This is a genomic window from Flavobacterium sp. ov086 (assembly GCF_900187965.1).
Taxonomy (GTDB): domain Bacteria; phylum Bacteroidota; class Bacteroidia; order Flavobacteriales; family Flavobacteriaceae; genus Flavobacterium.
On record NZ_FZNL01000001.1, the window covers coordinates 288,358 to 403,700 of the forward strand.

General features: G+C 33.1%; 106 protein-coding genes, 2 tRNA genes and 1 pseudogene (2 of these 109 only partly in view). 55 read left to right on the forward strand and 54 right to left on the reverse strand.

Annotation, left to right across the window (positions count from 1 at the left end; genetic code table 11):
* The 5 genes from CHB81_RS01235 to CHB81_RS01255 form a co-directional block, all read left to right on the forward strand.
* Positions 1 to 121 carry the final stretch of a TonB-dependent receptor gene (locus CHB81_RS01235; protein ID WP_089350068.1) on the forward strand. It extends 2,375 nt beyond the left edge of the window, so only the last 121 of its 2,496 coding nucleotides appear in the window; its start codon lies off the left edge, out of view; it ends in the stop codon at positions 119 to 121.
* A gap of 64 nt (positions 122 to 185) precedes the next feature.
* Positions 186 to 518 (forward strand): hypothetical protein, encoded by a 333-nt coding sequence (locus CHB81_RS01240; protein WP_089350069.1) that lies wholly within the window; start codon positions 186 to 188, stop codon positions 516 to 518.
* Between the two features lie 15 nt (positions 519 to 533).
* Positions 534 to 833: a hypothetical protein gene (locus tag CHB81_RS01245; RefSeq protein WP_089350070.1), complete on the forward strand. Its 300-nt coding sequence runs from the start codon at positions 534 to 536 to the stop codon at positions 831 to 833.
* A 2-nt stretch (positions 834 to 835) separates the two neighbouring features.
* Positions 836 to 2,401: a PepSY domain-containing protein gene (locus CHB81_RS01250; RefSeq protein ID WP_089350071.1), complete on the forward strand. Its 1,566-nt coding sequence runs from the start codon at positions 836 to 838 to the stop codon at positions 2,399 to 2,401.
* Positions 2,402 to 2,563: 162 nt separating this feature from the next.
* A complete protein-coding gene (locus CHB81_RS01255) occupies positions 2,564 to 3,679 on the forward strand; it encodes a PepSY domain-containing protein (protein WP_089350072.1) in 1,116 nt (371 codons plus the stop codon).
* A 44-nt stretch (positions 3,680 to 3,723) separates the two neighbouring features.
* Here CHB81_RS01255 and CHB81_RS01260 read toward each other — a convergent pair whose 3' ends face one another.
* Positions 3,724 to 4,071: a toxin-antitoxin system YwqK family antitoxin gene (locus CHB81_RS01260; RefSeq protein ID WP_089350073.1), complete on the reverse strand. Its 348-nt coding sequence runs from the start codon at positions 4,069 to 4,071 to the stop codon at positions 3,724 to 3,726.
* A gap of 211 nt (positions 4,072 to 4,282) precedes the next feature.
* The gene (locus tag CHB81_RS01265) at positions 4,283 to 5,275 is read right to left on the reverse strand and encodes a TlpA disulfide reductase family protein (RefSeq protein ID WP_089350074.1); all 993 of its coding nucleotides are present in this window, start codon (positions 5,273 to 5,275) and stop codon (positions 4,283 to 4,285) included.
* Between the two features lie 159 nt (positions 5,276 to 5,434).
* On the opposite strand from CHB81_RS01265, the gene aspS reads away from it, so the two are divergent.
* The 18 genes from aspS to CHB81_RS01355 all read left to right on the forward strand — a co-directional run bounded on the left by aspS (position 5,435) and on the right by CHB81_RS01355 (position 25,856).
* Positions 5,435 to 7,186, forward strand: a complete 1,752-nt coding sequence (gene aspS, locus CHB81_RS01270) for an aspartate--tRNA ligase (protein WP_089350075.1) — start codon at positions 5,435 to 5,437, stop codon at positions 7,184 to 7,186.
* A gap of 389 nt (positions 7,187 to 7,575) precedes the next feature.
* Positions 7,576 to 7,770: a cold-shock protein gene (locus CHB81_RS01275; RefSeq protein WP_007137066.1), complete on the forward strand. Its 195-nt coding sequence runs from the start codon at positions 7,576 to 7,578 to the stop codon at positions 7,768 to 7,770.
* A 243-nt stretch (positions 7,771 to 8,013) separates the two neighbouring features.
* Positions 8,014 to 8,379: an NADH-quinone oxidoreductase subunit A gene (locus tag CHB81_RS01280; protein WP_041516758.1), complete on the forward strand. Its 366-nt coding sequence runs from the start codon at positions 8,014 to 8,016 to the stop codon at positions 8,377 to 8,379.
* A gap of 178 nt (positions 8,380 to 8,557) precedes the next feature.
* Positions 8,558 to 9,106, forward strand: a complete 549-nt coding sequence (locus tag CHB81_RS01285) for an NADH-quinone oxidoreductase subunit B (protein ID WP_041516812.1) — start codon at positions 8,558 to 8,560, stop codon at positions 9,104 to 9,106.
* 1 nt (position 9,107) lies between these two features.
* Complete coding sequence (locus CHB81_RS01290) at positions 9,108 to 9,629, forward strand: NADH-quinone oxidoreductase subunit C (RefSeq protein WP_089350076.1); 522 nt, start codon at positions 9,108 to 9,110, stop codon at positions 9,627 to 9,629.
* Positions 9,630 to 9,654: 25 nt separating this feature from the next.
* Positions 9,655 to 10,893 (forward strand): NADH-quinone oxidoreductase subunit D, encoded by a 1,239-nt coding sequence (locus tag CHB81_RS01295; RefSeq protein ID WP_089350077.1) that lies wholly within the window; start codon positions 9,655 to 9,657, stop codon positions 10,891 to 10,893.
* A gap of 145 nt (positions 10,894 to 11,038) precedes the next feature.
* Complete coding sequence (locus tag CHB81_RS01300; RefSeq protein WP_026982598.1) at positions 11,039 to 11,569, forward strand: NAD(P)H-dependent oxidoreductase subunit E; 531 nt, start codon at positions 11,039 to 11,041, stop codon at positions 11,567 to 11,569.
* A 1-nt stretch (position 11,570) separates the two neighbouring features.
* A complete protein-coding gene (gene nuoF / locus CHB81_RS01305) occupies positions 11,571 to 12,941 on the forward strand; it encodes an NADH-quinone oxidoreductase subunit NuoF (protein WP_089350078.1) in 1,371 nt (456 codons plus the stop codon).
* A 95-nt stretch (positions 12,942 to 13,036) separates the two neighbouring features.
* Positions 13,037 to 14,068 carry a 2Fe-2S iron-sulfur cluster-binding protein gene (locus tag CHB81_RS01310; RefSeq protein WP_089350079.1) on the forward strand — a complete coding sequence of 344 codons (1,032 nt, stop codon included), beginning with the start codon at positions 13,037 to 13,039 and terminating at the stop codon, positions 14,066 to 14,068.
* Between the two features lie 2 nt (positions 14,069 to 14,070).
* Positions 14,071 to 15,126 carry an NADH-quinone oxidoreductase subunit NuoH gene (nuoH, locus tag CHB81_RS01315; RefSeq protein ID WP_089350080.1) on the forward strand — a complete coding sequence of 352 codons (1,056 nt, stop codon included), beginning with the start codon at positions 14,071 to 14,073 and terminating at the stop codon, positions 15,124 to 15,126.
* Positions 15,127 to 15,285: 159 nt separating this feature from the next.
* A complete protein-coding gene (locus tag CHB81_RS01320; RefSeq protein ID WP_089350081.1) occupies positions 15,286 to 15,831 on the forward strand; it encodes an NADH-quinone oxidoreductase subunit I in 546 nt (181 codons plus the stop codon).
* Positions 15,832 to 16,371: an NADH-quinone oxidoreductase subunit J gene (locus CHB81_RS01325; RefSeq protein WP_089350082.1), complete on the forward strand. Its 540-nt coding sequence runs from the start codon at positions 15,832 to 15,834 to the stop codon at positions 16,369 to 16,371. It abuts the gene before it with no gap.
* Positions 16,371 to 16,691, forward strand: a complete 321-nt coding sequence (nuoK, locus tag CHB81_RS01330; protein WP_017494599.1) for an NADH-quinone oxidoreductase subunit NuoK — start codon at positions 16,371 to 16,373, stop codon at positions 16,689 to 16,691. The genes CHB81_RS01325 and nuoK overlap by 1 nt, the downstream gene beginning before the upstream one ends.
* Positions 16,692 to 16,697: 6 nt before the next feature.
* Positions 16,698 to 18,581: an NADH-quinone oxidoreductase subunit L gene (gene nuoL / locus CHB81_RS01335; RefSeq protein ID WP_089350269.1), complete on the forward strand. Its 1,884-nt coding sequence runs from the start codon at positions 16,698 to 16,700 to the stop codon at positions 18,579 to 18,581.
* 10 nt (positions 18,582 to 18,591) lie between these two features.
* Positions 18,592 to 20,031, forward strand: coding sequence for a NuoM family protein (locus tag CHB81_RS01340; RefSeq protein WP_089350083.1), 1,440 nt, complete (start codon positions 18,592 to 18,594; stop codon positions 20,029 to 20,031).
* Between the two features lie 64 nt (positions 20,032 to 20,095).
* Positions 20,096 to 21,487: an NADH-quinone oxidoreductase subunit N gene (locus tag CHB81_RS01345; RefSeq protein ID WP_089350084.1), complete on the forward strand. Its 1,392-nt coding sequence runs from the start codon at positions 20,096 to 20,098 to the stop codon at positions 21,485 to 21,487.
* A gap of 164 nt (positions 21,488 to 21,651) precedes the next feature.
* Positions 21,652 to 22,425, forward strand: a complete 774-nt coding sequence (locus CHB81_RS01350) for a Bax inhibitor-1/YccA family protein (protein WP_089350085.1) — start codon at positions 21,652 to 21,654, stop codon at positions 22,423 to 22,425.
* 587 nt (positions 22,426 to 23,012) lie between these two features.
* Positions 23,013 to 25,856 carry a T9SS type A sorting domain-containing protein gene (locus CHB81_RS01355; RefSeq protein WP_089350086.1) on the forward strand — a complete coding sequence of 948 codons (2,844 nt, stop codon included), beginning with the start codon at positions 23,013 to 23,015 and terminating at the stop codon, positions 25,854 to 25,856.
* A 52-nt stretch (positions 25,857 to 25,908) separates the two neighbouring features.
* On the opposite strand, the gene CHB81_RS01360 is transcribed toward CHB81_RS01355, so the two are convergent.
* Complete coding sequence (locus CHB81_RS01360; protein ID WP_089350087.1) at positions 25,909 to 26,664, reverse strand: hypothetical protein; 756 nt, start codon at positions 26,662 to 26,664, stop codon at positions 25,909 to 25,911.
* Positions 26,665 to 26,773: 109 nt separating this feature from the next.
* Entirely contained in the window at positions 26,774 to 28,327 is a 1,554-nt protein-coding gene (locus CHB81_RS01365; RefSeq protein ID WP_089350088.1) for an aldehyde dehydrogenase family protein, read from the reverse strand.
* A gap of 183 nt (positions 28,328 to 28,510) precedes the next feature.
* Between CHB81_RS01365 and CHB81_RS01370 the strand changes: the two genes are divergently transcribed.
* Together CHB81_RS01370 and CHB81_RS01375 are read left to right on the forward strand one after the other, a co-directional pair.
* Complete coding sequence (locus CHB81_RS01370) at positions 28,511 to 29,470, forward strand: MBL fold metallo-hydrolase (RefSeq protein ID WP_089350089.1); 960 nt, start codon at positions 28,511 to 28,513, stop codon at positions 29,468 to 29,470.
* A gap of 53 nt (positions 29,471 to 29,523) precedes the next feature.
* On the forward strand, positions 29,524 to 29,814 hold the full coding sequence (locus tag CHB81_RS01375; protein WP_089350090.1) for a type II toxin-antitoxin system RelE/ParE family toxin: 291 nt from the start codon (positions 29,524 to 29,526) through the stop codon (positions 29,812 to 29,814).
* Positions 29,815 to 29,817: 3 nt separating this feature from the next.
* On the opposite strand, the gene CHB81_RS01380 is transcribed toward CHB81_RS01375, so the two are convergent.
* The 3 genes from CHB81_RS01380 to CHB81_RS01390 all read right to left on the reverse strand — a co-directional run bounded on the left by CHB81_RS01380 (position 29,818) and on the right by CHB81_RS01390 (position 31,939).
* Positions 29,818 to 30,129, reverse strand: a complete 312-nt coding sequence (locus CHB81_RS01380) for a hypothetical protein (RefSeq protein ID WP_089350091.1) — start codon at positions 30,127 to 30,129, stop codon at positions 29,818 to 29,820.
* A 91-nt stretch (positions 30,130 to 30,220) separates the two neighbouring features.
* A complete protein-coding gene (locus tag CHB81_RS01385) occupies positions 30,221 to 30,760 on the reverse strand; it encodes a 3-hydroxyanthranilate 3,4-dioxygenase (protein WP_089350092.1) in 540 nt (179 codons plus the stop codon).
* Positions 30,761 to 30,835: 75 nt separating this feature from the next.
* The gene (locus CHB81_RS01390) at positions 30,836 to 31,939 is read right to left on the reverse strand and encodes an endonuclease (protein WP_089350093.1); all 1,104 of its coding nucleotides are present in this window, start codon (positions 31,937 to 31,939) and stop codon (positions 30,836 to 30,838) included.
* A gap of 135 nt (positions 31,940 to 32,074) precedes the next feature.
* Here CHB81_RS01390 and CHB81_RS01395 point away from each other — a divergent pair, with 135 nt between their 5' ends.
* The 4 genes from CHB81_RS01395 to CHB81_RS01410 all read left to right on the forward strand — a co-directional run bounded on the left by CHB81_RS01395 (position 32,075) and on the right by CHB81_RS01410 (position 35,522).
* A complete protein-coding gene (locus tag CHB81_RS01395; protein ID WP_089350094.1) occupies positions 32,075 to 33,148 on the forward strand; it encodes a serine hydrolase in 1,074 nt (357 codons plus the stop codon).
* 162 nt (positions 33,149 to 33,310) lie between these two features.
* Positions 33,311 to 34,210: an LD-carboxypeptidase gene (locus CHB81_RS01400; RefSeq protein ID WP_089350095.1), complete on the forward strand. Its 900-nt coding sequence runs from the start codon at positions 33,311 to 33,313 to the stop codon at positions 34,208 to 34,210.
* A gap of 163 nt (positions 34,211 to 34,373) precedes the next feature.
* Positions 34,374 to 34,745, forward strand: coding sequence for a YraN family protein (locus CHB81_RS01405; RefSeq protein WP_089350096.1), 372 nt, complete (start codon positions 34,374 to 34,376; stop codon positions 34,743 to 34,745).
* Between the two features lie 120 nt (positions 34,746 to 34,865).
* Positions 34,866 to 35,522 (forward strand): hypothetical protein, encoded by a 657-nt coding sequence (locus CHB81_RS01410; protein WP_008466087.1) that lies wholly within the window; start codon positions 34,866 to 34,868, stop codon positions 35,520 to 35,522.
* A 543-nt stretch (positions 35,523 to 36,065) separates the two neighbouring features.
* On the opposite strand, the gene CHB81_RS01415 is transcribed toward CHB81_RS01410, so the two are convergent.
* From CHB81_RS01415 to CHB81_RS01425, 3 genes are all read right to left on the reverse strand, one after another.
* Positions 36,066 to 36,620: a DUF5683 domain-containing protein gene (locus tag CHB81_RS01415; protein WP_089350097.1), complete on the reverse strand. Its 555-nt coding sequence runs from the start codon at positions 36,618 to 36,620 to the stop codon at positions 36,066 to 36,068.
* 186 nt (positions 36,621 to 36,806) lie between these two features.
* Positions 36,807 to 40,172 carry a transcription-repair coupling factor gene (gene mfd, locus CHB81_RS01420; protein ID WP_089350098.1) on the reverse strand — a complete coding sequence of 1,122 codons (3,366 nt, stop codon included), beginning with the start codon at positions 40,170 to 40,172 and terminating at the stop codon, positions 36,807 to 36,809.
* Positions 40,165 to 40,797: a hypothetical protein gene (locus CHB81_RS01425; protein WP_089350099.1), complete on the reverse strand. Its 633-nt coding sequence runs from the start codon at positions 40,795 to 40,797 to the stop codon at positions 40,165 to 40,167. Before CHB81_RS01425 ends, mfd begins: the two co-directional genes overlap by 8 nt.
* 485 nt (positions 40,798 to 41,282) lie before the next feature.
* Between CHB81_RS01425 and CHB81_RS01430 the strand changes: the two genes are divergently transcribed.
* Both CHB81_RS01430 and CHB81_RS01435 read left to right on the forward strand, forming a co-directional pair.
* Entirely contained in the window at positions 41,283 to 42,221 is a 939-nt protein-coding gene (locus tag CHB81_RS01430) for an L-threonine 3-dehydrogenase (protein WP_089350100.1), read from the forward strand.
* 182 nt (positions 42,222 to 42,403) lie between these two features.
* Complete coding sequence (locus CHB81_RS01435; protein WP_089350101.1) at positions 42,404 to 43,600, forward strand: DUF418 domain-containing protein; 1,197 nt, start codon at positions 42,404 to 42,406, stop codon at positions 43,598 to 43,600.
* An 84-nt stretch (positions 43,601 to 43,684) separates the two neighbouring features.
* Here CHB81_RS01435 and CHB81_RS01440 read toward each other — a convergent pair whose 3' ends face one another.
* Positions 43,685 to 45,565, reverse strand: a complete 1,881-nt coding sequence (locus CHB81_RS01440; protein ID WP_089350102.1) for a M1 family metallopeptidase — start codon at positions 45,563 to 45,565, stop codon at positions 43,685 to 43,687.
* A gap of 63 nt (positions 45,566 to 45,628) precedes the next feature.
* Positions 45,629 to 47,260 carry a S8 family peptidase gene (locus CHB81_RS01445; protein WP_089350103.1) on the reverse strand — a complete coding sequence of 544 codons (1,632 nt, stop codon included), beginning with the start codon at positions 47,258 to 47,260 and terminating at the stop codon, positions 45,629 to 45,631.
* A gap of 290 nt (positions 47,261 to 47,550) precedes the next feature.
* Here CHB81_RS01445 and CHB81_RS01450 point away from each other — a divergent pair, with 290 nt between their 5' ends.
* The gene (locus tag CHB81_RS01450; RefSeq protein ID WP_089350104.1) at positions 47,551 to 52,785 is read left to right on the forward strand and encodes a T9SS type A sorting domain-containing protein; all 5,235 of its coding nucleotides are present in this window, start codon (positions 47,551 to 47,553) and stop codon (positions 52,783 to 52,785) included.
* 73 nt (positions 52,786 to 52,858) lie between these two features.
* On the opposite strand, the gene CHB81_RS01455 is transcribed toward CHB81_RS01450, so the two are convergent.
* Both CHB81_RS01455 and CHB81_RS01460 read right to left on the reverse strand, forming a co-directional pair.
* Positions 52,859 to 53,716, reverse strand: a complete 858-nt coding sequence (locus CHB81_RS01455) for an MBL fold metallo-hydrolase (RefSeq protein WP_089350105.1) — start codon at positions 53,714 to 53,716, stop codon at positions 52,859 to 52,861.
* A gap of 228 nt (positions 53,717 to 53,944) precedes the next feature.
* Positions 53,945 to 54,871, reverse strand: a complete 927-nt coding sequence (locus CHB81_RS01460; RefSeq protein WP_089350106.1) for a hypothetical protein — start codon at positions 54,869 to 54,871, stop codon at positions 53,945 to 53,947.
* Positions 54,872 to 55,204: 333 nt separating this feature from the next.
* Here CHB81_RS01460 and CHB81_RS01465 point away from each other — a divergent pair, with 333 nt between their 5' ends.
* The 6 genes from CHB81_RS01465 to sufD all read left to right on the forward strand — a co-directional run bounded on the left by CHB81_RS01465 (position 55,205) and on the right by sufD (position 60,132).
* Positions 55,205 to 55,534 carry an iron-sulfur cluster assembly accessory protein gene (locus tag CHB81_RS01465; protein ID WP_089350107.1) on the forward strand — a complete coding sequence of 110 codons (330 nt, stop codon included), beginning with the start codon at positions 55,205 to 55,207 and terminating at the stop codon, positions 55,532 to 55,534.
* Positions 55,535 to 55,616: 82 nt separating this feature from the next.
* Entirely contained in the window at positions 55,617 to 57,065 is a 1,449-nt protein-coding gene (gene sufB / locus CHB81_RS01470) for a Fe-S cluster assembly protein SufB (protein WP_089350108.1), read from the forward strand.
* Between the two features lie 7 nt (positions 57,066 to 57,072).
* Positions 57,073 to 57,561, forward strand: a complete 489-nt coding sequence (locus CHB81_RS01475) for a flavodoxin family protein (protein WP_089350109.1) — start codon at positions 57,073 to 57,075, stop codon at positions 57,559 to 57,561.
* Between the two features lie 15 nt (positions 57,562 to 57,576).
* Positions 57,577 to 58,323, forward strand: a complete 747-nt coding sequence (sufC, locus tag CHB81_RS01480) for a Fe-S cluster assembly ATPase SufC (protein ID WP_089350110.1) — start codon at positions 57,577 to 57,579, stop codon at positions 58,321 to 58,323.
* Between the two features lie 40 nt (positions 58,324 to 58,363).
* Positions 58,364 to 58,738: a four helix bundle protein gene (locus CHB81_RS01485; RefSeq protein WP_089350111.1), complete on the forward strand. Its 375-nt coding sequence runs from the start codon at positions 58,364 to 58,366 to the stop codon at positions 58,736 to 58,738.
* A 77-nt stretch (positions 58,739 to 58,815) separates the two neighbouring features.
* Entirely contained in the window at positions 58,816 to 60,132 is a 1,317-nt protein-coding gene (gene sufD / locus CHB81_RS01490) for a Fe-S cluster assembly protein SufD (protein ID WP_089350112.1), read from the forward strand.
* 78 nt (positions 60,133 to 60,210) lie between these two features.
* On the opposite strand, the gene CHB81_RS01495 is transcribed toward sufD, so the two are convergent.
* Both CHB81_RS01495 and CHB81_RS01500 read right to left on the reverse strand, forming a co-directional pair.
* A complete protein-coding gene (locus tag CHB81_RS01495; protein ID WP_141130344.1) occupies positions 60,211 to 60,510 on the reverse strand; it encodes a hypothetical protein in 300 nt (99 codons plus the stop codon).
* A 104-nt stretch (positions 60,511 to 60,614) separates the two neighbouring features.
* Positions 60,615 to 61,964, reverse strand: coding sequence for a serine hydrolase (locus CHB81_RS01500; protein WP_089350114.1), 1,350 nt, complete (start codon positions 61,962 to 61,964; stop codon positions 60,615 to 60,617).
* A gap of 221 nt (positions 61,965 to 62,185) precedes the next feature.
* Here CHB81_RS01500 and CHB81_RS01505 point away from each other — a divergent pair, with 221 nt between their 5' ends.
* The 6 genes from CHB81_RS01505 to CHB81_RS01530 all read left to right on the forward strand — a co-directional run bounded on the left by CHB81_RS01505 (position 62,186) and on the right by CHB81_RS01530 (position 66,308).
* The gene (locus CHB81_RS01505; protein WP_089350115.1) at positions 62,186 to 63,400 is read left to right on the forward strand and encodes an aminotransferase class V-fold PLP-dependent enzyme; all 1,215 of its coding nucleotides are present in this window, start codon (positions 62,186 to 62,188) and stop codon (positions 63,398 to 63,400) included.
* A gap of 86 nt (positions 63,401 to 63,486) precedes the next feature.
* Entirely contained in the window at positions 63,487 to 63,840 is a 354-nt protein-coding gene (locus CHB81_RS01510; RefSeq protein WP_254920923.1) for a hypothetical protein, read from the forward strand.
* 2 nt (positions 63,841 to 63,842) lie between these two features.
* On the forward strand, positions 63,843 to 64,268 hold the full coding sequence (locus tag CHB81_RS01515) for a SufE family protein (protein ID WP_089350117.1): 426 nt from the start codon (positions 63,843 to 63,845) through the stop codon (positions 64,266 to 64,268).
* A 108-nt stretch (positions 64,269 to 64,376) separates the two neighbouring features.
* Positions 64,377 to 64,700 carry an SUF system Fe-S cluster assembly protein gene (locus tag CHB81_RS01520; RefSeq protein WP_089350118.1) on the forward strand — a complete coding sequence of 108 codons (324 nt, stop codon included), beginning with the start codon at positions 64,377 to 64,379 and terminating at the stop codon, positions 64,698 to 64,700.
* A 68-nt stretch (positions 64,701 to 64,768) separates the two neighbouring features.
* Positions 64,769 to 65,278: a DUF2480 family protein gene (locus CHB81_RS01525; RefSeq protein ID WP_089350119.1), complete on the forward strand. Its 510-nt coding sequence runs from the start codon at positions 64,769 to 64,771 to the stop codon at positions 65,276 to 65,278.
* Between the two features lie 79 nt (positions 65,279 to 65,357).
* Positions 65,358 to 66,308, forward strand: a complete 951-nt coding sequence (locus tag CHB81_RS01530; RefSeq protein WP_089350120.1) for a DUF3078 domain-containing protein — start codon at positions 65,358 to 65,360, stop codon at positions 66,306 to 66,308.
* Positions 66,309 to 66,480: 172 nt separating this feature from the next.
* Here the strand turns inward: CHB81_RS01530 and hflX are convergent, their stop codons facing one another.
* The 18 genes from hflX to CHB81_RS01615 all read right to left on the reverse strand — a co-directional run bounded on the left by hflX (position 66,481) and on the right by CHB81_RS01615 (position 85,023).
* Entirely contained in the window at positions 66,481 to 67,722 is a 1,242-nt protein-coding gene (hflX, locus tag CHB81_RS01535) for a GTPase HflX (protein WP_089350121.1), read from the reverse strand.
* A gap of 190 nt (positions 67,723 to 67,912) precedes the next feature.
* On the reverse strand, positions 67,913 to 68,779 hold the full coding sequence (locus CHB81_RS01540) for a hypothetical protein (protein ID WP_089350122.1): 867 nt from the start codon (positions 68,777 to 68,779) through the stop codon (positions 67,913 to 67,915).
* 138 nt (positions 68,780 to 68,917) lie between these two features.
* Positions 68,918 to 70,267, reverse strand: coding sequence for a DUF5689 domain-containing protein (locus tag CHB81_RS01545; RefSeq protein ID WP_089350123.1), 1,350 nt, complete (start codon positions 70,265 to 70,267; stop codon positions 68,918 to 68,920).
* A gap of 21 nt (positions 70,268 to 70,288) precedes the next feature.
* Complete coding sequence (locus CHB81_RS01550) at positions 70,289 to 73,126, reverse strand: carboxypeptidase-like regulatory domain-containing protein (protein WP_089350124.1); 2,838 nt, start codon at positions 73,124 to 73,126, stop codon at positions 70,289 to 70,291.
* 388 nt (positions 73,127 to 73,514) lie between these two features.
* Positions 73,515 to 74,732: an MFS transporter gene (locus CHB81_RS01555; protein WP_089350125.1), complete on the reverse strand. Its 1,218-nt coding sequence runs from the start codon at positions 74,730 to 74,732 to the stop codon at positions 73,515 to 73,517.
* Positions 74,733 to 75,167: 435 nt separating this feature from the next.
* Positions 75,168 to 76,208 carry a Gfo/Idh/MocA family oxidoreductase gene (locus CHB81_RS01565; protein ID WP_089350127.1) on the reverse strand — a complete coding sequence of 347 codons (1,041 nt, stop codon included), beginning with the start codon at positions 76,206 to 76,208 and terminating at the stop codon, positions 75,168 to 75,170.
* 188 nt (positions 76,209 to 76,396) lie between these two features.
* Entirely contained in the window at positions 76,397 to 77,470 is a 1,074-nt protein-coding gene (locus CHB81_RS01570) for an NADH:flavin oxidoreductase/NADH oxidase (protein WP_089350128.1), read from the reverse strand.
* Positions 77,471 to 77,585: 115 nt separating this feature from the next.
* Positions 77,586 to 79,736, reverse strand: coding sequence for a peptidase domain-containing ABC transporter (locus tag CHB81_RS01575; protein WP_089350129.1), 2,151 nt, complete (start codon positions 79,734 to 79,736; stop codon positions 77,586 to 77,588).
* Positions 79,708 to 80,772 carry an HlyD family secretion protein gene (locus CHB81_RS01580; protein WP_254920925.1) on the reverse strand — a complete coding sequence of 355 codons (1,065 nt, stop codon included), beginning with the start codon at positions 80,770 to 80,772 and terminating at the stop codon, positions 79,708 to 79,710. Before CHB81_RS01580 ends, CHB81_RS01575 begins: the two co-directional genes overlap by 29 nt.
* Positions 80,773 to 80,891: 119 nt before the next feature.
* A complete protein-coding gene (locus tag CHB81_RS01585) occupies positions 80,892 to 81,152 on the reverse strand; it encodes a hypothetical protein (RefSeq protein ID WP_089350131.1) in 261 nt (86 codons plus the stop codon).
* Positions 81,152 to 81,724, reverse strand: a complete 573-nt coding sequence (locus CHB81_RS01590; protein WP_089350132.1) for a DUF3267 domain-containing protein — start codon at positions 81,722 to 81,724, stop codon at positions 81,152 to 81,154. The genes CHB81_RS01585 and CHB81_RS01590 overlap by 1 nt, the downstream gene beginning before the upstream one ends.
* Positions 81,705 to 81,899 (reverse strand): hypothetical protein, encoded by a 195-nt coding sequence (locus CHB81_RS01595; RefSeq protein ID WP_089350133.1) that lies wholly within the window; start codon positions 81,897 to 81,899, stop codon positions 81,705 to 81,707. Before CHB81_RS01595 ends, CHB81_RS01590 begins: the two co-directional genes overlap by 20 nt.
* A gap of 296 nt (positions 81,900 to 82,195) precedes the next feature.
* Complete coding sequence (locus CHB81_RS26770) at positions 82,196 to 82,369, reverse strand: hypothetical protein (RefSeq protein WP_176427471.1); 174 nt, start codon at positions 82,367 to 82,369, stop codon at positions 82,196 to 82,198.
* A gap of 239 nt (positions 82,370 to 82,608) precedes the next feature.
* The gene (locus CHB81_RS27090) at positions 82,609 to 82,773 is read right to left on the reverse strand and encodes a hypothetical protein (protein WP_254920926.1); all 165 of its coding nucleotides are present in this window, start codon (positions 82,771 to 82,773) and stop codon (positions 82,609 to 82,611) included.
* Positions 82,774 to 82,896: 123 nt separating this feature from the next.
* The gene (locus CHB81_RS01605) at positions 82,897 to 83,541 is read right to left on the reverse strand and encodes an ATP-binding cassette domain-containing protein (protein ID WP_089350135.1); all 645 of its coding nucleotides are present in this window, start codon (positions 83,539 to 83,541) and stop codon (positions 82,897 to 82,899) included.
* Positions 83,528 to 84,433 carry a hypothetical protein gene (locus CHB81_RS01610; protein WP_089350136.1) on the reverse strand — a complete coding sequence of 302 codons (906 nt, stop codon included), beginning with the start codon at positions 84,431 to 84,433 and terminating at the stop codon, positions 83,528 to 83,530. The genes CHB81_RS01605 and CHB81_RS01610 overlap by 14 nt, the downstream gene beginning before the upstream one ends.
* A 67-nt stretch (positions 84,434 to 84,500) precedes the next feature.
* Positions 84,501 to 84,638: a class IIb bacteriocin, lactobin A/cerein 7B family gene (locus CHB81_RS26635; protein WP_254920927.1), complete on the reverse strand. Its 138-nt coding sequence runs from the start codon at positions 84,636 to 84,638 to the stop codon at positions 84,501 to 84,503.
* Between the two features lie 64 nt (positions 84,639 to 84,702).
* Positions 84,703 to 85,023: a hypothetical protein gene (locus tag CHB81_RS01615; RefSeq protein WP_089350137.1), complete on the reverse strand. Its 321-nt coding sequence runs from the start codon at positions 85,021 to 85,023 to the stop codon at positions 84,703 to 84,705.
* A 346-nt stretch (positions 85,024 to 85,369) separates the two neighbouring features.
* On the opposite strand from CHB81_RS01615, the gene rseP reads away from it, so the two are divergent.
* The 4 genes from rseP (at position 85,370) to CHB81_RS01635 (ending at position 87,604) form a co-directional block, all read left to right on the forward strand.
* Positions 85,370 to 86,710: an RIP metalloprotease RseP gene (gene rseP / locus CHB81_RS01620; protein WP_089350138.1), complete on the forward strand. Its 1,341-nt coding sequence runs from the start codon at positions 85,370 to 85,372 to the stop codon at positions 86,708 to 86,710.
* An 85-nt stretch (positions 86,711 to 86,795) separates the two neighbouring features.
* Positions 86,796 to 86,869: transfer RNA gene (locus CHB81_RS01625), tRNA-Asn, on the forward strand.
* A gap of 38 nt (positions 86,870 to 86,907) precedes the next feature.
* Positions 86,908 to 86,981: transfer RNA gene (locus CHB81_RS01630), tRNA-Asn, on the forward strand.
* A gap of 164 nt (positions 86,982 to 87,145) precedes the next feature.
* A complete protein-coding gene (locus tag CHB81_RS01635; RefSeq protein ID WP_089350139.1) occupies positions 87,146 to 87,604 on the forward strand; it encodes a helix-turn-helix transcriptional regulator in 459 nt (152 codons plus the stop codon).
* Between the two features lie 123 nt (positions 87,605 to 87,727).
* Here CHB81_RS01635 and CHB81_RS01640 read toward each other — a convergent pair whose 3' ends face one another.
* Positions 87,728 to 88,420, reverse strand: coding sequence for a hypothetical protein (locus CHB81_RS01640; RefSeq protein ID WP_089350140.1), 693 nt, complete (start codon positions 88,418 to 88,420; stop codon positions 87,728 to 87,730).
* Between the two features lie 244 nt (positions 88,421 to 88,664).
* Between CHB81_RS01640 and CHB81_RS26775 the strand changes: the two are divergent.
* Positions 88,665 to 88,856 (forward strand): annotated as a pseudogene (locus CHB81_RS26775) (transcriptional regulator); the annotation flags it as partial.
* A 205-nt stretch (positions 88,857 to 89,061) separates the two neighbouring features.
* Here the strand turns inward: CHB81_RS26775 and CHB81_RS01650 are convergent.
* The 18 genes from CHB81_RS01650 to CHB81_RS01735 all read right to left on the reverse strand — a co-directional run bounded on the left by CHB81_RS01650 (position 89,062) and on the right by CHB81_RS01735 (position 110,905).
* Complete coding sequence (locus tag CHB81_RS01650) at positions 89,062 to 90,603, reverse strand: hypothetical protein (RefSeq protein WP_089350141.1); 1,542 nt, start codon at positions 90,601 to 90,603, stop codon at positions 89,062 to 89,064.
* 41 nt (positions 90,604 to 90,644) lie between these two features.
* Positions 90,645 to 91,325 carry a hypothetical protein gene (locus tag CHB81_RS01655; protein ID WP_089350142.1) on the reverse strand — a complete coding sequence of 227 codons (681 nt, stop codon included), beginning with the start codon at positions 91,323 to 91,325 and terminating at the stop codon, positions 90,645 to 90,647.
* A 222-nt stretch (positions 91,326 to 91,547) separates the two neighbouring features.
* The gene (locus CHB81_RS01660; protein ID WP_089350143.1) at positions 91,548 to 92,744 is read right to left on the reverse strand and encodes an aminopeptidase C; all 1,197 of its coding nucleotides are present in this window, start codon (positions 92,742 to 92,744) and stop codon (positions 91,548 to 91,550) included.
* A gap of 225 nt (positions 92,745 to 92,969) precedes the next feature.
* On the reverse strand, positions 92,970 to 94,052 hold the full coding sequence (locus CHB81_RS01665; protein WP_254920928.1) for a BamA/TamA family outer membrane protein: 1,083 nt from the start codon (positions 94,050 to 94,052) through the stop codon (positions 92,970 to 92,972).
* A gap of 180 nt (positions 94,053 to 94,232) precedes the next feature.
* Positions 94,233 to 95,204 (reverse strand): transporter, encoded by a 972-nt coding sequence (locus CHB81_RS01670; protein WP_089350145.1) that lies wholly within the window; start codon positions 95,202 to 95,204, stop codon positions 94,233 to 94,235.
* Between the two features lie 52 nt (positions 95,205 to 95,256).
* On the reverse strand, positions 95,257 to 96,459 hold the full coding sequence (locus CHB81_RS01675; RefSeq protein ID WP_089350146.1) for an AraC family transcriptional regulator: 1,203 nt from the start codon (positions 96,457 to 96,459) through the stop codon (positions 95,257 to 95,259).
* Between the two features lie 138 nt (positions 96,460 to 96,597).
* Complete coding sequence (locus CHB81_RS01680) at positions 96,598 to 97,176, reverse strand: DUF4136 domain-containing protein (protein WP_089350147.1); 579 nt, start codon at positions 97,174 to 97,176, stop codon at positions 96,598 to 96,600.
* Between the two features lie 418 nt (positions 97,177 to 97,594).
* Entirely contained in the window at positions 97,595 to 98,995 is a 1,401-nt protein-coding gene (locus CHB81_RS01685; protein WP_089350148.1) for a DUF2252 domain-containing protein, read from the reverse strand.
* A 173-nt stretch (positions 98,996 to 99,168) separates the two neighbouring features.
* On the reverse strand, positions 99,169 to 100,653 hold the full coding sequence (locus CHB81_RS01690; RefSeq protein ID WP_089350149.1) for a DUF1254 domain-containing protein: 1,485 nt from the start codon (positions 100,651 to 100,653) through the stop codon (positions 99,169 to 99,171).
* A gap of 28 nt (positions 100,654 to 100,681) precedes the next feature.
* The gene (locus tag CHB81_RS01695; protein WP_089350150.1) at positions 100,682 to 102,031 is read right to left on the reverse strand and encodes a DUF1214 domain-containing protein; all 1,350 of its coding nucleotides are present in this window, start codon (positions 102,029 to 102,031) and stop codon (positions 100,682 to 100,684) included.
* A 29-nt stretch (positions 102,032 to 102,060) separates the two neighbouring features.
* Entirely contained in the window at positions 102,061 to 102,885 is an 825-nt protein-coding gene (locus CHB81_RS01700) for a hypothetical protein (protein WP_254920929.1), read from the reverse strand.
* A gap of 102 nt (positions 102,886 to 102,987) precedes the next feature.
* Positions 102,988 to 104,004, reverse strand: a complete 1,017-nt coding sequence (locus CHB81_RS01705) for an HAD family phosphatase (RefSeq protein WP_089350151.1) — start codon at positions 104,002 to 104,004, stop codon at positions 102,988 to 102,990.
* Positions 104,005 to 104,082: 78 nt separating this feature from the next.
* Positions 104,083 to 105,762 (reverse strand): arylsulfatase, encoded by a 1,680-nt coding sequence (locus CHB81_RS01710; protein ID WP_110835860.1) that lies wholly within the window; start codon positions 105,760 to 105,762, stop codon positions 104,083 to 104,085.
* A gap of 610 nt (positions 105,763 to 106,372) precedes the next feature.
* Positions 106,373 to 107,803, reverse strand: a complete 1,431-nt coding sequence (gene pyk / locus CHB81_RS01715; RefSeq protein WP_089350152.1) for a pyruvate kinase — start codon at positions 107,801 to 107,803, stop codon at positions 106,373 to 106,375.
* A gap of 5 nt (positions 107,804 to 107,808) precedes the next feature.
* Entirely contained in the window at positions 107,809 to 108,297 is a 489-nt protein-coding gene (locus CHB81_RS01720; protein WP_089350153.1) for an IPExxxVDY family protein, read from the reverse strand.
* A 125-nt stretch (positions 108,298 to 108,422) separates the two neighbouring features.
* Positions 108,423 to 109,163 (reverse strand): ribonuclease III, encoded by a 741-nt coding sequence (gene rnc / locus CHB81_RS01725; RefSeq protein ID WP_089350154.1) that lies wholly within the window; start codon positions 109,161 to 109,163, stop codon positions 108,423 to 108,425.
* 9 nt (positions 109,164 to 109,172) lie between these two features.
* Positions 109,173 to 110,426 (reverse strand): beta-ketoacyl-ACP synthase II, encoded by a 1,254-nt coding sequence (gene fabF / locus CHB81_RS01730; protein WP_089350155.1) that lies wholly within the window; start codon positions 110,424 to 110,426, stop codon positions 109,173 to 109,175.
* Between the two features lie 242 nt (positions 110,427 to 110,668).
* A complete protein-coding gene (locus tag CHB81_RS01735; RefSeq protein WP_007137004.1) occupies positions 110,669 to 110,905 on the reverse strand; it encodes an acyl carrier protein in 237 nt (78 codons plus the stop codon).
* Positions 110,906 to 111,080: 175 nt separating this feature from the next.
* Between CHB81_RS01735 and purN the strand changes: the two genes are divergently transcribed.
* Positions 111,081 to 111,644: a phosphoribosylglycinamide formyltransferase gene (gene purN / locus CHB81_RS01740; RefSeq protein WP_089350156.1), complete on the forward strand. Its 564-nt coding sequence runs from the start codon at positions 111,081 to 111,083 to the stop codon at positions 111,642 to 111,644.
* A 144-nt stretch (positions 111,645 to 111,788) separates the two neighbouring features.
* Entirely contained in the window at positions 111,789 to 112,265 is a 477-nt protein-coding gene (gene rnhA, locus CHB81_RS01745; RefSeq protein ID WP_089350157.1) for a ribonuclease HI, read from the forward strand.
* Positions 112,266 to 112,337: 72 nt separating this feature from the next.
* On the opposite strand, the gene CHB81_RS01750 is transcribed toward rnhA, so the two are convergent.
* Positions 112,338 to 112,685, reverse strand: a complete 348-nt coding sequence (locus CHB81_RS01750) for a DUF6249 domain-containing protein (protein ID WP_089350158.1) — start codon at positions 112,683 to 112,685, stop codon at positions 112,338 to 112,340.
* A 305-nt stretch (positions 112,686 to 112,990) separates the two neighbouring features.
* Between CHB81_RS01750 and CHB81_RS01755 the strand changes: the two genes are divergently transcribed.
* The 4 genes from CHB81_RS01755 to CHB81_RS01770 form a co-directional block, all read left to right on the forward strand.
* Positions 112,991 to 113,575 carry an RNA polymerase sigma factor gene (locus tag CHB81_RS01755; protein WP_089350159.1) on the forward strand — a complete coding sequence of 195 codons (585 nt, stop codon included), beginning with the start codon at positions 112,991 to 112,993 and terminating at the stop codon, positions 113,573 to 113,575.
* On the forward strand, positions 113,562 to 113,957 hold the full coding sequence (locus CHB81_RS01760; protein WP_089350160.1) for a hypothetical protein: 396 nt from the start codon (positions 113,562 to 113,564) through the stop codon (positions 113,955 to 113,957). The genes CHB81_RS01755 and CHB81_RS01760 overlap by 14 nt, the downstream gene beginning before the upstream one ends.
* Positions 113,958 to 114,194: 237 nt before the next feature.
* Positions 114,195 to 115,118 carry a PfkB family carbohydrate kinase gene (locus CHB81_RS01765; RefSeq protein WP_089350161.1) on the forward strand — a complete coding sequence of 308 codons (924 nt, stop codon included), beginning with the start codon at positions 114,195 to 114,197 and terminating at the stop codon, positions 115,116 to 115,118.
* Positions 115,119 to 115,200: 82 nt separating this feature from the next.
* A protein-coding gene (locus CHB81_RS01770; RefSeq protein WP_089350162.1) for an amidophosphoribosyltransferase crosses the window boundary here: on the forward strand, positions 115,201 to 115,343 show its start. 1,756 nt of this gene lie beyond the right edge of the window; 143 of the gene's 1,899 nt are visible here — the first part of the coding sequence; its start codon is at positions 115,201 to 115,203; its stop codon lies beyond the right edge, outside the window.

Here is a 115,343-nt window from a genome sequence, read left to right on the forward strand (position 1 = left end):
GAAATATATCCTGACATTAAAACTTGACAATATTGCTAATGTAGACACTTACGATGGCTGGTCAACACTTCACCCTAGAAACATGAGAAGTGTAGCAGCAAGTCTGTCTTATAAGTTCTAATAAAAAACAAATACAAACACCTTTCTTTAATTTTAGAAAGGTGTTTTTTAAATTCTATTAAATTATGATAACAATAGCAAGCCTTATCGTTTTTTTAGCTTTTTATACTTTGTATTACACCTCAAAAAGAGCCGTTTTATCCTATGACTTAGGTTTTGAAAAATGGATGAAGAACAATCCAAAACAAACCAAAATCACCGGATTAGTTCTTTTAGCCGGCGCTTATACTATTTGGCTTTTTACTCAGTCTTTTGGTTGCGGCACCTTAATGTTTTTTATTCAGCTTATGACAATAGGAAGTTTAATTATCATTCTGGCTCCATTAAAAAAAGTAAACAGCAAAGTGCTTTTAGCAATCTTAATTATGGCTGTTCTTTTAGAACTTTATTACAACTAAACCACATTTAAACCAATGCCAGCAAACCAAAAATATTTAACCCCTGCTTTTTGGCCTCGTTTTGCCAAAATTACCGCTGCTATTTTAGGCGGTTACTTTGTTTCTGTTACCTTTCATTTAGCTTTAGCTTCGTGGTTTAACCGCCCTGCAGTTCTAATAACAATGGCTTTTAGCGGATTTATTCTGTGGGTTGTACTAATGGTTCTCGCGTTTCTGGCAAAAAGCGGATGGAAAATCTGGGGTATTTATATTCTCCTTTCTTTACTTTTTTCTCTTCTTATTTATCTTGGTCAAACTTATAATCCTGCTGCGTAAATATGAACAATCGTCATTACAATATCTATTTTCACACGCATACCGTTAGTGGTATTGTTATAAGCGTTGTGCTGTTTGTAATTTTCTTTGCAGGATCTTTTTCTTTTTTTAGAGATGAAATCATCAATTGGGAAAGAAGTGAATCTACCGCTATTACAAGAGAAATTCAGCTGGACTACAACAAAGCGTTAAAAAATCTGGATAAAGAATACGTTTTACACGGAAGAAACATCACAATTTCTAAGCCATCTGTAGAAAATAGAGTCGCAGTTTATATGGAAGGAACCAAAGATACTTTGGCTCCAGCCAAACAAAAAGAGGGAACTTTCTTTTATTTAGACAATAAAAAATTTAAATCTTATACTTACGAAGAATCCTATTCTTTGGGAGAATTTTTATATCGCCTTCACTTTCTGGCACAGATTCCTTATCCTGTGGGGTATTATCTTTCTGGATTTGTTGCGTTATTTTTCTTATTTGCAATAATAACGGGTGTTTTATTACATTGGAAAAAAATTGTTTCAAACTTTTATGTTTTCCGTCCAAAAGAAAAACTAAAAACCTTGTGGACAGATGCACACACAGCATTAGGAATGATCGGACTTCCGTTTCAGTTCGTGTATGCTGTAACCGGAGCATTTTTTATGATCAAACTTTTAATAGTAGCTCCAGCCGTAATGGCATTATACAAAGGCGATCAGGACAAACTTTACAAAGAATTAGAATACAACGATCCCGATTATAAATTTGAATACAAAAAATTAGCCGCTCCTTTTGATGTAAATCAGCTTGTTTCTAAAGCAAAAAGCAATTGGTCTGATTTTGAAATTACACGTGTCTTTATTCAAAATTACGGCGATGCCAATATGCACGTTTTAGTTGAAGGTGAATTATTAAGCGAAAAGAAATTTACCGGAATTGGAAAAGTAATCTATCGTATTTCTGACGGAAAAGAAATTGCACGCAAAAACCCTGTTACACAAAACGGTTATATTGATGTTGTAAAAAATGTTCTATACAGAATTCATTTTGGAGATTACGGCGGTTATGCATTAAAAATAGTAAGCTTTGTTCTGGGAATCATCACTTGTTTTGTTATCATTTCTGGTGTTATGATTTGGTTAGTTGCAAGACAAAAGAACAATTTACCCGAAAAGAAAAGACGATTCAATGCTGCGGTTGTTCGCATTTATTTGGCAATTTGTTTGAGCATGTACCCTATTACAGCACTTGCTTTTATTGTAACCAAAATATTTTATCCACTGACTCAGGACAATTTGTATCTTGTTTATTTTGTAGGATGGTTAGTGCTTACAATCTTTTTTATCATTAAAAAGAATGATGCTTTTACGAATAAATTTTGTTTAATTTCTGGAAGTATTTTAGGCTTTTTAATTCCAATTACAAACGGAATTGTTTCTGGAAATTGGTTTTGGACTTCGTTTATGGAAAATAAAATTCAGATTTTCTTTATTGATGTTTTCTGGATTGTTCTGGCTTCATTAACCCTTTATACAGCATATCATCTAAAGCCTAAAAAAGAAATTATTGCGGAAACAAAAGCCTAAATTTTCCGCCGCGAATTTCACGAATCTGCACGAATTAAATTTGTAGAAATTTGTGAAATTCGATGCTAACTCTTTTTACATTTTGAACAGTCTCTTAAAAATTAGCTTAAATAATTTGCCCTCTATTGATTTTGCGTATACTTTTACGTTTTTAATCAAAACATGAGTTTTAAAACACAAATACGTTTTCTTCATAAATGGCTCGGATTAATATCCGGGCTTATTGTTTTTATAGTCTGCATCACGGGTTGTATATTCTGTTTTCATGATGAAATAAAAGATATTACCCGAAAAGAATGGCGCTTAGTTGAACCTGAAAACAAATCCTTTATTTTACCGTCTGTTTTAAAAGAAAGAGCCAAAGAAATTGCTCCAAAAAATAAAGCAAGTATGGTTTCTTATTATGGAAAAAACAGAGCGGCAATTGTCTACACGTATTCTGACACTGAAAATCTATATCTCTATTTTAATCCTTATACGGGAAAATATCTAAAAACTGAAAATCCTAAAACTGACTTTTTTATCATTGTCGAATACATTCATTTGTATTTGCTTTTGCCTGATTATATTGGCAAGCATATTATTGGCGGTGCAACAATCATCTTTATACTATTACTGATTTCTGGAATTATTCAATGGTGGCCAAAACGACGAAGTGATCTTAAGCGAAGTTTTACCGTAAAATGGTCGGCAAAATGGCGTCGTGTAAATTACGATTGGCACAATACATCCGGATTTTACATTGCAATTATCGCGGCAATTATTGCCATAACCGGTTTAACTTTTACGTATGAATGGGTTGGCGACGGAATTTATAAAACTTTCAATTTTGGAGGAGACAAAGCTGCCGAAACAAAAACTCCGGTAATCGATACCACTAAATTTAATAGTAATTCACTTGTTGCCGTTGATCGCGCTTTTATCGAAACCATGAAATTTCAGCCAAAAGCTGAAATGTGTTTTGTCACTTTTCCTCAGCAAAAAGGCGATATTATTGGTACAGGAGCATACCCGCATACTTTAAGATACGATCATCAGAGTAATTATTATTTTCACCCAAGTGACGGAAAATTAATTCAGAGCGATCCCTATCATAAAAAGAGTTTAGGTTTACAGGTTGTCGAAATGAATTATGGCATTCATACAGGTCAAATTTTGGATTTACCCGGAAAAATAATCGCTTTTATCATTAGTCTGATAGCTGCTGCACTACCAGTAACGGGTTTTGTAATTTGGTACGGAAGAAAAAACAAATCCTGCAAAAAAATAAAAGCATAAAAAAACCGCTTAGTCAGCGGTTTTTTTATGTTTTCGAAATCTTATTAATTTCTGTTTGCCAAAGCATTTTTTTGTAAATTCTTTACTGAACTTACTTGGCTGTTTTCATAAGCAACTTCGCAAAGACTTTTTTCATTGAAGAAAATCCATTTTCCAGTTTTCATTCCGTCTGTGTACTCTCCTACTGCCAATTTATTTCCCTTTTCATCATACGATACCCAAACGCCATCTAGTTTACCATCCTTAAAGAAACCTTGTTGTTGTACATTACCATTTTCATAATAGTAAGTAGCTTTTACTTTGTTTCCAACAGCTTCTAATTCTGGTTTTACCTCTTGTGCAACTAGAATTCCAGAGAACAATATTGCAACTAAAATTACACACTTTTTCATATCTTTAGGTATTTAATGTTATCAAATCATTATCAAATATAGTTAATTGTTTACATTAAACAAACTTTTACTTAACAATTTGGTAACATTGGATAAAAACTTAACATTGGAGATAATCTAAAAACAAAAAAACCAACGCCGAAGCATTGGTTTTACTGGTATTTCCGCAAAAGCGAAACTCTACTATAACGTTATAAATTTGGTAAATAAATTACTTCAATAATGCATCTAATTGCGTTTGAAGCTCTGGAGATGATGGTCTTGCAGCATCTGCACTTAAAACATTTCCTTTTGGATCAACAATAATAAATCTCGGAATTCCGGTTACACCATAACTCGTTACAAACTCAGATTCCCAATCTTTATCAGCGAATAATTGAATTCCGCCTAAACTTTTATCTGTTACAAATTTTTTCCATTTTTCATTGTCTTTCAATTTATCAATTGAAATACTTACGAACTCAATATTTTTTCCATGATATTTTTCTTCAATTTTTTGCAAATACGGAATTTCAGCTCTACAAGGTGCACACCAGGTTGCCCAAAGATCGATGTAAACATATTTTCCTTTTAGATCAGAAAGTTTTGTTTTTCCTCCTTTAAAATTTTCATAATCAAAATCAGGAGAAGGTTTTCCTGTAAATTTATTTGCTTTAGCTGCACTTTCATAATTCCTAATAGCAAATTCATTAAAGCGTTCAAAATTACTTTTCATTGCAGTTATAAATTCAGGATCAAAAGATCCTTTCTCTAAACTTTCTTTATCTGTTTTATTCTTAGCTTCTAATATTACTGCAAATTCAGCCGGTTCTTTAGAAAAAGCTTCTTCCAATTTTTCATTTCTTAAAGCTTGTTGTGCCAAAAAATTACTTTCGTCCACACCTTTACCTTTATAAACAATAGTTTCGTCAAATTCCTTGGCGTTCATTGTTAGATTTACTTCAGAATTTGGTTTTAAATATAATCTCGAAGATTCAGTCCCATCAGAAAACACATAAAAACCTTTTGGAGCATCAAAAGAAGCAACAAAAAGTTGTTTTTTATTGATAGGAATAACTTGTTTAAAATTATCATTTCCCTTAATGACTAAAGTGTCACTATTTCTATTCTCAATTTTAGCAGTAAATTTAACTTGGCTTTTACTTTGACCAATAACATTCAAAGCGCTAAAAATCAACAGACCAGTTGCAAAAATTTTATTCATAAGTATTAAAGTTTGTTTTTAGTGATTCAAATCTAAAGAAATTACGGCGGCAAAATTTAAGAATTAACAAAATATTTCAAATTAAATGAGCATCAAGTTATCACTTTACTATATTAATTTGGATTTTGTTGTTTACTTTTGCAGTCTAAAATTTTGATCATGTATAGAAGTCATAATTGTGGCGAGTTAAATGCCTCAAACATTAATACAGAAGTTACACTAGCGGGTTGGGTTCAAAAATCACGCGATAAAGGATTTATGAATTGGGTTGATTTACGCGACCGTTACGGAATTACACAATTAATTTTCGACGAAAGTCGTAGTGATAAAACTGTCTTTGAATTGGCAAAAACTCTTGGGAGAGAATTTGTAATTCAGGTAAAAGGAACTGTAATTGAGCGTGAAGCTAAAAACAAAAATATCCCAACTGGTGAAATCGAAATTTTAGTTTCTGAATTAACTATTCTAAATGCCGCTTTAACACCTCCATTTACAATTGAAGATGAAACTGATGGTGGAGAAGATATCAGAATGAAATATCGCTATTTAGATATTAGAAGAAATCCTGTAAAAAACAGCTTGTTGTTCCGTCATAAAGTAGCAATGGAAGTTCGTAAATATTTATCTGATTTAGATTTTTGCGAAGTTGAAACTCCTTACTTAATCAAATCGACTCCTGAGGGGGCGAGAGATTTCGTTGTACCAAGCCGTATGAACGAAGGACAATTTTATGCATTGCCACAATCACCACAAACTTTCAAACAATTATTGATGGTGGGCGGAATGGATAAATATTTCCAGATCGTAAAATGTTTCCGTGACGAAGATTTGCGTGCAGACCGTCAGCCTGAGTTTACACAAATCGATTGCGAGATGGCATTTGTGGAGCAAGAAGATATTTTGAATGTTTTTGAAGGATTGACAAGACATTTACTAAAAGAAATTAAAGGTATCGAAGTAGATAAATTCCTAAGAATTACCTACGACTATGCAATGAAAACATACGGAAACGACAAACCGGACATTCGTTTTGGAATGGAGTTTGGTGAATTAAACGAATTTGCACAACACAAAGACTTCCCAGTATTCAATACTGCCGAGTTAGTAGTTGGTATTGCAGTTCCGGGAGCAGGAAATTATACCCGTAAAGAAATTGACGGATTAATTGACTGGGTAAAACGTCCGCAAGTTGGAGCATCAGGAATGGTGTATGCAAAATGCAATGATGACGGAACTTTTAAATCATCTGTAGATAAATTCTATGATCAGGACGATTTAGGACAATGGGCAAAAATTACCGGAGCAAAACCTGGCGATATGATTTTTGTACTTTCAGGACCGGCAAATAAAACACGTGCGCAACTTTCGGCACTTCGTATGGAATTAGCAACTCGTTTAGGATTGCGTAAACCAGAGGAATTCGCACCACTTTGGGTAGTTGATTTCCCATTATTAGAACTTGACGAAGAAAGCGGTCGTTACCATGCAATGCACCACCCGTTTACATCTCCAAAACCGGAAGACATGGCTCTGTTAGAAACTGATCCTGGAAAGGTTCGTGCTAATGCGTATGATATGGTTCTTAACGGAAATGAAATTGGAGGAGGTTCGATTCGTATCCACGACAAAGCGACTCAACAATTAATGTTTAAATATTTAGGTTTCACTGAAGAAGAAGCAAAAGCACAATTTGGTTTCTTAATGGATGCTTTCCAATTTGGAGCACCGCCACACGGAGGTCTAGCTTTTGGTTTAGACAGATTGGTGGCTATTTTAGGAGGTCAGGAAACTATTAGAGATTTTATTGCATTCCCTAAAAACAATTCAGGGCGTGATGTTATGATCGATGCACCTGCAAAAATTGATGATTCACAATTAAAAGAACTACACATCAAACTTGATGCGATATAAATTCTTATGAATTTAAAAATATAAAAACGGCAGCTAAATCTTATTAGTTGCCGTTTTTTTATACATTTTCTTCTGGGCTCAGTGTTAAAAAAATACTAACTAAAAATTGCGAAGCCAACAAATACAAGTATTCTCTCACATAAACTCAGATTTACAGAACAGGTTTGGCATAATATACAAAATTTTTGTAAACTATAAGCTACTTTTTTAACTTTTTATTCTTACAATTGATGATTCTCAAATAAAGTATCTGCATATCAAAATTGATGCAATATAAATAGCGAAAACACTGTGAATCAATAATTTTTACAAAAAATTAACACCTTATTGTCTTTTGTATGAATTTATATATTACATTTGCTTCATTATAAATTATTATTACAATTACAATGCGTACAGGTACAGTAAAATTTTTCAATGAATCTAAAGGTTATGGATTCATTACAGACGAAGAAACAGGAAAAGATATCTTCGTTCACGCTTCAGGAATTAACGCGGAAGAATTACGCGAAGGAGACCGTGTAAGCTATGAAGAAGAAGAAGGAAGAAAAGGGAAAGTTGCTGCTAAAGTAGCAGTAATCTAAGAAAAATATAGCAATTTATTTTTTTTGCCTCTGAATGGTTTTGAAAACGTTTCGATTAATTTCGAAACGTTTTTTTTTGCTTAAATCTTAAAAAAAACTTAAAAAAGCAGCTTGTTATTTATAATCAATAAAAATTACAAACATTAACCCTTTTGTCGTACACTTAAATCCTTTTTTAGCTTGTGATTTACAGAGTTGAAAGTTATCTTTGTGGCTTATTCTTTAAGTAAAAACCCTAAGTTTATGCAATCTGATCAATACAGTTACATTCCTATTTTAATGCAAGCAATTTTAGCTATTGGATTTGTGGTAGGAACAATCATTATCTCTGGAAAATTAGGACCAAAAAGAAGTTCTGAAGTAAAAGATAAAAACTTTGAGTGTGGTATCGAATCTGTTGGTAACGCACGTATCCCTTTTTCAGTAAAATATTTCCTGGTTGCTATTTTGTTTGTATTGTTTGATGTAGAGGTAATTTTCCTTTATCCATGGGCAGTAAACTTCAAAGAATTAGGAATTGAAGGAATGCTAAAGATGATCGTATTTATGTCACTTCTATTAGTTGGCTTTTTCTACATCATCAAGAAAAAAGCATTAGACTGGGAATAACACGATTTTAGATTTTAAATTGATGCTTTTAGATTTAAGAATTAGCAGATGTCTGAGCTTAAATAAAACCACAATTTGAAATTTGATTTCTTCAAATTAATATACTGATTTAAAAAAATTGATTTTAACTTTTACGATTTCCCAAATCTAAAATCTAAAATCAGAAATCTAAAATAAAATGAGCGATTCAAATGTAAATATGGTTGCGCCGCCAGAAGGAGTTGTAGGAGAAGGTTTCTTCGCTACAAAACTAAATGATGTTGTAGGTTTAGCAAGAGCCAATTCATTATGGCCATTACCTTTTGCAACTTCATGCTGTGGTATCGAATTCATGGCTACAATGGCGTCACATTACGATTTAGCACGATTTGGTTCTGAGCGTGTGAGTTTCTCTCCTCGTCAGGCAGATATGTTGCTGGTAATGGGAACTATTTCTAAAAAAATGGCACCTATTTTAAGACAAGTTTACGAACAAATGTCTGAACCTCGCTGGGTAATTGCAGTTGGAGCCTGTGCTTCATCAGGTGGAATCTTCGATACTTATTCAGTTTTACAAGGAATTGACAAAGTAATACCGGTTGACGTTTACGTTCCTGGATGTCCACCAAGACCAGAGCAAATTGTTGATGGAGTAATGAAACTTCAAGAATTGGTAAAAAGCGAATCTGTTAGACGCAGAAGCTCACCAGAATACCAAGAATTACTAGCTTCATATAATATTTCATAAGATGGCTTTAGAAAATACCCTGATTCAAGATAAACTTACAGAAACATTTGATACAAGTGTTTTTAACTTTCAACAAGAAAGAGATATTTTTTCACTAGAAACTTCAGCTGATAAAATCACAGCCCTGATTCTTTTTTTGAAAAACGATTCTGATTTACGTTTCCACTTTTTAACCGATTTATGCGGTGTTCATTATCCGGACAACGAAACAGAACGTCAGTTTGCAATCGTATACCATTTACATAACTGGTACGAAAACAAACGTATTAGAATCAAAGTATTCTTAAACGGTGAAAAACCAGAGATCAAAACCATTTCAAACATTTTCTTAAGTTCAAACTGGATGGAAAGAGAAACATACGATTTCTTCGGGATTAACTTTATTGGACATCCGCAATTGAAACGTATTTTGAATATGGACGAAATGATATCTTTCCCAATGCGAAAAGAATTCCCAATGGAAGACAGCGGAAGAACAGATAAAGACGACAGATTCTTTGGAAGAACAACAACAAATTGCTAAAAAATAAATAATTCAACATTATAAAATGTCAGAACTATTATTACCACCAGAGCATCGATATGCTAAAATAATTAAGGAGAAACTAAACGCAGACGGAAGCGAGCTTTCAGTACTAAATTTAGGTCCTACGCACCCGGCGACTCACGGTATTTTTCAAAATATCCTGTTGATGGATGGCGAAAGAATTCTTGAAGCTGAACCAACTATCGGTTACATCCACAGAGCTTTCGAAAAAATCGCTGAGAATCGTCCTTTTTACCAAATTACACCTCTTACTGACCGTATGAACTATTGCTCCTCTCCTATTAATAATATGGGATGGTGGATGACTTTAGAAAAATTGTTAAATATTGAAGTTCCTAAAAGAGCGCAGTATTTAAGAGTAATTGTAATGGAGTTGGCTCGTATTACAGACCACTTAATCTGTAACTCGATTCTTGGTGTAGATACTGGTGCATATACTGGTTTCTTATACGTTTTTCAATTTAGAGAAAAAGTTTACGAGATCTACGAAGAAATTTGCGGAGCTCGTTTAACAACAAATATGGGAAGAATTGGTGGTTTCGAAAGAGATTGGTCACCAGAGGCATTCCGCAAATTAGATGTATTTTTACAAGATTTTCCTGTCGCTTGGCAAGAATTTGTAAACTTATTTGAAAGAAACAGAATTTTCCTGGATAGAACCGTAGACGTAGGTGCAATCTCAGCAGAGCAAGCAATGGCTTACGGATTTACAGGTCCAAACTTACGCGCTGCCGGAGTTGATTACGACGTTCGTGTTGCACAACCTTACTCCTCTTACGAAGATTTCGATTTTGTAGTTCCTGTTGGAAAATCAGGTGATACATACGATCGTTTCTGTGTTCGTAATGCTGAAGTTTGGGAAAGTTTAAGCATTATTCGTCAGGCTTTGGCTAAAATGCCGGCCGGAAACGAATACCATGCTGAAGTTCCTGATTACTACCTTCCTCCAAAAGAAGATGTTTATACTTCTATGGAATCTTTAATTTATCACTTTAAAATCGTAATGGGAGAAGTTCCTGTACCAGTTGCAGAAATTTACCACGCAGTTGAAGGAGGAAATGGTGAACTAGGATTTTATTTAGTTACAGACGGAAGCAGAACTCCATACAGATTACATTTCAGAAGACCTTGTTTCATTTATTATCAGGCATATCCTGAAATGATTAAAGGTTCATTATTGTCTGATGCAATTGTTATTCTGTCAAGTTTAAATGTTATTGCTGGAGAATTAGACGCGTAAAAGATTGCAAATTTTAGAACTTAGATTGCAGATTGAAAAGTCCAAAATCTTAAGTCAGAAATCTAAAATTATAAAAGATTGCAGAATGCAGGTTATAGATACAGATTGAAAAATCTAAAATCTAAAATCTAAATCCAAAATAAGAATGGAAAGAAAACATTACAAACAAGAAATAAACATGACTGAAGCATTGATGACTCGCATCAATGAATTAATCAGTCATTATCCAGAAGACAAAAGAAAATCGGCTTTGTTGCCTGTTTTGCATGAAGTGCAGGACGCGCATGATAACTGGTTAAGCACTGAGTTGCAGGATAAAGTTGCTGAAATTTTGCACATCAAACCAATTGAGGTTTACGAAGTGGTCACTTTTTATACCATGTACAACCAAAAACCAATTGGAAAATACATGTTCGAATTCTGCCAGACTTCTTGTTGTTGTTTAAATGGTGCTGAAAATTTAATGGATTATACTTCTGAAAAATTAGGCATTAAAATGGGCGAAACAACTCCAGACGGAATGTTTACTATTGCCGGTGTAGAATGTTTAGGTGCTTGCGGATATGCTCCGATGATGCAGTTGGGAGATTTCTACAAAGAAAAATTGACAGAAGAAAAAATCGATCAGTTAATTGCTGATTGTAGAGATGATAAAATAATATTACACGATAAATAATATGTCACAGAAAATATTATTAGATAAAATCAATGTTCCAGGTATTAAAACCTACGAAGTATATCGTCAAAATGGTGGTTATGCTTCTGTAGAAAAAGCTTTGAAAACACTTACGCCAGACGAAGTTGTTGAAGAAGTAAAAAAATCAGGACTTCGTGGTCGTGGTGGTGCAGGTTTCCCTGCCGGAATGAAATGGAGTTTTATTGACAAAAAATCAGGCAAACCAAGACACTTAGTTTGCAACGCCGATGAATCTGAACCAGGTACATTTAAAGATCGTTACTTGATGGAATTTATTCCTCACTTATTGATCGAAGGAATGATTACTTCAAGTTTTGCTTTGGGCGCTAACTTATCATATATCTACATTCGTGGAGAATATATGTGGGTTTACAAAATTTTAGAAAGAGCAATCGCCGAAGCTAAAGCTGCCGGTTGGTTAGGAAAAAATATATTAGGGACAGGTTACGATTTAGAACTTTATGTTCACTGTGGAGCCGGAGCTTATATTTGTGGTGAAGAAACTGCACTTATTGAATCACTGGAAGGTAAAAGAGGAAACCCTCGTATTAAACCACCTTTCCCAGCGGTTTCAGGACTTTGGGCAAATCCAACAGTGGTAAACAATGTTGAAACTATTGCAACTGTGCCTTGGATCATCAATAACTCTGGTGATGATTATGCTAAAATCGGAATTGGTCGTTCAACAGGAACTAAATTAATTTCTGCTTCAGGACATATTAAAAACCCTGGAGTTTATGAAATTGAATTAGGTTTAAGTGTTGACGAATTCATGAATTCTGACGAATACTTAGGCGGAATGTCTTCTAGCAGACCTTTAAAAGCGTTTGTTCCAGGAGGATCTTCAGTGCCAATTTTACCTGCTGAATTAATTTTCAAAACTGCAAATGGTGAAGATCGTTTAATGACTTACGAATCTTTAAGTGATGGTGGTTTTGCTACCGGATCGATGTTAGGTTCAGGAGGATTTATCGTTTATAATGACACTGCTTGTGTGGTAAGAAACACTTGGAATTTTGCACGTTTTTACCACCACGAATCTTGCGGACAATGTACACCTTGCCGCGAAGGAACAGGATGGTTAGAAAAAATATTGTGGAGAATCGAAAACGGTCAGGGCCGTGAAGAGGATATCGAATTGTTATGGAGTATTCAAAGCAAAATCGAGGGTAACACAATTTGCCCACTTGGTGACGCAGCTTCTTGGCCAGTAGCAGCAGCGATTCGTCATTTTAGAGATGAGTTCGAATATCACGTTCGTTTCCCTGAAAAAATAAAAAACAGAGATCACTTTGTTGCTGAACCTTTCTCGCAAGTGAAACATTTAGTAGGCGGTAAAGTAATCGTATAAAGAAATATAAAGCAGAAAGTTATAAAGTTAATAATATCAAAAAGGACAGCAATTCTTTTCAATATTCCGACTTTCAACATTCAAATCAATAAGAGATGAAAGTAACCATAGACGGTCAAAGTATAGACGTAGAGCCAGGAACAACGATCCTGCAGGCTGCACGTATGATTGGTGGAGATTTGGTACCGCCAGCCATGTGCTATTACTCAAAATTAAAAGGCAGCGGCGGTAAATGTCGTTGTTGTTTAGTTGAAGTTTCTAAAGGAAGCGAAGCTGACCCTAGACCAATGCCAAAACTGATGGCATCTTGTGTAACAGGATGTATGGATGGGATGGAAGTAAACAGTAAATCTTCTGATCGTGTAACAGAAGCTCGTAAATCTGTAACAGAATTTTTATTGATCAATCACCCGTTAGATTGCCCTATTTGTGATCAGGCAGGAGAATGTGATCTTCAAAACTTAAGTTTTGAGCACGGAAATCCAAAATCCCGTTTTATTGAAGAAAAAAGAACATTTGAACCAGAAGATATTGGTCCAAATATTCAACTACATATGAACCGTTGTATTTTATGTCAAAGATGTGTACAAGTAGCAGATCAATTGACAGACAATAGAGTTCACGGAGTATTAGACCGTGGAGATCACGCCAATATTTCAACTGGAATCTCAAAAGCTATTGACAATGAATTCTCAGGAAACATGATTGATGTTTGTCCTGTTGGAGCATTGACTGATAAAACTTTCCGTTTCAAATCTAGAGTTTGGTTCAACAAACCTTATAACGCACACAGAGAGTGTACAACTCCCGGATGTTGTGGGAAAACTACGGTTTGGATGTTTGGAGGAGAGATTCAACGTGTAACTGGTCGTAAAGATGAGTACCATGAAGTAGAAGAATTCATCTGTAATTCTTGCCGTTTTGAACACAAAAATGTAACTGACTGGGTTATCGAAGGACCAAGAGAATTTGAAAAAGATTCTGTTATCAATCAAAATAACTACACTCAGAAATTAGAGAAGGTAGAAATCGATACTGAAAAAACAATCCTTATGGGTAGAGATATCGACCGTAAAAAAATTAGTATGGCAGAAATTCCATTAAACACTAACAACAAAAATTCATAACGATGGTAGATGGTACATTTATTATAGAAAAAAGTGTTGTGATTGTTGTGGTTTTCGCTATAACAATGATTATGGCAATGTACTCTACTTGGGCTGAACGTAAAGTTGCGGCTTATCTTCAGGATCGTGTAGGACCTAACCGTGCTGGATGGGGAGGATTATTACAACCTCTTGCTGATGGTATGAAATTATTCTCAAAAGAAGAGTTTTTCCCAAATACACCTAACAAATTCTTATTTGTTGTAGGACCGGCAATTGCCATGAGTACAGCATTGATGACAAGCGCAGTAATTCCCTGGGGAGATAAATTGCATATTTTTGGAAGAGATGTTCTTTTACAGGCAACTGATATTAATATCGGTATCCTATACATTTTTGGTATACTTTCAGTAGGAGTTTATGGCATCATGATTGGTGGATGGGCATCTAACAATAAATTCTCATTGATGGGGGCCATTCGCGCTGCTTCTCAAATGGTTTCTTATGAAGTTGCCATGGGATTATCAATGATTGCTTTATTGATGATGACCGGAACTTTAAGCTTAAGAGAAATATCTCTACAACAAGAAGAAATGAATTGGAACGTATTTTATCAGCCTTTATCATTCTTGATTTTTCTAATTTGTTCGTTTGCAGAAACTAACAGAACTCCATTTGACCTTGCAGAATGTGAAAATGAATTAATTGGAGGTTATCATACAGAATATTCATCCATGAAAATGGGATTCTATTTATTTGCTGAATATGCAAGTATGTTTATCTCGGCTACTATTATTTCTGTTTTATTCTTTGGAGGATATAACTATCCTGGAATGAGTTGGATGATAGAACATGCAGGAGTAAATATTGCTAATCTATTAGGAATTGCAGCATTGTTTGCAAAATTATGTTTCTTCATATTTTTCTATATGTGGGTACGTTGGACAATTCCAAGATTTAGATATGACCAATTAATGAATTTAGGCTGGAGAATTTTAATTCCGCTTTCGATTATTAATATCATGATTACCGGAGCTGTTATTTTAAGACATGATATCGCAGCAGCTTTAGGATTCTAAGAACCGTAACACCTAGCCCTGATAGAAGCGACATCCTTTTGTCCGCCACGGCGGATAAAAGATATAGCGGATAGCGGGATTAGCTACAAATAAAAAATAAAATAGATTTTGGATTTGATTTTACCGTCAAATTGTGAATCGTAAATCATACATTAAAAAATGTCAATAGAAACTATATCATTATCGGGTAGAAAAAAGATGGTCTCTAACAAAGAGATGACTTTTTGGGAACGATTGTATCTTGTGGCGATTGTGAAAGGATTGCTTATCACTCTTAAACACTTATTCAGAAAAAAAGTGACGATTCACTATCCTGAGCAAGTACGTGAAATGAGTCCGGTTTATCGTGGTCAACATCAGTTGAAACGCGATGAGCAAGGTCGTGAAAACTGTACTGCTTGCGGATTATGTGCTTTATCATGTCCTGCTGAAGCAATCACGATGAAAGCTGCAGAACGTAAAACAGATGAAAAACATTTATATAGAGAAGAAAAATACGCTTCGATATATGAAATCAATATGTTACGTTGTATTTTCTGTGGTTTATGTGAAGAAGCTTGCCCGAAAGATGCAATTTATTTGACGACTTCAAAAGTTTTGGTTCCTTCTAGCTATGAAAGAGAAGATTTCATTTTTGGAAAAGACAGATTAGTGATGCCTCTTGACGTGGCAATGAAAAACGCTCAACTTAATAATGCTAACTAAATGATACATATTCCTGATTTTGCACACGCAACAACTGTACAAATTATATTTTGTTTCTTAGCGTTTATTACGGTAATCACTGCTTTCCTGACTATCTATAGTAGAAATCCAATTCATAGTGCTATTTATTTAGTAATTTGTTTTTTCTCGATTGCTGGTCACTATTTATTATTAAATGCTCAATTTTTGGCTGTAGTACATATTATAGTCTACTCCGGAGCGATCATGATTCTATTCCTGTTTACAATCATGTTAATGAATTTAAATGAACAACGAGAAGTACACCGACCTAGAATTACACGTTTAGGCGCAATTGTTTCTTTCTGTTTGATTTGTATTGTATTGATTGCAATTTTTATCAACTCTAAACCAATTGTTGGTGAATACGATTCGACTGGTGAAGATTTCCAATCTATTCAAGTTTTGGGTAAAATATTATTGAACGAATATATGGTTCCGTTTGAATTTGCTTCGATCTTGCTTTTAGTAGCCATGATTGGAACTGTATTATTGTCTAAAAAAGAAAAATTAAATAAATAATGGGTAATATATTAAATCAAATAGGTATTGAAAACTACATCTTTTTAAGTGTTGTACTTTTCTGTATTGGTATTTTTGGTGTATTGTACAGACGAAATGCTATTATCGTTTTCATGTCTATCGAAATCATGTTGAATGCTGTAAACCTTTTATTTGTTGCTTTTTCGACTTATCATCAAGATGCACAAGGACAAGTCTTTGTATTCTTCTCGATGGCAGTTGCTGCAGCAGAAGTTGCAGTTGGATTGGCTATTTTAGTTTCGATCTTTAGAAATTTAGGTTCGATTAGTATCGATAATTTAAAAAATTTAAAAGGATAAATGGAAATGGATACCAATTTAGCTTTAGTTTTAGTATTAGCTCCTTTTTTAGGATTTTTAATCAATGTTTTCTTTGGTAAAAGCTTAGGAAAAACAGTATCAGGAATCATTGGAACTGCTGTTATAGTAGTTTCGTTTGCTATTACGCTTTTCTTTTTCAATCAAATTAGCCAAACAAAACAAGCCATTCAGGTTACTTTATTTGACTGGATTCAAATTAGTAATTTACATATCAATCTTGGATTTTTATTAGATCAATTATCTTTACTTTGGTTACTTTTTGTAACTGGTATTGGTTCATTGATACACTTATACTCTATTAGTTATATGCACGATGACGAAAATATGCATAAGTTTTTTGCGTATTTGAATCTGTTTGTCTTCTTCATGATTACACTTGTAATTGGAAGTAACTTATTAGTTCTATTTATTGGTTGGGAAGGTGTTGGACTTTGTTCATACTTGTTAATTGGATTCTGGCATAAAAACCAGGATTACAATGATGCTGCGAAAAAAGCTTTCATCATGAACAGAATTGGAGATTTAGGTTTATTAATCGGAATGTTCATTATTGGTTCAATGTTCTCAACTTTAGATTATGCAACTTTAAAAACTGCAATCGCCGGAGCAACAAACCTTAACTTGCCACTACTTTCATTGGCTGCATTATGTTTATTTATTGGAGCTTGTGGAAAATCAGCACAAATTCCGTTATACACTTGGTTACCTGATGCGATGGCTGGACCAACTCCGGTTTCTGCATTGATTCACGCTGCAACAATGGTTACAGCTGGTATCTTTATGGTAACTAGATTAAACTTTGTATTTGATTTAGCTCCAGATGTTCAAACTGTTATCGCCGTTATTGGAGCAATTACTTCATTAGTAGCTGCAACAATTGGTTTAGTTCAGACAGATATTAAGAAGGTTTTGGCCTACTCTACCGTTTCTCAATTAGGTTTAATGTTTTTAGCATTAGGATTCGGTGCTTATGAAGTGGCAGTTTTTCACGTAATTACGCACGCTTTCTTCAAAGCTTGTTTATTCTTAGGTTCTGGATCTGTGATTCACGGATTACACGGAGAACAAGATATGCGTAAAATGGGTGGTTTGCGTAAAGCAATGCCAATCACTTTCTGGACAATGTTGATTTCTTCATTAGCAATTTCTGGGGTTCCGTTTTTCTCAGGTTTCTTCTCTAAAGACGAAATTTTAATGACGGCTTTCCACCACAATATTTCACTTTATGTTGTTGGATCTATCGCTTCAATTATGACAGCGTTTTATATGTTCCGTTTAATGTTCCTTACTTTCTTCAAAGATTTTAGAGGAACTGAAGAGCAAAAACATCATTTACATGAAAGTGACGGGTTAATTACTTTCCCTTTAATCATTTTAGCAATCTTAGCTACTTTTGGTGGACTTATCAGTTTACCTGGAAATAGCTGGTTGAATGAATATTTAGCTCCACTTTTCACGAAAGTGGCAGGTGAAGAACATCATTTAGGCCCAACAGAATATACCTTAATGGCTGTTGCTGTAGTAGGTGGATTATTAGGTATTTTAATTGCTTACATTAAATACTTTAAACAAGATAATGTTCCTGAAGCAGACGAAAACATTACTGGTTTGACAAAAGTTTTATACAATAAATATTATGTAGACGAAGCTTACGATGCAATATTTGTGCGCTCTATCAACGGATTATCAAGATTATTCAGAGACAGTGTTGAAACAGGTTTATCTGCACTTGTTTTTGGATTAGGAAAAGTAACCAATGAACTAGCTTTTCAAGGTAAAAAATTACAAAACGGAAGTATCGGATTATATCTTTTTGCTTTTGTTTTAGGGCTTTGTGCCATTGTTTCCTATATATTTTTAGCTAAATAATTTTACAACTATGAACGTTTCTCTTATATTAATTATTCTTCTAATTGGTGCATTTGTCACTTATTTTGTTGGTGATAAACTAGCATCAAAAGTAGCTTTGTTCTTTAGTTTGGCGGCTTTAGGTTGTTCAATTGTTTTACTAAATCATTTTTGTGCAGGCGAAAACATCAGTTTGATCAATGCCTGGATTACACAACCTAAAATTTCATTTGCTCTAAATGCAGATGGTTTAGGTATGGCAATGCTTTTATTGACTGTAGCTTTAACGCCAATTATTATATTCTCTTCTTTTGGAAATGAATATAAAAATGCTAAAGCTTTTTATGCTTTAATTTTATTTATGGCTTTTGCTATGACAGGAACTTTCCTTGCAGCAGATGGTCTATTATATTATATTTTCTGGGAGTTAGCACTTATTCCAATTTATTTCATTGCACTTATTTGGGGTAATGGTGATGCTGAAGAACGCAGAAAAGCAGTAGTTAAATTCTTTATCTACACACTTGCAGGTTCATTGTTCATGTTAGTTGCTTTCATCTATTTATACCAAAAAGCTGGAAGTTTCTTAATCGAAGATTTATACAAATTAGATTTATCTGCTTCTGAACAACTTTGGATTTTCTTAGCTTTCTTCTTAGCTTATGCTATTAAAATTCCAATTATTCCTTTCCACACATGGCAGGCAAATGTATACCAAAAAGCACCAACTGTTGGAACTATGCTTTTATCTGGTATCATGTTAAAAATGGGATTATACAGTGTTATTCGTTGGCAGTTGCCAATTGCACCATTAGCTGCAAAAGAATACATGAATATCTTTATTGCTTTAGGAATTGCCGGAGTAATTTACGGATCAATCGTTGCATTAAGACAAAAGGATTTAAAGAAATTATTGGCTTATTCTTCTCTTGCGCACGTTGGATTAATTGCTGCAGGAACTTACACTTTAACTATTGATGGTTTACGCGGAGCTGTTTTGCAAATGATCGCTCACGGTTTTGTTGTAGTTGGATTATTCTTTGCTGCTGAAATTATTTTCAGAAGATACGAAACAAGAGAAATTTCAAAATTAGGTGGTATTCGTACACAATCTCCAAAATTCACTTCTATGTTTTTAATTTTGGTATTAGCCTCTGTAGCTTTGCCAAGTACTTTTAACTTTGTTGGAGAGTTTACCGTTTTGTATAGTCTTTCTCAAATTAATATTTGGTTTGCTGTTTTAGGCGGAACAACTATTATTTTAGGAGCTTATTATATGCTTAAAATGTTTCAAAATGTAATGTTGGGAGAAACAAATTCAAAAACTTTTGCTGATGTTTCTGTTAATGAAGGAATTTCATTAGTCGTAATTATTGCGGTTTTAATTTTCTTCGGATTTTATCCAAAACCAATTACAGATTTGATTACACCAAGTTTAGAAACAATTCTAAACGTTATCAATAAAAATTAATATTTTAAATAAAAATAAATTAGGGCATCATTAGTTTTAGATTTCCTAAATCAAAAAAACAAAAATGAATACATTAATAGCTATAACAGGATTGGGTATTTTCTGCCTATTGTTTGAAATTCTTAATTTAAGAAAGGCCATTGTTCCAATTACCATTATTGGTTTATTGGGTGTTTTGGCACTTAACTATTATGAATTTGGATTAGAGCAGAGTTATTACAATAATATGATTACAGTGAGTAAATTCTCAACTGCGTTCTCATCATTGTTTATTGTTTTAACTATTTTCTTAGTAGCATTAAGTCATAATTTTTACGAAAATCATCCAACCAAAATTTCAGATTTTGTTGCGATAAAAGTATTTTTATTAGCTGGAGGAGTTGCAATGGTTTCTTTTGGAAACTTAGCAATGTTTTTCTTAGGAATCGAAATCTTGTCAATTGCACTTTATGTTCTTGCAGCAAGTGATCGTTTGAATTTAAAAAGTAATGAAGCGGGTATGAAATATTTCCTAATGGGATCTTTTGCCTCTGGAATTATTTTATTCGGAATTTGTTTGATCTACGGAGCAATGGGAAGTTTTGATGTTGCAGAAATTCACGAAAGTTCTTTATCTGCCGAATTACCAATCTGGTTTCCTATCGGAATGATTTTAATGACTATTGGTATGTTGTTTAAAGTAGCGGCAGTTCCTTTTCATTTCTGGGCTCCGGACGTTTACGAAGGATCTCCTGCATTGACAACTGCTTTAATGAGTACTTTGGCTAAAGTTGTAGCAATTGCTACACTTTACAAACTAGTTTCAGCATTAAATCTGGTTCCGTCTTTAGACAATCAAGATCTTTTAGGAACATTTGAAACGATTGTAGTAATCATTTCAATAGCCTCTATGACCGTTGGAAATATAATGGCATTACGTCAGGTAAATGTAAAACGTATGTTGGCATTCTCAGGAATCTCACACGCAGGTTTTATGTTGATGACATTGCTTACGGTTGCAACATCTGCAGGTGTATTATTATATTACACAGCAGCTTATGCATTAGCCGGAATCGCTGCTTTTAGCGTTATTCTATATGTATGCAAAAATCAGGATAACGAAGATGTTACTAACTTTCACGGTTTAGGGAAAACAAATCCTTTATTGGCTGCGATCCTTACAGGTTCATTATTATCTATGGCTGGTATTCCAATTTTCTCCGGATTTTTTGCTAAGTTATTCTTATTCAACCAAACAATTCAAGCCGGATATATTGCTTTAGTAATCGTTGCGGTTATCAACTCCATTATTAGTGTTGGATATTATTTCAAACTAATTTTAGCAATGTATTCTAAAGAACCAAATCAGGAACGTACCGGAAAACCTTTCCTTATTTATGCAGTTGCAATTATTTCAATTGTTTTAAATATCGCTTTAGGTTTATTTCCATCTTTAGTTTTAGACTTATTGAAATAAAAATACAATCAAAATAAATACAAGTCCATCAAGAGTTTCTTTTGATGGACTTTTTATTTAAAGCCAATTTTTACAGAAGAGAAAATCGTGTTAAAAATTGAACCGAAACTATAGGACTTCGAAAAAACTCCATATATTTGGGTACAATTAAATGTATTAGAACTATGAACTTCAATTCAAAAAATCCATTTTTAAGCAACAAGCATTTTTCATCAAATGCTGTTTCAAAAGCTGAAGAAGTACACCATGCACAAATTATTGATTACAATCAGGAAATGACTTTGTCAGGTACTATTAATAAAACAGCTATTTTATTTTTAATATTATGCGGATCTGCAATGGTTACATGGTGGATGGCATTTAACGGAATGAATGCAATGTTACCAACAATTGGCGGTGCTATCGTTGGACTTATTTTAGTTATAATTTCAGCATTCAAACCACAACTTTCTCCATATTTGGCTCCAGGTTACGCCTTATTTGAAGGATTGTTTATTGGAGGTATTTCTGCAATCTTCGAAGCTATGTATCCTGGAATTGTAGTTAATGCCGTTAGCGCAACATTAGTCACGTTTTTAGTTTGTTTAGGTTTATATAAATTTAAAATTGTAAAAGTTACTGAACAATTTAAATCTGTGGTCATTGCTGCTACTTTAGCAATTGCTACTTATTATTTAATTTCATGGGTAGCTTCTTTGATTTTTAATTTCACTCCTGTTCATTACGGAAATGGAATGATGAGTATTGGAATTAGTGTTTTTGTAATCATCATCGCTGCTTTAAACTTATTTTTAGATTTTGATCAAATTGAAAAAGGTGTTCAACAAAGAATGCCAAAATTCATGGAATGGTACGGCGCAATGGGATTAATGATTACACTGGTTTGGTTGTATGTCGAATTCTTAAGATTATTATCAAAATTATCAAGCAAGAATTAATTTCTTTCTATCTATATTAAAAAGCCTTTTTGAAATTCAAAAAGGCTTTTTTTATGCCCTCCTTTTAACAACAAAATATCTTTTCTTAAACCTTTGAATTCAATTCTCTTCTCTTCATAAATATTTTTAAAGTCTTTAAACCGTACTAATTTTAGAAAAAAAGACTTTTTTAAAATTATATTCTTATCGAAAACATTCCGTGAAGTGATTCTTTATCTGGAAAGCCTACAAAGAATTCAAATTTTTAACACTATAAATCTTATTTTAAAAAATTGCTTTTAAAATTAAACAAAATGATAAAAATTTGCTTCTATCAGTAAAACTCTACAAACTCCTCTTCTTAAAAGCCATAAAAAACAAGACTTAGCAAAGCTTTATTGAATTATGTAATAAATTACAATTAATGCAATTTATTACATAATGAGTAAATTAATTGATAATTTTTTACATTATCTATTTTTTATTATAAAAATAATCAGAATTCAAAAATAATATATATTTTTGTGTAATCGATTACAATTTAAAATTGCAATTTTAAGCATCTATACAACTAACTAATTATCAACAACCTTAACCACAAAACAATTATGAAAAAAAACCTACTTTTCTTTACTGTTCTTCTTGTCGCGTTTCAAACGTGGGCACAACAAGTTCAAATTAACGAAGCCTCAGGTTGGCTCGAATCTGCTTTTGTAAAATGGCAGCCCGTTAGCAATGCTCAAAGCTATAACGTCTATTATTCCGGACAAGGAATTACAGACCAAAAAATAGACGATCAATTGATCCGAAGCTATGGAAATTATTTCAGAGCTGATATTCCGGGACTTAAAGCTGGAACCTATACTGTCAAAGTAAAACCAGTAATTTCAGGCTCAGAAGGAACCGGATCAACAACAGGTAATTTAACCGTTCTAGCACATGATCGAAATGGTTTTGCTTTTGATGGCGGTCGCGTCCCAGGGGGATACAAAGCCGACGGAACTCCTAAAGATGGCGCAGTGATTCTATACATCACTCAAAACACAAAAAATACAATTTCGATGAATATTACCGGTGCTAGTGTAAATCCGTGTGTTGGTTTACAAAATATTCTATACGCCATTAAAAAAGGAAAGGACACAAGACCTTTTATCATTCGTTTAATTGGAAATATAACTGACATGACCGTAATGGAAGGCGGAGACGTTGTTATCGAAAATGCCAACAACGCTGCAAGTTATGTTACTATTGAAGGTGTTGGAAATGATGCTGTTGCAAATGGCTGGGGTGTACGTCTTAAGACAGCTTCAAACATCGAAGTTAGCAACATTGGTTTTATGAATTGCAACAGTACGGCAGGAGATAATGTGGGCATGCAGCAGGATAATGATCATATTTGGGTTCATAATTGTGATTTATTTTATGGAAATGCAGGTAGTGATGCTGACCAAATAAAAGGTGACGGGGCTCTTGACAACAAATCTTCGACGTATATAACCTTGTCATACAATCACTTTTGGGACAACGGAAAAGCGAGTCTTTTGGGCTTAAGTGAAGGAACTACAACTGGATTATACATCACCTATCACCATAACTGGTTTGACCATTCTGACTCTCGTCATCCACGTGTTCGTTATTACTCGGCACACATTTACAATAATTATTATGACGGAGTTTCAAAATATGGTGCAGGATCAACTTTGGGATCATCACTTTTTATAGAGGGAAATTATTACCGCAATAGTAAACATCCAATGCTTACTTCATTGCAAGGATCTGATATTTGGGATGAAGCCAATCAGGTAAATAATGCAGGAACAATGGGAACTTTTTCAGGCGAAGCAGGAGGTTCAATCAAAGCATTCAACAATACTTTTGATGCTGATAATGCGACTAACAATATGCGTTTTGTTGCTTATGGCGATACGAATCCTTTATACAATATCACAGGAAAAATTAGTTCTGTAACAGATTTTGATGCTTACGTTGCGGCAACAAGAGGCGAAACTGTAAGCAATGCAGTTAAATCTAAATCTGGTGCAAACACGTATAACAACTTCGATACTGACGCTGCTTTATACGTAAAAAACTTAGTTATTGATCAGCCTGCTACTGCAAAAACCAAAGTAACTCAATATTCGGGGCGTGTTTCCGGTGGAGATTTAAAATGGGTATTCAACAATAGCGTTGACGATACATCATCACTTGTAATTACTGCTCTAAAGTCGACACTTACTAATTACACGGGTTCATTAGTGGCTGTACAAGGTGAAGGAACTCCGCCAGCGAATCCGCAAACCCTTACTTCGACAACAAACAATAATCAAACCGTAACTAGCGGAACAGCTATAGGTGCTATTGTTTTTACCTGGGGAGGAAGCGCAACAGATGCAACAGTAACCGGATTACCTGCCTCTGGAATTAGCTTTGTAAAAAACACAACGGCTAAAACAGTCACAATTACAGGAACTCCAACGGCTACAGTAGCCTATTCTATAGCAACGACAGGAACTGGAACTCCAGCAACAGGATCAGGAACTATCACAGTGACAGCTTCAGGAAGCCAAACCCTTACTTCTACGACAAACAACAACCAAACTGTCGCAAGCGGAACAGCAATTGGTACAATAGTTTTTACTTGGGGAGGAAATGCAACAGATGCCACAGTAACAGGATTGCCTGCTTCAGGAATTAGTTTTGTAAAAAACACAACAGCTAAAACAATTACAATTACAGGAACGCCAACTGCTACTGTATCATATTCTATAGCAACTACAGGAACCGGAACTCCCGCTACGGGATCAGGAACTATAACGGTAACAACCGGAACTCCAACAGGAAATGAAATTCATAATTTTACTACCTCTGGAAAAACAAGTACATTTTATGCCATTACAGGAAATATGAACTCTACTACCGGATCAGTAACTTATGCAGGACTGACATTGACAGCACGTTTAAAAATAGAATCAAGCACTTCGATTACTTACACAACAACAAGTGCCTCAACATTAACTTTGGTTTTTGACTCTAACTTTACCGGAACAATTAAAGTAAACAATGTCTCTTATACCGCAACTGCCGGAATCGTTACGGCATCAATTCCTGCAGGAACAAATACAATAACCAAAGGATCTGTGGCCAATCTATTCTATATTAGTACTGAATATAATGGAAGCACAGCCCGTATGGCACAAACTGCCGAAGTAGCAGAAATTAAAGATAATACTAAAGCAATCTTATACCCAAATCCGGTAACAGATACTTTGTATTTATCAGATGTTGATCAACAAGTAGAAAAAGTTGTAATCTATAATATGTCAGGAACATTAGTACAAACTGCTCAAAAAGGGATTCAAAGTATTGATATGACGAGATTAATTCCAGGAACTTATCTAGCAAAAATTTACACTGCTAATGGTTCATTAAATCAAACTATTTTGAAGAAATAAATCTATAATCTAAAAAACAAAAGGCTTCTGTTTTCAGAAGCCTTTTGTTTTTTTAAAAATTTTCTGACCCTGGCAAATTTTCTAAGACGATGTTTGGATTGTCTTTTGTAAATAACATCTGTCGCTTCAATTGAAATTTTTTGATTTCATACTTATCTGGCATACTATCATTTAAAGTGTTTGTAACTTCATGTTCAGCCACTCCTTTTATTAAATTATAATCACTGGACAAATGAGAACCTGCTCCGGCATTAAAAGTATGCATCTCTATAAGAACTAAATCATTATTAACATATTTGTATAATGTTTCTCTTGTACCAGCTGGTCCTCCGCCACTCTGAAGCATAATGTGCAATACTTTATTCTCGATATAAATTTCCTCTGATGTATATATCTGGTAACCACTTTCTGTATATTCTGGATCAACAGCTTCCCAAGAAATATCCTGAAGTTTATACTCTCCTTTTTCTTGTTGTAAAAGAACCAATGTTGCACGCGAATCGGTATTGTTGTTTTCATTCTGCAAAACAATTACAATATCTTTAAGATCGTCGTCATTTAAAAAACCTTCTGCCCGCATTTTTATTTCACAAGGTTCCGGAACAAAATCTTCCGCATTGTTTCCTGTTGCTGGAAATTTAAGCTCTTTTAAAGTCACTACTTCAGGTTCACTTTCATATTCTTCGTCGAAAACTTCTTGCTTCAAAGTATCTTTTTTTGACACTGCAGCTTTTGCTTTTACATCTGTTTTTTTAGCACAACCCATAAGAGAAATTGCGGCTAACAACAAAAAAATTTTACATTTCATTTCTTGGAATTTTAACCAAATTTAAATAAAATAGAAAAAAATCAAGCATAAAAAAAACCACTTTTAAAAATGAATTAAAAAGCGGTTTTATTAATATAAAAAATTCGTTTTACAAATCAAATTTAATTCCTTGTGCCAAAGGTAAACTTGTAGTATAATTGATTGTATTGGTTTGGCGACGCATATAAATTTTCCAAGCATCAGAACCTGATTCTCTACCTCCACCGGTTTCTTTTTCTCCACCAAAAGCTCCACCAATTTCAGCACCCGAAGTTCCGATATTAACGTTTGCAATTCCGCAATCTGAACCTACAACAGATAAAAATCTTTCGGCTTCACGAAGATTATTTGTCATAATTGCTGATGATAATCCTTGCGCAACACCATTTTGAAGTTCAATTGCATTGTCAACTTCTCCAGAATATTTAATCAAATATAAAACCGGAGCAAATGTTTCGTGTTGTACAATTGCAAATGAATTTTGAGCCTCAGCAATTGCCGGTCTCACATAACAACCACTTTCGTAACCTTCACCAGAAAGCACTGCACCTTCAACTAAAATATTTCCACCTTCAGCCACGACTTTATTCAAAGCCTGAGCATACAACTCAACCGCATGAGTATCTATTAGCGGACCAACATGATTGTTTTCGTCAAGCGGATTTCCGATTCTTAATTGCTTATATGCCGCAACCAAAGCATCTTTTACTTTATCATAAATACTTTCGTGAATAATCAGTCTTCGAGTTGATGTACAACGCTGTCCTGCAGTTCCTACAGCACCAAAAACGGCACCAATAACCGTCATTTTAATATCGGCATCCGGAGTTACAATAATAGCGTTATTTCCTCCTAACTCTAATAATGATTTCCCTAAACGACCCGCAACTGCTTGTGCTACAATTTTTCCCATTCGGGTTGAACCTGTAGCAGAAACTAACGGAATTCGGGTATCAGCTGTCATTAATTCTCCTATTTTGTAATCACCATTTATTAGACATGAAATTCCTTCCGGCAAATTATTTTCTTTTATAACCTGAGCAATAATATTTTGACATGCAATTCCGCAAAGAGGTGTTTTCTCAGAAGGTTTCCAAACGCAAACATCTCCCGAAATCCACGCTAAAGCTGTATTCCACGCCCAAACTGCAACCGGGAAATTAAATGCCGAAATAATTCCCACAACTCCCAACGGATGATATTGCTCATACATACGGTGTCCGGGTCTTTCAGAATGCATTGTTAATCCGTGTAATTGGCGCGATAATCCAACAGCAAAATCACAGATGTCAATCATTTCCTGAACTTCTCCATAACCTTCCTGCAAAGATTTTCCCATTTCATAAGAAACCAATTTACCAAGAGCTTCTTTATTTTCACGTAACTTTTGCCCAAACTGACGTACAATTTCTCCACGTTGTGGTGCAGGAATTAAACGAAATGTTTTGAAAGCTTCCGTAGTTGCCTTCATTACCTTTTCATAATCAGCTTGTGTTGACATTTTTACCGAAGCAATTAGTTTTCCGTCAACTGGTGAAAAACTATCCAAATTTCCTCCCGAAGCAAAGTTTTGCGTTCCAGTTGATGTTCCGTCATTTATCAATTTGATGCCCAATTTTTCCAGAGCCTCATTCATTCCAAATTGCGATGCTATTGTTGTCATTGTAACTTTTTTAGTTAAAATTGTTATATTTTTAATGTAAAGATATTATTTAGAGTTGAATTTAAACCAAAATCCATTGTTAAAATCAAAGTAAATTTAGGGTTAATTAATAGCATTTAAAGAAATACACTATAATTTATTCGCTATAATTCATGAAATTTGCACTAACAAAATTACTTAAATATGACCATTTTCAATCGTCTTCTGCTTTGCTTCTTTTTAATTTCGATAAATACGTTTGCTCAAAAAGAACAAAAACCTACTTTTCAGGTTGTTCCTCTAGGAATAAAAGGCGGAATTGACGAAAAAAATCTTTCAGCTTATTTATTAGCCCCTATTAATACAAAAGATTTTATCTGTCTTGATGCCGGAACAGTAAATGCCGGAATTGAAGTTGCCATAAAAAACAAAGCTTTTAAGGTTTCAACCAGTGAAGTTTTACGAAAATATATAAAAGGATATTTGATCTCACATGCACATTTAGATCACGTTTCGGGTTTAATAATTAATTCACCAGCTGATTCTTCAAAGACAGTTTATGCGACTAATAAATGCATGGAAATGATGGAAAACCATTATTTCAATGATCAAACCTGGGCAAATTTTGGAGATGCAGGAGTTGGTTTTCCTTTGAAAAAATATCACTTTCAGACTTTAACAATTGATGAAGAAACTCCGCTAACGAATACAACAATGACAGTAAAAGCGTTTCCCTTAAGTCACGTAAATCCGTTTGAAAGCACTGCTTTTTTAATTAAAAATGGAGATGCTTATGCTTTATATTTGGGAGATACCGGACCTGACGCTGTTGAAAAAAGTACCGACTTACATGATTTATGGACTGCAATTGCTCCACTTGTAAAAGACAAACAACTAAAAGGAATTTTCATTGAAGTTTCTTTTCCGAATGAGCAACCTGATAAATTCTTGTTCGGTCATTTGACACCAAATTATTTAATGAAAGAACTTCATGCTTTAGAAGAATTAGCTGGAAAAGATTCTTTGAAAGGCTTCAAAATCATTATTACACATTTGAAACCTCCAGCTAAAAATATTGTAAAAATTAAAGAGCAACTTAAAAATCAGAATGATTTAGGTTTGAAGATTATTTATCCGGAACAAGGGAAACGATTTGAGTTATAATTACTTTTTTTGTAGGTTATTTTTTATAATTTAGCAAAATGATTAAATCTTAAATGAAAATTATTTGGTCTAAAAAAGCAAAATATAACTTTTATAATATTCAGAATTATCTCGAACTATATTGGACTCCATTAGCTGCTAAAAAATTCATTAATGATGTCGTACACGTTAATGGCTTATTAGAAAAAAATCCTCAATTAGGGAAGTATAGAGCAGATTTAGAATGTCGGGAAATAGTAATTTCAAAGCATGTTACTTTGTATTATCAAACAAAGGAAGATCATATTAGACTTATTGCCTTTTGGAGTAATCGCCAACATCCTGCAGAGATTGGTAGTTTATAAATTTTATATGAGTTTTTTACTTCTCAATTCCTCTAGCATTTCTTCGTGAGTTATATAATCTCCATTTTCAAAATCAAGTTTACCTTGCTCAATTTCTGCTTTTAATTCTAATCTAAAATTTTCTTCCGGAGAAAGTACTTTTGCAATTGAAAGCATTTCATCTGGGGTAAAAGTTTGTGTTTTTAATTTTCGGTAAAATGTTGGGCTTGGTATACCAACTTTTTCAATAATATAATTCTTTTTAAAAGGGGAATTATTCATCAAATCTTCAAGATTACAAACAATATTCTTATATGTGATAATTTCTTGTATCATTTTTAATTTAATTTTATATCATTTATGATACAAATATACATCAAAAAAAGACATATAGGCTTTTTTTGATGTAATTAGTTTAAGAATAATATTACTTCTTAGCAACAAATCTAGGATCAGATTCCATTATTGTGCCACAATTATCGCAAGTTCTTAATTCTAATGAATTGTAGAAATGTTCGAAATGTGGCAAGAAATCTTTCTCTATATTATGAAGTTCAAAAAGCACTTCGTAAAGTTTGTGATTGCAATTATCGCAATGCCAAAGCAAGCCGTCTGTGTATCCTTTTCCGGCGCGTTTGCGCTCGATTACCAAACCAATTGAACCTTCAGAACGAACTGGGGAATGCGGAATTTTAGCTGGATGAAGATACATATCACCGGCATTTAATTCCATTTCTTTGCGTTGGCCGTCTTCCTGGATTACAACTTTTATACTGCCTTCGAGCTGATAAAAAAGCTCTTCGGTTTCGTTGTAATGATAATCTTTTCGGGCATTTGGACCTGCAACAATCATGACAATATAATCGCCGGAATCAACATAAAGATTTTTATTTCCAACAGGCGGTTTTAATAAATGACGGTTTTCGTCGATCCATTTGGTAAGATTGAAAGGTTTTGCTATTGACATTTTTTTGAGGTACTGAGTTTCTAAGTAGCTAAGTTAAGGAAAAAGTTTTGTGTAGAAACGCACAGCAGTGCGTCTCTACAATTTCATCTCTTTTATCAGATAAATATAAACCGGAAAATGATCGCTAAAACCAACTTCGGTTAAACTGTGGCGCAACGGATAACCTTTATATTGTCCAGAAGTTTGAATAAGATACGATCTGTTGAATATTCCTGCTTTCCAATATTTATAAGTGGAGAAATCAGGTTTTATGAGCGATTCAGTAATTATAATTTGGTCAAAAATATCCCAGGAATCTCTAAAAGCGATTGTTCCCATTCCTCTATTTGCCATTTCTTCAAACGGGTTAAAAACACCAAATTCCGGAACTTCACTCTTTTTTGACTTTGCACCAAGTGCAATTTTTACACTTTTATTAAAAGGTCCATCATTTAAATCGCCCATTGTGATCACTTTTGCATTTGGATTAATTTGCTGCAATGAGTCAATAATTTTCCGATTTAAATTTGCAGCGGCTTCCCGAAAAGGACTGCTTGCTTTTTCACCACCAGATCTTGATGGCCAGTGATTAACAATAATATGTATTTCTTCGTCTTCAAGAAAACCAGTAACCAAAAGCTGATCTCGTGTAAAAATTCGATTGTTATTTTTGACTTTAAGTTCAAGATCATCCTCGGTTTCTTCTTTTTTATCTTCTTTAACGGGCAATTTATTTTTGTAGATAAATAAAGGAATGTTTGAATATGAAGTGGGTTTGAAATGTTTTTTCTGATACAATAACGCAACATCAATTCCGCGTTTATCGGGTGAATCAAAATGAATAATTCCGTATTCAAAATCTGCTAATTTGGATTGTTTGATTAGATCTTCGACTACGCCACGGTTTTCAATTTCACAACCTCCAATAATAGTTGGTGCATTGGGATTTTCGGGCGTTCCAATTTCTGATAAAACTCTTGAAAGGTTCTTTAATTTCTGTTCGTATTTTTCTTGCGTCCAATTCTGTACTCCGGTTGGCGTCCATTCATCATCGTTTGTACTTGGATCATCATGGGTATCAAAAAGATTTTCGAAATTGTAAAAGGCAACTGTATGAATTGTATATTTTTTTGATTGTGCCTGCGCAAATGACAATAAAAAGAAAGCCATTATATAAAACTTAAACCAGAGTGTTTGCATAAATAATTCTTTAGAATCGTCAATGTAAGGAAATTTAATTATTTTGTAGGAAATTTCTATTTTATTTATTACTTTATTTTTTGATTATCCTAGAATGTCTCGTAACTTGCTCGTTTAAACTCGCCTTTTCTAAAAATGAAAAAAACTTTTTTTGCCCTTCTATTTCTTATTTTTTTTAATAACACAAACGCTCAAAAAAACAGTTCGTTTGCTGATAGTATTCGGGTAAAATACCATATTCCGGAACTAGCATATGCCGTGGTTTCTGCCGATTCTGTTTTAGAAATTCAAGCTTTAGGATACCAGCGAATAAACTCAAAATACAAGGCGAAAATTAATGATAAATTTAGATTGGGGTCTATTACAAAAACAGTTACGAGTTATCTTGCTGCGGTTTTAGTTAAAGAAGGAAAAATAAAATGGGATACTAAATTCTTTGATTTATATCCAGAATTAAAAGCTAAAAGCAATCCTGCAACATACAATTTTACGTTACAGGATTTTACAACTTTTCGTGCGGGAATCAACACTTGGTCATACGGAAATGATACTCCAACTCAGGACGAAATTAAAGGCAATAATCAGCAACAGCGTTATGAGTTTATCGCTTGGTTTTTGCAGCAAAATCCTTCTACAGAAAAACAACCTGTATATTGGTCAAATCCAAGTTATGTTGCCACAGGACTTATGCTCGAAAAAGCAACCGGCAAAACCTATGAATCATTAGTAAAAGAATTGGGGGAAAAACTGAATATCGATTTTGATTTTGGTCAACCAAATCTAAAGGATAAAAACCAACCTTGGGGACATGATGAGGAATTGAAACCAGAAGAGCCTGCCTTAAATTATAAATTAAACTGGCTTTCATCAGCAGGAAACATAAAGGTTAGTTTACCAGATTATTGCAAGTTTACTCAAATGCAGCTTCTAGGCTTATTAGGAAAATCGAAAGTGCTTACGAAAGAAGAATTCGAATACATGCATTATGGTTTACCCGAATTTTCGTTTGGATGGAATTCAGAAATAAACGAAAAAAGCAACTTAAAATATTCTTTTCATAACGGAAATCCCGGAACTTTTTTAACCAAAGTGTATATTTGCGAAGCAATCAACAAAGCTTTCATCATTTTTGCTAATGTACAATCTGAAGAAGTTGACAAAGGACTTCTATTACTATTAGAAGAATTGCAAAACAAATATGGCGGTTGATATTTTAATCTCAGCCCGATTTAAAAAATAATTTATAATTTTAAGCAAAAAGAAATCATGAACAAGAACAAACTCCAAGACTTCAGGAAAAGCTTTGCTTTTGGTACATTCGTATTTCTTATTTTTGCTTTACATTCATTTACCTGTCAATCCCAACAAAAGATGATTACACCACCTTATTTACAAAAAGGAGATACTGTTGCCATTTTAGCAACTGCCAGAAAAAATATTGATGACAACTTAAAACCTACGATAGACTTACTGCACAGTTGGGGTTTAGAGGCTGTTGTTGGAACTACAATCGGACTCGATTTTAATCAACTAGCAGGAACTGATGAGCAACGTGCTGCTGATTTTCAGCATCAATTGGACAATCCTAATATTAAAGCAATCTGGTGTGCTCGTGGCGGATACGGAACGGTAAGAATGATTGATTTATTGGATTTCACTAAATTCAAACAACACCCAAAATGGATTATTGGTTTTAGCGATGTAACGGTTTTACACAATCATTTGAATACTATGGGTTACAAATCTATCCATGGTATTATGCCTGTAACGATTCCGCGTGCTACTCCGGCGGCTATAAGTTCTATGAAATCGAGTTTGTTTGGCGAGCCACTTTCCTACTCTATTGTCCCGGATAAAATGAACCGTTTTGGAAAAGCAACCGGTGAATTAGTTGGAGGGAATTTATCTATTCTATACAGTTTATTAGGTTCACAATCGGCAATTGACTGCAAGGATAAGATTTTATTTATCGAGGATCTTGATGAATACTTGTATCATATTGATCGTATGATGATGAATTTAAGGCGCAATGGATGCATCGAAAACCTAAAAGGAATTATCATTGGCGGAATGACAAAAATGAAAGACAACGAAGTTCCGTGGGGGAAAAATGCGCTTGAAATTGTAGACGATGTAACCAAAAAATACAATATTCCGGTGATTTTTAATTTCCCCGCCGGACATATTCAGGATAACAGAGCTTTAATTATGGGAAATACCATTTCTATTGACGTAAATGAATCCGGAAGTACTGTTGTTTTTCAAAAATAATATTTTCTGAAAATTTCTTTTCCCTAAGGAATTAAATACCAAATATCATAATCCCACAAAGTCGCCAAGACACAAAGAATTTAACTTTGCGTCTTGGCGACTTTGTGTGCAAATTGCTCGTTACAGCATAAAAATTTATAACTTATAATTCATAATTCAAAAAATGGCTGAACACAACGAACTCGGGAAAAAAGGTGAAAATCTCGCTGTAGAATATCTTCAGGAAAATGGGTATAAAATTCTGGATAGAAACTGGACTTTTCAAAAAGCCGAAATAGATATAATTGCTCAAAAAGGATCCATAATAGCTATTGTCGAAGTAAAGACAAGATCAAGTTTAGATTTTGGTTTACCACAAGATTTTGTGAAACCAAAAAAAATTCAGTTACTCATAAAAGCAGTAAATGCCTACATAAACGATAGGGAAAAGGATTTTGAAGAAGATTGTGAAATTCGTTTTGACATAATAGCAGTTCACAAAAGTGGCGAAACATTTGCAATTGAACATCTTACCGATGCTTTTTATCATTTTTAACATAATTTTTTATTGTTATAATTGTAACAAATTGTTTTTTTATTTATATTTGCATAGATTTATAACATCACTATTAACTAAACCAACCCAATTAAGTTACAAAAAAAAAGAAAAAAAATTATGAAAACCGTTTCTTCAATCGTCGAAAATTACATCAAAACAAAACCTTTTTTATTAAACGCGTTATCGCTTGGCATCATCAATCTAACTTCTCTCTCCCGGAACATTATGACCGAACTGGAAAGTGAATTTGGCAAAGAGGTAAAACAAGGCGCTGTTGTAATGTCGCTAAAACGACTCACGGAAGAACTCGATTTTAAACTAAATCATAAAATTAATAAGGTAATCAAGAATATTGGAGAGATTACGGTTCGATCTGAATTGACAGATTATACTTTTGCTGCTTCAGAAACTGTCCTGAACAAACAAGCCGATTTAATCTCTGATATTAACGCCTTATCTGATATTTTTTATACCTCATCTCGTGGTGTAAATGAAACTAATATAGTAGTAAGCAGCAGCGTAAATCATTTGGTTGAAAAACACTTTATGCGTGAAAAACTGATTCAGAAATTAGATAATTTAGCCTCAATTACAGTAAAATTACCAAAGGAAAACATTGTTGTTCCTGGTATTTATTACTTCATTTTTCAACGTTTGGCCTGGGAGGGAATTATCATAAACGAGGTAATTTCGACTTCAAATGAATTTACAATTTTAGTTGGTGAAGATCAGGTTGATGTTGCTTTTAAAGTAATCAAAGACTTGAAAAACTAATCCAAATTTGACTTATCAGAATCCCTCCGTATTCTTCATTTTATAAAATCCTTTTATCTTTTTTCAATGAAAAGATGAAAGGATTTTTTTTTTACACTCATTACAAAACCATTAATTGCTTTATTTTAGAATAAGAATATTCGTAAGAATTAAAATTCATCATACTTATTACACAAATATCAACCAAAAAGCTACAGACTTGATAAAAGGCGGCTTGACAATCATTTTACTGCTATTTTCTATAAAATTTATTAAAAAAAATAGAATTAAGTTTTTTTCAATACTATTTACTGAGAATAATATTTTTATATATTTGTTAAACTCTCAACAGATAAGAAGAGAATGAGTTATGAAGAAATTAGCCAGAAATTCGGCATCTCTATAAATACATCAGGAACCAAATGAGCAAAGCATTAGAATCAATGCAAGTCATTTTTCAAGTTCATGACGAGATTATCTAAACCAAAAAACCACATTAACCATCAAAATCACTCATCTTGGGTGATTTTTTTTTTGCCAATAATCTTAATTTTTTGAAAACTTTTAAAATGAATAAGCACAAGCAAACCCAAAATCAGTTTTTGAAGTGATCGTATTCGTATTCATAACTGGTTTAAAAGCCAAATTTTCGCTTACATTAAACTGAGACAAAGCAGCATCAATATTGGCATCAATGATATTTAAAACATAAAAACCAACAATAAACAAAGCTGATAAATCTCTGTTTCGTTGAAATTGTTTCTGAGCGGCAATTAATCTGCTGTTATCTAATCTGGCCAAACTTGTAGACGAACTTGAATTTCCGGCAAGTCTGTTTTTGTATTCGTCCCGATAAATATTGTAGTTTTTCTGACTGTCGATATAGAAGTAAACACTTGTTCCTATCGCTCCATAAACCAGAGGAACTTTCCAATATTTTTTATTATAAACTTGTCCTAAACCAGGAAAAATAGCCGAATAAAATGCAGCTTTAGCAGGACGTAAAGGATCTATTGTTTCTGATTTAAGAGTATCTTTTGAAATGATTTGCTTCTTTTCCTGAGCGAAAATTGAGGTTAATCCAAATAACAAGAACAAAAGAATAAATTGATATTGCATAGAGAAGTTTGCTTTAAAATTTCTCTCAAAGAAAACTTATTAGTTCTAAGATTTTTCTTAAGTAAAAGATAAATAAAACTTAATTTTCTTTTCGCCACAAATTTCACGAATGAGCACGAATGAAAATTTCGCATTACAATATAAAATTTGCGAAAATTCGTGAAATTCGTGGCAACGTTTTTTCTTTTACTCTCCCAACATCTCCATTAATTCCAAAGCACGTTTCGTAGATTTTACATTCTCGAAAGTCAGTAAAAGTCGTAAACCATTTGGAGTTTCTTTTTCTTTCATTGTACAAATATTACTATGCGTTTGCACAAATTTTATCACTTTATGAAAACGTTTCGATTGGTAATAATCAGACTGCTGATCAGAAACAAAATAGCCAATCATTTTGCCTTTTTTCATCACCAGTTTCTCAATTCCTATATTAGTCGCAATCCATTTGATACGAATACTATTCATCAAGGCATTCGCTCTTGGTGGCATTGGTCCAAAACGGTCAATTAATTTGTTTTGAAAGATTACCAGTTCTTCTTCATTTTTCACACTGCCCAACTCGTTGTACAAACTCAAACGCTCTGTGACATTATTAATATATTCATCAGAAAACAATAACTCAAAATCAGTATCGATTTGCAGATCTTTTACATATTCCTTCGTTTCAATATCGTTCTCTGCCGGATATAAATCTTTGAATTCGTTTTCTTTTAATTCTTCGATGGCTTCGTTCATGATTTTTTGGTAGGTATCAAAACCAATTTCATTAATGAAACCACTTTGTTCTCCTCCTAATAAATCTCCTGCTCCACGAATTTCAAGATCTTTCATTGCAATGTTGAAACCGCTTCCTAATTCGCTAAATTGCTCCAAAGCCTGAATACGTTTTCTGGCATCTTCGGTCATTGATGAATATGGTGGACAGATAAAATAACAGAATGCTTTTTTATTGCTACGCCCTACCCGACCACGCATTTGATGCAAATCTGACAATCCGAAGTTGTTTGCATTATTAATGAAAATCGTGTTGGCATTTGGCACATCCAGACCACTTTCGATTATTGTGGTTGCAACCAAAACATCAAAATCTCCATTCATGAAACCTAACATCAATTCTTCGAGTTTGGCACCTTCCATTTGTCCGTGACCAATTCCGACTCTGGCATTTGGAACCAAACGCTGAATCATTCCGGCAACTTCTTTTATATTTTCGATTCGGTTATTGATAAAGAAAACCTGTCCGTTTCGTTGAATTTCATACGAAATTGCATCACGAATTACTTCTTCATTAAAACCAACTACATTCGTTTCTATCGGATATCTGTTTGGTGGAGGTGTCGTAATAACAGATAAATCTCTCGCTGCCATTAATGAAAACTGAAGCGTTCTTGGAATTGGCGTTGCCGTTAATGTCAACGTATCAACATTTGCAGCAATAGTTTTTAATTTATCTTTTACGTTTACTCCAAACTTTTGTTCCTCATCGACAATCAATAAACCAAGATCTTTAAAAACTACATTTTTGTTTACCAATTGATGTGTTCCAATTACGATATCTAGTTTTCCTTCGGCTAAATCTTTTAGTGTTTGTGTTTTTTGTTTTGCCGTTCTAAATCGGTTTAAGTAACCAACAGAAACCGGCATATCTTTTAATCGTTCTGTAAAAGTTCTGTAATGTTGGTACGCCAAAATAGTAGTAGGAACCAAAACCGCAACTTGTTTACTATTGTCTACAGCTTTAAAAGCAGCACGAATCGCAACCTCAGTTTTTCCGAAACCTACATCACCACAAACCAAACGATCCATTGGGCGATCGCTTTCCATGTCGGCTTTTACTTCCTGAGTCGATTTAGTCTGATCTGGTGTATCTTCATAAATAAACGAACTTTCTAATTCGTTTTGCAAATAACTGTCCGGCGCAAACTGAAAACCTTTTTCTAAACGGCGTTTTGCATACAATTGAATCAAATTGAACGCAATATGTTTGACGCGCGCTTTGGTTTTTTGTTTTAAAATTTTCCAGGCGTTCGATCCTAACTTATAAATTTTGGGAGGCGTTCCGTCTTTTCCGTTGTATTTTGAAATTTTATGCAGCGAATGAATGCTTACATATACAATATCATTATCAGCATAAACCAATTTTATGGCTTCCTGCGTTTTGCCTTCAACCTGAATTTTTTGCAATCCGCCAAACTTCCCTATTCCGTGATCGATATGGGTTACATAATCACCAACAGAAAGTGCCGTTAATTCCTTAAGCGTGATATTCTGCTTTTTAGAATATCCGTTTTTGATATTAAATTTATGATAACGCTCAAAAATCTGGTGATCTGTGTATGCCGTAATCTGATTTTCTTCGTCAATAAAACCTTGATACAAAGGCAATACAATCGTATGATATTGCTTGCGGATATTCTCTGAATTGGCCTCGTCTAAGCTTTCAAAAATATCATGAAAACGTTTTGCCTGCGCTTCATTCGAACAAAACAGATAATTTTTATATCCGTTAAAATGATTATCGCTCAAATTATTCAACAGCAAATCAAATTGTTTATTGAATGATGGTTGTGGCTGAATATGAAATTCGAACGTTTTTGTGGTTTTAAAAATTGGTTTTGAAGCCAGCTCCACTATCGAAAAATCTAAAGCTCGTTTAATAAACGAGGTCTGATTTAAGAATAATTGTTCGGGAGTTGCGTGTTTTATTTCTCCTGAAAGCTTCTCAAAAGCTTCTTCGGCTCTTGCGAATTGCTTGTCTAACTGACTTAAAAGTCCGTCTGTATTTTGAATAAAAACAACCGTTTTCTCTGCAATATAATCTAAGAAACTTTCTCGGTTTTCCTGAAATATTTTGTTCTCGACATTCGGGATAATCGTGATTTTTTTATGTGTTTCAACTGATAATTGAGTTTCAACATCAAAACTTCTAATGCTATCTACTTCATTACCAAAAAACTCAATTCTGTATGGATGATCGTTCGAGAATGAGAATACATCGACGATTCCTCCACGAACCGAAAATTCTCCGGGTTCTGTAATAAAATCGACTCTTTTAAATTCGTATTCAAACAAAACTTCGTTAATAAAATCGATCGAAATTTTGTCGTTTAAAGCGACTTTTAAAGTGTTTTTGTCTAATTGCTGACGTGTAACTACTTTCTCGAAAAGTGCCTCGGGATACGTAACAATAATTGCTGGTTTCTTGCGGGAATTAATTCGGTTTAAAACCTCAGCGCGAAGCAAAACATTGGCATTATCTGTTTCATCAACTTGATACGGACGGCGAAATGACGCAGGATAAAACAACACATCTTGTTCTCCAATCATTTGTTCCAGATCGTTCAAGTAATAAGCTGCTTCCTCTTTATTGTCTAAAACAACCAGAAAAGGCAACTCGGTTTTTTTGAAAACAGCACGAATCACAAATGAAACTGCAGATCCCAACAATCCGTTAAGATGCATTTTTATTTGATTTTGCTCTAGTAATTGTGTGGCGATCTGCTGTGATTTTGGCAGATTATCATACGTAGTATATAAGGCGTTTTTAGTCAACTGTTGGTAACTTTTTATTTATATTGCTTTGCATTGGAGGGACCGGAACTGTATTCGAATTTGGAATTGCGCGTGTTGTATCTAACATTTTCAGGAAGTCCTCTTCTCCTTCTTCTTTTGGAATTTTGCTTTTTGCTACAACCTGATCCATTTGTCGCTCTAATGAAATAAGTTCTTTATTAATTTCTCCTATCAAGAACGTTACTTTCTTGTCCGGAATTGTATTCAGATTAATAAATAAATCCATCATTTCGACTTTTGTAATCAAAATTGAAATTCGGCTTTTTATTTGAGGAACATTAAATTCGATAGGAATATTGTTGTTTAAAGCCAATGCTTTTTTTGAAATTGCAGCTGATTTTTTCTGAAAAGCTCCAATTGTTTTTCTGGGTTTATCTCCAATTTCTTTAAGGAAATCACGCCATTCTGCCCATGAACTTACTTTTTGCTCAGCAACTTCGTTAATTGGCTCGTCAATAAATGTCCAGGCTTTATTGATATTATTAAAAATAATTTCGTTTTTCTTAGCTTCCTTTGCGTTTTCGGCACGACGTTTTTCATCTTCATTTTGACATGAATTCAGCACAAAAATTAAAAGTAGAAAAAGAGATATTTTATATTTCATTTGGTAAAACATTAAGCTACAAAGTTACAAAGTAATTTTACAATTACGAATTCTGTTTTTACCTATAAATCTTGCAGATTAACATATTTTTTTTGCCCACAGATTTAACGGATTAAACAGATTTACACCGATTATTTTTAAAATCTTTATCTGAAAAATTTAACCGCAAAGTCAGCAAAGGTTTTTTATTCAGGATTACGCATATAAACGCAAAGTTCGCAAAGCTAAATCAACACAAAGCTTTGCGAACTTTGCGTTTATATGCGCATTTTAGATAATAAAACTTTGCGTGCTTTGCGGTAAAACAATCTGCTTCAGTATAAATCTGTGACTAAATTCATCTTTAAATTAAATCCTGCAATAATACTCTCACAACGAATAATCCAAAAAAGCATCTCTATCATTGTTAAATTTATAATTTGTTTTTCTAAAAAGTAAAAATAATTACGAAAACGTTATATTTGCGTCTCTAAAAACTATTCAAAATGAATCCAAAAATATTGATCATTGGCGCTTGCGGTCAAATTGGGACAGAACTGACTCAAAAACTACGTAAGTTATACGGAACAGAAAATGTAATTGCTTCTGATATTCGAAAATTAAATACTGACGTTGTTAATTCAGGTCCTTTTGAAGTGGTAAATGCTTTAGATTTCAATCAAATCGAGCATCTTGTTGAAGTGCATAAAATCACAGATATTTATTTGATGGCGGCACTTTTATCGGCTACAGCCGAGAAGAATCCTGCTTTTGCATGGGATTTGAATATGAACTCCTTATTTCACGTTTTGAATTTGGCTAAAGCCAAAAAAGTAAAAAAGATATTCTGGCCTTCAAGTATTGCAGTTTTTGGACCAACTACTCCAAAAGAAAATACACCTCAATATACTGTTATGGAACCTTCTACGGTTTACGGAATTAGTAAACAAGCGGGAGAAAGATGGTGTGAATATTACCATAATATTTATGGTGTTGATGTTCGAAGCATCCGTTATCCTGGTTTAATTAGCTGGTCTACACCTCCTGGTGGTGGAACTACTGATTATGCGGTTGATATTTTCTATAAGGCTATTGCCGATAAAAAATACGAGTGCTTTTTATCATCAGAAACAAAAATGCCTATGATGTATATGGATGACGCAATCGATGCTACGATTAATATTATGAAAGCACCGGCTGAAGAAATCAAAATACATTCTTCATACAATTTAGCAGCGATGAGTTTTACTCCAACAGAAATTGCTAATGAAATTAAAAAACATATTCCTGAATTTACGATTACTTATGAGCCTGATTTCCGTCAGAAAATTGCGGATAGCTGGCCAGCAAGTATCGACGATGCTGAAGCTAGAAAAGATTGGGGATGGAAACATACATTTGATCTTGAAACTATGACCAAAGATATGCTGGAACATTTAGGATAATCTTAAATTCGGTTCTAATTTAAAGCCTGTTATTTTTAAAATAACAGGCTTTTCTTTTTTGCGAAAATATATTTTTTGGATAAAGTTGGTCATTACATAATTTTCTTATTTTTGATTCCGTTAGAATAATTTCAAATTTTATCTAAAATCATCAATCAAATCACAAAAAACATGTTAATCAAATGACAAATTCTTATCATCCGATCGATCAAAGCAAACGAACTGCTATTGTCGACATTCTTCGTGGCTGGGCTATTTTGGGAGTCGCCATTGGCAATTATTCTGATTTTCTACACATCGGTGTAGAGCACAAAATCAACAATAGCATAATATCTGATATCCTTTTTTATTTTAATCGCTATTTTTTTGCAGCAAAATCCTGGACTTTATTAACGCTTTTATTTGGCTATGGTTTTGCTATTTTAATTAACAATGTAGCAGCTAAAGGAAAAAATCCAGTTACATTTTTTGCCTGGCGAATGATTTTGCTTTTTATTTTGGCTTTTATCAATTCATCTTTTTGGCTTGGAGACATTCTAAAAGACTATGCTTTTTTAGGTCTTGTAATGTTGTTATTTTATAAAAGTTCAGCAAAAACTTTAAGTATTATTTGTGCAGTTCTTGTTCTTGCTATTCCTTTTATAATGGCTTATGTAAGTGGATTTAAAGTTGAACATCCGGAAATTACCACAAATCCTGAATATTTAAAATTGTATCATTCCGGAAACTGGCTGGACTTTTTTAAATTCAATTTATTGGCTTCTTTTTACGAACAAATCATTATTCCGGGTTACGCCATTACAGCACATATAGTAATGTTTGCCTGTATGCTTTTTGGATTTCTTCTTCAAAAACTAGATTTTTTTAATCGCTTAAACGAACAGAAAAAGTTATTGAAAAACACCCTTTGTATCAGTTTAGTTACGGCTATAATTATTGGTATTGGTTTCAATTTAATAATTTCTTATAAGGTCGATATCCTTAAAATCTTTCATCCGCTTTACTGGTTAGTTTTGAGCACAATGATTTTTATTGCAACGGGAATTTGTCTGTTATATACCCACGGAAAACTAAAAACAATTTTTAGTTATTTTAGTGCTGGCGGTAAAATGACCTTGACTAATTATATTGTTCAGAATGTTCTGGCTGCTTTTATTTTTTCCGGAATTGGTTTAGGAATTGCCGATACTATGCCTTATTGGTTTTACTTTTCATTAGCCGTTTTTGTCTTCATCCTTCAATTATTCATTAGCAAATGGTGGCTTTCAAAATACAATTATGGCCCAATTGAATGGTTATGGAGATCCGCCAGTTACCGAAAGTTATTCCCTTTCAAGAAAACACAATCTGAAGTTATTACTGAAATAAAAATAGTATAATCTTCCTTCATTAGATAAAATTTGAAAAAAGGAAAAGCCCTTAAAATTAGTTTTAAGGGCTTTTTTATAAAATATAATTTTTGCTTATTTCACTTCATAAACATTATTTGACGCTTTAATATCTGCCATTAATCCACTTGGATCAATTGTGATTTTTTTAATCGCCGTTTTGTTTTTATCGATTGTAAAGCTGTAGTTTGACATTGCCCAAGCCCAATCTTCAAGAACAGTTCTTTTTAAGTTAGGGTTTGGATTTGGTTTAATAAAATTCATCATTCTTAACGGAATATAAAAACTCTCAGAGGTTCCGTCTGTATATTCTACAGTTAGATCTATTGGCATTGGCATTCTTCCAATTCTTTCTAAGGTAACGGTTGTTTTTCCTGCATTATCTGCAACAGCTGCAATACCGTAATCAATAGTATTTGTTGTTTCAGTCCAATCGATTAAATACCAATCCAGTTCAGCTCCCGAAACTCTTTCGGCTGTTCTTTTGATATCATTTGGAGATGGATGCTTGAATTTAAAATCGTTGTAATATCTTTTTAAAGTTGCATTTACATTCTCTTTTCCAATTACATATTCTAATTGCGACAAAAAGATACTTCCTTTTACGTAAGATGAAATACTGTAAGGCCTGTTCTCGTCATAACGATCACCATGCGTCGATTGTGGTTGTTCTTTTCCTGACTCTACTAACTTATAATAAGCCGCATAATTTCCTTTAAACGGATTCTCTACTTTTTTATCTCCTTTTAATTCATTCAAAGCCATGTCTTCGATGTAAGTTGTAAAACCTTCATCCATCCATGGGTGTTTTGATTCGTTTGAAGCTAAAATATGCTGAAACCAAGAGTGTCCCATTTCGTGCGTTGCTGTTCCCAAAACACCTTCAAGAGTTCCGTTTCCAAGCATTAAAGTACACATTGCATACTCCATTCCGCCATCACCACCTTGAATAAATGAATATTGTTTGTATGGATATGCTCCTACTTTATGATTATAAAAATCCATTACTTTAACCATTAACGGCTCTAATTTTTTCCAGTTTTCAGCTGTTTTTGGATTGTTTTTGTAGAAGAAATGCAAATCAACATCATTTGGTCCTTTTACAATATCATGTACATATTCTTTGTCTGCTGCCCAGGTAAAATCGTGAACATTTGGCGCAATAAAATGCCATGTTAATGTTTTTGTCTTTTTTGGATAAACAACGGTTACTCCGGCATCTTCGTAACCATGACCAATTTGATTTTTGTCTTGTAAATATCCTGAACCCCCAATTGTGTAGTCCTTATCGATTGTAATTTTTACATCAAAATTACCCCAAACACCATGAAATTCTCTTGCAATATATGGATCTGCGTGCCAGCCTTCAAAATCAAATTCGGCCAATTTAGGATACCATTGTGACATTGAAAGTTCTACTCCTTCAGAATTATTACGTCCTGAACGACGAATTTGAACCGGTACCTGCCCATCAAAATCTAATGTAAAGGTTGTTTTAGAATTTGGTAAAATTGGCTTAACCAAAGTAACCTCCAGAATAGTTCCCGAAGTTCTGGTTTGAGCAGTTACTCCGTCTTGTTTAAGATTTGTGATTTTCAGATATCCAACCTCATTTGGTTTCAAAGTTTCAATTCGGCTTTGTTTAACCTCTTTCCCATCAGCTCCTTTTACTTTACTAACCATTCTTCCGTCAGGATCTTTTATAGAATGCAAACGTGCATCCATTTCGCTTCCCGGCTGAAAAGCATTTGGATACAAATGATAAAAAACTTTTCTTAAGGTATCCGGTGAATTATTGGTATAAACCAATTCCTGTTTCCCTTTGTACTGATAGTTTTTTACATCCATTGACACTTCCATTTTGTAATCAACATGTTGTTGCCAATAGGGAGCATTTTGTGCAATTGCTGAGTTTAAACCAAAACTCAAAAAAGATAGTAAGATAATTTTTCGCATGATTGTTTTAATAAAAATGGAAGAGTTGCCACTCTTCCATTAGATTAATATTCTATTTTTTATTTATTTCTTTGACATTTTTTCTGCCATCAATAAAGCGTTGTATGCATTCACCATTTTACCTGTTTTTGAAGATTCCGCTGAAGAAACCGGAACAGGTTTTTGAGTTGGATCCGGATTTTCACCTAAAACGATCATCGACGGAAGCGCAACTCCTGAATCCATTAAAATATGTTTTACCTGAGACGCTTTTAGTTTTGGATAATAAGAACGAATCAAAGCTGCAACTCCGGCAACATTTGGAGATGCCATCGATGTTCCTTGCAAATATTTGTATTTATTATTTGGAACCGTTGCATAAATTTCTTCACCCGGAGCAAAAACGTCTACATTTATTTTTCCGAAATTTGAAAACGAAGCTACTACATTTTCTCCGTAATCTTTATTGATTGCTCCAATCGTAATTACGTTATCAGCAAATTCTTTGACATTGTCTTCAGAGTCATTTGGATAATTGATGTTTTTTGTTTCATCGATGTTATATCCGTCATTTCCTGCTGCGTGAACAATTAAAACATCTTTTTTGGCAGCATATTTTATGGCATCATAAACCCATTGTTTGTGCGGAGAAAAACTTTTTCCGAAACTTCCGTTAATTACTTTTGCCCCATTATCTACTGCATAACGAATTGCCAATGCAATATCTTTATCGTACTCATCTCCATCAGGAACTGCTCTTACAGTCAAAATTTCAACATTATTAGAAATTCCGTCTCCTCCTAAATTATTTCCGCGAATTTGCCCAATAATTCCGGCAACGTGAGTTCCGTGAAGTGCTTTTTCTTTGTCCGGACCAAAAACTACATTATTTCCATAATGATTGTTTTTAATATCTTCAGGATTATCTCCTACTATTTTTCTTCCGTCATAATCTTTGTTCAGGTTATAATTGAATTGGTCGTAAACTGATTCTCTATAATCTTCCAGTTCCGCTTCCGGATCAAAAGTTGGGCCTCCGTTAGTAAAAATTTGGGTCATGATCATTTTACTTCTGGTCACTTTTGGATCTGTTGAAGTAATTGTGCTTAAATCTTCAAGTTTGTAAGTCGTTTTATTTAACTCCTTTTTAATAGTATTATGTACATCTAACAAAAAGTCTACTTGTTGTTTGTCTTCAAGAACCTTACTTGATCTTTCTTCATATTGTGCTAAAGCGGCTTTATATTGCGCTGATCCGTCATCGCCTTTTTTAACGATACGTGTCATTTCAAGGTTTTCGTGAACAGCATCGCCCAGGAAATTCCACCCGTGAATATCATCGATAAATCCATTTTTATCATCATCGATTCCGTTACCCGGAATTTCTTTAGGGTTTGTCCAGATCATTCCCTGTAAGTCCGGATGTTCGATGTCAACACCAGAATCTACGATACCTACAATTACTTTTTTGCCTGTTTTTCCTTGTAATAATTCGGCGTAAGCCCTATCAACACTCATTCCGGCAATAGAATCTTTGATTAAATCAAGATGACTCCATCTTTGTAATTCGTTTTCACTAAGAGGTGCTTTTTTTACGATTGCCAAAGGTGCTGTAATTGCAACTTTAGAAGTTGAATTTTGTGCTTGAACGGTTGCACTACCTGCTAAAACAAGTAATACCCAAGCTGATAAAGTAAAGGGTTTTATAGGACTCATATATCTGTATATAATTGTAAAGTTAAAAGATGGGCCTAAATTATGATTTTTTGTTACAAAAAACTAACAGTTAACAATGCGTTATGAATTTCTGCCCATTCTTGAACATCGCCTAAAAACCATTAAAGCTTTTTTTGGCAGCACTTTACATTAATTTATCAGCAAATATATTGACTTAGCATTTATAGAAATTTATAAAAAAATTAAAAAGAAAATCCCGTTACGTCTTCCCGTAAGGAAAGCTGAGCTTAATTATATATCCTTGCGCAATTGAATCATAAACTCTTTCTATGAAAACAAAACTACTCTTGTTGCTTTTATTAGCAAATTTTTCTATTCATGCTCAAAACACCGCAATCCCGGATATTAATTTCGAAAAAAAATTGATCTCATTAGGAATCGATTCAGGTACTCCAGATGGAAAAGTTCTTACCGCCAATGTTTCGGTTGTTACATCATTATCAATATCCAGTAGTAATATATCTGATTTGACAGGGATTCAGGATTTCGTGTCGTTAAAAACACTGTATTGTGACAACAATCAAATAAGAATTCTGGATCTTTCTAAAAACATAGCTTTAACAGAGTTAAGATGTTTTTACAATAGATTGATCAGCCTTAATTTAAAAACAGGAAAAAAACTTTCTTATTTCGACTTAGACACTACAAACAATTTTACTCTCGAATGCATATTGGTCGATGATGTGGATTTAACTCGAAACTGGAGAAAAAAAATAGATGTTTTTACTAAATTTAATGATGTTGCCTGTTATACTTATACCAAAATTTTAGATGGAAATTTTGAAGAAAAATTAATTGCTTTAGGTATCGACACAGATGGAAAAAATGGAAAAGTTATCACCACAAACATTTCTTCACTTACTACTTTAGATATATCCTACAGTGGTATTGCAGATTTAACCGGGCTTGAAGATTTTTTATCTTTAACCAATTTAAATTTCGCCGGAAACGCTCTTACCTATTTTGATCCCTCAATTTATCCTCGTCTAAATTCATTAGATTGCTCTTCAAACTTATTAAGAGGACTTGATATTACAAAAAACATAAATTTGTCAAGTCTTAATTGTTCTAAAAACAATTTGGTTAACTTGAATCTGCAAAATGGAAAAAACAGTGATATAACTTATCTAGACACCAAATCTAATCCTAATTTATCCTGTATTCTTGTAGATAATGTTTCGTATGCTACATCACACTTCATTGAAAAAGACTTAAACACCATTTTTAGTGAGACAATATGTACACCTGCGTATACTTTAATTCCAGATGCTTATTTCGAAAACAGACTTATTGCCTTAGGAATTGATACCGATGGAAAAAATGGGAAGGTAATAACCTCAAGTATTGCAGAAATTACAACTTTGGACGTTTCTGGACAGTTTATTAGTAGTTTGACGGGAATTCAGGATTTTAAAGCTTTAAAAACTTTAGATTGTAGCAATAATAGACTAAAAACACTGGACCTTACTAAAAATATCGCTTTGGAAAGATTAAATGGTAATACCAATTTATTATCCTCTACTATTGATCTTTCTATGAATAAAAAACTGTTGTATTTTAATTGTTCCGACAATCAATTGACCACTTTAGATTTCTCTAAAAACATTGCTTTAAAAGAAATAATGTGTCAATCAAACCTATTAAATAATTTAAATGTTTCACAGAATTTTGCTTTAACAGAAATAAATATTATTTCTAACAAACTAACAAGCCTTGATCTCTCTAAAAATATTTCTCTAAATTATCTAATCTGTAATGAGAACCTATTAACAAGCCTTGATTTCTCTAATAATCCGTTGCTGGAAGTAGCAATTCTTAGAAAAAATAAATTAACGAGTGTTAATGTTTCTAAAAATTCTCTTTTACATGAGTTGGACTTAGAGGACAATCAATTGGCAAATATCGATGTTTCTAAAAACCGTAACTTAGTATGGCTGTTTTGCCAACAAAATAAATTAACAAAACTGGATGTTTCCCAAAATATAAGTCTGTCCTGGTTCGACTGCAGTTCAAACCAATTAACAACTTTAGATGTTTCTAAAAATGCCTCTTTAGATTATTTTTATTGCGGAGCTAATAATCTATTAAATTTGAATTTAAAAAATGGCAGAAACAAGTATATAACACGCTTTAGTTGCTTTTCTAATAGCCAACTAAACTGCATTTTGGTCGACGATACCACATACTCCAACACTAATTGGTCAGACAAGAAAGATGAACACATGATTTTTAGTGATACACCTTGTACTCTTTACACTTCAATTCCTGACATTAATTTTGAGAATAAATTAATTGCTTTAGGTTTAGACTCCTCTATTTCTGACGGAAAAGTATTAACGGAAAACATTGCAAATATCACTTCTCTCGATGTTTCATCAAGCGCTATTACTGACTTGTCAGGAATTCAGGATTTTGGAGCATTAACAGATTTAAAATGTAATTCGAACCAAATAAAAAACCTTGATTTATCTAAAAATATCGTTTTAAGCAATTTAGACTGTAGCTCAAATCAGTTGAAGAATTTGAACATCAGTAAAAATTTAGCCTTAAAAAATTTAAACTGCAGTTCAAATCAATTAACAACATTTGATGTTCTTGAAAATGTGTTTCTAATAAGTTTAGATTGTAATTCTAATCAAATAAGTTCTTTTGATATTTCTTCGAATATTAATTTAACAACTTTTCGCTGTAACGATAACAAGCTTTCAGCATTGAATTTAAAGAACGGGAAAAATAATTTATTGGTTACTTTAGATTTTAAAAATAATCCTGATTTAAACTGTATTTTAGTCGATGATCCGGCTAATGCTGCTATTAATTGGATCGATTTTAAAGACAGCTCAGCAACTTACAATAATGATTGTTTGTCTCCTTATACTTTGATTCCGGATGCCAATTTCGAAAATAAATTAATCGCATTAGGGATTGATACTGATGGTGAAAACGGAAAAGTACTTACGACAAGTATTTCAGCGATAACTTCCCTGGATGTTTCTTCAAGTTTAATAACTGATTTGACTGGTATACAAGATTTTGAAAATTTAACGAATCTAAATTGTCAAAACAATCAGATATCAAATTTAAATATTTCAAAAAATACAGCTTTGACAGATTTAAATTGTTATCATAATCCTTTATTAAGCCTGGATGTTTCTAACAATACTTATTTATTAAATTTATTTTGTGGATTTAATCAACTATCAAATCTTGATGTATCAACAAATACAGCCTTAATAAATCTAGACTGTTCTGTAAACAATCTAACGTATCTTGATGTTTCAAAAAATAATGCTTTAACTACTTTAGACTGTAATACAAATTTGATAAAGAAACTGGATTTTTCTAAAAACACTAATTTAACAGCACTAAATTGCGGAAACAACAATTTGGTCAATTTAGATATAAAAAATGGAAAAAACACACTACTAACGAGTTATAACTTTAAACTTAATCCTAAGTTAAGCTGCATTCAGGTAGATAATGCTTCTTATTCAAATACAAATTGGTTAACCGGAAAAGATAATATTGCGATCTACAATGAAACAGCTTGTACTGCATATACACTTATTCCTGATGCTAATTTTGAAAACTTTTTAGTTAAATTTGGATTTGATAATGATGGTTATAATGGAAAGATAGCAACGGAAAATATTAAATCAATAAAAACATTATATATCGACAATAATTCAATTGCGGATTTTACAGGCATTCAGGATTTTGAATCCTTAACCCTTTTAGATTGTAATTCAAATAAACTTACTACTCTGGATCTTTCTAAAAACACTGCATTAACGTATTTAGATTGTAGTTCAAACTATTTAACAAGTTTAAATATTTCAAAAAACACTGCATTAAAAACCTTAAAATGCAATAACATAGACAACCATTCTAATAGAGGACTAACCAATCTGGATATTTCTAAAAATATTGCCCTAACTAGTTTAACTTGTTTCAGCAATCGTTTTACAGCTCTTGATGTTTCTAAAAACACCAAATTAACTGAATTAGACTGTTATGACAACAATTTGAGTAATCTTGATATTTCTAACAATCTTGCTTTAGTTAAATTGTCTTTTGGTAAAAACTTAATAAAAACGGTTGATCTTACAAATCATAAAGCTTTGACACAGCTTGGATGTAATGACAATAAATTGACTGAACTTAATTTAAAAAACGGAAAAAACAATTTATTAAATAGTGCAGAGTCCAATTTTCAAACAAATCCAAATTTAACTTGCATTCAGGTCGATGATGTAACGTACTCTAACTCCAACTGGGGCAGTATAAAAGATGCGTCTGCAAATTATAGCAGCAACTGCGGAATCCCTAACACTTTTACTTTACTTAATGACATTTTATTTGAAAAAAAATTAATTGAACTGGGAATTGACAAAGATGGTGAAAATGGCAAAATAGAAAACTCAAGCATAAACAAATTAACCTCTTTAGATCTTTCCAGCTCTAATATTACTGATATGACGGGAATTGAAGGTTTTACATCTTTAACCTATTTAGATCTTTCTGTTAACAACTTAAGCACAATCAATGTTAGTCAAAACACTTTGCTTACTAAGTTAGATTTAAATTATAATAAGATCACTAATCTAGACGTTAGCGCAAACAAAGAATTAATTAACCTAAGTTTTGCGGCAAATCAAATTTCAACAATTGATTTATCTCAAAATAAAAAGCTTCATTATTTAACGGTTGATTATAATTCATTAAGCGTCCTTGATCTAACTGCAAACAATGAATTAGAAATCATTTCGTGCGGATCTAACAACTTAACAACATTGAATACATCAAATCTGTCCAATTTACTTACCTTGTTGTGTGGATTAAATCAAATTCCAGCTTTAGATCTTTCGAACAATCTTAAGTTAGATATTTTACAGTGTTATAATAACAATTTAACTTCATTAGACCTAAATCACAATGTTCTTTTAAAAAGATTAAATGCTGCCAATAATCAATTAACATCATTGGACTTATCGCATAATCCTCTTTTAGAACTTGTTTATATTGAATTCAATCCTCTAACGACATTAAATCTACAAAACGGAAATAATGAAAATTTTATATTACCTGCATCAAATGGCACAGATAAGAAAAGTGGTAAGGTTGACGCTTGTAGTTTTTTAAACAATAAAAGCCTTTCGTGTATTCAGGTTGATGATGTAGAATTTTCGAATGCAAAATGGAGTACTATAAAAGAACCGACTTCGACTTATTCCAGCACTTGTAAAAACTTAGGTATTGAAGATTCTGTTTTCAACAAAGTTGTTATGTATCCTAATCCAACAAAAGGAAAAGTAACTATTGATAATTTAACTTTAGAAAAAGCGACTATTTATAATACGTCAGGGCAATTAGTTAGATCATTCACTTTAGACTCTGCCAATACAAGTAATACAATTGATTTATCAGGACTTCCAAGAGGAGTTTATTATATATATATGATCAATCAGGACGCAGCTTCGGCTAAGAAAATTATCGTCGAATAATTACAATTAGTTAAACTAAAAAATCCCATTTTCATTAAATTGAAATGGGATTTTTTTATGATTTTAATCGTTCTTAAAGAACATCTTCACAAGTAAAAACCTCTTTTAGTCGCACGCCTTTCTCAGTATGCTCTACTGTGATAATTTGATTGTGTGCATCGTGTTCTAAAAACAAATAGAAATTCTGATCTGCTGCTGCATTCAGAAACTTTGATTTTTCGGGCATCGTCAACAAAGGACGCGTGTCATAACCCATAACATAGGGCAACGGAATATGTCCTGCTGTAGCCAATAAATCGGCACAAAAAACAATGGTTTTATCCTGATATTGAATATGCGGAATCATTTGTTTTTCGGTATGGCCATCAACATAATAAATCCCGAAATTTAATTCTTCAGAAAAACCAAAATCGCTTTCAGGTCTTTTAATAAAACTCAGTTGTCCGCTTTCCTGCATTGGTAAAATATTCTCAGATAAAAAAGAAGCTTTTTCGCGAGCATTAGGTTTTGTTGCCCATTCCCAATGATTTTCGTTACTCCAGTATTTGGCATTTTTAAAAGCTGGTTCGTAACCTGTTTTACCTGCGTTCCATTGTACACTTCCTCCACAATGATCAAAATGCAAATGCGTCATAAAAACATCTGTAATATCATCTCGGTGAAAACCATATTTTGCCAGTGATTTATCAATAGAATGAGATCCCCAAAGCGAATAATAACCAAAAAACTTCTCAGATTGTTTATCTCCCATTCCGGTGTCAATCAAAATCAGGCGATTTCCATCTTCAATAAGAAGACAACGAGCTGCAATATCAATTAAATTATTGGCATCAGCAGGATTAGTTTTGTTCCAGATTGTTTTGGGCACAACGCCAAACATTGCACCTCCGTCTAACTTAAAATTTCCGGATTCTATAGGGTAAAGCTTCATGAGTGTAAATTTCGAATAAGAAAACAAAGCTAGGAAATACAATCTCCTTATGCTAAATATTCTCAAATAATGTTTCTCCTGTACGTGTAAAATTGCCCACGGATTTTACTGATTTAACAGGTCAACGCAGATTATTTTAGTTTGAAACTTACACATTCACAGCTTTGTTAGAAATAAAAATACAGCAGGAATCCGTTAAATCAGTAAAATCTGTGGGCTAAAACATTGTTATTCCAACGTGATTGATGCGCTTCCCATTATTTCTTGTTTGTCGAAGAAGTTGACAAAATAGGTTCCTTTCGTAAATGGATTTTCATCTGAATTTAAAATTCCATAGACATTTATTGGTTTACCCTGAAAATCTACCGCTACAATAAAACTATAAACTAAAGCTTTGTCGTTCCCGAATTCAATTAATTTGTTCTCTCCCAAAACAGTATTTTTTTGATCCAGAACCTGAATATAAAAGATTTTTTTTCCTGTTTTAGCAACTGAATTTCCATTGACAAAAAAACTAACTTTAAGCTTTTTGGTACTTTTTGCTTTATCCGTTTCAAGTTCTTTTCCTGATTTTTTTTCCCTAAGAGCAATAACTTTAAAACTACTTAGTGACAATCTAGAAGCATCTTTTAAGGTAGATTCTAATTTTTTCTGTTTTGAAATCAAAGTGTCATTTTCAGCCTTTTGCATGTACATAACAACATTCTGGCTCTCAATTTCGGTTAATAAACTTTTATTTTGAGATTTTAGTTTTTTAACTTCTATGCCTTTAGACACTAATGAAGTATTCATATCTGAAAGCTGCTTTCTATAAATATGGATTTGTTCTACTGAAGGATTTTTAGAAACCTTAATAATCTCCATCAGATTTTCTATATTTTTCCTTTCCATTTCTAATTGTTGTGACAAGGCTGTTTTCTCAAGTATTGCCATATCATAAGCCAATTTCAGAGCCGTTAACGAATCTAAAATATTTTTCTGAGCGAGTATCTCCTGATTTGATTCGATGGCGCTCCGCCCTTTTGTTACATCTCTAATTTTCTCATCAATCTCATTTGGCACTCTACTAAAAATAAAGACTGTTGCACCTATTCCAAAAACAAAAAATACTGCTAAAAGTGCTTTTACCCACTTACTCTTGTACTGTTTCTTCATAATTACTCACAATTTTTTGCAAAAATACTATTATTTTACAAGTAAAGGCAGGTATAAATACGGTTTTTTAAATTTGAAAAAATGCAAAGCATTTAACAAATAAGACACAAAACAAAATAACTTCACTTTTTTGCCCTTAAAACATCAAAATAAGTTCTATCTATTTTAACATTTGTTATAATAATGCCAACCGTTATGGAAAAAGGTTTTTAAGTCGTATCTTTGCAGATAATTTCATTTCAACATTGAGGTACAGCACTTTAAAAAGTAACCATTGGATTACTTTTTAAGCAGCAATTTCAAATGAAAGCATAAAAACAAATACCATAAACAATGATAAAAGTTTCTGATACAGCCAAAAAGAAAATCATCGACTTAATGAAAGATGATGGTTTTGATGCCGCTATCGACTATGTAAGAGTAGGCGTAAAAAGTGGTGGATGCTCTGGTTTGTCATATGATTTAAAATTTGACAAAACCAAAGGCGACGACGATAAAATTTTTGTAGACAACGACATAACAATTGCAGTTGAAAAAAAATCATTCCTATATTTAGCCGGAACAATCTTAGAATTCTCTGGCGGATTAAACGGAAAAGGTTTTGTTTTTAACAACCCAAATGCAAGCAGAACTTGTGGTTGCGGAGAATCATTTTCGCTATAAATTAATAAAGAATACCAAGACTAATAAAGAGTAATTCTTTGAAATTTTTGACTAATTACATCTTTAAATCTTTACATCAAAAATGAGCAAATACACAGAAGACGATTTAAAAATCGAACTGGAAACAAAAGAATATGAGTACGGATTTTATACAAATATAGAATCTGAAACTTTCCCTATTGGCTTAAACGAAGATATCGTAAGAGCTATTTCTCTTAAAAAGGAAGAACCTGAATGGATGACCGATTGGCGTATTGAGGCTTTTCGTGCATGGAAAGAAATGATCGAGCCAGAATGGGCAAATGTTCATTATGAAAAACCGGATTTCCAAGCCATTTCTTATTATTCAGCTCCAAAACAAGTAGATCCAAGCAAAACTTTGGATGATGTAGATCCTGAACTTTTAGAAATGTACAAAAAGTTAGGTATCTCTGTCGATGAACAAAAAATGATGAACAATGTCGCTATGGATATTGTTGTCGATTCTGTTTCTGTGGCAACTACTTTCAAGAAAACATTGGGAGAAAAAGGAATTATTTTTTGTCCAATTTCAGAAGCTATAAAAGAACATCCTGAATTGGTTCGTAAATATCTAGGAACCGTTGTACCACAAAAAGACAACTTCTATGCAGCATTAAACTCAGCGGTTTTCTCTGACGGAAGTTTCTGTTATATTCCAAAAGGTGTTCGTTGCCCAATGGAACTTTCAACTTACTTTAGAATTAATCAGGCAGGAACAGGGCAATTCGAAAGAACTCTTGTAATTGCAGATGCTGGAAGCTACGTTTCATACCTTGAAGGTTGTACCGCTCCAAGTCGTGACGAAAATCAATTGCACGCAGCTGTAGTTGAATTAATCGCTTTGGACGATGCCGAAATTAAATATTCTACTGTTCAAAACTGGTATCCAGGAAATAAAGAAGGTAAAGGTGGGGTTTTTAATTTTGTAACCAAAAGAGGTTTATGCGAAACTAACGCTAAAATTTCATGGACACAAGTTGAAACAGGTTCAGCTGTAACCTGGAAATATCCATCTTGCGTATTAAAAGGAGATAACTCGGTAGGTGAATTTTATTCAATTGCCGTTACCAATAATTACCAACAAGCAGATACAGGAACTAAAATGATCCATTTAGGTAAAAATACTAAATCGACTATTATTTCTAAAGGTATCTCGGCTGGTAAATCACAAAACAGTTACCGTGGATTAGTGCAAATAAGTGCTCGAGCAGATAATGCAAGAAACTTTTCGCAATGTGATTCTCTTTTAATGGGGAACAATTGCGGAGCGCATACTTTCCCTTATATCGAAAGTAAAAATCCATCGGCAAAAATCGAGCACGAAGCAACTACAAGTAAAATTGGAGAAGATCAGGTATTTTATTGCAACCAAAGAGGTATCCCTACTGAAAAAGCGATTGCCTTAATTGTAAACGGTTTCAGTAAAGATGTCCTGAACAAATTACCAATGGAATTTGCTGTTGAAGCTCAAAAATTATTAGAGATTTCTTTAGAAGGATCTGTTGGATAATGGAAAGATGGAAAATAAGAAAGTCATCATTTTAGGTTCAGCCAGAAAAAACGGAAACACAACAAAAATTGTCGATGAAATTGTAAAAGAATCGGGAATTGATGTAATTGATTTAAGTGATTATAATATTTCTCATTATGATTACGAAAGCAAAAACAGAGAAGACGATTTTCTTCCTTTAATAAGAAGAATACTCGAAAAGTACGACACTTTAATTTTTGCAACGCCAGTATATTGGTATAATATGAGTGGAATTATGAAGGTTTTCTTTGATCGGATTTCGGATTTAATCCGAATTGAAAAAGAAACCGGAAGAAAACTTAGAGGAAAGAAAATTGGCGTGATATCAAATTCACACGACGATGAAATTGAAGATAGTTTTTATATTCCGTTCAAAAAATCAGCCGATTATTTAGGCATGGAATATTTAGGACATGCGCATTTTAATGCTAACGTTCTAAACCAAACAACAAAAATAGAATTGACATTTATATAAAAAATAAAAAAAACAATGTTATCAATAAAAAACCTTCACGCCGGAATTGGTGATAAAGAAATCCTTAAGGGAATTAATATAGAAGTTAAAGCTGGCGAAGTACACGCTATCATGGGGCCAAACGGTTCTGGAAAAAGTACACTTTCGGCTGTAATTGCCGGAAACGAAAACTACGAAGTTACAGACGGAGCAGTTTTCCTTGACGGAGAAGATCTTGCTGATCTTGCTCCTGAAGAAAGAGCACACAAAGGAGTTTTCCTTTCGTTTCAATATCCTGTAGAAATCCCTGGAGTTAGTGTAACTAACTTTATGAAAACTGCAATCAACGAAACTCGTAAAGCAAACGGTCAGGAAGAAATGCCTGCTAACGAAATGCTAAAAGTAATTCGTGAGAAATCTGAATTATTAGAAATAGATCGTAAATTTTTATCTCGTTCTTTAAACGAAGGTTTTTCCGGAGGAGAGAAAAAAAGAAACGAAATTTTTCAAATGGCAATGTTAGAACCAAAATTAGCAATCCTTGACGAAACCGATTCTGGTCTTGATATCGATGCTTTAAGAATTGTTGCCAACGGAGTTAACAAATTAAAAAGCGAGAAAAACGCCATTATCGTAATTACACACTACCAACGTTTGTTAGATTATATTGTTCCGGATTTCGTTCACGTTCTTTACAATGGAAAAATTGTAAAATCTGGTGGAAAAGAATTGGCTTACGAATTGGAAGAAAAAGGATACGACTGGATTAAAGCAGAGAACTAAATCAGTCTAAAGTCGCAAGTCTTAAAGTCAAAAGAAAATCATGAGTAGGTTTAATACTTTCGAGGAAATTAATTCTTGGAAAAAATCAAGAATCTTTAATAAAAGAATTTATTTGATTACTGAAAATCCTAATTTCAAAAAAGACTTTGATTTTGTTAGACAAATTAGAAGAGCATCGTTATCTATATCATCAAATATAGCAGAAGGTTTTGAAAGAAATACAGACAAAGAGTTTATTTACTTTTTATACGTAGCCAAAGCATCAGCAGGAGAAGTTAGATCTCAATTATATTTAGCATTTGATTTAGAATATATTATTAAAGAAGAATTTGAGATACTTTTAGAATCGGTAACAGAAATATCGAAATTATTAAGCGGTTTCATAAAATATTTGGAATCTAGTCGTAAAGTTTAAAGATCAAAAGTAAGATAACACACAAGTTTCAAACTTTAAGACTTTAAGACATTCGACTTTAAGACTAAACAAGAACAATGGATTTAAAAGAAAAATTAGTATCGTCTTTTATGGCTTTTGAAGAGCGTGTCGATGTACATTCAGATTTGCATGACATACGCACAAATGCCTTAAAAAACTTCGAAAATAAAGGTTTCCCAACCAAAAAAGAAGAAGCTTGGAAATATACATCGTTAAATGCCATCTTAAAAAATGACTTTACGGTTTTTCCTAAACAAGAAAATGCAATCGAATTTAACCACGTAAAAAAATACTTTTTACACGAAATCGACACTTATAAATTAGTTTTTATTGATGGTGTTTTCAGTTCGCATTTGTCTTCTACAACACATGACGGAATCGATGTTTGCTTGATGTCATCGGCATTAACCAAACCAAAATATAAAATGATTATTGATAAATACTTCAATCAAATTGCTAGTAAAGATGAAAGTTTGACTTCGTTAAACACTGCTTTTGCAAGTGAAGGAGCTTTTATCAATATTCCTCAAAAGAAAGTCGCTGACAAACCAATTGAGATCATGTATTTCTCAACAGGAAACGAAGCTGCATTATTGGTTCAGCCTAGAAATTTGATTATTGTTGGAGAAAATTCACATGTTCAAATTATTGAGCGTCACCAAAGTTTGAATGAAAATCCTGTTTTAACTAATTCGGTTACAGAGATTTTTGCTCAAAAACGCGCCATTGCTGACTACTACAAAATTCAAAATGACAATACAGGAGCAAATCTAATTGACAATACGTATGTTTCACAGCAACAGGAAAGTCATGTTTATGTACATACTTTTTCGTTTGGAGGAAATCTAACACGTAACAATTTGAACTTTTATCACTTTGGAGAAAGATTAACAAGTACGCTTAACGGAATTTCAATCTTAAACGATAACCAACACGTTGATCATTATACTTTGGTAAACCACGCAACACCAAATTGCGAGAGTTTCCAGGATTATAAAGGAATTTTCTCTGATCGCTCAACAGGAGTTTTCAACGGAAAAGTATTGGTAGAAAAAGAAGCTCAAAAAACAAATGCTTTCCAAAAAAGCAATAACATTTTATTGAGTGACAAAGCTACAATCAACGCAAAACCACAATTAGAAATTTTTGCTGATGACGTAAAATGTTCTCACGGTTGTACCGTAGGACAACTTGACGAAACAGCAATGTTCTACATGCAATCACGTGGTATTCCTAAAAAAGAAGCTAAAGCTTTATTGATGTATGCATTCTCAAATGCTGTTATCGAAAGCATCAAAATACCAGAATTAAAACAACGTATCACTAAAATCATCGCTACAAAATTAGGCGTTAATTTAGGATTCGATTTGTAATAGTTTAACCGCAAGGTTCGCTAAGATTTACGCAAAGTTCGCAAAGGTTTATTACAAAACTTTGCGAACTTTGCGCTTTTATACCTTGCGTTCTTTGAGGTTAAATTTGTTTTTGATAAAAGTTTTTAGCAAATTAAAATTACTATCAAAAAGAGGAGAATAAAAAAAGTTTATCGGTTTCTCTTCCAAAGTCGCTTTGAATATAATTTTCCCCATACCTATCTTCTCTATGTTCTTTAAATCAATTTTTATATCATCGAAATAAATAGCATTTTCATCAAATTCTATTGTTTTAAATTTCTTGAATCTTCTATTTAAAAAGAAACCCCACGAAGAAAGCAAGACACAAGAAATAATTGCGGAAACTTCCTGAATCAATATACTATATATCAAAAATCCCAATGAACCTATAAAAATTATTTTAAAAACTAAACGGTATAAAAAACTAATTTCATGATTTAACTTATGTTTCATACGAAATACTATTTCTTCACACTATCAATAACCCCCTTCAAAAACCCATTAAAATCAAATCCAGGTTCTTCTTCCTTCACTCCCATTCGCACAATTACCATATCTAAAGACGGAATAATCGCCACCATTTGACCTTGATAACCGCTGCAATAAAACATATCACGCGGAACATCAGGAAATTTTCCTCCGGCGTTTAGCCAAAATTGCGCACCATATTTTCCTTCAGAAGTATTTGTTGGAGTTGAAGTATATTTTACCCAACTTTCATCTAAGATTTGTTCGCCGTTCCAGTTTCCTTTATGGAGATACAATAACCCAAATTTCGACCAATCTCTTGGTGTTGCCCATCCGTAAGACGAACCCACAAAAGTTCCTGACATATCTTGTTCCACAATCATCGAATTCATTCCGATTTTATCAATTACTGCACTGTACCAAAAATCAAGATATTCTTGCTGCGTTTTAAACTGATTTCTTAAAATTCGGGATAATAAATTAGTTGTACCCGACGAATAATTCCAATGCGTGTTTGGCTTAAACTGAGCCGGTTTATCCATTTGTACTTTTCCCATATCTTCAGCCTGAAAAAGCATTTTTGTAGCATCGCAAATCGTACTGTAATTCTCTTCCCATTCTAAACCTGAATTCATGTGCAGTAAATCGTTTATAGTAATAATTTTACGATCATCTTTTTGCCATTCAGCAATTGGTGCCGGTTTATAAATGTCAATCTTTCCTTGTTTGGCTAAAACTCCAAAGGCAGAACTTGTGATACTTTTTGTCATCGACCAACCTAAAATTTTATTGTCTTTATTAAAACCGGTATCATATTTTTCAGCAATCAATTTATCTTTATACAAAACCACAACGGCGCGCGTACGTTTTGCTTTTCCTCCATCTTTATCAAACGAATTTTCAACAGCACTTTTCAACTTTGTGTAATCAACGTTTGAAAACAAAGTGTCTTTTGGCGCATTATTACCATAAGGAAAAGGAAGATTATTAACCAATTTCGTTCTTTTTGGAAGCAAATACGGCTTCGAAATATCAAAATCATCATTGATTAACGTTGCACCCAGACCTTCTCGATAAATAGCTTTTCGCTCTTTTAAACCATAAACATTAGAAATAGCAAATTTTCCAGCATCATCAATTGTATTGCTTGCCAAATCAATCATATCAATATCATTGTCCGTTTTTTCAATTAACTCTTTCGATCGATGATCTAAAAAATGTCCCGAAGCAACACTTTTAGCTGAAAAGCCGGAAATCAAATCAAGTTTTGGATATGTTGTAAATCCGAAATACAAAAATGCAAGAACTAAAACAAGTACAAGTAATTTGAGATATTTTTTCATATTGTTAAAAGATATTTTTACTGCAATATAAATAATTTATGCTCACGAATTTAGCATCAAATTCATATTTTAAATTCACATATTTCACTAAATACAATTAAATTATACAAAATCAATATCCAAAATTGTAATTGATGGTGTCATAAAAGGAAATTATAGTTTTGATGGAGAAACCAATTTAGTTTTAGTACTTTTGTAAATAGAATTTTTCTAAATAAGACATGTTAGACATCCAAAAAATAAGAGCTAATTTTCCGATACTTTCGGAAAAAGTAAACGGAAAACCTTTGGTTTATTTCGACAACGGAGCAACCTCACAAAAGCCTCAAATCGTGATTGATGCGATTGCAACATATTATCAGGAAATAAATGCCAATATTCATCGTGGCGTTCATACATTAAGTCAATTGGCAACTGATGCTTATGAGATTTCGAGAGTAAAAATCCAACATCATATCAATGCTAAATTTTCGCATGAAGTACTTTTTACTTCTGGAACAACATTCGGAATCAATTTAGTAACAAATGGTTTTGCTTCTATTTTAAAACCTGGTGACGAAGTTGTGGTTTCTTCTTTAGAACATCATAGCAATATTGTGCCATGGCAAATGTTGTGTGAGAGAACTGGAGCGACTCTAAAAGTTATTCCAATGAACGAAGAAGGCGAACTGATCATAGAAGCTTTTGATGCTCTGTTATCAGAAAAGACTAAAGTCGTAACCGTAAATCATATTTCGAACGCATTAGGAATCATTAATCCTATTAAATATATAATTGAAAAAGCGCATGCTGTTGGAGCTGCAGTTTTAATTGATGGTGCACAAGCTGTTCCGCATTTAAAACCGGATGTTCAGGATTTAGATTGTGATTTTTATGCTTTTTCAGGACATAAAATGTGTGGCCCAACCGGAACAGGGATTTTGTATGGAAAAGAAGAATGGTTAAACAAATTGCCTCCTTATCAAGGCGGCGGGGAAATGATTAAGGAAGTTACTTTCGAGAAAACTACTTACGCAGATCTTCCTCATAAATTTGAAGCCGGAACTCCAAATATCGCTGGCGGAATTGTTTTAGGAACTGCTGTTGATTATTTAAACAACATTGGTTTTGAAAATATTCAGAAGCAAGAAGAAGCATTGTTAGCACACGCCACAAAACGTTTGCTGGAAATCGAAGGCCTAAGAATTTACGGAACCGGAAAAAATAAAGCCTCTGTAGTTTCGTTTAATATTGACGGAATACATCCTTATGATATTGGTTCAATTATTGATAAATTAGGAATTGCCGTTAGAACCGGGCATCATTGTGCGCAACCTATTATGAACTTTTTCTGTATTCCGGGAACCATTCGTGCTTCGTTTTCTTTTTATAATACAATCGAAGAAATTGACGCAATGGTTGAAGCAGTTAAAAAGGCAAAAACCATGTTAAGCTAAAAAAAACTTTTTTTATGAGAATACTATCTTTATTGCTCTTGACGATTTTCATCGGGACAAGTTGCTCAAGCCAAAAAATAACCGACATGACAACTACACAAATGGAATATTCTGCGATGTCTCGCGGTCTTTACAAAAAGATAATTGTTGAAAATAAAACAGTTTCTGTTATTAATGGAAAAAATACAGAACCTGTAAAGAGCAAAATAAGTGATGCAAAATGGAAACAGATTGCAGCAGAATTTTCAAAAATTAATTTGGAGACTATTCCAACTTTAAAAGCGCCAACAGAAAAACGTTTCTATGATGGTGCTGCAATTGCAAATTTAAAGATAGTCCAGAATCAGAAAACATACGAGACTCAAGGTTTCGACAATGGTAATCCTCCAAAGGAAATAGAAAAATTGGTAAATTTGCTGCTGGCTTTTACGAAAGAATAATTATGACAATAAAAGAAATACAAAACGAAATAATAGACGAATTTTCGATGTTTGATGATTGGATGCAACGTTATGAGTACATCATCGAATTAGGAAAAAGTCTTCCGTTAATTAAAGAAGAATATAAAATTGACGAGAATTTAATTAAAGGCTGTCAATCTAAAGTTTGGCTACAAGGCGAACAAAACGAAGACAAAATTGTTTTCACGGCAGATAGTGATGCTATTTTAACAAAAGGAATTATTGCGATTTTAATTCGTACTTTCTCTAATCAAAAAGCAGCTGATATTATAAATGCCAACACTGAATTTATTGACGAAATTGGTTTAAAAGAACACTTATCAGCAACTCGTGCAAACGGATTGGTTTCAATGATAAAAAACATCAAAATGTACGCTTTGGCTTTTGACGCAAAAAATAAAAATTAAATTTCTTCTGTCACGAATTTCACGAATTAGCACGAATTTTTTAATTACGCAAAATACTTAATTCTGGAAATTTGTAAAATTCGTAGCGAAAAAATAAAAAACAAAAAAATGGGACAAGAAATAGACACAAACGAATTAGGAGAATCAATTGTAAAGGTTTTAAAAGGCATTTACGATCCGGAGATTCCTGTAGATATTTACGAATTAGGTTTAATTTATGACGTAATGGTAAATACTGATTACGAAGTAAAAATCCTGATGACATTAACATCTCCAAACTGTCCGGTTGCGGAAAGCTTACCAAGAGAAGTTGAAGAAAAAGTAAAAACAATTGAAAACATTAAAGATGTTGATGTTGAAATTACTTTTGATCCGCCTTGGAGTAAAGATTTAATGAGCGAAGAAGCAAAATTAGAATTAGGAATGCTTTAAAAAATATTCCAAGTTTCAGGTTTCAAGTTTCAGTAACTTGAAACCTGAAACTTGAAACTAAATTTCTTATGGAAGAAATCATAAATAAAGTTGCCAATAGTGCATTAGAAGTTTTCGATCTTGAGGATTATTATCCAAAAGGAATTCGTGTGCAAATTGACATTTCGCAATGGCTTTTGGAAGGTTTTTTATTAAAAGAAAAAGACTTTAGAGAGCACTTAAAAAATCACGATTGGTCGCAGTATCAAGATCAATACGTGGCAGTAAATTGCAGTACAGATGCTATAATTCCAGCTTGGGCTCTAATTTTAGTGGCAGTACAATTAGCTCCATTTGCAAAAAAAATAGTTAATGGAACGATAGAAGATTTGGACGGAAGTTTATACGAAGAAATTTTACCTACAATTGATTACTCGGCATACAAAAACAAACCTGTTATTGTAAAAGGGTGTTCCAGAAAACCTGTTCCAATGCGTGCTTACATTTTGGCTACAACTTATTTGCAACCATTTGCAAGAAGCATTATGTATGGCGAAGCGTGTTCTGCGGTTCCTTTATATAAAGAATCTAAGAAATAACTTTCTTTTCCATCCTGTAACTCTAAACTTTTTAACGGTTTTTTAGTATATTTGTTCTTACACATTTAAACTATACACCATGAGAAAGCTAACATTATTATTCTTTATTTTAGCAAACTTAACTTTTGTTCAAGCCCAAAATTCAGAAAAAGAATTAATTCAGAATACTGAAAAAGCTGTAAAGAAAATAAATGATACGATTGAAGGAGAAGGCTGGAAAGCAAAAGGAACCGTTTCTCTTTTATTAAATCAATCAAGTTTTAACAATTGGATTGCCGGAGGTGAAGATAGTTTTTCCGGAACTTTAGGAATCAATTACGATTTCAACTACAAAAAAGACGATCTTACGTGGGACAACAAAGTTCTGGCGTCATACGGACTTTTACAAACTAAAAACGCTGACTATGAAAAAAAGACCGATGACCGTTTGGAATTCAATTCAATCGTCGGAAAAAAAGCTTTTGGTCAATGGTATTACTCTTACTTTCTAAATTTCAGAACTCAGTTTTCAACCGGTTATCTGTATGGCAAGGATGAGAACGGGAAAGAAATCAGAACCGAAAATACAAAATTCATGTCTCCGGGTTATCTTACTACAGGTCCTGGTATTTATTGGACAAAAGATGATAATCTAAAAATAAACTTTGCGCCTTTAACTTCTAAATTTACTTTTGTAGATGGCGCTTATACGTCAGGAATCGATCAGGCAACTGGTTTACCTTATGTAGATGGAGCTTATTTTGGTGTAGACGCAAACAAAACTATGCGTTACGAGTTGGGTTTCTATGCCTCTGTTTATTACAAATTGGCCATTATGACCAATGTAACTGCCGAAAATACTTTGAATTTATATTCTAACTATTTAGAAGATCCCCAAAACGTAGACATCAATTATTCATTGAATATTATCATGAAAGTGAACAAATTTTTATCTGCCAATTTATCCTTTCAGGCAATATATGACGACAATGCTTTTCAGGGCTTCCAAACCAGAGAAGTATTTGGTTTAGGAGTTAATTTCGGATTTTAGTTTATATAAAAATTTACCGCAAAGAGCGCAAAGTTTTTTTTTAAAATCTTAGTTTTATAAGTAAAAAAAGTTCGCAAAGCTAAATCAATATACAGCTTTGCGAACTTTTCATTTTTTGAAGTTACTTTATATATAAAAATCTTAGCACTCTTTGCGGTAAAATTTTTATTTATTATTCCTCATCTTGTTCTTCTTCTTTTTCGATTGCATCCTTATAATCTGGATACAAAAATTTATTATAAGGGAATCTGGTTATGTGAATCTGACGAACAGCTTCATAAACTCTTTCTCTAAATTCCTCAAAATTTTCTTTATTTGTAGCTGAGATAAACAACGCATTATCCTCTCCTAAACGATGCATCCAGGTCGATTTCCATTCATCAAGTGTATAATGCCTTGGCGTTTTCTCAGTCATCAAATCATCCTCATCGATCGTCAGATGTTTGTAAGCATCAATTTTATTAAAAACCATTATAACCGGTTTTTCATGTGCTTTTATATCCTGCAAAGTCTGATTTACAGATTCTATATGATCTTCAAAATCAGGATGCGAAATATCTACAATATGCAACAATAAATCAGCTTCACGAACCTCATCCAATGTACTTTTGAAAGAATCTACCAATTGTGTTGGTAATTTTCTAATAAAACCTACAGTGTCTGAAAGCAAAAATGGCAAGTTCTTAATAACTACTTTTCGAACCGTTGTATCAAGAGTTGCAAACAACTTATTTTCAACAAAGACATCACTTTTTCCAACCGCGTTCATCAAAGTCGATTTCCCCACATTGGTATATCCAACAAGAGCCACACGAACCATTGCTCCGCGATTACTGCGTTGAACACCCATTTGTTTATCGATCGTTTTGATTTTATCTTTCAATAGCGAGATTCTGTCACGCACAATACGTCTATCGGTTTCGATCTCTGTTTCTCCAGGACCACGCATACCAATACCTCCTTTTTGACGTTCAAGGTGCGTCCATAAACCAGAAAGTCTCGGTAATAAATAGATACATTGTGCCAGCTCAACCTGAGTTCTTGCATAAGAAGTTTCGGCCCTTTGAGCAAAAATATCCAGAATCAAATTGGTTCTGTCTAAAATTTTACAATCAATAATTCTAGAAATATTTTTTTGCTGAGATGGCGATAATTCATCATCAAAAATTAAAGTCGATATGTCGTTTTCTTTTACAAAAAGATTGATTTCTTCTATTTTTCCCGTTCCCATAAAAGTTTTCGGGTTTGGACGTTCCATTTTTTGGGAAAAGCGCTTTATAACTTCACCACCAGCGGTAAATGTCAAAAACTCCAATTCATCCAGATATTCGTTAAGTTTTTCCTCACTTTGATTTTGAGTCACAATACCAACAATGGCAGTTCTTTCAAAATTTATAACTTCTTTTTCTAACATAGCTTTGAATAAGGTGCAAATTTAATGATTTGTAAGGTACTAACACTTATAGAATTTCTTTTTTAAGTTCTTATTGGCAATTTATCGTATTGCCTAAAAACAAAACCATCTAAAAATTAAGAATATTAAGAACTTAATCTCAATAAAATCTAATTTTTAGATGGTTTTAAATAAGTTTAAAAACAAAAAATTATTCGTAGATAAATGTTTTTTCAGTTTTCACGATTCCGTTTTCTTCAATTTGAGAACATGAGATCGGGAAGTTTAATTTGTTGTATTTGTATTTTCTGCTTACAGCAACTAAAGCTGTAGAGGATGGACTAAAGTTTACTTCGTTATTATAAGAGATCGCTTCGAAGCTAAATTCCTCTTCATGATACGAAATCATCGGTACAATTACTTTATAGTTATCTCCAAAAAGACTTTGAACGATTAGCTGATCGACAGATTTTTTATCGTCAAAAGTATAGGTTTTAGAAATTTTATCTCCAACCAAACCTTTATGTTTCACAACATTATCATTTGTGTAAACATATTCTATTTTTCCAATAATAGCTTTATTTCTGTCGCGTGAAGTACGTCTTACAATAATACCGTTTTCAACAATATATTCGATATCATCCACTAAATTCTGATGGTTTGTACTTTTTTTAGTGGTTACTTTTATTCTTGCTCCTTCATAAGCAAACGTCACAACTTTAGTAATATAATCAGGTCCTTCCTGATATTTTTTGACAAATTTTGTAATGTTATTATCAGCATCATAAGTGTAATTTACAACTTCTTTCCAGTCACTTCCAACTTTGTCTTTTACAGTCATATCCAATAATCCATTAGGATTGTAAAAGAAATGCTGAATAACATCTGAAGTAGTAATCGTCTGGATTTTTCCGTCTTTAAATACAACCGTTTTATTTACAATCTCACCATCTGTAGAATTCTGGTAATTTGTTTTTACGATATTAATTTGTTTTAGTCTAACCGGAGCATTTTGATCCTGACTATGCAACAAGCAAGGCAAAACCATCATCATGATGGCGATAAAGTAGGTTTTCATGTAGTATTTGTATTAGTTTGGGATGACCAAAATACAAAATTCTATCAAATTTTAACAGTTTAAATCTCAAAAACAGCACACTATTAAATTATCCACTAAAAATCAATGCTTTAAATATAATTTTAAAGAAAACACAACCTACTTTTCACCAAAGATCTTAACATCATCAACCATAAAAGCACCATTGAGCGTTTTATCTTTACCAGATCCGATGTATTTAAATGCGATATGAATATTTCCTGAATAGGAGGACAAATCTATTCCTCCGGAGCTTATAAACTGTCTGGTAGGTGTTGACAATGAAGGGAAATTTGCTTCTAATTTTGTCCAATTGGCTTTAGTAATATTCGATCCGTCAAAATTTGTTGCTATATAAACCTCCAAAGCATTCAATGCAGAATCAACTTTTAAATCATGTTGTGCACTTCTAAAAGACAATACTGCATTTTTATAATTACTCATATTGATTTTTGGAGTTACTAACCATGCAATATTCTCGGCAGCCGTTGTACTTGTCGTATTAAACTCTGCGTAGCCGTTTCCGGCGTACAACATACTTTTCCATAATTTTGAAGCTTTTTGCACAATATTACTCCAACCTGGCAAAGTAAAATTCACATTGTTTTTGACCGATTGAAAGTCTTCTGAAAAGAAAGGAATATTTCTTTTTCCGTTCATTACTACATCTTTTTCTGACCTAATCATCAATTGATAATCTGAACCGAATTTTGTCAAAACTCCTCTGATAGTTCCACTTCCTTCAGGTACAAGATGCTCTGCAAAACTGGAGTAACCACTGGTTCTAAAAATAATCTGATTGCCTGTATTATCTCTTAGATTCCAATTGGTAGAACCCCCTATATTATTTGATTCTTCAAAATAATGGCGACCAATTGCAGCTTCTGTAAACTGCACATTTGTTAATTCTATTAATGTGTTGAGTTTATCATCATTTAATGCTTCTTCAATCGAAACAATCTGAACTAATTGGCTTTCATCCAAAACTGTACAGGAAGCATTTAATACATTTTTATAATCATTTTGCGAAACTCTCCCAATTGTTGGATCACCTGAATTACTTACATACAAACTGCCAATTCGTAAACCTCCAAAATATAAATCTGTAAATTGATTTTTAAGTTTTATATAAACTTTATTGCCAATACGAAAATCTATATAGGAATTTGAAACATCAACTGGAGCACTAAATCCTATAGCAGGTATTTCTTTAGTTCCCAGAGTTTGAAAAGAAATTGCCTTAAAAAAATTTCCTTCCTGATCACTTGATACTACATAAGCTTCAATTACATCATTATAACTATATGTTTTAGGAACTGAACCTGAAAGATCTTTAACTTTTTGAACCGTTTGATTTACTGTTAAATCAGGTTGTGTACAAGACAATTTAGGAATTTCAACTTCATTATTACAACTATAGAACAAGATGAAAAATGACGCAAAAAGTGACTTCAAAAATATATTTTTCATTACAAATGTGTGTTTTAAATTTTATAAACTGATGGTTAAATTCAAGAAATAAGTTCGTCCATATCCGTAAAAATATTTGGGACCAAATGAAGGTGTTTCACTAGCGATATCTTGATTAAGTGCTCTAAAATTAGCATTTCGGGCTTGCTCAAAACCGCCTGTTTTATACGTTAAATCCAGAACATTATTTATACTGGCAAACAGCCCAATGTATTTTCTGGAAATTCTCCATGATTTACCTCCTGAAACATTTAATAAAGAAATTGGATCAAATTTTTCTTGTTTTAACAAAGCTGCTGCCCGCTCTTCTGTAGCTTCAGGAAATACAAGACCACTTATCGAATTCTTATAAAAACGGGCTGTTCTGGCTATAGATGAAACATCAATATAACTTTCGGTCATGTAATTAATATTCGCAGCCAACCACCAATATTTTGGATCTCTATATTCCAATCCAAACGAGTAGGCTTGTTGCGGCATTCCGGGTTGCTTATAATTTTTAAGGTAGGATTCTCCAAAATCAAACGTCAATTGTGTATCACCTTTTGCAGCATTTGCATCGTTTGTAACTGAAACATTTGGATCACTATCGTAAGTATATTTGCCATAAGCAGCTGATAAAGTTGTTTTTAGCGTTAATGAAATCTGATATTGAAAACTCAATTCCAGCCCCATGTTTTTCTTATCTAAATGAATTAAAGTCTGACTCACAAATGCATCTGTACTATTGTAACTTGCTCCTCTGTCGAAAATTCCTTCTGCATAAAAAAAGGAAGTTTTGCTGGTGTTTTTTATCAGTGTATAATAACCTGTAAGACGCATTTTGAGCCTTGGCGAATGAAAAACATAATTCCCTTCGGCACTGCTGATATTCTCATTTTCGATTCCGTCAACAATTGAATTATTCAAACGCGAATTTGAAAATGTATTTCGAAGTGATGGTGCTCTTGTCATGTGCATTCCATTAAAAAATAACCACTGCTTTCCAGAAATTTTATAAGTGAATCCACCCTTGAAGCCAAAATTTTCGAAATTTACTTTTTGGCTTTTACCGAGGGAAGATGTCGGATAAATTCCGTTTTGATACAATCCTTCTCTTTGATAATTTGAAACTGAATACGATTGTCCTAAATAGAAATCAACTTTTTTATAAATGAATTTGAATTGAGTAAAAGCATCAATTGTTGTGGCTATAAAATTATAATTATAGCCATAAACATCTCCTTCTTTAACGCGACGATTTGGGTTTTGTAAATCTGACTGCGCTTCGTTTCCGGTATAAAAAGCATCGATATCTTCAAAATATTGACCTCCAAGCAAATCTAAAAGATATTGAAACTGATGCGATTTCAAACTCCTAAATGTTATTCCGCCATCAAATGCACTATTTTCTGAAAGCTGTATATTTAAGTTTGAATTTGCTGCAAATGTCTTATCATCTACTCTATCTTCATACAAAACATAATGACTTTGTGAAGCTTCATAACCTGTAAGGATTCCGTTAGAATTTATAATTGGCTTTTGATTTGCCTGATACATCGCTTCCCAATCTATTTGAGGCTTTTCAAGAAATAACATTTTACTTCTTTCGGCATTTTCATAATCCGGCATAAATTCCCCCGAAAACTCTCCATTATCTTTTGCGTAAAGCGAGCTATAATAACTCGGCAATTTTCGATAATAAACAGGATCCGGGCTATTAGCTCTTTGGTAATCTATGGTACTGTTTCCTACCTTTCCAAACTGATACATTATGCTCGAATTAAGATTTGTTTTTTCATTAATCTTAAAATAATGATTGAGCATCAGCAACGGCTCTTCTACTTTTTTGATTCTCGCATTTCGTTTTTCATCGTTCTGAAAACCCCAATACGAATTGTATTTTTCGTTTGTTAACTCTGTTACTTCCTTTGTGTTTGCCGAATTTTTTGCACGTGAACTTGGTGTATAAAATCCTGTAAAATTCAACGATTGCCTTTTGTTTAGTTTCTTTTCTATACTTATAAAAAAAGATTCAGCATCAAAATTTGTTCCTTCAAAGTAACCTTCTCCTGACCAACGTTTTCCTGCTGAAATCGCAAATGCCCAACCAGAAGTATTCATTCCTGAAACGTAGGTGCCAATTGCTCTTAAACTATAAGCTGTATTGCTTCCTGAGAATGTAAGTTGCATCCCTTTTCTGTACGTTGAAGCGCGCGTAGATATTTGCTGCGTCCCTAAAACACCTCCAAATGTGTAGTTTGAAGCCGCTGCTCCAACTGAAAATTCCTGATTTCTGAGTACATTATTTAATCCTCCCCAATTACTCCATTGTGGTCTTCCGTCATAGATTTTGTTCATGACCATTCCGTTAAGCATCATGGTTCCGTTTTCACTATCTAAGCCACGAACTCTAAATCGGGCTTGTCCCCAATTGAATGCCGAAGCTTGCATAAAAGCATCTTTTGCCGATTGTAATAAACCGGAAGTCATATCTGATGAACTGCTATCGTCTGACAAATCACTCTCCAACAGAGAGATTAAAGCTCCGGGAGTTTCATCTGAAAAACGATCTTCCAATTGAAGTATTCCCAAATCTACCTGCTGTTCAAAATTTGATTGTATTTTTAAAAACAAATCTTTATACCCCTGACTGCGCAACAAGAGTAATTGTTCTCCTCTTATTGAGGAATGTAATTCAAACTTTCCATTTTTGGTCGTGAGTTGTGTTATTGTAGAATTTTGAATACTTACAACAACATTTTCTAAAGGATTTTGCGTTTTTGCATCCATTACTATTCCTGAAAAAATAGTTTCTTGTTGTGCAAAAGCAACTTTAAAAGACAATAAAAGAATAAGCAATATGTGTGTTTTGCTCATGAAAATTCCAATTTATTTTGATAAATAGTTTTTAGAATAAAATTGCTTTGGTTCTCAAAACATTTTAATTCTTATATCAAAAGATAAAATTGGCCTCTGGAAAAGAGTTGTATAAAATTCAAATCAATAAGGTAACGGCTGATTTGAATTCAAATATAGTCAAAAAACAATAATAAAGTAATTTCTTACTAATTAAATTTTGGAAGCTGCTGAATTAGTATCTTCCAAAGTCGTGAAGCCATAAAATTTGTTTGCCACGAATTCCACAAATTTTCACTAATCAAATTGAGAAGCTTAATAACCAATTCGTGTAAATTTGTGGAATTCGTGGCAAAGTCAATGTAAGACAAAAAAACTTTGTTCCTTTTTGTCTCTTCGAGATTAAAAACTACGTTGTTCTAATTTTAGAAACCATAAAAGCAATCAGAACACCAAAGATTCCGATAAATGCAAAAGAAAATTGAAGCCCGAAAGTTTCAGCAATATGTCCAATAACCGGAGGTCCCATCAAGAAACCAAGAAAACTTACGCTTGAAACTATAGTCAAAGCTTCGCCTGGAGGAACAGTTGGATTTTTTCCTGCCATGCTGTAAACAGTCGGTACAATTGTTGCAACTCCCAAACCAACCGCCATAAAAGCAATGGTACAAGGAATAATATAAGGAAGAAAAACAGCCGTAAAAAGTCCGGCAGAAATCATGATTCCGCTAATTTGCATCACGCGTTCACGACCAAATTTATTGATTAATCCGTCGCCTAAAAATCTTCCGCTAGCCATCATAATCATAAATGAAGTGTATCCCAAAATCACTAAAGGCCCAGGCGCTTTTACAATATCCTTAAAGTAAACTCCGCTCCAATCAAACATCACTCCTTCACTTGCCATGCTGCAAAAACCAATTACGCCAAGCCAGATTAAAGTACTATCAGGTTTTACAAAAAGCTTTTTCTTTTCAGAAGTTTTATGTTTAATTTTTTCTTTGGCTTTGACCAAAAAATTAAAATTGAACGCAATCATAATTAAAACAATTCCACCAACAATTAAAAAATGATGAAACGGTGTAAGGTTTAAAGCTAACATTCCTAAACCAACTAAAGCACCTGTAAATCCGGCAAAACTCCACATTCCATGAAATGATGACATGATTGTTTTTCTAAAGAGAACTTCGGTATAAACACCTTGCGTATTAACTGCAATATTGGCGAGATTTCCAAATAATCCAAACATAAATAGACCCATCGACAATTGCAAAGCTGTGGTTGCCAAACCTAAATTTGCCAAACACAAAACATACATTATTAAAGAGAAAATTAAAATGCGATGACTCCCAAATTTAGTTACCATTTTTCCGGAAAAAGGCATGATAATCAATTGTCCCATCGGTAATGCAAAAAGTATAGAACCCAAATCTCCTTCGGTTAAATGTAAAGCCGTTTTGATGTCGGGAATTCTACTTGCCCAAGTTGCAAAACTTAAACCCATTCCGAAATAAAACATTCCGACAGCAAAACGGATTCGGTTTAAATAAGATGCTTTTGCTTCTCTATAAACTTTCTTAATTTTTCCTTTGGTCTGAAATAATGATAATGGATTGAAATTTATCAAAGTAATGCATTTTGGATTTAACACTATAAAAGTACTAAAAAGCAATTTTATAGACTATAAAACTCTACTAGTTCTACAATTTATAACGTTGTATGTTTATAAATTGTTCTTTTTTTTAAGGTGCAAAGGTTCTGAGGTGCAAAGGGACAAAGGTTTTTTTTATTTTTTGTTTCTGTTTGGCGCACGGATTTGGCAGATTAAACAGATTAACGCAGATTTTTCGTTTGAAATGGGAGTATCTAATCCTATTTTTTGCATAAAAAAAAGACGCACTACTGTGCGTCTCTACGTTTAAAATTGAAATATTTTTTGCCACTCCCGATAGCTATCGGGATTCATAAATTAAAAGGAATTAAACAATGCTAATTTTAATTCGCAAAGAATAAAAAAATCTGCGTTAATCTGTTTAATCCACCAAATCCGTGGGCAATTACATTACAGATTAATTACTTTTTGTTGTGCATTACTTGCAATTGCAGCTTCGATAATTTGCATCACTTTTACACCGTCTTGCGCTGTAACGGGTTCTGTTTTATTGTTTGCAACAGCATCGTAAACACCGTCAAAAAACGAAAAATAATTTCCTTGAAGTGTTGGCACTTTTTCACGAACTGGTTTTCCGTCTATTTCTGTATTTAAAAGTCCTTGCAAAGTTTCAGATTCTGTTCCCCAAGATTCCAGATTTGGTTTTTTACCAAGTTTCAATTCATCTTCCTGAACATCGCCACGAGGTTTTAAGAATGATCCTTTTTTTCCGTGAATAGTATATGCAGGATTTGCTTCTCTAACAAAGAAACTTGCTTTCAATCTCACTCTGAAATTTTCGTAGATCAGCAATAAATCGATCCAATCATCAACCAGCGAGTTTTCTCTCGTATAACGAATATCTCCAAAAACCGACTTTGGTGAACCAAACAAACATACTGCCTGATCTATCAAATGTGGACCTAAATCTTTCAGGATTCCGGCTCCGTCATTTACGGTTTCTTTATGTGCTTTAACGCTCAATAAAGGATTATATCTGTCAAAGTGAAATTCGGCTTCGACCAAATCTCCTAAGATTCTCTCTTTAATTATTTTTTGTACGGTTTTAAAGTCGCTGTCCCATCTTCTGTTTTGAAATACGGCTAACTTTAATCCGTTTTCTTTTGCGATTGCAGCTAATTCTTCGGCTTCAGCCACGGTTGTAGTAAATGCTTTTTCGACAACGGCATGTTTTCCTGCCAAAAGTACTTTTTTTGCATACTCGTAATGGGTGCCAACAGGCGTGTTTACGATTACCAAATCAACATCGTCTGCTAATAATTCGTCAATTGAAGAATAACTTTTTACCGTGGGATAATCTGCCTGAATTAGTTTTTTGCTTCTTTCCCAAGAACCTAATAATTCAAATCCCGGGTGAATATTTAAAAATGGTGCGTGAAAAACCTTTCCCGACATTCCGTATGATAATAGTGCTGTTTTTATTTTTTGCATTTCGTATGTTTTACAATTAAGTTCAACATTTTATTTTATTTTCCAACCATTAAGAGATTAAGAAAAATAAAGCTTAATTGCTTAATAAAATGTCTGGTTTGTTTTTTTCTCAACCATTAAAACTAAGTTCAAAGCTTAATGAAACTTAATCTCTTAATGGTTCAAATAAAAAACTTATGTTTTATTATTTATCTTGTTTTAGCTCGTTCGTATTGTTTTGGCCATTGTACCTCTTCGTTCAATTCTTTGGCGAAATCTAATGGCAAATTAGGATTTCTTAATGATTCTCTGGCAAACAAAATCAAATCGGCTTGACCGCTATTTAAAATAGTTTCGGCTTGATGCGCTTCTGTGATTAAACCAACAGCTCCGGTTAAAATTTGCCCTTCTTTTTTAATTTTTTCAGCAAAGGGAACCTGATAATTTGGCTCTAGCGGAATTTGCTGATGCGAAACCAGTCCGCCTGACGAAACATCGATTAAATCAACTCCTTTATCTTTCAAGATTATGGAAAGTTTTACCGATTCTTCAGGATTCCATCCGCCTTCTGCCCAATCTGTAGCTGAAATTCGGACAAATAAAGGCAAATCTGAAGGCCATTCGGTTTGAACTGCTTCGAGAATTTCTAAGGTAAAACGTATTCTGTTTTCGAAACTTCCACCATATTCATCTGTTCTGACATTCGTTAAAGGCGATAAAAACTGGTGCAATAAATATCCGTGTGCTCCATGAATTTCTAATACTTTATAACCTGCTTCAACTGCTCTTTTTGTTGCTGTTTTAAAATCTGAAATCACTTTTTGGATTCCATTTTTGTCTAAAGCTTCGGGAAGAAAAGGTTTGTCATCGTGATACGCGATTGCACTTGCCGAAACCGTCTGCCATCCGCCTTGAGCGAAATCTAACTTTTTATTGCCTTCCCACGGAATTGAAACGCTTGCTTTTCGTCCCGCATGCGCTAATTGAATTCCGGGAACAGCATTTTGAGAAACGATAAATTCGTTGATTATTTTTAATTTCTCAATATGCTCGTCTTTCCAAATTCCAAGATCTGAAGGTGAAATTCTGGCTTCGGGAGAAACTGCCGTTGCTTCCTGAATGATCAAACCTACTCCACCGCTGGCACGACTGCCTAAGTGAACCAAATGCCAATCGTTTGCAAATCCGTCAATTGCGGAATATTGACACATTGGCGAAATAACGATTCTGTTTTTTAATGTAATATCTTTTATCTTAAGTGGAGAAAATAATAATGAAGCCATAACTGTAACTTTTAATAGTTTTGAACTACCTATAAGGTATGATAGTCTTTAAAAAAGTAAAGTTAAAGCTTCTTCGGAAAAGTAGAATTCTAAATGTTTATTAATTAACAAACATTTAAAGCAAGTTCTGTTTGCTCCACAAATTATAGTATTCTTTTTTTTGTTCCAGTAAATTAAGATGATTTCCAGATTCAACAATAGCTCCATTTTTCATTACTAATATTGTATCAGCATTAGCGATCGTACTCAATCTGTGTGCAATTACAATTATAGTTTTTCTTTGCAACTTGAAATTATCAATAACTTCTTTTACCATTTTCTCTGAGTTTGTATCAAGTGATGATGTTGCTTCATCCATTAATAAAATTTCAGGATTTTTGTATAATGCTCTGGCAATTGCAATTCGCTGTTTTTGTCCTCCTGATAACATTGCTCCATTTTCGCCAATTTGTGTTTCGAAACCATTAGGTAATTTTTCTACAAATTCGGTAATTCCTAATTGTTTTGACAAAGCTAAAACTCTTTGAATATCAGGGAATGAAGCTCCTAAAGCTATGTTTTCTATAATATTTCCTGAAAACAAATTAAGCTGTTGTGGAATAACTCCTATCAATTGTCTTAAACTTTTATAATGTATAAATTGAGTATCATAATCTCCAATACAAATTTTCCCTTCTTTAATTGGATATAAGTTTTGAAGTAATGCAATTAAAGTTGTTTTCCCGCTGCCACTTTCGCCAACGATGGCCGTTGTTTCATTTTTCTTAAATATAGCGTTGAAATTTTTAAAAACCTCAATTCTGGAACCATATCTAAAAGAAACATTCTCAAATCTAATATCCCCAATATTGTCTTTTTGCAATTCAACTTTATTTTCTGTTTCTTCTCGTTCCAAATCCATTATTTCAAAAAGTCTATCGGCAGCAATTAATGCGTTTTGCGCTGTTTTGTTCATACCAATTAAAGAAGCCACAGGCGAAGTAAAATAACCAATTAAAGCATAAAATGAAAATAATTCTCCAGGTGTAATCGCTCTGTCAATTACATAACCTGATCCAATCCACATTAAGATTACAGTAAAGGCTGAGGCTAGAAATTGTGTAGAAGTACTTGCAAAAACACCATTTAAACCCGATTTAAAAGTGGTAAATAATAGCTTAACAAATTTGTTCTCCGTCTTTATGTTTGAAAATTCTTCTATTCCAAATTCTTTTACTGTTCGCACATGAGTGATACTTTCAACTAATTGAGTCTGTAGTTCGGCAGCATTCTCCATAATGTTTCGCTCTACTTTCTTATTGAATTTATTCAGAATAAAATAAATCACGGTATAAAACGGAATTACAAGCAAAATAACCAAAGCCAATTTCCAATAATAAGTAAACATTAAGGAGAATGAAAAAATTACAATAAAAACATTTACGATCATTTCTATTGCTACTTCATTTATAAACGAACGAATTTTTACAGCATCATTTATTCTCGACGTAATCTCTCCTATTTGCATAGTATCAAAAAAACGTTGTGGTAAATGAAGTAAGTGTTTATAATAACCCAGGATTAATTTTGCATCTATTAATTGTCCTGTTTTCATTACAAAAATGCTTTTCTTCGAGCCAATATAAGCTTGAAGCAATATGATTACAATCATAGAAATGCTTAATAAATTCAAGAGATTTCTATTGCCATCTACCAAAACATAATCTGTTATTTTCTGAATATAAATAGACATTGCTAATCCCAGTACGGTAAATACTATCGCACCAACCAAAGCCTGAATTAAAATAATTTTATGTGGCTGAATTAAATTCCAAAAACGTTTTATGGGAGAAGTTATCTCATTGGAGCTCTTAAAAGAATCATTTGGCGCAAAAAGAATTAATACTCCTGACCATATTTTTTGAAAGTCCTCAAAAGTATAAACCTCCATTTTACCAAAACCAGGATCCATAACCGTAATTTGGGCTTTTTCTACTTTATAAATTACAACATAATGATGTAATTGCTCTTTTGTAATAAGATGTGCAATAGCCGGAAGCGGGATTTTATCTATAGAACTCAAGCCTCCTTTCACGCCTTTGGCGGTGAATCCCATTTTTTCGGCAGCTTCAATAATTCCTAAAACATTTGTACCTCGCTTATCTGTATTTGCATATTGACGAATTCGTGCTATAGGAAGATTAACTTTGAAATGGTTTCCAATAGATGCCAAACAAGCAGCACCACAATCTTTAATATCATGTTGCTTTATTTTTATTGAAGCCATTTTTGTTGGTTTTATTAATTGATAACTGTTTTGGGTTTAACCAATCGTCTATTTTGTCAAATAATAAATCAAATAAACTTCTGCGGGTTATTATATATCTCGCAGTCAATGTCATCCCTTTAGACACATTGGTTTTATGACCTGATTTTAATTGTAATGTTGTTGAATCTAAAACACAACGAACTTTAAAAAAAGCTTGTTCTCCCTGAATGGTTATATTTCGATCAATATCAATTACTTTACCTTCAAGCAAACCCCATTGATTGTAGTTAAATGCATCTAATTGAAATTTTACTTTCTGATTCTTTTTTATAAGCCCAATATCGTTGGGAGAAACTGTACTTTCTACAATAAGACGATCTGAAGCCGAAATTGTAGCAATAGTTTGCGAAGCATTTATATATGACCCTACCTGAATACCTGAAAAACTTTCGATTGTTCCCGAAATAGGTGCTAAAACAACATAATTAGTAGATTCAACATTTATTTTGGCAACAGCTCCTTTTAGATTTTTTAATCGTTCTTCTAAGTCTCTTTTCTGATTTTCCCAAGTAGATTTTTGTTGGCTGATATAAGTTTCTAATGCTTGTTTGGCTAAACGAAATTCATATTCATGCTTTTCAAATTCTGATTTTGCGATAATATCTTTATCATATAGTATTTTATTTCGGTCATGGTTGATTTGAGCTTGCGAAACTTTACTCTTCAATTCATTTTTGCCTGATTGAAATTTAGATAAATCTTCGCGCGCTGTTGATGTTGATAGATGAGTCGTTTTATTTTGTAATAAATTTGAAATATCATCTAAAAGAGCAACTACTGAACTCGACAAAGTATCTTGCGTTCTTTTATCTGTTTCTAAATTTTCTTTTGAGATTTTTATAAGGGTGTCTCCTTTTTGTACAATGCTATTATTCTTTAGAGATAACCTTGTTGCACGACCGCTTACAATTGTCGAAATAGGTACATTATCAGTCACAGTACGAATAATGCCACGGCTTTGACTGCTAATATCTACTTTAATAACTGGTAACAAAATCAGAAATATTATAATTGAAAGAACAATAATAAAGTAAATCGAAAAGCTTTTTGTTTTGTTTTTCGAGATTAAGTTTTCTAGAGAATTTATTGGGTCCGAACTGAAATTCATAGTACTTAGGTTATTTTTTTAAGTAAATCATATACTCCAGCATTAAAACCATCAATTATTCTCTTAGCCTTTTCATAATCATTATCTCTAACTTTTAGCTTTACGGAATTCACATCACCAATTAAAACTCCCCATGGATTAAATACAGACATCAATGAAGCATCTTCAAAAACCTGAATCGAATAACTTTCTAATAATGTTTTTAAAATTACCGCTTCATCTTTACTTCCATTATGAACTGCTTTTCTCTTTTGTTGTTCTATCATTATTTTACTATTTTGAAACCTACCTTACTATCATGATCTAAAAGTTTATATCCCAAACCAGTTTTAATAATTAAGTAAGCATAAATAAAATCTCCAACGGCTCCTAAAGTCATAGAAAAGCCAATAAATAAAAAAAACAGATTATTATAGAAGATCCCATATAAAGAAGGAAAAAAACCTAAAATAAAAAAGGGAGCTAATGATACTATTAGCATTTTTTTTGACAACAATGCCTCTTTACAATTTGCAAATGGCATTAAATACTTTTTAACAAATCCAAATCGTACCGATTTCCAACTATTCTCAGAAAAAAAAGCCATGAAGACGCCATGAATTAATTCATGAATAATAATTCCTAGTATAATAATTAAGTTTGGTATTAGTATTACCAAAACAACATTGGCCCTTTTATTATCAAAAAATAGTAATGATTCTTTTATTTCTTTTAAATTCTGTTTAAATACTTCATCCCATTTTAAACACAATACTAAAACAAACAACACTATAATAGGAATACTAATTATTATACCTATAACTTGTACTTTCTTTGAATCAATAGAGACTTCCTTCATTTTCTATAATTTTGTAGTCTAAAATCTTTAACGTTTCCTCGGGGATTTCAATTTCTTTTATTGAAATCAATTCTGTTTCAACAATTTGTTTTACTCCATTAAAACTCATTTCTGTTCTATTATAAGCTACTAATTCATTCCTTTTCAAAGAAATCTGTATTGCCTGATTTCTCATATTAAAATTAAAATATGCATTATAAGATGTTAATTCAATATTTGGTATATGTATTGTTTTAACCTTAGAATTAAAACTATTATCATTATTGATGAAATTATATGATCTTACTGTAAATTGAAAAGCTTTTTGTTTTGTTTTTCGAGATTAAGTTTTCGAGCGTGTTTGTTGGATCTGAACTGAAGTTCATAGGGCTTAACTTGGATTATATTTTTATAATAAATTCATGGATAGTAAGCTCCTGCATTAAAATCATCAATTATTTTTTTTGCTTTATCATAATCATTTTCTCTAACTTATAACTTTACTGAGTTTACATCACCATTCAAAACGCCCCATGGATTAAATACAGACATTAAAAAAGCGTCTTCAAAAACCTGAATTGAATAACTTTCTAATAACGTTTTTAAAATTACTGTTTCATATTTACTGCCATTATAAACTGCTTTTCTCTTTTGTTGTTCTATCATTATTCTACTATATTGAAAACAAATAATCAAATACAATTATCCTCCAAATTCTTTTTTCCAAGCTTTTAAAATACCGGATAAGTCCCAAATCTTTTTTTTGTATTTCGTTGCCAAAAATTTCAAAACGAAAACATCAAATAACAAAAACAAAACTATTATGTATAAGCTCATAATTATGGATATATAAAAATAGCTACAAATTTATTTTACTAAACCTGTAGCTATTTAACTAATTAGTACTATGTATATATTAATGAATCTCCGAAATCATACATTCTCATAATGTTAACTCTCCCGGCCCCAACCCACCATGGGCCAAAGAATCCGCCATCAACTTCTTGTACTTCCTGAGCATTAAGCTCTACTAAATTCAAATCTTCTAAATTCACTACTGCTAATTCCATAATTTTTAAATTTAAATGGTTAATTAATAAATCCAACAAATCATTTTCTCGAGAACCTTTTTTGTTATAGCAAACTTACCAGACTTCCGTCCAATAAAATTGGACGGAACTGCATTAATTATTTTAAATAACCTTCATTGCCGAAAAGAGTTCTTTTTCAATTTCTATAAAATCACTTTTATCAAATTCTTTTATCTTTTTATTTTTTAGCAGAAAGATTTTATCACAATCTTTATAAAGAATTTCTAAAATATGAGAAGAAATAAAAACAATACTCTTTTCTGATAATTTTCGGATATAATTCATTAATAAATAATTAGATTCTAAATCCAGTCCATTGAAAGGCTCATCGAAAATATAAATTGAATATGTTTTCTGTAAAACAGCATTCATGTAAGCTTTCTTTTTCATCCCTGTAGAAAACTCCTTGATCAATTTATCCTGTGGCACATCAAACATTAGAAAATCATTATTCTCAATATTTAGCAATTCCTGATAGAAAGTGGCAAATTCTTTTGCAGTTAATTCTTCATAAATTAAAGGCTCAGTAGGACACCAAGCAATTTTGCCATGAAGAGAAAGCTCTTTCGCATGATTAATAGAACCTGCAAAAGAAGTTAAACCTATTATACATCTAAATAATGTAGTTTTTCCTTCTCCATTTTTCCCAACAACTCCATAAATTCCATTTTTAGATATAGAAATCGAAATATTTTCTAAAACTATTTTGTCTTTATAGGACTTATTTTTTATGTCAATTTGAAGCATACTGAATAGCTTTAATGGTTTTAACTGATTTTAAATACAAAAACGGAATAGCTATAACTGGTATTCCGAGCGGAAGCATGCTTAAAAAAACAGCAAGCATAAGTTGATGTTGAAATTGATTCTTAAAGAATGAATATTTGAATATGATATTAACTAATGGAATTGCAAAAATTAAGGGGACAAAACAAAATAATTCCCATTTCTGAAAAATAAGAAGACTAACAATTAATGGAGTAGTTACCATTAACGAATTCACAATTACTGTCTTGAATTGATTAGTAAGGTAATATTTCTCATAATAAGAACTAATCTTTATACTCTCTAAAGATTCTCTTTGAAAAGAGGGTAATGCACCAAATAATGAAGCTATAAAAAATGAAGCTATAATAAGGTTTTCATTATTGTATAAATCTCCTAAAATTACAAGAAAGACAGTTATTGGAAGAAATAAAATTAACTTGTTCCTCCTCCAGCAAATGTGCCAAAATGGATCAAATAATTTAAAAGGATATTTAATTATCTTATTATGAAATTCGGGAACAACAACAATATACGCAGTAATTAAAGCAAGATATATTAAAGCCAATAGATATTCTTTGTTTATAGCAAGCAAAAGCAAATAGAGTAAACTATAAATAAAATATTCTCCAAATAATATTAATTTCCATTTCTTATTTAGTTTCAACAACTCAATATCTTTTCGATTAAGATGGTAGAAAAAAATATCTAAAGAAAATAAAAGGGAATAATTTCGTAAAACTTGGAACTTTTCATTTAAGCAGAAAAGATATAATAGGCAACCACAAAGAAAAAGCATGACAGCCAATTTATCCTTAGCAGGCAAAAATTTTCTAAGACGAATTAGTAGTAAAGTTTGGATTACTTGTATCATATTTTATTAATAAAAAATAAGGAACGAATCACTAAATAGTAGATTCGCTCCTTAAAATTTTCAACAATTAATAAGCTTGATGTGTTCCCCACAATAAGAAAACTGCAATTACTAATGGGATAATCCCACCCTCAATTTCCTGCGCTTCTTGAGCATTAAGCTCTACTAAATTCAAATCTTCTAAATTCACTACTGCTAATTCCATAGTTTCAATTTTAAAATGTTAATTAATAATCTTAACAAAAATCATTTTCTCGAGAACTATTTTGTTATAGCAAACTTATCAGAGTTCTGTCTAATAAAATTGGACGGAAGTTAGAACCTCCAAAAATTTCTCTTGATTCATCATCTACAATAATTTTCAAAGAATAATTTAATATTAATTCAAAAGAAGATGCATAATAAAAACTCTCTCGCTTTTTGCAATATTTTAAAGGCGCATCCAGATCTTTCATTATATCTAATTCGTTATACAACTGGCTTCGACTTAAGAGCAGCTTTTTTGCAAAAACACTTGGTGTACCTGTTTTTTCAGAACTTATCAACTTATGTATTCTTTTAATTCTTTCGATTTGTTTAATAAAATTCATGGCTTATAAAGTAAAGATTAATAAAATACTTGTATTTGTAAAAAATTAAAACGATTCTAGTTAAGATTCTAAGAATAGTTATGTTTTTAATTATATATGAAATTAAACGGGATGCGAGTGAAAAACATCCTTGATAAGTTTTGAATGTATTAGAATAAGACATTTTTGTAACATTGAGAACAAATTGATTACTAACTATAGAGCAACAAATACGAAGTTTGTTTTAATTGATAAAAAGTAAGAACGATTATTAACAAACATTTAAAACCTTATATAATATATTGCGCTATCAAATTAAAAATAGAAACGTTACTTTTGTGCGTTAAATACGAACTAAAAATACAAAATGGATATAGTTATCAAACTCTCTCAATTTCTATTGAGTTTATCTTTACTTATTATTCTTCACGAATTAGGGCATTTTATCCCTGCAAAATTATTTAAAACCAGAGTCGAAAAATTTTACTTATTTTTTGATGTTAAATATTCTCTATTAAAAAAGAAAATTGGCGAAACTGAATATGGAATCGGATGGTTACCACTTGGAGGTTATGTAAAAATCTCTGGAATGATCGACGAAAGCATGGACAAAGAGCAAATGGCTTTGCCTCCGCAACCTTGGGAATTTCGTTCTAAACCGGCTTGGCAACGTTTGATCATTATGTTAGGCGGAGTTACTGTGAACTTTATTCTGGCTTTCATTATATATATAGGAATGGCATTTGCTTATGGCGATACCTATATTGCAAATGCAGATTTGAAAGATGGTGTTTTTATCGAAAATCCTGCTATGATCAAAGCGGGTTTCAAAACTGGAGACAAACTTATTTCTATAGACGGGAAAAAAGTTGAAAATTACGACAGTAGTTTAAACATGAATATTATCATGGCTAAACAAGTCTTAATTGAAAGAAACGGACAACAAGAAACAATCAGCATTCCTAATGATTTTGTTGACCAGTTATCTAAACAAGAGAAAGGTTTGTTGGTTAGTATTCGTGTTCCTTTTGCAATTGGAAAAGTTGATGATGCATCTCCAAATCAAAATTTGAAGGCTAAAGATTTGATTCTTTCTCTTAACGGAGAAAAAGTAAAATATTTTGACGAAGCAAAAGCTATTCTAAGCAATAATAAAGGAAAAACAATTCCTGCTGTTGTTTTACGTGATTTAAAAGAAACACCTATTACAGTTAAAGTTTCTGCCAAAGGTACTTTAGGTGTAGTCGCTGGTGGATTAGATATGAAATCATTGGAGAAATTAGGTTACTATAAAATTAGCACTAAAAACTACAGCTTCTTTGAATCAATTCCGGTTGGACTGGAAAAAGGTAAGGATCAATTAGTAAGTTATGGAAAACAGCTTAAAATGATTTTTAATCCTGAAACTAAAGCTTACAAACAAGTAGGTGGTTTTGCGGCTATTTTTAACATTTTTCCTAATTCATGGAGCTGGGAAACGTTCTGGTCAATCACTGCTTTATTGTCAATTATGCTTGGAGTTATGAATTTATTGCCAATTCCTGCTCTTGATGGTGGACATGTTATGTTTTTATTATACGAAATCATTAGTGGCAGAAAACCTAGCGACAAATTCCTTGAAAACGCCCAAATGGTTGGTTTCGTTCTACTTATAGCGCTGCTTTTGTTTGCTAACGGAAACGATATTTATAAGGCAATTGTCAAGTAGTAAAATATTTTAAAAAAAGTGCAAAAATGTTTTTGAGAAACTAAAAAATCCTCTATATTTGCACTCGCTAAAAACAACAACAACTTCCTCCTTAGCTCAGTTGGTTAGAGCATCTGACTGTTAATCAGAGGGTCCTTGGTTCGAGCCCAAGAGGGGGAGCAACTTTTTTTAGCAAACATATTTACCTTTAAGGTGATTCCTTCTTAGCTCAGTTGGTTAGAGCATCTGACTGTTAATCAGAGGGTCCTTGGTTCGAGCCCAAGAGAGGGAGCTTATTAAATACCACTTACATATGTAAGTGGTATTTTTTTTGCCTTTATTTTTCTAACATGAATTACACTTACACTGTATATTGTGTGAACTAAACCTCTTTTACATCTGAAAAAAGAAGGGATTCTAAATCAGGATAATTTTGAAGTTTATAAAATTTAAGATATGGAACTAAACGACAGGTTAGACAAGTTTGAAAAATTAGTAAGCAATGAGCATTCTAATTTTCTTTCAAAGTTGGAATATTACAGAGCCAACAAAAAATGGATAAACCAATCATCAAAAGTTGCAATTAATGTACTGGAAGCATTAAAACAAAAAGGATTATCTCAAAAAGATTTAGCAAAAAAAATGAATGTTTCAGCACAACAAGTAAATAAGATACTTAAAGGACAACAAAATCTAACTCTTGAAACAATAAGTAAACTTGAAAGCGCATTAGAAATTTCGTTAATAGAAATTATTGATCTTAAAGCAGATCAAAAGATCGTAAATATATCGAATACTAAAGAAAGAATAAAGCTTAGCTTAAAGCAAATGGAAAAAGCGATGCCTGGTGTCAGGCAACAAGTCGCTGTTTATGAAAAAAACAAAACTCTAAACACACAAAAAAATCATCATTAGCTCATGACAATAATAGTACATGGCAGAGCTTACGAGCGTTTGGTCCTAAAAAATAAGAACAAAAAAAAGACTATCATTTTCATGATAGTCTTTTTTGGTTAATAGAATATGGTTTTAAAAATCTCATTTCTTAGCTACTTGATTTGCCAGATTTTTGTTTTCGAACAAAAGCATCATCTCATTTGCTTTATCAATTTCATTAATTCCTTTTAAGGATAGTGCATATCGATAATAATATACTGACTCTAAATCTGTGGCTTCTTCTATTAATTGTGCGTAATATTTAGCTGCGGTAGCCATGTCGTTATCAAAATAAAAACGGTCTGCTACTTTTTTGAGCATTTCCAATGATTTATAACCTTTGTCTATTACCTTCTCATAAGTATTCAACACATTAATACTAATCGTTTTTGCTTTTTGTGACGGAGCAATTACATCAACTTTAACTGGCTTGATAACTGTCGTAACAGTATCAAGTATAACTTTTGACTGCAATCCTACTTCGACTCTTTTTACTTTTGGTTTTCCGTATATTGGGGTAATCTTTCTGGTATTATTTGGTCCCAGATTATGGGTATCGACCATTTCTAATTTTGGCACTTCATATCTAACCATTCTTTGTCCAAAAGCCATATTTACTGTTTCTTCAACAAGATATGATTGTATTACAAGATCATTACCCTCTGGGGTATTTCCGGGTTGCAAATGTGCATTTCCTGTTGCTGCAATGACAGGAGCGCGATTGGTACGCTGAGCAAAACAGTTAAAAGAAAACACACATACAATTTCGATAAAAAGTAGTGTAAAAGTTTTCATAATGACTTAATTAAGTTGTTTGCAACACTAAAGGTACTTCATGTTCTGTTCTTTACTTTATAATGCCTGTGAACGGCTTTAAAAGTCGTTTAAGTGCTCGTTTTCTTTAAGTTAAAACCATTATCAAACCTTCCTTTAATAGATTGAATTGTTATCTGTACGAAAACTTTTATTTTTGTTTTGCGTACTGCAAACATCAAAAAATGTATCGTACAGAAGCAACTCTGTATTTTACTATAACCCAAATTTCTCTGAAGAAGCGGTTTTAAACAATATTCAAAATAACTATGAAGGATCTGTTATTAATGCTGGACCAACGGTAAATCATCAATGCTCATTTAATCCTCTTGATAAAGTTGTAGAGCTTTATGAACGTTTGGTTTTGGCTGAAAAAGAGAAAGTAGAATATTTGGAGAAGTTGTTGAAAGGGAAGTAACCTGATCTTAAAGGGGTCGAGAGCCTCTTTTCCTACTTCTATCACCTTCCTGACTTCAGGATTTCAAATCCACGCTAATCGTTGTACATGTCTAGCCTGAAGTTCTTTAGTTTTTAAATTAAAAAACGCAACTCCATTAATTTAAATGTAGTTGCGTTTTACGAGAATTATCAAAATTTCCTTTTCTTCTTAAAAAAAAACAATTTTAATTTATAGTAAGAGGAGGCGGTATTTTTCCTTCTGAGAGATATTTCAAACCGGCAATTCCCGGCAAGAACAAATACAAACTACCATCGGTACGTATAAAACGTGTAAGTTTTGGTTCATTCGGGTTATTTGGCATTTCCTTATAGGTGTTACCAACATTATATGCAAAAATTGAATCACCCGGATTAGTATCTTCGACCTGTGGACCAAAAAAAGGATCAACACCACTTTGATTTGGCGATGCATCAGGATTTCGGAAACCACCGAGTTCAAACCAAGCTTTGGTAACAAACCGAAATTGAAAACCAAGAACTGCTCCAATAAACAATCCAACTAAACCCCTTTGTACTTCCCCTTTTTCAGATGGATCATAAACAGGTCCATAAGGCGACGCACGTCTTACAATTCTATGTGTTTGCGCATCATTATTGTTATCTGTGACGTTTATGTCATCACGTGGATTTGCTCTTCGGATATGTGCTGCATAAGGACATTTTAAACCCGATTCATCACCATCTTGATTGCCATGTTGATTTGGGCTTGGAGCTAAATAATTAAAGTTAGTAAAATTGAAATTTTCAGGACCTGGCTCTCCTAAACTTTTATCTTCTTTATCGGGAGATACAACAAGCGGTGTTCCATCACGCCAACGTCCGCAAATTTTTGCGGCGATAAGTTCAGGAGCATCCTCGCCTGAATGGATAAATTCATTAAATTTAGCCTCATCCTGATACAAGAGCCTGAATGCAGCAAATGTTCCATTTGTTAATAATGTATGCGCATAGTAATCGGATGCTTCCTGACTTATTACAAAGCGATCTACAGGCACCATTGGCCTGTCATCAATACTACTTACACCCATTAACATTTTCATCTTAGGTTCATTCCATAAAATACCGTCAATACGTGGCTGAGACAAACTATCTCTATAACCAAAATGCACGTAATCGGAATTACCATCTACCGTTATGGGATCAGAGTCCTGATAATATACAGGAACTACCGATGGTCCTGATGGCGTATTAGAAATCATAGCTAACAATGTCGAATAATATTTCTCTCTGTTTTGGGGAGTTAAAGTAAAAAGGGTTATCTGGATATGGAGATCACTCCCATCTTCATACGGATCATTCTTTGGTATCCATCCTCCGTTTTTCCACCAGTTAGCCGGTGCACTTTCGCCAGTATCTCCAATTGCAGTAGCATCATTAACAGCACCATTTTTAAAAAAGCCAAACACTTCTGCACTCGAAGAAGAGGTTATCACATCACAATTCTCTTTACCAATAAGATTTTCCAAACCCGAATAAGTAAACCCGATGTTAAGACAATAATCAGGTTTTACCATATCCTTCCATGGCTCTGCATTGGTAACACATAATCCCCCTAAACCAGTTCCTGAAGCAAGATCTGCACAGAATTTTTGTGCGCCGGCTGTATCTTTTATACTTAAAATAATGTACCTGATATTTGGGAAATTATACCCCCGTAATATCAACCCTTGTACGTCATTCATCTTAACCTGTTTGGTGTTGCTCATAACGATCTTAAATTAGTTTAAATTATTAAGCAAATTGCAAACTATTTACAATCCGGTTTTTGAGACTTTGGAAAATTATAAGTTACCTCATCCGGAACCGGAGGCCATATTGTGGCTGCATTTGGATAATTATCAATAATCTTAGCTACCGTTAAACCAGGGAAATTTGTACCAAAGACATATTTGTTTTTTTTATCTTTATTATCACCGGCAGATAATATTGGATCTCCAAAATTATAGCGCATTAATAAACAATAAAATGCCGATGCATTTTTCTCTATTCCTTTTATCAATATATGTTTTGCAGATGTTAACCCGTTAGGATCTACACCCGGAATGCCTGTTTCATCCATTATACCCAACAATAAAGTCAAACCATCTACGACTTCTTTAATTTTGAAAAATGCACTGATATAAGTATCGAATTGTCCATCATAGATAGACATAACTACCAATACATCTTTTCCTGGAAAGGACTGAAATCCCGGAACAGGTATTCCTGGTGTAGGCTTACCGTCTTCTTGTCCATAAATTGTAAAATAATGTACGCCAGTCGTTTTACGAAGGTCTCCAACTGGAGGGGGTACAGAATTAGCAGCTTTCTTAACTTGTTCGGCGGCAATCATTGCTTTACCCAACATACCTTTTGTTACAGGAATAAATAAAAATAATAGGTGTTGCTGTTCCGTTATTGGTACAGTAATAACTTTTGGTGTTGACATGGATTTAATGTTTTTTGATTATCCTACTCTATTCAGGCTTTTCGGAAGACGCCTTCATTCGTTTAAGCAATACGAATTTATACATACTAAAAACAACCACCCCAAGTACTTATACCTGATTTAACAAAACAAAACTCACTTAACAATCGAAATTTTATCCAAAAAAAAGCGCCGCAATTACTTGCAGCGCTTTTTCTATTTCTTTAAAAATCTGGAATAAAATTAAACCCCTAACTTCTTAGCGATATCCGTTGGAATTCCTCCTTTGTTTACCATTAAGGCAGTAGTTTTATATTTTACGAAATTTTTGGTTACAAACAAGAAACCTTTGTAGTCGTTTGTTTCTCCCCAAGAATTTTTTACGATGTAATATTCTTTTCCGGTTTGATCTTTTGCAAGACCAATAATATGCATTCCGTGATCGTCTGTAGTTGTGTAGTTATCAAATGCAGCCTGACGCATTTCTGGAGTAATTTCCGGTTCAGCTTTTGGTCCGTTAAACATGTCTGCTTTTTCTTCGGCAGTCATATCATCAAATTTCTTTGTTGGTACATAAGCTACACCATTTTTCCAGCTAAAGCTTTTCTCACTTACGTCAGTTGCCCAAGCTACTGTGTATCCTTTTTTCAATGCATTGTCAATAACATCAGTCATGTCATTTACTTTTACATTGTAAACCTGATCAAATGACCAGTTGTCCGGTACCATCATGGTTGTTTTTTGGTAGTATGGAGATGTTGTAAACGATGACATTTCAACATACTCATCAGGATTGATTCCTACTACTTCTTTAGCAAAAGATTGTGGCGTATAGTTTTTTCCTTTGTAAGTAAAGTTTTCAGGCACTTTTCCTAAATAAGAATCGATAACTGCAGCATATGCTTTTTGCCAGTTTGGAGTCAATTCTCCATTTGGATTTTTTACAACAGCAGCCAAAACTCCTTCGATAAGAGCAGACATTTCTCCAAATTTATTTTTATCAGTTCCATAGTTTAATCCTGTGTAAACTTCTCTTGGCACTGTTCCGTATTTTTTGTACATGTTAATTACATCATGCAAAGCTCCACCGTCACCTAAAGTAACTGCACCGTGCATACGAACATAATTTATACCTTTTTCAACATAAACATTTCTTGCAGAATAAATTTGTGACAATTCGACTGGTTGTTTCCCTAAACGAATCATTTCTGACTCTAGAAAAGAATTCGTTGAATAACTCCAACACGTTCCAGATGAACCTTGCGTTTTTACAGAAGTTGTTCCTAAATTAATTTGCTCTGTGAATTTAAAAGCTTCTTTACTCTTTTCGCTTGCATTCAGTTTTAGTGAATTAACTAAAATGTCCTGTGCAAAACAGCCTGTTGCTCCGACAAAAAAAACAGAAGCCGCAAGTACTGATTTGAATGAAAATTTATTCATAATGATTATTTAATGATTTGATAAATTAGTAGTTGTAATTTACTTTTTGTTACAAAACAATTAAATAATAAATTATTTGTGTGAAGTAAAACAGTTAATATTTTCTTAATATTTATTACAATAACGCCCTTAACCTCGTAAAGCCCCAATAGACAATGCTATCGAGGCTTTACTTAGAAAATCTAACTAACCAATTTCTTTATATTTTTAGTACTAATAATTGTATTATCGCATCCAGTTACTGCCAAAAACAACGTAATATGCCCAGTCTTCGGGACCTTTGGCAACATCGACACCCATACGGAGTTTGAACTTTCTTGCCAGTAAATATCTAAAGCCGGTTCCGTAGCTGTAAACTACCGGTTTGGCAAAAGCCTTATCCCAATCGTTAAAAGCACTTGCAAGACCGCCGTAGCCCATTAAACTCCATCTTCTGTATACGTCCCATCTTAACTCGGCTTCTGTCACTATACTCGTTTTTCCCTGATATCTTGCTGCAGGAATTCCTCTTAAGTTAATTCCGGGTAAAAGATAAAAAGGCGGGTTCCCAAACGCTTGTTCGCCCTCTAATCTGAGTCCTCCAATTAGTTTTTTTGTGATAGGATAATATCCAATTGCTGATAAGTTGACTCGCCAGGCATTATAATCACTGCCTAATCCCTTATCTGACCAAAAGAAATCAGATTGCAGGCGGATTCCTTTATCGGGTGTAAAAATATTATCCCGACCATCAAACTGAAGCGCTCCTCCCAACTGACTCACGGTACTTTTTATATCCTTGGGCTTTACAAAAGAAGGAAGATTGGCATCCGGAAGATCAATATTAGAATTCAGAAAAAGATATTGCGGTCCTGCACTCCATTTTGGGTTTCGAAACTGTTTAAGCCATTGTGTATAAAATACTGTTGACTTAAAATTAAGTTTAAATTCTAAATCTTTCCCTGAAGGCAAATTTTCGTAAAAGGAAAGATTCATATTACCATATCCCGCCATTACTCTGTATAAAATTCGTGGTTTTATTAAAGTACTGGAACGAAATGCTCCTGCCATCCAGCTTTTATTTCCAGTATACATTCCGATTGCTCCTGTAATATCCGGATTTATAAATCGTTTTTTTCCATTTTCATCAACAACCGGTGCGTGCTTTTTAAGAAAAACAGGTACAATTGCACCTCCAATTCCACCCAAAGCCGGTTCTGTAATAACGGTTGGAACTACCAGAAAACCATGTGCATAAATTATATAATCGCTTAAATCGAATGCTCCATCCAAAGAATCTTTTACGCTTATATGTGGCTTTTGTGCCATTATTGTTGTGGTTAACAAAATAAAAAGCACATTTATAAGAAAAAATTTCGGGAAGATATTTCTGCTTTTCCTAATAGAAACTGAATATTTATTTTTCATTTAAATCAATTTAAAATTTATTGTATTCCTTAAAAAAGCATGAACTCAAACTGAAAAAACAATTATGCCAGTTTTTTCAAACTATTTTTTCTTGAAACTGAATACATGTGCAAGCGTTAAGAAAAATGTGTTTCCCTGAAATCTATTCACTGCATCAATCTCACCGATCCAACGGAATCCGGCAGAAGTACTACAACCTATATGATAATAATTAATTTCGGCTCCAATACCTCCTATATGGTCTTTGTCTCCTTCAACAATTCCGATTATTGGAACCGGTATTTTGTCGCTTGTCATTTTATATTGCAGATAATAAATTAATCCGGCATTCAGGATTCCTGTTGGAGCCGTTTTTGCAGCATTCAACATATAAAAGGTTTTTCCCAAGCCTCCTTCAATACTTAAAATATCACCAGTCTTAATATCTGTATCTTTCTTTTTTCCGTTTATTTCATAAGAGGCTAATGCCGAAAAATGAATCGTTTTTTTATCATTAAAAAACAATGTTGTTCCGGCAGAAAACTCATTCATAAACATTCCTAAACCACTATTGTCAGAAGCTCCGGCAGTAAACTTTCCAGTTGGTAAATACATCTGATAACTAAAAACAAAGTCGGCTCGTTTATTATGCCAACCTAATTGTACAGGCTGAATATAAGTATCTGTAAGTGCCAATGAATTGGTAGCATTTACACTATTTCCCTGAATTGTATTGGCCGCAAAAGCAATTAAAACCGTTGCGCCGTAGTTTGCCCCAAAAATTTTAAAATCGCTTACATACGATGCTCCTGCACCTGTAATACTCATTGTTAAATCAGGATTTGCCAAAGCTTTGTCTCCATTGGCATCTCTTAAAGATGATGCTGTATAGAAATATCCAGGTACATATACGCTCAATGTGTTTTCCGGAGTTTGCGTCCCGGATTGTAATCCCATTGCGCCAAGAATATGTCCTCCTTTAAGCTGCGCACTACCACACAAATAAATCAACAAAAGTGCTAAAGTAAATAGGATTTTTGTGGTTTGTCTGTGGTTATCAAATTTTGTTTTCATAGTTGATATTTTAAAAAATTAAGAGATTACACAACTACTTTTTACAAACCTTTTAGTTTGAAGTTGGCTTAAAATAATAAGTATTTGCTTTCTCTGGATTAATCCTAATTACTTTGAAGTATTCAGAAGGTGATTTTCCGGTATGTTTTATAAAAGCTCTGAAACAAGTTGTTCTGGATTTAAATCCGGAGCCCCAGGCCATGCCTTCTAATGATAAATCTTTCCATTCCGGATCGTTTATTTTTTCTTTAAAATATTCGATCCTTTTTAGATTTACATAATCCTGAAAATGAAGATTAAATTCTGAATTGATTAAATTTGAAAGATGATGAACTGAGATTCCTGTTTCATCAGATATATCGCGAATCACTAAATCTTTTTTCAAAAAGAGCTCTTTTGAGTTAAAAATGCTCTCCAATTTTGCCAGATATAGTTCTTTTTTTTCTGTTGTTAATTCCTTTACTATGGATAAAGCACTTTTGGTTTCCTGTGTTTTAACTATTACCAAATTATCGCCAGCAAAGTCATAATTATTCTTTACTTCTATCTCATTTATATCATAAAAAACCTGAGGTTTAAAATAAAGCCATCCTACTGTAAAAACAAGTACCGATGATATTAAAATATAACAGGAAAAATCAATGCTGTCTACTCGATTAACCAAAAAATAATGTACAAACAGCGTCGAAAACAAAAACAAAACCATTAAATTATATACTCTTATCCAACTTAAAATCTTTATTCGGTTAAAGTGATTTACTTTGAATTTTTTTAAGTCATAATTTAAAATCATCATTGTCTGACAAAAAGCATATGACAACCAAACGGTTAAACTTAACATTGAAAAAGGGCTGTCTATTTTAACTGAAATAGAATGTACTACTTTAAATCCCAGAGAATTTCCTGCCCATACAAAAACGGTTAAACTAAAGTAAATCATAAAGGGTAAAAAGTGTAACCAGTCATATTTTCTAAACATTTTATCCGAAAACAAAATGCTCCTGACATACAAGAAAGCAGAAGGTGCTACTAAAAAAATAAAAGATTTTGTGATCATAAAAAGATCCGGAAAACTTTTAAAAACAGTTGCTGATAAGTAAAAATTATAGATACTTACAACCGCAAGACTGAACAAAAACAATCCCAGAAAAAAACTTTTGGAATAATTTTTCTTCGAAAAAAGGACCATAAACGATGTGGCAAAACCAACTATTGTCGCTATAAAAAAGAAAAGTGAAAGTACTATATCGATCATGAGTTTTAAGCTTGATTTGTTTAACTATTCCTTTTTCTTTTTAAAATAAATTTAAAAAGAAAGGTCGTCGACTTATTAAATACTATACTTATCGGGGGGTTGATAAGTATAGTATCTTTTATTTTAAGAAGTTATATGCTATTTTTTTGCTAATCCCGGAGGAAAACCAGCCAAAATTTTATTGATTGAAGTATTAACAAACTCTTCAGGATTATCTGGTTTGCTGTCAATTTGAGCATTACCAATGCCTTGCCAAATTAGTTTTTGTGTTTTTGTAGAAACAATATCAATTATTAGAGAGCCATCAACATAATCATAAGTATTAACTGTTGTATTAGCACCTCCCATCATGGCACCGCCACCCCAATATCCGTATGGACGATACATTCCGCCATAACCATAGAAATCAGTGTTTGCCGATACTTGTGTTTTATTTTTTAAGATAGATACTGCATTTACTTTTAGATCCGGATTACTTGATTCTGTAAATCCTTTGGCGATCATTTCATTGCGGATTGCTTTTGTAACGCGATCAACATTAAGTTGATTTACCTGACCTTCCTGTGCCTTTAAATCATAAACTGCAAAAGTTTTATATTCACTAAAATTAGCACTATGATCATAATCTGTTGTAACTTTTACTGTTGGTGAGCAACTGTAAACCAGACCCAATAGCAACATTGGAATTATGCGAAGATTCTTTCTTTTAATATTCATTTTGTGGTATTTTAAATTAATGATTAAATTATTTTAACATGGAATTATTAAAATCTTGAATAAATATTATCCGAATGGCTTGTAAGATTAAACAACTGTTAAATTATCGCAATACCTTATATTACAATACCTTACAGCTAACTCAAAGATAAATTATTTTATTTAATTAACACAACAAAGCGATTAAATTTCTTACTTATTTTTCAGAACGGGCTATTCTGTATAAAATAGCCCATTCTGAGCTTTATAAACACTATTTACCTTTTACAACTACATAACTACTTTCTCGATCTTTTGAAATTGGCTGATAATAGATTTTGTTATAGATCATATATTTGCGATTGACAAAATCACAAACCTCATCAAAAACAAAAATTTTCTGCTCCTATACTTTATTTTTATTAATTACTGTAAAAAATCAGACTTCCGCCGAAATTGGTAATCGTCCTTCTTTTATTGCTTCTAACATTTTGTTGTAATCTGATTCATTTTGATTGGCATACGAAATAGAAAATTTGGTAATTGCATTCGCAAATTCATTTCCTTTTCCCATATAACCGGACAAGACAGATGGGTCTCCTGTACGTGCATGTGCTCTTGCAAGTGCCCAACCGCAAGCCTTTGCATAATCGGTCATATTTTTTGCTTTCATGATTTCAAGAACAGGTTTTACTTTTGCATCACGAAGCTGTCGGATATAAAAAAACTTATCTTTATCATCGTTCGTCCAGCCTAGAAACATATCCGATGCTGATTGCATCAACTTTTGTCCTCTTACAATACGTTCGCCCTGATGTGGATATTTATCTTTTGCTTTTACATTATCTTCCAAAACACTTTTTCGGGCTTCTTTAAATTGTAAAAAAATAGGTTCTCCCGTAGCCGACATCAACAAGCTTATTCCGCAAAGTGTTCCCACACTTCCTACACCTACTACTTTTATAGCCAGATCATGTAAGCTGTATCTGCTCAAGAGTACTTTTTTTTCGTCAGACAATGTTTCGAGATATCTTGTATGTACTATTCCGGCTTCTCTTAAAATCCGTTTTCCTTCTTCTCCTGACGGATGATAAATTAATGGTGGATCATCTTTTATTCTTGCGCGAGACCCTTCCTGATACGTCATTTTTGCAAATTCCTTTTCATGAGCAGTATATTCGGCCGCTTTTTTTATTCGCTTTTCCTGAAATCCCTTGATCTCTTCATCTTCACCTCTTTCAATGAGTTCGGCAAGATCAATATCGGCATACCAAATCTGTAGCGCCGATAATTTACTGTATTCCAGCATATGTCTTTTATAACTATCGGCTACATGCCAGGCAAATTCTTTGCAGGTTTTACTTGAAAACTTTTTCCATCTTCCGGCAATTACAAAGCTTGTCGCTAATCTTTTTACGTCCCACTCCCAAGGTCCGGGATGCGTTTCGTCAAAATCATTGATATCAAAAACCAGCTTACGCTCCGGAGTCGCAAATCCTCCAAAATTCATTAGATGACAATCACCACAAAGCTGAAGATCAATTCCTGTATTTGGTGTTTCTGCTAAATCTGTTGCCATAATTGCCGCAGATCCTCTAAAAAATGCAAAAGGAGATTCCATCATACGGCTGTATCGTATTGGCAATAAATCTTCGATTCGCCCAATACTGGTTTTAATTAGAATCTCAACAGGATCTTCTCGCTTTTCAGATGGATGCCATTCCTGATGACTTGAACGAGGCGTAATTTTTCTAACAGCCACACCTTTATCAAAACGTGCTGCTTTTGATGCTACCGGATCAAATAAATTCTCGTTTGTTTTTTCGAATTTTTCAGTCATGATACATCTGTTTTAATTGTCCTTGTTCAAATCATTATTCTATTTTACCAATTCCGGTTGTGGCGTTTTCCAGGTTCCATTTAAAATAGTTTCGTCTGGCCCATAAATTCAAATCAAATCTCCGTTAGTTTCATATTTTAAACTTGTAGTTCAATCTCCAATAGAATATCTGTTTATCCTTTAATTACTGCCGGAGGAAGCCAGCTGTCTTTTACAACACGGTCTTCTGGCCAATAACATCTTATATAAAGAGAAAAAGTTTCTTTGGGCGATGGTAACCAGTTACTTAATTTATCATTTGATGGCGGTGTATTTTGTACATAAAGCGTCAATGATCCATCTGTATTATATTTTAAATCCTTATTTTTTGTTCCTAAAGAAAAACGATTGATTGAATTTGGAGAAAAGAAGTGGTATTGATTGTATAAAGTAAGCGACCAAAAACCTTTTACAGGTGGTACTTCTCCTTTTGCAAAAGTTACTGTGTACTTACTATTTCCCTGTAATCTTACTCCTGAAACATCTTTGTCCTGATAGAAATATTTTGTCTCGATAGGTTTATTCACAAAAATATTGGCTTTAGCACAACCAGTTCTGGTTAGATAATCCAATCCAAATTGTGCTCCGTTTGCTTGTGTTGTCCAATTGTCTTTTAATGGATAACCTACATTCGAAAATTGAAATAAAGGCGTAATTAATTTTTGATCTGCATCTATTGCAGCTTGTTTAAGTATCGCTTTTATCTTTGGATCTTTTGCAGCTGCAGCCAAAACAGATTGAATTTGTCCGTAAATAGCTTCTTCACCAGGCATTGGCGGAACTTCTTTCATAATAGCCGGTAATTCATCAAAGTATACTTCTGGTTTTACCCATTTTGTTTCTTCATTTCCTTTTTTTGCAGGTGAAGGCAAAATTGGAATTTTTGTCCAGTCTTTCGTTTTCTCTTTTCCGTCAAACTGACTTAAAGTATACATTACTATTTTTTGGACTATCGGCTGAATTGATTTTTTATCAGCAGGATCATCTGTTTGAAAAACACGCGGAATCACCACTCCCAAATCAGTATCACATTTGAATACGGCAGTAATCCCATCCGGCACTTTTCCGTTCCATTTTGGCCCTGTCAATAAATAGAATCCAGGTTTTGTTCCGTACATTTTTCCTAAAGCTGCATAACCATCTGTACGTTGATTACAAACCTGATACACCCAAAAACGATCTCCAAAATCCGGAACCTGAACTACTATTGCGTCTTTGGTAAAATCAGTTATCCCAAATCCGTAAACTACATCCTGATTCGGACAAGCTACTTCTCTTTCACCTGACTGAATATAGTCTGTCAACATACACAATTGATTTGGCGGACTCAATGGTACAATTCCTCCCTCATAACTTGGCTCCGGAAGTTTTGAGAACATTACGTTTCTATTATGAATATTTGTCATTGGCCAACCCCATAAATAAGCAAGTGTTCCAATGTGTTTTACATATTCATCTGTCAAAATTGTGTTTGCCACCGGACCTGCAGGAATGCCAATTTTAACTGCTGCTGTATCATTGGCAACTATACCATTACCAACTTCTTTTCCGGTTGCCGTTTCTTTTTTACAGCTTATCAATAGTAAAACTGCCAATAGAGGAATAAATATTTTTTTCATGATTTTATTTTTTGGTCATTATCAATAACTAGTTTTTTGGCTCAATTGGCGCAGGGAACCATTTACCGTCCTGAACTATTTTTTTAGGAATGTATGTGCGGAAATTGATAGAGAAACCTTTCCCGGCCGGCGTTGGAAGCCAGTTGCTTGCTATTGCTCCTTTAGGCAACGACGAACCAAGCCAAATACTTAAAGAACCATCAGCATTTTTCTTTAGTCCGGAAACATTATTTAGATTATAACGTTTCAATTTATTGTCAACCACTCTATAATCCGGCACACTATATACTGTTGTTGACCAGAACCCATCAACAGCAGTATCAGGCAGCGCCTCTTTTGGAAATTTTATTTCATATACTTTATCACCCGTCAAAGGCTGACCTTTACTATCTATTAATCCAATAAAATAAACAGCTTCTTCTTTACGGTTTGCCCATAATCCTCCATAATTAATAATATCACGGGCTAGAATATCATCACCAAAATTACCGGCAACATAGGATACTGACCATCCTCCTTTTTGAGTTCCAAAACCTTTTGCTCCTGCCAAAAATGCCGGAATTGCTTTTGTTTTAATTATTTCATCAACATGAGCTTTAGCTTTATCATCTGTTTTGCTATAGGCTTCAATAGCAAGTGCTTTATCCTGATACTCTTTTGCTTTTGGCATTACATCAGGGTAAGAAGCAATCACTTCTGCTACATTGTTAAATATTTCTCCGCCAATTGGTGCTTTTGGAGTAAACTCAGGAATCGTTAAAGGTGGTGCTATTTTGATTCCATCAGGAACTGTAAACGTAAATTGTCTTTGTAGTTTTTGTGCTATATCCGGAGTTCCTTTTAATTCTACACGGGCAAGCATTTTTGCTTTTTCTGATGGTAATTCGATTTTAACTGCATCAGCCGGAATTGTTGGATTTGTTCCTTTTAAAACTAAAGCAAATTTCCCGTAAGGTGTTTTAGGAAAATTACGATTGTTGATATTTACAATTACTTCTCCCCAACCGTTCAATAATTCTGCGGTATAGTAACGTCCTTCTATTTTAGGAACATTCAAAATGACAGCATGAGTTGCATCTACCGCAATCCAGGCTTCAAGATAAGCAACATCAAGATTTGGATTTACAAATTGAGCTGTTCCAAGCGGATTGTATTTTATTTTGTTATACCCTACTTTCTCTACATTAATATCATGGTTTTCCTGTTGAATTACCAAGTATCTTCCGTACAAATAAGTATAAGTATCTACAATATCCTGATCTGAAGGAACTGCACTATTACTCTCTGTAGTAGAAGTTGGAGTTGTCGATGTTGATGTTTCCTTTTTGCAACTTACAAATAGAAAGAGTGCCACTAAAATAAGAAATGATTTTTTCATAATATGGGAGTTAATTTTTAGTAATAATTTTATGAACCAGGAAATACAAAAGCGACAACGGCTCTCAATCCCCAATCTGGTCTTGATTCATGCGGACCAACAATTGGTATTAAGGGCTGAATGCTAAACTGTACAATCTGATCGCCAAATTTAGTAATGCCCCCAACAGATGGATTTAAAGAAATCATGGTTGTATTTGCTTCCCAATTTTGAGTGATTTCGGCATTTACACCTAAGCTTGCTCCGCTTTTATAACTATGTGAAAGAAATATTTGAGTATAAAAACTATTAACATCTGCACGTTCTTCTTTTCCGGCAACTGACCAAATTTGATTGGCAAGAAAACCTACCGAAAGTCCTTTTCCCTGATGCATAACTAAGACACTTGGCCCTATACCAAATTTCTCTGTTCCTAAAACTTTTTCCGTAGCGGTTGGTACTAAAAAGGCTGGTCCAAATCCGAAAATAAGTCCTTTTGTTTTAGGAGCAAAAAAAGCGGTTACTGTTGCATCACTTAAACCAAACTCATGAGTGTTTTCTCCTGTAATATCTCTTTGATCGACAACCGGAAGAATATATCGTGTAATTAAATTTAAATTATCACTTAATTTAAAGGGAACAACTGGCTGAATATTTATAGTATACTTTGATCCGTTGAAAGGACCAATACCATAATTAAGATTGTTTTGCAAAGGCACACTAATTAAACTTGCTACCGGATTTGCCAGTTTGTCTGCCAACTCCTGAGCACTTGCTCCAGCCTTTTCTTCTTGTGCATAGCCTGCAAAATTTAAAAGAAAGCCAAATACAATAAAAACATATTTAATTGAAATAGAACACATTGGTAGTTTCATAATTATTTTTCTTTTAAAGATTTTTAACCATTCTAAAATCAAAATGAAACAGGCTTCAAAACCTAAAAACTGTTTTCATTTTTTAACATTAACTAAACCAGATTATTTGTCCGGGAATATTTTTTTCCAGTCATCTTTCATACTGATTACATGATATTTGTATTTGGCAGCGGTATTTAAGGATAAATTATCTTTTTCCTGATAATTATACTCTCTGATAGAATCGTTGTGATTTACTATCATTTGAAATGAAGGGTATTTGCTTCCCTGAGAATATCTTAACATGGCAAGATCCCCGGCTCCACCTTCGTTTCCGCAGGCAAAAACAGGTCTTTGACCAATATGTAATTGTATGCCAACAGGTTTACCTTCTTTATCATTAAAATGATCTAAAGCAGGTTCTCTTAAAATGGTATTTTTGGCATCATCAAATTGATACTTGAAAGAAGTTCCAACAACTTGATCTTTTGGGATTCCGTAAAAATCAGCAGAAATCGCACGAACTAATTCAACAGTTCCGCCAGTTACAATAAAAGTTTTAAATCCGTTTGCACGTAAATAATTCAAAAGCTCTAGTTGTGGCTGATATCTTACTTGTTTTAGAACAACATTTCTTCCGGGATATTGTGCTTCTGCAAAAAAATCTTTTGTCGCTGCTTCAAATTCATCTTCGGTCATACCTGTGTGAGTTGCTGCAACTAATTCAATAAGAGCTTTATCACCACCTTTTTCAAAAAAAGCCTTGTCTTTTTCAACAACGGCTTTAAAAGGTTGCTTTTTGGCTAAGGCAGGATTTGCCTCTACCATTTTTTTAACTCTGTAAAAAGCAAATAATTCCTGAACATATGGTTTTTCAGCCCAAAGTGTTCCGTCATTATCAAAAGTGGCAATTCTGCTTTCAACAGGAATAAAATCCGGGCTTCCTTCTTTTGTTACTTTCGCAACATAATCTATAATATCTTTTTTTAATGCGCCATCGTTCCAGCTTGGTAATGGATCTCTGCTTGTTGCAACTGCTGTTGTACTATCTTTAGGATCAGTTGTTGTAACAATATCTGATTTTTTGCACGAGCCTAGCAATAATAAAAACAGGGACAACATATATATTTTTCTATACATAATATTGATTTTTTAAATTATTGAAAAGCCCGAGTCATTTCTGACTCAAGCTTTATTATTTCCTATTTATATTTTTTATTATTTCTTTTTTGATGGTGCTTCATCCTCTTTTAGCTTAGGAAGAACATTCTTCTCAATATATTTCTGTGCTTTAATATCTTTTATTGCCTCTTCCATAATAGTGTAAGCAGAGAAGCTTGGAGGAATTGATCTTGGAGGATAATCTTTAAATGTTTCTGCAAATACAACTACATCTTGTATTGCACCATACATCAGCTGAACGTGATTCAACTGCCAGTCCCAAAAAGTATTCGAAGTAATATCTGCTCTTTCAAAAGGATCTTGGTATAAATTGAATATTTTTTGCAAGCGTAGTTTAGTAAAAGGTTCTGCCCATACTCCCATTGTACCTTCCAAACGTTGTTCTGCAAAAACATATTTATAATCACCTTCTCTCAAACCAACTAATAATCCATCATCATCTGTATAGAAGAATTGATCTCTGGCGCTTTTTTGTGTTTTACCACGCAAAAAGTTACTTTGATCATATCCATCTAAATGGACTTTATAATTTTTTCCATTGGCAGTATACCCTTTTAAAAGTTTATTCACTAAATCAGGTTCTCCTGCAATTGATGCTAAAGTTGGCATCCAGTCATTATGAGACATAATTTCAGTTGTTACTTGCCCTGGTTTAATTACTCCCGGCCAACGTACAATACAAGGTACACGGTATGCACCTTCCCAGTTTGTATTTTTTTCTGAGCGATAAGGTGTCATTGCAGCATCAGGCCATGTATTCATGTGAGGTCCGTTGTCTGTAGAATAAACTACAATAGTATTATCAGCAATTCCAAGTTCATCTAATGCTTTTAAGATACTTCCTATCGTTTCATCATGTTCAATCATACCATCTATATATTCACTATCTCCATGAGTATATTTTCCTCTATGTTCAGCTCTAACGTGTGTACGAAGATGCATACGTGTAGCATTGAACCAACAGAAAAATGGTTTTCCTGCTGCATTTTGTCTTTTGATAAAATCAATAGCTGCTGCAGATGTTTCGTCGTCTACTGTTTCCATTCTTTTTTTAGTAAGTGGACCAGTATCTTCTATTCTTTGTTTTCCAACTCTTCCAAATCGAGGATCTGTGGTTGCATCATCAACATTTGTTGCAGTACATTTTAAAACACCTCTAGGTCCAAATTTTTTCAAATATTCGGGATCTTTAGGGTAATCCGGCAATTCTGGCTCTTCTTCAGCATTTAAGTGATATAGATTCCCGAAAAATTCATCAAAACCATTTACTGTCGGTAAACTTTCGTTACGGTCACCAACGTGATTTTTACCAAATTGTCCTGTTGTGTAACCCAAATTTTTCATGATACCACCAATAGAAGGATCTAATTGACTCATTCCCATTGGTGCTCCCGGGAAACCAACTTTTGTAAGACCTGTACGAAGCCCATGTTGTCCCGTTAATAAAGCAGCACGCCCGGCAGTACAGCTTTGTTCTCCATAATAATGTAAAAAACGTAATCCTTCATTTGCCAGACGATCAATATTAGGAGTAGTATACCCCATTACACCATCGCTATAAGCGCTTATATTAGTAGTACCAATATCATCTCCCCAAAGTATTAAAACATTTGGCTTTTTTTTATCCTGGGCTTCCAGTTGCATACTGGCAAAACCTACAAATGCAATTAGTATTATCGCATTCTTAAATCCACATCTAAATCTGATTTGTTTCATGGTGATAAAATTTGTTAATAATTCTTTTTTAAACAACAATTCTGCAAAACCAAAAATGGCCTACTTAAATTTTAGAAAAGAGAATTTATTTCAATTTTTAATGGAATGTTTCAATTTAAAACACCATTATTTGAGGGGGGATTTGAAACAGGAATTTTCTTAACTTTTTTTTAAGTTTCTCAAAATTAGATAATAAAAAAGTTAACAATCGTATTTATACGGCTTGACATGGTTTCATTTTATAAAATGAAACGTTAAAAACAGTTTTTTTTGCTTCATTGTGTTTCATTTTATAAAATGAAACATGCAAAAATCATTTAATAAGGAAGTTAGATTTTTCGTTTTAAGTCAGAAAAATTAAAAATGGGAGAGGTGAATTTTAGCAAAACTCTCGATGAGTGATCAAATTCTAAAAATGAATATTAAATATTAATAAAAAACAGCCTTCAAATTTTCATATAAATGAATTATAAAGTACTCATATAAATTTTTATCTCAGATTTTTGCCAATTGAATAGAAATCAATTCTAAAAAAATGTGAATTTTTTGGGTATAAAAAAACCACCAATTATAAATTGATGGTTTTTTGTATTGTGTATTTAAGAGAATACTATTCTATTTCAGAAACTCTCATGGTATTAACCATTCCTTTATCTTTAATTGGCATTGCTGCAAGGTTGATCAAATAATCTCCTTTTACAACAAATCCTTTTGCTCTTGCAATTTCGTTAACATCAGTTACTGTATCATCTGTACTTTCGTCTTTATCATAGAAGTATGATTTTACTCCCCATAATAAATTCAATTGTGTTAAGATTCTTTTGTTTGAAGTAAATACTAAAATATGCGCAGATGGTCTCCAAGCCGAAATTTGAAAAGCTGTATAACCACTATTTGTCAAAGTACAAATTGCTTTAGCTTTAATTTCATTTGCTAATAAAGCAGCCTGGTGACAAACTGTTTTAGTAATAAAACGTTTTGTTTTAATTTGTGGAGTATTTTGTGGAACATGAATTAACTCAGAATCCTCAACAGCCTCACAAATTTGAGTCATTCTTTGAATTACCTGTACCGGATAATTTCCTGTAGCAGTTTCTCCAGACAACATTACAGCATCAGCTCCATCCATTACAGAGTTTGCAACGTCGTTTACTTCGGCTCTTGTTGGCGTTAAACTAGTAATCATTGTCTCCATCATTTGTGTAGCAACAATAACAGGAATTCTAGCCGTTTTAGCTCTTCTGATCAAATCTTTTTGCACCAACGGTACTTCGTGAGCAGGAAGTTCAACTCCTAAATCTCCACGTGCAACCATTAGACCATCGCAATAAGCTATAATTTTATCAATGTTCTCCAGAGCTTCCGGCATTTCAATTTTAGCAACGATTGGAATTTTATATTCTGAATGTTTAGCGATCAATTCTTGTAGATCTTGTAAATCGCGTGGTGTTTTTACAAACGAAAGTGCGATCCAGTCTACTTTTTGCTCGATAGCAAAAATTGCATCTGCAATATCTTTTTCAGTTAAAGCCGGTAAAGAAATTTTAGTGTTTGGAAGATTAACTCCTTTTTTAGATTTTAATTCTCCACCTTGAATTACTTTAGCAACAACTTCTGTTTTTTTATCTGTAGAAAGAATTTCAAAAATCAATTTACCATCATCAAGCAAAATACGCTCTCCCGGGTTAACATCATTTGGGAAATTTTGATACTTCATGAACACTTTTTGAGCCGTTCCTAAAATATCTTCTGCAGTTGTAAAAGTGATAGTATCACCATCATGAACAACAGTTCCCTCCTCCATCACACCAACTCTAAGTTTTGGCCCCTGCAAATCTCCAAGGATTGCTGTTGTGTAACCAAACTCTTCGTTTAGACCTCTAATAATATTAATTTTATCCTTTACACCTTCATAATCTGCATGCGAAAAATTGACTCTAAACACATTAACACCTGCATCGATCATATCCTTGATAATCTCTCTCGTACTACATGCAGGCCCAAGTGTAGCAACAATTTTGGTTTTCTTGTTTGTTAACATTTTTTTTAAAAAATTAGATTGTTTTTTGATTTTATTTTGTTCGTATCTACAGCATATATAGCTGCAATACTCTCTATAGTATTTAATTGTTGTTGAATTTCTGAAAAATCAATAGTCTCTTCACTATTTTCTATTTTCAGGAAAAAATCTACTTTTTTGAATTCAGGAAGTAAATGAATTGTTGTGGAGACCTCACTTGTCTCATTGGAAAACAAATCTTGAAAATCATTCTTACTCACAGAAATGATTTCATTTTTATTCTGAATTAAATTCCATGAAATAGCTTTCTCGGAATCATAATAATAAAATCTCGAAAAATTTGCCTCGCCTTCTTTAGTTTGAGCATGGATCTCGTTTTTGCTCTTACTTAAGTTTATCGGAAGGTTTTTATTGATAAAATAAGCCAATCTATAATCTTCTAATGAAGTATGAATTGCCATTAAATAATAATCAATTTCGTCAAATTCGTCTAAATCCAATCTATGAATAGCCATATCATGAAAAATCAAGGTGTAAATATACTATTTCTATCGGAGCATCAATAGTTATGAGGTGTATGTTTTTGTTAATTTATAAACGAAAACGTTATAGCTTTAAGAAAGTTACGATAATTTTGTCGTTATTTCTTATCTATTTTTTCTTGAAATGCAAAATAAGCTCTTTGTGATGCTTTTTCTTCTGCCTTCTTTTTTGAAGTTGCTCGCGCTCTTGCGATTACTTTATCGTCTATACTTAATTTAACTCCAAATAAGCGTTGACCATCAATACCATTATCTTCAAAAATGTCATAATGAAAGACTCTCTTCTCTTTCTGACACCATTCGATAACTAAACTTTTATAACTAATTACTTTACCTTCAAGACGTGCAATATCAACATAAGGTGTGACAACTCTTTTTTGAATAAATCTCTCGCAAAATGAATATCCTTTATCAAGATAAATTGCACCTATAAGTGATTCAAAAATATTACCATGAATATTTTCTCCAAAATGCTGAATTGGCACTTTGCTTTCTACAAAACGAACCAGATTTAAATCTTTACCCAACTCATTTAAATGCTCGCGACTCACAATCTTTGACCTCATTTTGGTCAAATAACCTTCGTCGCCATTTGGTGCTTTGTTAAACAAATGTGCTGCTATAACGGCACTTAACATAGCATCTCCTAAAAACTCTAATCGTTCGTAATTTATTGGATGTCCTGCTTCGTCTAATTTATTTGAAGATCGGTGCGTAAAAGCTTTCTTATAAAAATCGATTGTTCCGGGCTCAAAACCAAGTATTTTCTGAATAGTGTCAAAAAAAATCCCGTCTTCTAGAGAACGGGATTTAGAAAATATTTTTTTGATAAAATTCATATACAGAAATTAGTCAACTAATTTTTTAAACAATACGCAAGCATTGTGTCCACCAAAACCAAAAGTGTTACTCATCGCAACATTTACCTCTCTGTTTTGAGGCTTGTTTAGTGTAAGATTCAATGCTGGATCAATGTTTTCGTCAACTACTGTATGATTAATAGTTGGAGGAACAATACTGTGTTGCATTGCTAAAATAGAAGCAATTGCTTCAATAGCTCCGGCAGCACCTAGTAAATGTCCTGTCATTGATTTTGTAGAATTGATATTGATGTTTTTTGCATGTTCACCAAAAACAGCACTAATTGCTTTTAATTCGGCAACATCTCCTAATGGAGTAGAAGTTCCGTGAGTATTGATATGATCAACATCTTCAGGATTCATTCCAGCATCTCTCAATGTATTTTTCATTACTGCAATAACACCAATTCCTTCCGGATGTGGAGCTGTTAAATGGTAAGCATCAGACGACATTCCGCCTCCACCAACTTCACAGTAAATTTTTGCACCTCTGGCTTTTGCATGTTCGTATTCTTCAAGAACCAAAGCTCCTGCTCCTTCTCCTAAAACGAAACCATCTCTGGTCGCATCAAAAGGTCTTGAAGCTGTTTCCGGACTTTCATTTCTTGTTGATAAAGCGTGCATAGAGTTAAAACCTCCCATACCAGCAATGGTAATAGCAGCTTCTGAACCACCTGATACAATAACATCACACATTCCTAAACGGATGTAGTTGAAAGCATCAATTAAAGCATTTGCAGAAGATGCACATGCAGAAACAGTAGTATAATTTGGTCCCATATAACCATTACGCATAGAAATGTGTGCTGGTGCAATATCGGCAATCATTTTAGGGATAAAAAACGGATTGAATTTTGGTGTTCCGTCTCCTTTAGCATAATAAATAACTTCTTCCTGAAAAGTTTCTAATCCTCCAATTCCTGCTCCCCAGATAACACCAACTCTTGTTTTGTCAACATTATCATTAGTAAGTCCAGCATCTTTAATAGCTTCATCACTTGCAGCAACTGCATATTGAGCGAATTTATCTAATCTACGAGATTCCTTGCGATCCATGTAATCTTCAATGTTGAAGTTTTTTACTTCGCAGGCAAATTTCGTTTTATGCTTCTCTGTATCATAATACGTGATAGGAGCGGCTCCGCTAACCCCATTCACAAGTGCCTCCCAATAATCCTGGATATTATTCCCGATAGGAGTAAGAGCACCTAATCCTGTTACAACAACTCGCTTTAACGCCATAAATATGTATTTTGTACTTTAAACAAATAAAACCCACGCTTTCTTAACTGTATTGTTTACTTAAGAGCCATGGGCATTACAATATAAATATATCTTTTTGATTGAAAATCAATCGAAATTTAAAATTTTAAAAAAAATAATAACACCCGATTCTTAAAAATTACAAGGATCAAAAGTCAAACTCCAATTTTGGAATTTGGAATTTCAAAAATTGGTATTTTTAGAAATCGGGTGCGGTATTATTATTTTTTAGCTTCTTCGATATAAGAAATAGCTTGACCAACAGTAGCAATGTTTTCTGCTTGATCGTCTGGAATTTGAATATCAAATTCTTTTTCGAATTCCATAATAAGCTCAACAGTGTCTAATGAGTCAGCTCCTAAATCATTAGTGAAGCTTGCTTCTGTTACAACTTCGTTTTCGTCAACACCTAATTTGTCTACGATAATCGCTTTTACTCTTGATGCAATGTCTGACATAATCTTTAATTTTAGAATTTAATTTGTTGGCAAAAATAAAAAACTTTATTTTAAAACAACTATTTAGTTTATAAATGTAACACTAATTTATAAAATTAATTTCAAGAAAGACTTTTTAATACTATTTATTTTCGATTTTTATTCCGTTTTTTGCATTCTCAAACTAAATTCGATTATGAAAAAAATTATTGTTTTTGCCTCAGGATCAGGAACTAATACTGAAAACATCATAAAATATTTTGCAAAAACCAAAATCGCAAACGTCGTTTCGGTTTTTACCAATAATGCTTCGGCAAAAGTTATCGAAAGAGCAAAAAATCATCAAATTCCAGTTGAAATCTTCTCAAAAACCGAACTTTTAGAACGAAATGTATTACAAAAAATACAGGAAATCGACCCGGATCTGATAGTTCTTGCTGGTTTCTTATTGAAATTTCCAGAAAATATAATCGAGAATTATCCTAATAAAATAATCAACATCCATCCGGCACTTTTACCCAATTATGGAGGCAAAGGAATGTATGGAATGCACATACACAGAGCTATAGTAGAGAATAAAGAAAAAGAAACCGGAATTTCTATTCATTTTGTAAATGAAAATTATGACGAAGGCGGCATTATTTTTCAGAAAAGTGTAGCTCTAACAGCAGATGACACCGCAGAAACAGTGGCAGAAAAGATTCACGAACTGGAACAAAAATACTTTCCGGAAATTATTTCTAGATTATTGGAGGATTAGATTTTAGATTTCTTAGACATAAGACTTCTTAGATTTAGATTATTTAAAATTAAAAGCTAAGAAGTCCGCAATATCAAATTCTAGGAAGTCCAAAAAACAAAAAAATCTAAGAAGTCTAACAATCTAAAATCTAAGAAGTCTAAAATGAATCACGAAGTACATATATATACTGATGGCGCTGCAAAAGGAAATCCCGGAAATGGAGGTTATGGCGTAGTGATGGAATTGGTTGGAACTCCACATAAAAAAGAATTCTACGAAGGTTTCCGACTTACTACTAATAATAGAATGGAACTTCTTGCTGTAATTGTTGGTCTTGAAAAACTAAAAAAAACAAATATGAAGGTTTTAGTTGTTTCAGATTCTAAGTACGTAATTGATTCCGTAGTAAAAAAATGGGTTTTTGGCTGGGAGAAAAAAGGCTATATCGGCAAAAAAAACCCTGATTTATGGAAACGTTTTTTAATCATTTATCGCAAACACCAAGTCGATTTTAAATGGATCAAAGGTCACAACAACCATCCTCAAAACGAACGTTGCGATGAATTGGCCGTTATGGCATCTATGCAGAAAAATCTTTCGGTTGATGTTTATTACGAAACCATCGGCTCAAAATCATAAAAAATGACGCGTCGAAAACAATTGTTCCCGACGCGTTATAATCGCTATTAAAGGCACTAACTTAAACGATCTTTACTCTTTATCTAAATCTTTAGCTTTGCTAAATCCTGCCAATAAACCAATTCCCGCCATGATAAAAATGATTGATGGGTAAACTGCTGAATCTGACAATGAGGTATAAGTTGTGATTAACAAGGCAACAAAAATACCTACTCCGCTTCCTATTAATAAAAATGCCAGATTTAAAACCAGAATTTTCCAAACCGGAGCGCCTTTTCCGCTTCCTTTTAAAAAGATACTCGCATCAACACCTTTTTCTATAAGTGCCAAACGCTCTCTATTTCTGGTTGAGTAAATAAGATAAACGATCCCGAAGATCATTAGAAACATACTGATTGGTACTAAAATTTGTGGTCCCATATTTTTTTCTATTAATTGATTGATACTTCATATGACGACAGCTTTTAAATTGAGGTTACACCTTTTTTAAAATAAATTCCAAAAACTTTAAAAAATCCCAATCCCGAAGCTTCGAGATAAATTCCAAATTCCAAAAAAACTACTGATTTTCAATTAACTTTGATTTCTATATCTCGTCCATAATCTTTGTCAAAGTTTTAAACTTTTACAAAGATCTATCTATACTTATATAGATTGGAATTTGGAATCTAAAAAAATTGGACTTTTCTTGTAACCTAAATAAAGTAACTGTCGTCCTATATAATATGAGTACAATAAGTGATCAACATTATATCGATAAAATTCTGCAGGGAGAAACCAATGCGTTTGCCGTGCTGGTAGACCGTTATAAGGATATGATCTTTTCATTGGCTCTAAAAATGATTAAAAACAAAGAAGAAGCCGAAGAAGTTGCACAAGATACTTTTATCAAAATTTACAATTCGTTGAGCAAGTTTAAAGGTGATTCTAAATTTTCGACCTGGATTTACAAAATAGCTTACAATAGTTGTTTGGATAATCTGAAGAAAAATAAAAAAGAAGACCTTAATATATCCATAGATGAATTTTCGTCACATTTGATTAAAACAATGGATAATGCTTTAAGTGCTTTAGAAGATAAGGAACGAAAACAGACCATTCAGAATTGTTTGAATTTATTGCCAAGTGAAGAGAATTTCCTGCTGACTTTATTTTATTTTGAAGATCAGAGTTTAGAAGAAATTGGAAAAATAATGAGCATTACGGCAAACAATGTAAAAGTAAAATTATTTAGAAGCCGACAAAAATTAGCTGTAATTTTGAAAAAGCAATTAGAACCAGAAACAATAGCGTGTTATGAAAGAGAGTGATAAAAATATAGAAAAGCTTATTGATAAAATGATGTCCGAAAGTACTTTGGAATCACCATCTATTGACTTTACTTCAAAGATAATGTCTCAGGTTTTGGCTGCCGAAGAAAGAAAAATAAAAGCATACAAACCTTTAATTTCTAAAACAACCTGGATATTTATTGGTATAACTTTAACTGCTTTGACTACTTATACTATTTATTCAAATAATGATATTTCTAATTTTGAAATAGCCAAAACATATTCAGATAAAGCTTCTGCACTATTTTCTGGAATTCATATTTCAAAAAATATATTGTATGCTCTTTTAGTAGTTCCGTTTATGGTTTTGATTCAAATTGGATTATTGAAGAATTATTTTGATAAGAAGTATGAATTGTAGTTTTTTCATTCCATTTATTCAACAAAAACATTCAAAGCTTTTTTTCAAAATAAATCTTGCATTTTAAATCCTAAAAACATATTTTAATCTCTCAAAATATTGAAGTATAATTCTCTCATTTACAATAGTTTTAGCCCCGAAATCGATATTCTTTTTTTATGAAAATTTTGAGAACTTAAACCGTTGCAATATTGCAACTTATGAAGTATCTTTGCACCCTAATTCGAAATTCGTAAAATGAATAAATTATTGATTGTTGGAACAGTTGCTTTCGACGCGATTGAAACTCCTTTCGGAAAAACAGATAAAATATTAGGTGGTGCTGCAACGTACATTGGTTTATCAGCGTCATTTTTTAACTTACAATCGGCCATTGTTTCTGTAGTTGGTGACGATTTTCCTCAAGAACATTTAGATCTTTTAACTTCAAAAAATATTGATATCTCTGGTATCGAAATTGTAAAAGGCGGAAAAACCTTTTTCTGGAGCGGTTTATACCACAACGATCTAAACTCTAGAGATACTCTTGTAACTGAACTAAACGTTTTGGCTGACTTTCAACCAAAAGTTCCTCAAAACTATAAAGATTCTGATGTTGTGATGTTAGGAAACTTACATCCGTTAGTACAAAGCAGCGTTTTAGATCAAATGGAAAAGAAACCAAAATTAGTTGTTTTAGATACAATGAACTTTTGGATGGATTGCGCTTTACCTGAATTATTAGACGTAATTAAACGTGTAGACGTTATTACAATTAACGACGAAGAAGCAAGACAACTTTCTGGAGAATATTCATTAGTAAAAGCTGCAAACAAAATCCAGGAATTGGGACCAAAATATGTGGTGATCAAAAAAGGAGAACATGGAGCACTTTTATTCCACAATAGAGAAGTGTTTTTTGCACCAGCTTTACCATTAGAAGATGTTTTTGATCCAACAGGAGCAGGAGACACTTTTGCAGGTGGTTTTTCAGGATTCATTGCACAAAGCGAAAACATCTCTTTTAATAACATGAAAAATGCAATTATTTACGGTTCAAATTTAGCTTCATTTTGTGTAGAGAAATTTGGAACCGAAAGGATGGAAACATTAAGCAAAACAGAAGTAGCGATTCGATTACAACAATTTAAGTCGTTAACTCAGTTTGACATAGAAATATAATGCCCAAAAGCCTCGGATAATAACGGGGCTTTTTTATTACGTTAATACACACAACTTACAACAACACAAAATACAAAACACAATGAGCGACGCTTTAAAACACGAATGTGGTATAGCCTTAGTTAGACTTCTTAAACCGCTTGAATATTACAAAGAAAAATACGGAACTGCTTTTTACGGGATACAAAAAATGTATCTAATGATGGAAAAGCAACACAACCGCGG

Excerpts from the sequence above, each read along its gene's own strand:
- CHB81_RS01735 (WP_007137004.1), bottom strand. The coding sequence starts at position 110,905 with ATGTCAGACATTGCATCAAGAGTAAAAGCGATTATCGTAGACAAATTA.
- purN (WP_089350156.1), top strand. The coding sequence starts at position 111,081 with ATGAAAAAAATTATTGTTTTTGCCTCAGGATCAGGAACTAATACTGAA.
- nuoF (WP_089350078.1), top strand. The coding sequence starts at position 11,571 with ATGTCACAGAAAATATTATTAGATAAAATCAATGTTCCAGGTATTAAA.
- CHB81_RS01260 (WP_089350073.1), bottom strand. The coding sequence starts at position 4,071 with ATGAAAAAGTGTGTAATTTTAGTTGCAATATTGTTCTCTGGAATTCTA.
- CHB81_RS01350 (WP_089350085.1), top strand. The coding sequence starts at position 21,652 with ATGAACTTCAATTCAAAAAATCCATTTTTAAGCAACAAGCATTTTTCA.
- nuoH (WP_089350080.1), top strand. The coding sequence starts at position 14,071 with ATGGTAGATGGTACATTTATTATAGAAAAAAGTGTTGTGATTGTTGTG.
- CHB81_RS01650 (WP_089350141.1), bottom strand. The coding sequence starts at position 90,603 with ATGAGCAACACCAAACAGGTTAAGATGAATGACGTACAAGGGTTGATA.
- CHB81_RS01370 (WP_089350089.1), top strand. The coding sequence starts at position 28,511 with ATGACCATTTTCAATCGTCTTCTGCTTTGCTTCTTTTTAATTTCGATA.
- CHB81_RS01355 (WP_089350086.1), top strand. The coding sequence starts at position 23,013 with ATGAAAAAAAACCTACTTTTCTTTACTGTTCTTCTTGTCGCGTTTCAA.
- CHB81_RS01240 (WP_089350069.1), top strand. The coding sequence starts at position 186 with ATGATAACAATAGCAAGCCTTATCGTTTTTTTAGCTTTTTATACTTTG.
- CHB81_RS01500 (WP_089350114.1), bottom strand. The coding sequence starts at position 61,964 with ATGAAAAAATATCTCAAATTACTTGTACTTGTTTTAGTTCTTGCATTT.
- CHB81_RS01655 (WP_089350142.1), bottom strand. The coding sequence starts at position 91,325 with ATGTCAACACCAAAAGTTATTACTGTACCAATAACGGAACAGCAACAC.
- CHB81_RS01435 (WP_089350101.1), top strand. The coding sequence starts at position 42,404 with ATGACAAATTCTTATCATCCGATCGATCAAAGCAAACGAACTGCTATT.
- CHB81_RS01320 (WP_089350081.1), top strand. The coding sequence starts at position 15,286 with ATGTCAATAGAAACTATATCATTATCGGGTAGAAAAAAGATGGTCTCT.
- CHB81_RS01750 (WP_089350158.1), bottom strand. The coding sequence starts at position 112,685 with ATGGGACCACAAATTTTAGTACCAATCAGTATGTTTCTAATGATCTTC.
- CHB81_RS01390 (WP_089350093.1), bottom strand. The coding sequence starts at position 31,939 with ATGCAAACACTCTGGTTTAAGTTTTATATAATGGCTTTCTTTTTATTG.
- CHB81_RS01400 (WP_089350095.1), top strand. The coding sequence starts at position 33,311 with ATGATTACACCACCTTATTTACAAAAAGGAGATACTGTTGCCATTTTA.
- CHB81_RS01690 (WP_089350149.1), bottom strand. The coding sequence starts at position 100,653 with ATGAAAAAAATATTTATTCCTCTATTGGCAGTTTTACTATTGATAAGC.
- CHB81_RS26635 (WP_254920927.1), bottom strand. The coding sequence starts at position 84,638 with ATGGAATTAGCAGTAGTGAATTTAGAAGATTTGAATTTAGTAGAGCTT.
- CHB81_RS01285 (WP_041516812.1), top strand. The coding sequence starts at position 8,558 with ATGAGCGATTCAAATGTAAATATGGTTGCGCCGCCAGAAGGAGTTGTA.
- CHB81_RS01440 (WP_089350102.1), bottom strand. The coding sequence starts at position 45,565 with ATGCGAAAAATTATCTTACTATCTTTTTTGAGTTTTGGTTTAAACTCA.
- CHB81_RS01710 (WP_110835860.1), bottom strand. The coding sequence starts at position 105,762 with ATGAAACAAATCAGATTTAGATGTGGATTTAAGAATGCGATAATACTA.
- CHB81_RS01430 (WP_089350100.1), top strand. The coding sequence starts at position 41,283 with ATGAATCCAAAAATATTGATCATTGGCGCTTGCGGTCAAATTGGGACA.
- CHB81_RS01520 (WP_089350118.1), top strand. The coding sequence starts at position 64,377 with ATGGGACAAGAAATAGACACAAACGAATTAGGAGAATCAATTGTAAAG.
- CHB81_RS27090 (WP_254920926.1), bottom strand. The coding sequence starts at position 82,773 with ATGGAATTAGCAGTAGTGAATTTAGAAGATTTGAATTTAGTAGAGCTT.
- CHB81_RS01590 (WP_089350132.1), bottom strand. The coding sequence starts at position 81,724 with ATGAAGGAAGTCTCTATTGATTCAAAGAAAGTACAAGTTATAGGTATA.
- sufC (WP_089350110.1), top strand. The coding sequence starts at position 57,577 with ATGTTATCAATAAAAAACCTTCACGCCGGAATTGGTGATAAAGAAATC.
- CHB81_RS01415 (WP_089350097.1), bottom strand. The coding sequence starts at position 36,620 with ATGCAATATCAATTTATTCTTTTGTTCTTGTTATTTGGATTAACCTCA.
- aspS (WP_089350075.1), top strand. The coding sequence starts at position 5,435 with ATGTATAGAAGTCATAATTGTGGCGAGTTAAATGCCTCAAACATTAAT.
- CHB81_RS01455 (WP_089350105.1), bottom strand. The coding sequence starts at position 53,716 with ATGAAGCTTTACCCTATAGAATCCGGAAATTTTAAGTTAGACGGAGGT.
- CHB81_RS01665 (WP_254920928.1), bottom strand. The coding sequence starts at position 94,052 with ATGGCACAAAAGCCACATATAAGCGTAAAAGATTCTTTGGATGGAGCA.
- CHB81_RS01585 (WP_089350131.1), bottom strand. The coding sequence starts at position 81,152 with ATGATAGAACAACAAAAGAGAAAAGCAGTTCATAATGGAAGTAAAGAT.
- CHB81_RS01290 (WP_089350076.1), top strand. The coding sequence starts at position 9,108 with ATGGCTTTAGAAAATACCCTGATTCAAGATAAACTTACAGAAACATTT.
- fabF (WP_089350155.1), bottom strand. The coding sequence starts at position 110,426 with ATGGCGTTAAAGCGAGTTGTTGTAACAGGATTAGGTGCTCTTACTCCT.
- CHB81_RS01615 (WP_089350137.1), bottom strand. The coding sequence starts at position 85,023 with ATGAATTTTATTAAACAAATCGAAAGAATTAAAAGAATACATAAGTTG.
- nuoK (WP_017494599.1), top strand. The coding sequence starts at position 16,371 with ATGGGTAATATATTAAATCAAATAGGTATTGAAAACTACATCTTTTTA.
- CHB81_RS01365 (WP_089350088.1), bottom strand. The coding sequence starts at position 28,327 with ATGACAACAATAGCATCGCAATTTGGAATGAATGAGGCTCTGGAAAAA.
- CHB81_RS01275 (WP_007137066.1), top strand. The coding sequence starts at position 7,576 with ATGCGTACAGGTACAGTAAAATTTTTCAATGAATCTAAAGGTTATGGA.
- CHB81_RS01515 (WP_089350117.1), top strand. The coding sequence starts at position 63,843 with ATGACAATAAAAGAAATACAAAACGAAATAATAGACGAATTTTCGATG.
- CHB81_RS01265 (WP_089350074.1), bottom strand. The coding sequence starts at position 5,275 with ATGAATAAAATTTTTGCAACTGGTCTGTTGATTTTTAGCGCTTTGAAT.
- CHB81_RS01605 (WP_089350135.1), bottom strand. The coding sequence starts at position 83,541 with ATGCTTCAAATTGACATAAAAAATAAGTCCTATAAAGACAAAATAGTT.
- CHB81_RS01685 (WP_089350148.1), bottom strand. The coding sequence starts at position 98,995 with ATGACTGAAAAATTCGAAAAAACAAACGAGAATTTATTTGATCCGGTA.
- sufB (WP_089350108.1), top strand. The coding sequence starts at position 55,617 with ATGAGCAAATACACAGAAGACGATTTAAAAATCGAACTGGAAACAAAA.
- CHB81_RS01595 (WP_089350133.1), bottom strand. The coding sequence starts at position 81,899 with ATGAGAAATCAGGCAATACAGATTTCTTTGAAAAGGAATGAATTAGTA.
- CHB81_RS01245 (WP_089350070.1), top strand. The coding sequence starts at position 534 with ATGCCAGCAAACCAAAAATATTTAACCCCTGCTTTTTGGCCTCGTTTT.
- CHB81_RS01525 (WP_089350119.1), top strand. The coding sequence starts at position 64,769 with ATGGAAGAAATCATAAATAAAGTTGCCAATAGTGCATTAGAAGTTTTC.
- CHB81_RS01375 (WP_089350090.1), top strand. The coding sequence starts at position 29,524 with ATGAAAATTATTTGGTCTAAAAAAGCAAAATATAACTTTTATAATATT.
- CHB81_RS01310 (WP_089350079.1), top strand. The coding sequence starts at position 13,037 with ATGAAAGTAACCATAGACGGTCAAAGTATAGACGTAGAGCCAGGAACA.
- CHB81_RS01280 (WP_041516758.1), top strand. The coding sequence starts at position 8,014 with ATGCAATCTGATCAATACAGTTACATTCCTATTTTAATGCAAGCAATT.
- CHB81_RS01380 (WP_089350091.1), bottom strand. The coding sequence starts at position 30,129 with ATGATACAAGAAATTATCACATATAAGAATATTGTTTGTAATCTTGAA.
- CHB81_RS01485 (WP_089350111.1), top strand. The coding sequence starts at position 58,364 with ATGAGTAGGTTTAATACTTTCGAGGAAATTAATTCTTGGAAAAAATCA.
- CHB81_RS01250 (WP_089350071.1), top strand. The coding sequence starts at position 836 with ATGAACAATCGTCATTACAATATCTATTTTCACACGCATACCGTTAGT.
- hflX (WP_089350121.1), bottom strand. The coding sequence starts at position 67,722 with ATGTTAGAAAAAGAAGTTATAAATTTTGAAAGAACTGCCATTGTTGGT.
- CHB81_RS01405 (WP_089350096.1), top strand. The coding sequence starts at position 34,374 with ATGGCTGAACACAACGAACTCGGGAAAAAAGGTGAAAATCTCGCTGTA.
- CHB81_RS01640 (WP_089350140.1), bottom strand. The coding sequence starts at position 88,420 with ATGAAAACTTTTACACTACTTTTTATCGAAATTGTATGTGTGTTTTCT.
- rseP (WP_089350138.1), top strand. The coding sequence starts at position 85,370 with ATGGATATAGTTATCAAACTCTCTCAATTTCTATTGAGTTTATCTTTA.
- CHB81_RS01450 (WP_089350104.1), top strand. The coding sequence starts at position 47,551 with ATGAAAACAAAACTACTCTTGTTGCTTTTATTAGCAAATTTTTCTATT.
- CHB81_RS01445 (WP_089350103.1), bottom strand. The coding sequence starts at position 47,260 with ATGAGTCCTATAAAACCCTTTACTTTATCAGCTTGGGTATTACTTGTT.
- CHB81_RS01395 (WP_089350094.1), top strand. The coding sequence starts at position 32,075 with ATGAAAAAAACTTTTTTTGCCCTTCTATTTCTTATTTTTTTTAATAAC.
- CHB81_RS01670 (WP_089350145.1), bottom strand. The coding sequence starts at position 95,204 with ATGAAAACAAAATTTGATAACCACAGACAAACCACAAAAATCCTATTT.
- CHB81_RS01360 (WP_089350087.1), bottom strand. The coding sequence starts at position 26,664 with ATGAAATGTAAAATTTTTTTGTTGTTAGCCGCAATTTCTCTTATGGGT.
- CHB81_RS01675 (WP_089350146.1), bottom strand. The coding sequence starts at position 96,459 with ATGATCGATATAGTACTTTCACTTTTCTTTTTTATAGCGACAATAGTT.
- rnc (WP_089350154.1), bottom strand. The coding sequence starts at position 109,163 with ATGAATTTTATCAAAAAAATATTTTCTAAATCCCGTTCTCTAGAAGAC.
- CHB81_RS01755 (WP_089350159.1), top strand. The coding sequence starts at position 112,991 with ATGAGTACAATAAGTGATCAACATTATATCGATAAAATTCTGCAGGGA.
- CHB81_RS01475 (WP_089350109.1), top strand. The coding sequence starts at position 57,073 with ATGGAAAATAAGAAAGTCATCATTTTAGGTTCAGCCAGAAAAAACGGA.
- CHB81_RS01410 (WP_008466087.1), top strand. The coding sequence starts at position 34,866 with ATGAAAACCGTTTCTTCAATCGTCGAAAATTACATCAAAACAAAACCT.
- CHB81_RS01550 (WP_089350124.1), bottom strand. The coding sequence starts at position 73,126 with ATGAGCAAAACACACATATTGCTTATTCTTTTATTGTCTTTTAAAGTT.
- CHB81_RS01325 (WP_089350082.1), top strand. The coding sequence starts at position 15,832 with ATGATACATATTCCTGATTTTGCACACGCAACAACTGTACAAATTATA.
- sufD (WP_089350112.1), top strand. The coding sequence starts at position 58,816 with ATGGATTTAAAAGAAAAATTAGTATCGTCTTTTATGGCTTTTGAAGAG.
- CHB81_RS01545 (WP_089350123.1), bottom strand. The coding sequence starts at position 70,267 with ATGAAAAATATATTTTTGAAGTCACTTTTTGCGTCATTTTTCATCTTG.
- CHB81_RS01340 (WP_089350083.1), top strand. The coding sequence starts at position 18,592 with ATGAACGTTTCTCTTATATTAATTATTCTTCTAATTGGTGCATTTGTC.
- CHB81_RS01720 (WP_089350153.1), bottom strand. The coding sequence starts at position 108,297 with ATGGCTATTCATAGATTGGATTTAGACGAATTTGACGAAATTGATTAT.
- CHB81_RS01570 (WP_089350128.1), bottom strand. The coding sequence starts at position 77,470 with ATGGCTTCATTATTATTTTCTCCACTTAAGATAAAAGATATTACATTA.
- CHB81_RS01695 (WP_089350150.1), bottom strand. The coding sequence starts at position 102,031 with ATGAAAAAATCATTTCTTATTTTAGTGGCACTCTTTCTATTTGTAAGT.
- CHB81_RS01505 (WP_089350115.1), top strand. The coding sequence starts at position 62,186 with ATGTTAGACATCCAAAAAATAAGAGCTAATTTTCCGATACTTTCGGAA.
- CHB81_RS01660 (WP_089350143.1), bottom strand. The coding sequence starts at position 92,744 with ATGAATAAATTTTCATTCAAATCAGTACTTGCGGCTTCTGTTTTTTTT.
- CHB81_RS01465 (WP_089350107.1), top strand. The coding sequence starts at position 55,205 with ATGATAAAAGTTTCTGATACAGCCAAAAAGAAAATCATCGACTTAATG.
- CHB81_RS01425 (WP_089350099.1), bottom strand. The coding sequence starts at position 40,797 with ATGAAATATAAAATATCTCTTTTTCTACTTTTAATTTTTGTGCTGAAT.
- CHB81_RS01610 (WP_089350136.1), bottom strand. The coding sequence starts at position 84,433 with ATGATACAAGTAATCCAAACTTTACTACTAATTCGTCTTAGAAAATTT.
- CHB81_RS01705 (WP_089350151.1), bottom strand. The coding sequence starts at position 104,004 with ATGTATAGAAAAATATATATGTTGTCCCTGTTTTTATTATTGCTAGGC.
- CHB81_RS01300 (WP_026982598.1), top strand. The coding sequence starts at position 11,039 with ATGGAAAGAAAACATTACAAACAAGAAATAAACATGACTGAAGCATTG.
- CHB81_RS01635 (WP_089350139.1), top strand. The coding sequence starts at position 87,146 with ATGGAACTAAACGACAGGTTAGACAAGTTTGAAAAATTAGTAAGCAAT.
- CHB81_RS01510 (WP_254920923.1), top strand. The coding sequence starts at position 63,487 with ATGACAACTACACAAATGGAATATTCTGCGATGTCTCGCGGTCTTTAC.
- CHB81_RS01760 (WP_089350160.1), top strand. The coding sequence starts at position 113,562 with ATGAAAGAGAGTGATAAAAATATAGAAAAGCTTATTGATAAAATGATG.
- nuoL (WP_089350269.1), top strand. The coding sequence starts at position 16,698 with ATGGATACCAATTTAGCTTTAGTTTTAGTATTAGCTCCTTTTTTAGGA.
- rnhA (WP_089350157.1), top strand. The coding sequence starts at position 111,789 with ATGAATCACGAAGTACATATATATACTGATGGCGCTGCAAAAGGAAAT.
- CHB81_RS01565 (WP_089350127.1), bottom strand. The coding sequence starts at position 76,208 with ATGCAAAAAATAAAAACAGCACTATTATCATACGGAATGTCGGGAAAG.
- CHB81_RS01460 (WP_089350106.1), bottom strand. The coding sequence starts at position 54,871 with ATGAAGAAACAGTACAAGAGTAAGTGGGTAAAAGCACTTTTAGCAGTA.
- CHB81_RS01295 (WP_089350077.1), top strand. The coding sequence starts at position 9,655 with ATGTCAGAACTATTATTACCACCAGAGCATCGATATGCTAAAATAATT.
- CHB81_RS01765 (WP_089350161.1), top strand. The coding sequence starts at position 114,195 with ATGAATAAATTATTGATTGTTGGAACAGTTGCTTTCGACGCGATTGAA.
- CHB81_RS01255 (WP_089350072.1), top strand. The coding sequence starts at position 2,564 with ATGAGTTTTAAAACACAAATACGTTTTCTTCATAAATGGCTCGGATTA.
- CHB81_RS01530 (WP_089350120.1), top strand. The coding sequence starts at position 65,358 with ATGAGAAAGCTAACATTATTATTCTTTATTTTAGCAAACTTAACTTTT.
- CHB81_RS01385 (WP_089350092.1), bottom strand. The coding sequence starts at position 30,760 with ATGTCAATAGCAAAACCTTTCAATCTTACCAAATGGATCGACGAAAAC.
- pyk (WP_089350152.1), bottom strand. The coding sequence starts at position 107,803 with ATGTTAACAAACAAGAAAACCAAAATTGTTGCTACACTTGGGCCTGCA.
- CHB81_RS01700 (WP_254920929.1), bottom strand. The coding sequence starts at position 102,885 with ATGAAACTACCAATGTGTTCTATTTCAATTAAATATGTTTTTATTGTA.
- CHB81_RS26770 (WP_176427471.1), bottom strand. The coding sequence starts at position 82,369 with ATGATAGAACAACAAAAGAGAAAAGCAGTTTATAATGGCAGTAAATAT.
- CHB81_RS01540 (WP_089350122.1), bottom strand. The coding sequence starts at position 68,779 with ATGAAAACCTACTTTATCGCCATCATGATGATGGTTTTGCCTTGCTTG.
- CHB81_RS01345 (WP_089350084.1), top strand. The coding sequence starts at position 20,096 with ATGAATACATTAATAGCTATAACAGGATTGGGTATTTTCTGCCTATTG.
- CHB81_RS01680 (WP_089350147.1), bottom strand. The coding sequence starts at position 97,176 with ATGAATATTAAAAGAAAGAATCTTCGCATAATTCCAATGTTGCTATTG.
- CHB81_RS01575 (WP_089350129.1), bottom strand. The coding sequence starts at position 79,736 with ATGGCTTCAATAAAAATAAAGCAACATGATATTAAAGATTGTGGTGCT.